Genomic DNA, 113,304 nt, shown 5'->3' with positions numbered 1-113,304 from the left:
CGACTCCACGACGCCCGCGGCCTCATGGCCGAGCAGGAAGGGGAAGTCGTCGTTGATGCCGCCCTCGCGGTAGTGCAGATCGGTGTGGCAGACCCCGCAGGCCTCGATCCTGACCAGCGCCTCACCCGGTCCCGGGTCGGGCACGATGATCGTCTCCAGGCTGACGGGGGCTCCCTTGCCCCGCGCGACGACAGCACGGACCTGGTGCGTCATGGCCACTCCTCGGCTGATCGAGACTCGGAATCAGATGTTGCTCATTACGGCACTCATCTCATGTGCCGCAACACAGCATCCTGGAGGGCCGGGCGGCGGTCAAGGAGGGAGACCGGGGTTCACGCGGCCGGGCGAGTTCGCTTCGGAGCATGCCGAAGGACCGGCGGGGGCCGGGACACAGACGGCGATGCCTGCCGGCGCGGGGCTGCACCGCGCCGGGTTACGCGCCGGCCGAGGCCGGCTCCAGCAGCAGCTCCCCGGACGCTGGCGCGAGCCGGCCCCGGGAGAGGTGCACCATGCCCATGGAGTCCTCGACCGTGACCAGTTGGGGCCCGCCGGGCCACAGGTCGGCCTCGGTACGGCCGAGGCAGGGCAGGATGAGGGCCTGTTCGCCGGCGATGGCATGGGACCGCGGGCCCGGGGCCGGTCGGGGGCGAAGCCGCGCGGCGGCTACCGGTTGAGCTTGGTCGAGATCTGGACGGTGGGGCGGCAGCGGCGCAGCGCCTGCTCGGTCAGGCCGGTGTCGGGGGCCGCGGCGACGAAGTTGCCGCCGAGCGCGACAAAGACCCGGGTGCGTCGCCGTCGCGCATGGCGCGGATGCTGTCCACCGCGTCATGTCCGTGGCGACGCGGTGGCGTGAAGGCGAAGTCGGTGCCGAGCGCGTCGAGGAACGCGTCGTCGGGCTTCTCGTGGATGCCCATGGTGCGGTCGCCCCGCACGTTGGAATGGCCGCGCACCGGGCAGAGACCGGCGCCGGGCCGGCCGATGTTGCCGCGCAGGAGCACGAAGGGCATCGCCCAGATGATCACGCGGAAGGGAAGAGGTGGTCCCGCGCCCACGCCGGATCGGGATTGGTGTGCGGCCGCCCTGCCACGACCACCGTCGGCACGGTCTCGTTGCCGTCGTTGACAGCCCGCACCGCCGCCGCGCCGGCCGGGTCGCGCCAGATGTCGACCCAGTACGCCTGACGGGCCTCGCGGCCCAGCCGGACGCGCAGGCGCATGCAGTACGGGCAGCCCGGGCGCCAGTAGACGATCGGCCGTCCGTCGGCCGCGCTGCGGCGCTGCGCCTCCAGGGCGCCGATCGACCGCGGGAAGATCAGCGGCGAATTGACGCCGGCGAGCAGCACGAACACCAGCAGCAGCACCGCGGCGGCGCCGGGGCTGCCATCGATGATCAACGCAGCCGCCGCGGCCGAGCCGCCGACGACGAGCAGCAGGGGCAGGAACCATGCGCGCGTCATGGTGACACAGGCTAGCGGCGAGCCGGGCCGACACGCTCCCCCGGTCGCCGGGGTCCGGCACATCCCGGCTTGATAGGCAAGTCACGACTTGCCTATGCTGGGGTGGTGGCCGACGATCTGTTCAAAGCCTTGGCCGACCCCACCCGTCGCATCATCCTCGACGAGCTCACGGAGAAATCCGGACAGACACTGTTCGAGATCTGCTCGCGACTGGCCATGAAGCACCAGCTGGCCATTTCCCGCCAGGGAGTCTCGCAGCACCTCGCCGTGCTGGAGGCCGCAGGGCTCGTCGAGACCAGGCGGGAGGGCCGCTACAAGTTCCACGACCTCAATACGGCCCCGCTGCGGCAGATCACCGAGCGGTGGCACGTGCCCGAGACATCCGGACCGGAGAAGAGCACCTCATGAAGATCCACCTGACCAGCGTCTTCGTCGACGACCAGGCCAAGGCCCTGCACTTCTACACGGAGATCCTCGGCTTCGTGAAGAAGCACGACGTGCCCGTGGGCGAGAAGGACCGGTGGCTCACCGTCGTCTCCCCCGAGGAGCCCGGCGGCGCCGAGCTCCTCCTGGAGCCCCTCGGCCACCCGATCGCCCGCACCTACCGCGACACCCTCGTCCAGGACGGCATCCCGCTGGCCCAGTTCGCCGTCGAGGACGTCAACGCGGAGTACGAGCGGCTGCGCGCCCACGGTGTCCGCTTCACCCAGGAGCCGCTGGAGATGGGCCCCGTCACCACGGCCGTCTTCGACGACACCTGCGGCAACCTGATCCAGATCGCGACCCGGCCGCAGTAGGCGGTCGGCCACCGGGAGGAGGCACGGCAGCCCCCGCTCGCCGTCAGCGAGCCAGCGGCCGCCACCGGGATTGCCGCCCGGGATCGATGCCGCCCAGCCACACCAGCGCCCCATCGACCAGGCCGGGCTTGTCCCGGGTGGCCAGGGACGGGGCTTCGAGCATGTCGGCGGTCTCTTCCAAGTACGTGACGAGCGTGTCGAGTTCCTCGACGAAGTCGTCGTTGTAGCGGGACCAGCGACCCAGGTGGCCGGTTTCGGTGTCCAGGTACAGACCCGAAGTGCGGTCGGAGGGTCCGCGGGTGACGACCGGGATCCAGGCCGCCTTCCATACGGTGCTCGGTTCGTACTCGGGGCGGTCGGCGTACGCGGCCTCGTGCCGGGCCTGGGAGTCCATCTGCCGCCGGTGGACCCCGACCACGGCGTCCAATGTCATCAGGGCCCGGTTGCCCGGAAGGCATCCCGAGCCATCGACCCCGTCGTCGCCCGCGGTCAGCAACCACAGGACGCTCAGCTCGACGGGTATCCGGATGCCGAGTTCACCCTCCACGGCGGCGACGGCACCGGGGCTCGCGCCGGGGCGCAGCGCGGCGTAGGAGTCGGGGGCGTGACGCCGGAGCAGGCGGGTGATCCGGCACCAGGCGTCGGCGACCTCCCTGACCGTGAGGGCGGGATCGGCGGGCGGCCCCTGCTCATGCTCCCGTTCCCCGGCGTCCGCTTCCGGCTCGACGGAGGAGGCCGGGGCGACGTGCCGGATCACGACCCTCCCGGGCTCGCGGATGTAGCCGACGGCCAGGTCGGGGCAGTCCTCGAAGACGTCGCCGTCCACCGTCACCGTGAGGATGCCGGGCAGCCCCGACGGCCGGCCCATGTCCGGGTCGTCCGCCAGCCGGCCGGCCAGGACCTTCAGGGCGTAGGGGACGCCCGCGCCGAGCCCGGCGGCCAAGTCGCTCACGTGCGAGGGGATTTCGACGTTCACGGCCGGACGCTCCTTGCTGGTCGGGTCACGCGCGATCCCCCACACAGTAGGACGCAGAGTGGATCGCCTCGGCCACGGAGTCGCTGATGAACCAGCTCACCGCGCCCGAGGCGAGCACGGCTCGGGACCGTCAGGTGCCGGGCTTCGGGTACAACTGGTTCAGTACGGCGAAGTCGTCCGACGACGGGTGCTGCGGGAACTCCGGTACGGACAGGCAGCTGTTGGTGGATCCGTTGTGGTCGAGCCCGAGGGCGTGGCCCATCTCGTGGCAGGCGACGCTGCGCCGGGCCGCGTAGGTGTTCGGGGTGACCTGGTCGTTGAGCTTGACCGTGACCGTGCCGTCGACGAAGTAGCCGCCCGACGTGGACGCCTCGGTCAGGCCGTACCACGCGGTGCCGTAGTTGCCGCTGTACACGTGCACGCAGTGCCGCCCGCCGCCCGGGCATCCGGCGGTGTGCCAGCGGTAGTAGGCGTCGATGCCGGGGGCCTGGTACCAGTCGACCCGGGCATCGGTCACGGGCCACGAGTCGCCGCTGTGGTCGAGGAAGTACACCTGCGGGTCGTTGAAGGGGCCGTAGGCCCACTTGTGGCCGCACCAGGCGGAGGCGGTGCCGACGATGGGCGAGCAGCCGGCGATGCCGATGTCGAAGGCGCTGTTCTCGTCCTGTACGCCGCGGACGCCCTGCCTGCGCAGAGCGCTGCGCAGTTCGTCGGCCGTGACGCCCGGGGCGGGTTCGTAGATGGCGGTGTAGGTGGTGCCGTCGGAGCGTGGCTGGACCACGTAGACGGCGTCGTCCGCCCCGGCGCGGCCGGACGACGGCCCCGACGGGGCAGTCGGGGCAGTCGGGGCAGTCGGGGCAGTCGGGGCAGTCGCGTCCGCCTGCACCGCCGGGGCCGAGAGCGCGACCACCAGCGCGGTCACCGCCAGTCCGATCGCGGTTCTCGTTCTTCGCAGCATGTCGTTCCCCCTGTGGCCCGCGACCGCCTCCCGGCGCTTCCTTGCGGCGGGATCCATGAGCAGCCGTGGAATGACGAGCGCAAGAGTGGCATGTCCTCGACAATCAGGGAACGACGCCAATCGGCCACATTGAGCCCCTGTGACAGGACCCGGGCCGGGCATCGATCAGAGGTGCGGGCGCCGGGGCCGGCGCCGGGACGGGCGCCGCGGCGCGATGGGGTGTATCCAGAACACATGGTTCCTGGACGCTCCAAAGATCATCAGTGGTCGCAGGAGCCGCCTCAGGCGCTGCTGGTGGTACCCATCCTGATGGTCTTGATCGTCACGGTGGTCGACATCCTGGCTCCGGCCAGCGTCCACCTCGGGCCGTTCCTGGTGGCAGCGCCCGCCGTCACGGCGTCGTTCGCCGGTCCGCGCACGACCGCGTACGTCGGCGCGCTCGCCGTGTCGGCCCAGGCCGTGGTGGCGGCGGTGCGCACCAGCCTCGTCGATCTGAACCACTCGTTCCAGCTGATCACCCTGATCCTGATGTCGGCGTTCGCGACCTCGTTCGCGGCCCGGCGGGAGCGTCACGAAAGGGAACTGATGCAGCTGCGGTCGGTCGCCACGGCAGCGCAGGAAGTGGTGATCAAGCCGCTTCCCCAGCGGGTCGGCTCACTGCGCATCGCCTCGGTGTACCTGGCCGCCGAATCCGAGGCGCAGATCGGCGGCGATCTCTATGCCGCCGCTCGTACGGAGCGCGGAATCCGGATCGTCATCGGCGATGTCCGGGGAAAGGGCCTGGCGGCGGTCGGGGATGCCGCGCTCCTGCTCGGCGCCTTCCGGGGCGCGGCCCACAGGCAGGCCGACCTTCCGGCGCTCATGAGCTTCCTGGAGGGAACCGTCTCCTCGGACCTCGACGACCCCGCGGCCCTCGACGCCACGGCCGAGGACCGCGGCGAGTCGTTCATCACGGCCGCCGCGCTGGACATCCCGGACGACGAGCCGGTTCTTCACCTGATCAACTGCGGACATCCACCGCCACTGCTGCTGCGCGGCGACCGGGTCCGTCCCCTCACCGTGCGCCACCCGGCACCGCCGCTGGGCCTCACCGAGTTCGTGGCGACCGAACTCTCCGAGGAGACGTTCGCCTTCGAGTACGGCGACATCGTCCTGCTCTACACGGACGGTGTCATCGAGGCCCGCGACGGCCGGGGCGCCTTCTACCCGCTCGCGGAACAGGTGGCGGGCCGCGCCGCCGAGCAGGGTCCCGACGCCCTGCTGGCGCACCTGTGCAAGGACCTGATGCGGCACGTCGGCGGACATCTGGGGGACGACGCCGCCATGGTCGCGATCGAGCGGCTGCCGCGGCCGTCCTGAAGGCACGGTCGCGGGCCCCGATCCGCGTGCCGCTCCGGTCGGCCGGTTCCGACGCTCCGCCAAAAGGGCAGAACCGAACACCCTGTCGCCCGTCTCGTCGTTGAGCCGGGCATGAAGATCATCACTGCCGCGGCACTCGCCGGAGCGGCTCTCCTCATGGCCGCCGCCCCCGCCTCCGCCGACGACGGGCCCGTCGACTTCGGCATCTTCCAGGGCGTCAACGACACCAAGGGCTCGAACAGCACGGACTCCGGTACGACCTGGAGGCAGACCGGCAGCGGGAGCGGCGCAGCCGTCCCGAAGTCGCCCCTGTCGATGCTCGTGGACAGCCTGGCGTGGTCCGGCCGGCAGTGACGTGAGCAGGACCGTGGCCGGTGACGGCGGGGCTGCCCGCCCTCACCGGCCGGGTCGGGTCAGCGCGACGGAATCGCCGCTTCGGCCGCCGCCCTGATGCGCGCGCCGAAGGCCGGGGCGTCCTTGCGTGCGGCGGAGAGCGCCAGGCGGACGAGGAGTTTGCCGATGCCGTGGCCTTCCAGAACGTTGTGGATACGGACCTGGGTCCGGCCCTCGCCCAGCGGCTCCAGGTCGTAACCGCCCTCACTGGCCGTGACGATGTTCTTCGACACCTCGGCCCAGCGAATCTTCGTGGGGGCCTGGAGTTCGGTGATGCGGAACTCCCTGGCTGTCTTCATCCCCGCGTCCTTGACCGAGCTGCGGAAGACCGTGCCCACGGCGGTCGGGGCATCGGGGACCCGCTCGATCTTGAGCACACGGGGGCTGAACTGCGGATCGTTGCGTCCGTCGGCGAGGTAGTCGAACACCGCCTCCACAGGTCGTTCGACCTCGAACGTCGCCTCAAACCGTCCTGCCATGAGCACTCCTCGATCACTTGAGCCGCAGCGTGCCCGCGACTCCCCCGCAAGCCGTCACCGGGCCCGTGGACCGAGGGGCACCGCCCTTCGGGCACGCGAGAAGCTGCGCCGCCCGTCCTGTCGTAGCGGCACCGCGACTCTATGGGGCCGCCGGTCATCCCGCGAGGCGAACGACGCGAACCCGCGCCCGAGATGACGGGCGCGGGTTCTTGTGCGACGAAGTGTCAGCACGCTGCTTGCTGCCGCGCGGGCGGACACAGGCTGACGGTGAGCGGCGCCGCGGTGAAGACGGAGGAGTACGTGCCGACCGCCAGGCCGATGAGCAGGGCGAGGGCGAAGTCGGAGAGGGTGTCGGCAGCGAGGGCCGTGAGGGCCGTGAGGGCCGTGAGGGCCGTGAGGGCCGTGAGGGCCGTGAGGGCCGTGAGGGCCGTGAGGATGATGGCGGCTCCCGTGCCGGTGCTGACCGTGCGGGGCAGGGTCTGCAGGATCGCCTGGTTCGTCAGGCGGGACACCGGTGTCGTGCGGTCGCGGGCGAGGAGCTCGCGGATGCGGTCGAAGAGGACGACCGAGTCGTTCACCGAGTAGCCGATGACGGTCAGCAGGGCGGCCGGGAAGACCCCGTCGATCGGCTTGCCCAGCCAGGCGAAGACACCGACGAGGATCACCACGTCGTGGACCAGCGCGCCGACGGCCGCGGTCGCGAACCGCCGGCGGAACCGGACCGCCAGGTAGAGCAGCTGGGCGCCGAGTGCGAGGGCGAGGGCGACGACGGCGTTGCGGCGCAGTTCGTCGCCCAGGGGTGGGGCCGATCAGCTCGTCACGGACCTGCCGGCTGTGCCGACGCGCCATCGACCGCGAGCGGCTGACGATCGTGCCGCAGGCCCGCTACTGCGCCCGGTGCCAGCAGGTGCGCGAGGCCGGCCGATGACGCCGGTCCCGCGCCCCGGCACCGGTCCTTCCTCCGACTACCGGCACCGGCCTGATCGCGATGTTCACCAGCGGTGACGCGGCCTGCCGTCACTACGTCACGGCAGCCGCCGAGCAGAGAACGACCCGGCACCTCACCACGGCCGTACTCACGCACGACGCCCCGCGCCACCCCGAACCCGGCTCGGCGGAGGCGAAGAAGACCCGCTACCCGGCCACGGTCCGCTTCACCGACCCACAGGGCAGGGTCCGGACCGCGCAGACCGAGGTGCTGCCCGGGCTGACGGAGGACAGCAGGGTCGACATATGGGTGGACACGGACGGAGGGCTCACCGAAGCGCCCATGACCGCCGAACAGATCCGCAGCCGCAGCATGGGCTGGGCCCTCCTCGCCGTCTCCCGTGGTCGACCCGCTCCAACCCTGCCTGTGCCGGCTGCTCTAAGTCGCTACGAGGTCGGTGCGCACCAGGTGATGGTCCGAGTTCTCGGTCGGATGCACATGCTGTTCGAGCGGCACGAAGCCCCGAAGGAAGACGTAGTCGAACTTGCTCTGCCAGTCGGTGGTCACCTCACAGACACCGGTGGCCGTGGGGCCGCACTCGGGATCCGCGTCCAAGGCCAGTGCCCACATCTGCGAGAGTTCGGGGGAATCCGGTACGGCGTTGAAATCGCCGAGAACGATCGCCCGGTCGTACTTGCGGACCTCTGGCGCGAGTACACCGATCTGCTCGGCCCGGAACTCCTCCTGGCGCCGATGGGCGAGATGCGTATTGAAGACGCGAGTCGACTTTCCGCCGACAGTCGTGGTGACCGCCATGTACCCGCGGTCCTCGGATCCGCCGTCGGGGTATTCCACGTTGACGTGGTCCTTCATCGGCGCGATCGAAAGAATCGCCTGGCCGAAACCCCCGGGGCTCCAAGGCACTCCCCCGCAGCGGCCCCAACTCTGAAGAACCGTCCCGTACTCGACGTGATAGACCAGCCCGTAGCGGCGCTGGAGATGGTTCCGGATCTTCTCGACATCACGCACACACGTCTCCTGCATGCCGATGACCTGAGGCGCGTACCTGGCGATGTCCGCCGCCCGGTCCTCGTTGCTCACGTCGCAGGGATTGCAGATGTTCCACGTCATGACCCGGTTCGGTACGGCATCCCGGACGGCGTCGGCCGGCAGTGACCCGCCGAAGAGGCCGCCGCTCGGGGCGCTGGGGCCGACGAGCACGATGAGAGCCACGACCACGGCCCCCGCGAGCAACCCCGTGCCCTTTCCGAACACCACCGCCTCCTCAAATGGACACCTACGGCATCACACAGCCCAAGAACGAGGTTAAAAGACGAACCTGTGTGCCACACGCGGTGGTCCGGATCCCGGCGCGCCCACAGGAATCCGGTCAAGGACCCGCAGAGCGGCCGTCACCGGCCGGGCAGTCGGCAATGATCGGCCCACGGACGAGATCGTGCTGATGTCGGATCCCGAGATCGCGGCGATCCCGGTGGCCGACTGCGGCGAAGCGCTCGTGGACGTACGGATCGATGGGTCCGTCACCGTCGACCACACTCGTCACCGACGCCGGGCTGGAACTCGACATGGGCACCCGCGTGAACGCCGGCCCGGAGGAGAGCGATGGCGCGTGCTGCACGGACGCCGACAACGTCGGTTCCGAAGCGCGGGCCAATCGCCGGATGCTCAGTGACGCGCTGACCGCCGGCGGCTTGGTGAGCTACCCGACCGAGCGGTGGTCACCGCGTCCTGCCGCCCTCCAGCATTCGCTCGAGGCGATCGAAGCGCTCGTGCACCGCGTGGGTCATTTCCTCGTACGTCTGCTCCACCGCAGCCTCCGCCTGATGCAGACGGTGGTGTCGGCGTTCCTGGTCCCGTCCCACGAACCAGGTGGCGAGAGCCGCGGTGACCATGCCATAGGCGGTGATCCCGACGACCATCACCACCACGGCAATCAGCCGCCCCCACAACGTCACCGGATAGAAGTCGCCGTACCCGACGGTCGTAGCGGTCTCCACGGACCACCACAACGCCAGCGGATACGAGGTCAGCTTTGCCCCGGGCGCTCCGCTCTCGGCCTCCACCACGAGGCTCGAACCCACCAGGATCACAACCAGGAGGACGACCGTCGCGGCTCCGGCCGCCTTGAAGTGCAGCGAACGCCCCTGCCGGCCCAACAGCAGGTCGACCGCCCGGGCAAGGAAACCGGGAACCATGCCCGGCATCCTGCTCCACACCCGGACCGGCAGCGCGCGAACGCGCCGCGCGGGTAGGAACCCGACCCGAACAGCGGCGTCCAGGCACGTCCGGTGAGGTGAGCGACCGACGATCCGGCGCCTGTTCGACTGCGAGCGAGCCGTCTGCACGTACTACGAGATCTGCGGATGGTGGAAGAAACTCCACTGTGGAGAGTCACGTATCCCTGTGAGACTGAACCCGGGCCCCGTCGCGGAATCCCCCGTCGCGACGGGGCCCTCCTCAACCTGCCGCGCACTTGCGCGACCGCAACGCCTGTCGGCATTCGGTACGTGATCACTTTCCGCCACGATCAACCCCCGTTGTCCCGAAGCCAGTTGCGCCGGCCAGGCTGCAATAGACGGAACCTACCGGCTGTTCGGGCACGGCGTTCATGCGGCAGCCAGTGGCCACGGCATCGCGGTGAGGTTCGTCCGGGCGGCGCCGCGCCGGCCGCGGACATCGCACGGTGCGCCGCGTACAGCTGATCAGGTGTCCCGGGCCGCGGGCGGACGCAGCGCGTCAAGAACCACCCGCACCGCCGCGCGAGGCGGCACACCCCGGCGGATCGCCGCCGTGATCGTACGGGTCACCGGAGTGGCCAGTTCCCGGGTGACGACGCGATAGCGGCCGACGTCGACGGCCAGGCCCGGAAGCAGTGCGACCGCATGCCCGGCCTCGACGAGCTCCAGGGTCAGCATGTAGTTGCTGAACCGGGCGACCACACGCGGCTCGAACCGCGCCTGCCGGCACAGCCGTAGCGCGAGATTCGCCATGTACGACTGCGGGATGTCGAAGGCCCAGGGCTCATCGGCGAACGCGGTCAGGTCGGCCGGCTCGCGCCCGGCGGCCGGGTGCTCGGGCGGCAGCACCAGCAGGATCGGATCCGTCGCCAGCGGCAGGAGGTCGAGGTCCGGGCCGAGCGGAAGCTCGGCGAAATCCGTGGTCGTGATCACGAGGTCCGCGTCGCCGACCCGCAACGCCGGCACGCTCTCGTGCGGCTCCAACTCCAGGAGCTGGACGTCGAGTTGAGGGTACTCGCGGGACAGGCGCGTCACGGCAGGCACGGCCATGGTGTGCACCACGCTCTGGAACGCCCCGAGCCGCACCAGACCCGACGGCTCCTCGCCGAACCCGCGCAGCTCCGCCTCCACGGTGTCCATGTGGTCGAGGATCGCCCGCGCGCGCCGCGCCAGGATCAGCCCGGCCGAGGTCAGCCGTACCCGGCGCCCCGTGCGTTCGAGCAGCTGGGTGCCCGTCTCGGTCTCGAGCACGGCGAGCTGCTGGGACACGCTCGACGGGCTCAGACTGGCGGCCTGGGCCACCGCTCGGACCGTACCCAGCGTGTCCAGCTGAGTCAGCAGCCGCAGCCTCCAGGGATTCATCACCGCCCCATTATTGTGCGGTTTTCCCGAACAGCACAGCCGGAATTGTTTGATGGACGTGGCGCTCGCCGCGGTCCTACCGTCAGGGCATGGCTGCTGAGACCACCACTTCCCCTGTCCCTACGGCCTCCGAGTCCACGTTCTGGACCGATGCGGACCGGCACCTCGTGCGCTACGGCGGCGGGTTCACCCGCGAGATCATCGAGCGCGCCGCCGGCAGCTTCGTGTACACCGCGGACGGCAGGAAGATCCTCGACTTCACGTCCGGCCAGATGAGCGCGATCCTCGGGCACTCGCACCCGGCGATCGTGGAGACCGTCCAGCGCCAGGTCGCCACCCTCGACCATCTCTACAGCGGCATGCTCAGCCGCCCCGTCGTCGACCTGGCCCGGCGCCTCGCCGAGACACTGCCCGCTCCCTTGGACAAGGCGCTGCTCCTGACCACCGGCGCCGAGTCGAACGAGGCCGCGATCCGGATGGCCAAGCTGGTCACCGGCAAGCACGAGATCGTGTCGTTCGCCCGGTCCTGGCACGGCATGACCCAGGCCGCCGCGTCCGCCACCTACAGCACGGGCCGCAAGGGCTACGGTCCGTCCGCCCCCGGCAACTTCGCGATTCCCGTCCCCAACCCCTACCGCCCCGACTTCGCCACGCCCGACGGTGAGCTCGACTGGCGCCGCCAGCTGGACTTCGCCTTCGACCTCATCGACGCCCAGTCCACCGGCAGCCTCGCCGCCTGCCTCGTGGAGCCGATCCTCAGCTCCGGCGGCATCATCGAACCGCCGCCCGGCTACTTCGCGGCCCTCCAGAGCAAGTGCCGCGAGCGCGGCATGCTCCTGATCCTCGACGAGGCCCAGACCGGCCTGTGCCGCACCGGCACCTGGTACGCCTTCGAACGCGACGGCGTCGTCCCCGACATCCTCACCCTCTCCAAGACCCTCGGCGCGGGCCTGCCCCTGGCGGCCGTCCTCACCAGTGCCGAGATCGAGCAGGAGGCGTACGACCGCGGCTTCCTCTTCTTCACCACACATGTCTCCGACCCGCTGGTGGCCGCCGTGGGCAACACCGTCCTCGACGTACTGACCGGGGACCGCCTGGACGAGCGCGCCCGCAGGCTCGGCACCTTCCTGCGCACCGGCCTGGAGGACATGGCCACCCGCCACGAGGTCATCGGCGACATCCGCGGCCGCGGGCTGCTCGCCGGCCTGGAACTCGTCGTCGACCGCGAGACGAAGCAGAGCTCGGACAGGCTGGGCGCCCAGGTCACCCACCGTTGCCTCGAACTCGGCCTGCACATGAACATCGTCCAGCTCCCCGGCATGGGCGGCGTCTTCCGCATCGCACCCCCGCTCACGGCGACCGAGGACGAACTGACCCTCGGCCTCTCGATCCTGGACACGGCGATCGGCGAGGCGAGCGCGAGGCTGTGAGCGGGACTGTCCCCTCCAGGAGGGACAGTCGGCGGCAGCGCGGGGAGCCCGGGCCGTGGGTTGTCGCCGCCACTCAGCGACGGCCACCAGCCGGAACGGCCATAGGCCTCATCCCACCAGCCGGAACGGCCACCAGAGCTCATCCCACCAGATCGCGGGCCCTGCCTCACATCGGCAGTTTCACTCTGAACGTCGTGGAACCCGGGCTGCTCTCCAGACTCACGCTTCCCCCATGCGCCTGCGCCACCGCTGCCACGATCGCCAGGCCGAGACCCGCGCCGCCGCCGGTGTCCTCGGTGCGGCGGCGGTCGGCACGGGTGAAGCGTTCGAAGGCATTCGCTGCCGCGTCCTCGGGAACACCGGGGCCGTTGTCGTGCACCGTGAGGACAGCTCTGCTGCTGTCGGACTCCAGGGACACGGTCACCTGCGTGCCCTCGGGCGTGTGGATCCGGGCGTTGGTCAGCAGGTTGGCCAGCACCTGGTGGAGTCGATACTCGTCGCCGGTGACCGTCACCGGGTCCTTCGGCAGTTCCAACGTCCAGTGATGACCGGGTCCGGCGGCCCGCGCGTCGGTGACGGCGTCCAGGACGAGACGGGTGAGGTCGACGGGCCGGCGTTGCAGGGCACGTCCGGCATCCAGACGGGCGAGAAGCAGCATCTCGTCGACCATCTCTCCCATGCGCGCGGACTCGGCGGCGATGCGTTCCAAGGCGCGCGTGACCTCGGGTGGTACCGGGCCCGGGTGAAGCAGGGCCAGCTCCGCGTGGCCGCGGACCGAGGCGACCGGAGTACGCAGTTCGTGGCTGGCGTCGGCCGCGAAGCGGCGCAGCCGCTCCTCACTGGCGTGCCGTTTGGTCAGTGCGTCCTCGACATGGCCGAGCATGCGGTCGAAGGCGCCGGCGACGCGGCCCACCTCGCTGCGCGGATCCGACTCGGGCGCCCGCGGCGGCAGCGTCACCTCGCCGCTGACCAGCGGGAGCTCGCTCACCGAGGTGGCGGTCGCCGCGACTCGGCTGAGCGGCCTGAGCGACCAGCGCACCCACAGGCCCCCGGCGACACCGGTGATCGCGAGAGCGGCTCCGAAGACGATTCCGGCGACCAGCTCCAGCCGGTGGACGGCGGCCTCGACCGGCTCCAGAGGCAGCCCGGTGATCAGTACGTCGCCGTCGATGCCCCGGGCCGCGACGACCCGGTAGTCGTCCAGGACGGAGAGGTCGACAGGGTGGCCCACGCCGTCCACGGGGACCGCGGCGAGCTGGTCCACGTCGCGCGCGGTCAGCTTCACGTTCAGGGTTCCTGTGGGTCGGACCACCGCCGCCTGCGTGACCGCGCCGTCCAGCAGACGGGCGCCGAAGGTTCCGGTGGCCTGTCTGCGGGTGTCTCCGCGCTCGTCCCCGTCGTGGTCGTCCGGCAGCACGCCACTGTGTTCCAGGCTGGCCGGGAACCGCGGCCCCGCCTCGGTCAGCTGTTCGTCGAGACGTCGGGTCAGGAAGCCGTTCAGCTCGATCACCACGGCCACTCCCACCGCGGCGCAGCTGACCGCCAGCAGCACCACCAGGCCGACGGTGAGCCGGCCCCGCAGAGTGTGCGGGCGCGGCAGTCCTCGCGCCCAGCGGCGCACGGCCCTCACCGCGGTACCGGCTTCAGGACGTATCCGGCACCGCGCACCGTGTGGATCATGGGTTCACGGCCGGTGTCCACCTTCTTGCGCAGATAGGAGATGTACAGCTCGACGACGTGGGCGCGGCCGCCGAAGTCGTACGACCACACCCGGTCGAGGATCTGCGCCTTGCTCAGCACGCGGCGCGGGTTGCGCATCAGGAAGCGGAGCAGTTCGAACTCGGTCGGTGACAGCTCGATCAGCTCCCCGTCCCGCGTGACCTCCCTGGCCTCCTCGTCCATCACCAGGTCGCCCACGGTCAGCCGGGGCCCCTCCTCCAGTTGCCGGGCCATGCCGGCCCGGCACAGCAGTCCGCGCACCCGGGCGACGACCTCCTCCAGGCTGAAGGGCTTGGTGACGTAGTCGTCGCCACCGGCCGTGATGCCGGCGATGCGGTCCTCCACCGCGTCACGGGCCGTGAGGAAGAGCACACAGACGTCGGGCTTCACGGTGTGCAGGGAGCGCAGCACCGCGAAGCCGTCGATGTCCGGGAGCATCACGTCCAGGACCACGGCGTCGGGCATCAACTCCCGGGCCGCGGTCACGGCCGATGTGCCGTCGTCGGCGGTGCGGACCTCCCAGCCCTCGTAGCGCAGGGCCCCGGACAGGACCTCCGCGAGGTCCGGGTCGTCGTCGACGACGAGGACGCGCAGTGAGGTGCCGTCGGGGCGAGTGAGGGCGGGGCGGCCCGAGCGCGTGGTGTTCATGGTCCTACCAGGATCGCTCCTGCCGCGCGGCCGTGGGCGGCGGCGGATGCTCTGAGTTTCCTCTGAGTGCGCTCTGCGGGCCGCCGTTCAGAGCGTGCTGAGAGGTTCGGCCCGCACAGTGGCGTCCGGGACCTGGCGAACGGAACGAGACGGGACGGGACGCATCGATGACCACGGTGTACGAGCAGCAAACGGCACCACCGCTGGTGCCGGCCCCGCGGCGCTCCCCCGCGGGTCCTCTCCTCGCCCTGTTGTGGGCGGGTGCGGCGGCCGTGGTGGCGCTGTGGTGGCTGGGCACTGATTCCGTGGTGGGTACGGCAGGCCTGCTGACCGGAGCCGGACGGATCGCGGGCCTGCTCAGCGGGTACGCCTGTGCCGTGCTCGTCGGGCTCATGGCCCGTGTCCCGCTGCTGGAGCGGCAGATCGGCTCCGACCGGGTGGCGCGCTGGCACGCGATGGCGGGCCGCTACACGATCTGCCTGCTGGTCGCGCACATCGTGCTGATCCTCGCGGGGTACGCCGCCCAGGACGGCTCGTCGCTCGTGCGCGAGGCCGTCACGGTGGTGCTCGACTACCCGGAGATGCTCAAGGCGACCGTCGGCACGCTGATCCTGTGCGTGGTCGGTGTCACCTCGGCACGGGCCGTGCGGCGCCGGGTGCGTCATGAGTTCTGGTACTACGTGCATCTGCTCACGTACGCGGCCGTCTTCCTCGCCTTCGGCCACCAGCTCGCGCTGGGCGCCGACTTCACCGGCAACACCGCCGCGCAGGCCGCCTGGTACGCGCTGTACCTCGCAGTGGCGGCCCTTGTGATGTGGTTCCGGATCCTCGCCCCGGTGCGGCTGAACATGCGGCACCGGCTGCGGGTGGAGTCGGTGCACCGGGAGGCTCCGGGGGTGTGGTCGGTCGTCGTACGCGGGCGGCGGCTGGACGAGATGGGCGCACGACCCGGGCAGTTCTTCCGCTGGCGGTTCCTCACCGAGGAGCTGCGTTGGACCTCCACGCCGTACTCCCTGTCGGCGCCGCCCCGCCGTGACCTGCTGCGCATCACGGTCAAGGCGCTCGGTGACCACAGCACGGCCGTGTCCCTGCTGCGCCCCGGCACCCGCGTATGGGCGGAGGGTCCCTACGGCGCACTGACCTCGCAACGTCAGACCTCCACCAAATCCCTGCTGATCGCGGGCGGTGTCGGGGTCACTCCGTTGCGGGCCCTGTTCGAGACGCTGCCGGGCGAGGTCACCCTGCTGTACCGGGCGCGCACCGCCGAGGATCTCGCGCTGGGCGGGGAGTTGGAGGCCATCGCGCGCTGGCGTGGCGCGCGGGTGCTGTACGCGCTCAACGGCCCTCGCGGCGAGCGCCCGTGCCTCACCGCCGAGTCCCTGTGCGCGGCCGTCCCCGACCTCTCCCGGCACGACGTCTACGTCTGCGGTCCGCACGGCTTCGCTCGGGAGCTGTACGCGGCGCTGCGCGCAGCCGGTGTCCCGAACCGGCGCATCCACCACGAGTCGTTCGAACTGTGAGCAGCGTGAGAACTGTGAGGCCGAAAAAGTGCACCCGCTGAAGAGGAACCACCCGCTGCGCCGCATCGCGCTGGCGAGCGCCGCCACCGTCTCCGGGATGGTCCTGCTGCTGTCGCTGAAGCCGCACACCACGCCGGATCTGGCCGTACCGGCCCCGTCCACGGGCGCGAGCGCGCCGACCGGGTCCGCGACGGGCACCCGCACCGTGACCGGCGAGTCGGCCCAGACCCGGTACGGCCCCGTCCAGGTCCGCATCACTCTTGAGAACGGCAAACTCACCGACCTCACCGCAATCGCCTACCCGCGGCAGAACCCGCGGGACCAGCAGATCAACGGCTATGCCCTCCCCCGGCTGCGCAGCGAGGCCCTGGCAGCTCAGAGCTCCGACATCGACACGGTCTCCGGCGCCACGTACACGAGCGAGGGCTACCGTCAGTCACTTCAGTCGGCTCTGGACTCGGCAAGCGGCTGAACACAGCCCCTCCCCCGCGCCGGTCTCCGGGCCACCGGTGCACGACGCCTTCCCGACATCGGTGCCCTGAGCCCGAGGCGCGGTTCATCGGCGAGGGCCGAGTGACGCGGCGTATCAGACCGGCGGCTCGTCACCTGTTCCGCCCCGCCGCCGCATGACAGTCCGACTGACGGCTCGTTGCCGCGCGCTCGGCGCGGAGTGACTTGACGGTCGCCGAGCGGGAACGGCCGCGCCCGTGCCTGCCCGCCGTGACAGTCCGACTGATGGCCCGTTGCCGCGCGCTCGGCGCAGGGTGACTTGACGGTCGCCGAGCGGGAACGGCCGCGCCCGTGCCTGCCCGCCAGTCGCGGGCGTTGTGGCCGGTGGCCTGATCACGGACGCGTGATGGGCGGGATTCTCCGCAGATGAGGCCCTGGGCGCTCGCACGGCCGGTTCACCACCACCTTGGGCGGGACCCGGACGCGCTCCGACCGCCAGGCCCGGCGCACGGCTCTCGGCCCCCAGGCGCCGGCTCCCTACCGATTCGGACATTTACCTACCGGACACATACCCCCCTGGGTATTTGACGGAGCCCTCCGAGTCGCCGTACGCTCGCCATCAATAAACCCCCGGGGGTATTTGAGGAGGCAACGAATGGCTCGGGAAGCAGCACAGGAGACGTTCGCCGCGGCCTGGTCCGACGGCGGCGTGGTGATCGATGTCCGCGAGCCGGACGAATACGCGGCCGGGCATGTGCCGGGCGCCCGGCTGATGCCGCTGCGCACGGTGGTCACCCACTGCGGCGAGCTGCCGGTCGACCGGCCGGTGTACGTCATCTGCGCGAGCGGCGCCCGCAGCAGGACCGCCGCCGATCTGATGATCTCCCTCGGCATCGACGCCTACTCCGTCGCCGGCGGCACCGCCACCTGGATCCGGAGCGGCCACCCCCTCGCGGTCGGCTCCCACGGGCCCGCGGCCTGACCCCCCTCCCACCCGACACCAGCACCCAGGCCAGAGGAAGGAGCACCGCCTTGGCCGCCACCCCCTCCCCCCACGACGCACCGCTGTCCGGCCGTCACCGCGTCGCCGTCATCGGCGGCGGCAGCGCCGGCATCAGCATCGCCGCCCGACTGCGCCGCGCCGGCGTCACCGACATCACTCTCGTCGAACCGTCCGACACCCACTGGTACCAACCGCTGTGGACCCTGGTCGGCGGCGGGCAGGCACCGCTGCGCACCTCCCGCCGCCCCGAAGGATCCGTCATCCCCGACGGCGTGCGCTGGATCCGCCGACGCGCAGTGGCCGTCGACCCCGACGCGCGTAAGGTGACGCTCTCCGGCGGTGCCGAACTGACCTACGATCACCTGGTGATGGCCCCTGGTCTGCAGCTCGACTGGGGCGGCGTGCCCGGACTGTCCGAAGCGGTCGGGCACGACAGGGTGAGCAGCAACTACGCGCCCGAGTACGCACCGCGGACCTGGGACCTCATCCGGAGCACCCGCTCGGGCACGGCCGTCTTCACCCATCCGGCCACACCGCTGAAGTGCGGCGGAGCCCCGCAGAAGATCGCGTATCTGGCGGCTGACCACTGGCGCAGACAGAAGGTCCTCGACCGGATGCGGATCATCCTCGTCCTTCCCGATCCGGTGATGTTCAAGGTGCCCGCCTGGTCGCGGGTGCTGGAGAAGGTCGCCGACCGCTACGGCATCGAGGTGCGGCTGCGTTCGGAGATGACGGCGCTCGACGGCGACGCGCGCAAGGTCACCATCACCGACCACGCCACCGGCGCCAAGGAGACCATCGGCTACGACCTCCTGCACGCCGTACCGCCGCAGAGCGCGCCCGACTGGGTCAAGCACGGCCCGCTCGCCGACCCGGCCAGTCCTCAGGGGTTCGTCGCCGCGGACAAGCACACGCTGCAACACCCGCAGTACGACAACGTCTTCGCGCTCGGCGACGTGGCGAACCTGCCCACCTCCAAGACCGGCGCTGCCGTGCGCAAGCAGGCGCCGGTCGTGGCCGCCAACCTCCTCGACGTGATGTACGACCGTTCCCCGTCACGCCGGTACGACGGCTACACGTCCTGTCCGCTGGTGACCGCCCGCGACCGGATGCTGCTGGCGGAGTTCGACTACGACCTGGAGCCCACGCCCAGCTTCCCGCTGATCGACCCGTTCAAGGAGCGCCGGGACATGTGGGTGCTCAAGCGCCACATCCTGCCGCCGGTGTACTGGCACGGCATGCTCACCGGCCGCCTCTGACCGGCCGGCCCGGGCTTCCCCCGACCCGGGCCGGCCACCGCTCCACCAGATCCGGGGCGGACCACAAGCCCGTGAATACCCCCCGGGGTATCTCACTCCACCATTTCCCCGACACGGAGGTCACCCGACCATGTTCTTCGCTCAGTACTACCTCGACTGCCTCTCCCAGGCGTCGTACATGATCGCCGACGAGACGACCGGCAAGGCCGTCGTCGTCGATCCCCGCCGCGACGTCTCCGAGTACGTCACCGACGTGGAGGCCCACGGTTTCACCGTCGAGGCCGTCATCAACACCCACTTCCACGCGGACTTCCTCGCCGGCCACCTGGAACTCGCCGACCGCACCGGCGCCTGGATCGGCTACGGGCGGCGCGCCGAGACCGAGTACCCCATCCGCAAGCTGACGGACGGCGAGCGGATCAGCCTCGGTGACGTCACCTTGCAGATCATCGAAACGCCCGGTCACACCCCGGAGTCGATCAGCGTCCTGGTGTACGAGCACGCCGACGACGACGTCCCCTACGGCGTCCTCACCGGCGACGCGCTGTTCATCGGCGACGTGGGCCGCCCCGACCTGCTGGCCTCGATCGGTGTCACCGCCGACGAACTCGGCCGGATGCTCTACGACACCATCCAGAACAAGCTCATGGCCCTCCCGGAGGCCGTCCGGGTCTTCCCCGCGCACGGCGCCGGCTCCGCATGCGGCAAGAACCTCTCCACCCAGCGGCAGTCCACCATCGGCGAGCAGCGCGCCACCAACTACGCCTGCCGGCCCATGAGCGAGGAGAAATTCGTCGAGTTGGTGACCGCGGGCCAGCCCTCCGCGCCCGCCTACTTCGTCTACGACGCCATCCTCAACCGCAAGGAGCACGGTCTGTTCGACGCGGCCGCCGCGCCGCGACCACTGTCCGTCGAGGAGTTCATGCAGCGGCGTACGGCCGGAGCGGTCGTGGTGGACGCGCGATCCCCGCAGGACTTCGCGCCGGGGCACCTGAGCGGCTCGGTCAACGTGCCCGCCGACGGACGCTTCGCCGAGCAGGCCGGCATGGTCGTCGGCCCGGAGGAGGACGTCGTGGTGGTCGCGCCGCAGGACCGCGAGGAGGAGATCGTCACCCGTCTGGCCCGTATCGGCTTCGACAGGGTGGGCGGCTATCTCCGCGAGCCCGAGGGCGCCTTCCCCGCACTGGCCGACGAGATGAAGCAGGCCAGCCGTCTGACCGCGGGCGAACTGCGTCGTCTGCTGGACGGCGACGAACCGCCGCTGGTCCTCGACGTGCGCAACGCCGGCGAACGCGAAGAGGGCTTCATCGACGGCTCGCTCCACATCCCCCTGGCCGAACTCGCCCGCCGCGTCGACGACATCCCGGTCGGCCGGCCCCTGGTCGTCCACTGCGCGGGCGGCCACCGGTCCTCCATCGCCGCCAGCCTGCTCCGCCACCGGGGCCGCACCGATGTCTCCGACCTGCTCGGCGGCTACGGCGCCTGGCTCGCCCTGACCGCCCCGGCGAACGTCTGATCCACCCCGCTCCGGGCGGCGGCCCCGGCCGCCGGGGCCGCCGCCCGCCTCACCCACTTCCACAACAGCGAGGAACACCCCACATGACCGCCCAGACCGACTCGCCCCGTCTCGATCCCGCCGCCCTGCGCGAACTGCACGACAGCGGCGAGGGCCCCCGACTGCTGGACGTGCGCACACCCGGCGAATTCCGCACCGCCCACATACCCGGCTCCTACAACGTCCCCCTCGACACCCTGCGTGAACACCGGGACGAACTGCTGCACCACCTCGACGACGAAGTCGTCCTCATCTGCCGCTCCGGCGCCCGCGCCGCACAGGCCGAACAGGCCCTCGCCGAGGCCGGACTGCCCAACCTCCGGGTCCTCGACGGCGGCGTCATGGCCTGGGAAGGGGCCGGCGGCGCCCTCACTCGCGGCCAGGAACGCTGGGACCTGGAGCGCCAGGTGCGGCTCATCGCCGGAGGACTCGTGGCGGCCACCGGCGTCGCCGGAGTGTTCCTGCCCGGCCTGCACCTGATCGGTACGGCCGTCGGCGTCGGGCTGACCGTCGCCGCGCTCACCAACACCTGCGCCATGGGCATGCTGCTGTCGAAACTGCCCTACAACCGCGGCCCCCGCACCGACATCGGCACGATCATCGCAGCCCTGCGAGGCACACCGTGATCGCCGTCGTCGTAGCCGCATCCCTGTTCATCGGTGTCGCCCTGGGTGTCCTGGGCGGCGGCGGGTCCATCCTGACCGTGCCCATCCTGGTCTACCTGGCGGGCATGGAGACCAAAGCGGCCATCGCCACCTCCCTGTTCGTCGTGGGTGTCACCAGTGCCGCCGGAGTCGTCTCGCACGCGCGTGCCGGACGCGTCCGCTGGCGCACCGGGCTGCTGTTCGGGCTGGCCGGCATGGCCGGCGCCTACGCGGGAGGAAGGCTGGCCGAGTTCGTCCCAGGAACCGTCCTGCTGGTCGCGTTCGCCGTCATGATGATCGCCACCGCCGTCGCCATGATCCGCGGCCGACGAGGGAAGCCGAAGAAGGTCCACCACGAACTGCCCGTCCTGCACGTCCTGTTGGACGGGATCGTCGTGGGGCTGGTCACCGGGCTGGTCGGCGCCGGCGGTGGCTTCCTCGTCGTCCCCGCCCTCGCCCTGCTCGGCGGACTGCCGATGACCGTCGCCGTCGGCACCTCCCTGCTGGTCATCTCCATGAAGTCGTTCGCCGGACTGGCCGGATACCTGGCGAGTGTGCACATCGACTGGGGCCTGGCCGCCCTTGTCACGGCGACCGCCGTCGTCGGCGGCCTGCTCGGCGGCCGCCTCGCCGGACGCATCCCGCAGGACGCGCTGCGCAGGTCCTTCGGCTGGTTCGTCGCCGTCATGGGCGTCTTCGTCCTCGGGCAGCAGATCACCCCGGGGCTGCGTCACACCCTGCTCACCAGCCCCTGGATCTGGCTCTCCATGGCCGCGACGGCCGGTGTCCTGATCGGCTGGTCCAGGCGCCGGCGCTCCGTGAGGACGCGGGGCCGGGCGCAGGAAGCGCGGGAGCAGGTGGACGGGGAGAGGGCACCCGTTCCGCGGCCGGCGCCCGACGACGTCGTGCGCAGCACCACGGGGTCACCGCACGACACACAGTGACGCACCCAGGAGTTCCGGGGAGTTCCGGACGGCGCACGAGCACCGGCACGCGCGCCGTCCACGGACGGAACCCGCCGTTTTTCTCAGGTGTAGACGATCTGGCCGCCGGCGGCGCGTTCGTAGAACTCCCCGACCGTGATGATGCCCTGGACCTGGTCGACGAGATCGTCCTTGTCCAGCTCGAAGAGGTCGACCGACGCCTTGCAGGCGTAGATCCCGGCACCGGTGTCGGCGATCATCTCGATGAACTCGGGGATCGGTGGGATGTCGAGCTTGTCCATCTTCCGTTCCATGTACCGGGTGACCAGATCCGGGACGCCCGGCAGCCCGCCCAGCAGCGTCGGCACATGCAGGCCCGGGTTGCCGACGGTGGCCAGCTTGATGTGCTCCCAGCGCTTCTTCGTGATCGCGTCCAGGCCGAAGAAGGTGAAGAACAGATCGGCCTCGATGCCCTCGGCACGGGCGCCGTTGGCCATGATCAGGGCCGGGTAGATCCCTTCCAGGGACCCCTTGGAGACGATGATCGAGACCTTCTCGATCGTGGCGGTGTCGTTCATGACGGTTCGTGCTCCTCAGATGCAGCCGCGCGGCTTCGGGATACCGGCGATCTTCGCGGCGGTCTTGGCAGGGCCCTTGGGGAAGAGCTGGTAGAGCTCCTTGACGCTCACCCCGGACGTCTTGCCGAGGACCCGGACCGTGGGACCGGTGCCCTTGGCGGCGTACTGGGCGCGCATGAAGTGGATGACCGTCCAGTGGCGGTCGGTCAGCGTCTCGATCCCGGCCTCGTGGGCGATCTGTTCGGCCACGGGCTCGGTCCACCGGTCGGGGTCGGTGAAGAAGCCCTCGTCGTCGACGGGGACGGTCGTGTCGCCGTAAGTGGCGGTGGGCATGACGGTGCTCCTTGGATTCAGGCGTGGGCGTGGTGCTTGCCGTGCTCGGGCATGGCCGAGCCGATGCCGGGCAGTTCGCGGCCGGGCAGCAGGCTGTGCCAGTAGAGCCACTCGAAGGCGAGCTTGCCGAGGTGGGCCGCGTGCGACTCCTTCAGCAGCGGCAGGCCGACAGGGCCGGGGAAGTGGCCGGGCAGTGGCTCGGTCTCGTAGTTGAAGTCGATGAGCAGTGCCTTGTGGAAGCCGGTCTCGACGAAGCAGTTGGCGTGCCCGTCGAAGGAGGCGTCGAGCGGCTGCCCGGTGAGGTGGCGGCCGATGTTGTGCACCAGCACCTCGCCTTCGAAGTGCGCCACCGATCCGGCCTTCGAGGCCGGCAGACCGGCCGCGTCCCCGATGGCGAACACCTCGGGGCGGTCGGGGTGTTGGAGGGTGTGCGGGTCGACGGGGACGAAGTCCAGCTCGTCGCCCAGGCCCTCGGAACGTCCGACGTACTCCGCGCCGCCGTGCAGCGGCACGACGACAGCCAGGTCGAACGGCAGCTCCCGTTCGTCGTACGACACCAGCCGGCCGCCCTCGCCGTCGACCTCGCCGAGCGTGAACTCGGTGACCAGTTCGACACCCTTGTCCGCCAGCAGACCACCCAGCGTCTTCGCGGCGACCGGCTTGGTGAAGGCCGCGTCCAGCGGAGTGGCGTAGGTCAGCCGGACCTTGTCGCGGATGCCGCGGCGTCGGAAGTACCAGTCGGCCAGGAAAGCGAACTCCAGGGGCGCGACAGGGCACTTGACCGGCAGGTCCGCCACGTCGATCACCACACGGCCACCGTCGAAGCGCTCCAGCGCGCGGTGCAGGCCGACCGCGCCGGGCAGATCGTAGAAGGTGAACACCTTCTCGCCCCAGCCGGGAGCGGTCAGGCCCTCGGTTTCCTCCGGCAGCAGCCGGGCGCCCGTGGCGACCACCAGGACGTCATAGGTGAGTTCGATGCCGCCGCCGAGGTGGACCGTGTGTGCGGCCAGGTCGACCCGCTCGATCGGTGCCTGCTTGTAGTCGATGGCGTGCAACTGCCGCGGGCGGGAGCGGACGAGGTGCTCTGGCTGCGCAAGCCCGAACGGCACGAAGAGCAGGCCGGGTTGGTAGAGGTGGTCGTCGTTCTGGTCGACGACCGTGATCCGGCACTCGCGCTCGTCGTACATACGACGAAGGCGGTTGGCCGTCATGGTGCCGGCGGTTCCACCGCCGAGAATCACGATGTGTTTGCCCATGCCTCCACACTGTTGCCGCGGACGGCTGTACGACATGGGCCGCTGGTCCCCGAACGAGTACCCTATGGGGTATACATCGGTCTCGTCGGCGGGGCACGACGAATCCGCTCATCCGCCTCTCCACCCGAACGCCGTCCGCGGTCGGCCGGAGTCCGGCGGACGCGACATCGACGGGAAGGGCCAGCCCATGACCGGCACAGCACCGCAGACACCCGGCACGAACCGGCCGCACACCGCGGACACGTACCTCTTCGGGGCCACCTGTACCGCCTCCCGCGCCGGCCGCCGCCTCGACCGCCACGGTCCGCCCCGCAGCGGACCACGAGCCGGGGCGGAGCTCACCATCGCCTCCGACCGCCCGGACCGGGTCAGGGCGTCGCGCGTGGCGGTCGCCCCGCCGCCGCAGCTCTCCGGGCAGCGCCGGGACCCGCTGTCCGCCGCGGCCCACGACACCGTTCAGCAGCCACCCGCCGTCGACGTCGAGGCGGAGCCATGAGTACGGTGTCGGCGCCGGCGGCGGCACTGCTGGAGCGCATCCGGGCCGGGCTCATCGGCGACGACGAGGTGCTGGACGGTCCGTACGGCCCGAAGCGGATCGTCTACGCCGACTACACCGCCTCCGGCCGCTCCCTGGACTTCATCGAGGACTTCATCCGCGAGCAGGTTCTGCCCCGCTACGGCAACACCCACACAGAGAGCTCCAGCACCGGCCTGCAGACGACCCGGCTGCGCGAGGATGCCCGCCGGATCATCCGCGACGCGGTCGGCGGCACCGAGGACGATCTCGTGATCTTCTGCGGATCGGGCGCCACCGCGGCCGTGAACAAACTCGTGGGCATCCTGGAGCTGCGCCACCCGGGGAGGCCACCGGAACCCGAACGGCCCGTGGTCTTCGTCGGACCGTACGAGCACCATTCCAACGAACTGCCCTGGCGGGAGTCGATCGCCGACGTCGTGGTCATCGACGAGGACCCCGACGGCCACGTCGACCTGGCCCGGCTCGAAGCGGGCCTGCGAAGGTACGCCGACCGGCCGCTGCGCATCGGCAGCTTCTCCGCCGCCTCGAACGTCACCGGCATCCTGACCGACACCGACCGCGTCGCGCGGCTGCTCCACGCACACGGCGCTCTCTCCTTCTGGGACTACGCGGCCGCCGCCCCGTACGTGCCGATCCGGGTGGCGGAGAGCGCGCCCGGCTCCGGCGACCACAAGGACGCACTGTTCCTCTCCCCGCACAAGTTCGTCGGCGGCCCGCAGACACCGGGTGTCCTGGTCGTCCGCCGTGACCTGGTCCGCAACCGGGTACCCACCGCTCCGGGCGGCGGGACCGTGTCCTTCGTCGATCCCCTTGGACACCGTTACCTCGACGACCCGGTCGCCCGCGAGGAGGGCGGCACCCCTGCCATCGTCGAGTCCATCCGCGCCGGACTGGTCTTCGCGCTGAAGCAGGCCGTCGGCACCGACACCATCGAGGCCGCCGAGGAACGCCACTGGCGGCACGTCCTGACCCGCTGGGACGCCGACCCAAGGATCGAGGTCCTCGGCAACCACCATGCCCGGCGACTGGCCGTCGTCTCGTTCCGCATCCGGTACGGCAGCGCTGCCTACCTGCATCACAACTACGTGGTCGCCCTGCTCAACGACCTGTTCGGCATCCAGGCCCGCGGCGGCTGTTCCTGCGCCGGCCCCTACGGCCACCGCCTGCTGGCGATCGACGCCGCCACCTCGCATGCCCTGCTCGACGAGGTCGTCCATGGCTGCGACGGCATCAAGCCCGGCTGGATCCGTCTGAACCTGCACTACTTCATCAGCGACACCGTCCGTGACTACCTGATCAACGCCGTGGGCCTGATCGCCGCGCACGGCCACCGGCTGCTGCCCGACTACCGTTTCGACCCGCACACCGGACAGTGGCAGAACCGCGCCGGCCCGGCCGATCCGCCGCTGCGGCTGACCGGTGTGCGCTTCGGCGCCGACGGGCGGATGAGTGTGCCCGCCGTCGTTCACCGTCGCCTGGGCGAGGAGGCGCTGCCCGGCCAGCTCGACCGGGCCCGCGAGGTGCTCGGCTCCCGGCCCGACCGCGACGGCGACGGCCCGACCGGTCTGCCCGCCGACTTCGAGCGGATGCGCTGGTTCCCGCTGCCGCCGGTCTGCCTGGAACAAACCCCGCCCGGACGTGGTTGAAGCCCATATACCCCACCGGGTATATGAAAGGAGCAGGGCCGCCATGCCCACTGTGGAATTGACCAAGGACAACTTCGAGGCGACCGTCACCGGCCCGGAGATCGTGCTGATCGACTTCTGGGCCGCCTGGTGCGGGCCGTGCCGGACGTTCGGCCCCATCTACGAGCAGGCGGCCGAGGACCACCCGGACATCATCTTCGGCAAGGTGGACACCGAGGCCCAGCCCACACTCGCCGGGGCCTTCCGGATCTCGTCCATACCCACCCTGATGGCCATCCGTGACCGCACCGTCCTGTACTCGCAGCCGGGCGCGCTACCGCCGCGGGCACTGGAGGAGCTCATCCGCAGCATCCGGTCCGTCGACATGGACGACGTCCGCCGACGGGCCGCCGAGAGCCCGACACCCGGCGGGTGACGGCCCAACATGTCCGGGGCGCCGCCATGGGCACAAGCGCCCCGGAACCGAGGTTCAGCAGCCGCGCAGGGCCGCGAGCGCGGTCCTGAGATCGGCCGCGACCACCCTGCCGCGGGTGTCGGCAAAGCCCGCTCGAGAACGTTCGTCAGGGCAGATGTGATCCTTGATGGTCGACGACGTCCCGAACCGGGACGTATAGTACCCCTAGGGGTATTTCCTGAGGAGTGATCGTGGAACTGGAGCTCGAGGGTACGGATCTGAAGGCCGTACTGAACCGGCTGCGCCGCGCGCAGGGTCAGATCTCCGGCGTGATCCGGATGATCGAGGAGGGGCGCGACTGCGCGGACGTCGTGACCCAACTCGCCGCCGCCTCCCGGGCGCTGGACCGAGCCGGTTTCGCGATCATCGCCACCGGCCTGCAACAGTGCGTGGCGGACATCGAGTCCGGCCGCCGGAACGGTGAGGACACGGACGCGATGCGCACCCGGCTGGAGAAGCTGTTCCTGTCGCTTGCGTGAGAGCGCGCTCCGCCGAGGCATTGCCGGCATGGCGTCGATCAGCATGCAGGCCGCCGCCGGCAGCACCACGGCACGGACCCCCCGGAACGCGGCCCGGAGACCTTCCCGGCCGGCGGTTCGCCGTCCCGGCGTGGGCGACCGGCTCGGTGATCGACGGGATCGTGACGATGACCAGGCTCGCGGTCGCGGCGCCGACCGGACTGAATCCGAGCAGATGGCGCGGGCACGTCAGCACACTGCCCCCCTCCGAGCCCGCCGACGGCCGGGCCGATCACCGGTCGGGCGGCCAGAGCGAGGGTGAGAGCGCTCATGCGAAGCTGCCGTTCCCCCGCATACGCCCAAGACCGGCAGGCCCGCACCGGCCCATTCTGTCATGGCTCCGATCATGTCCACGGCCTCCGTACCGTGTGCCGCCCGCAGCCCGGCGGCCTGCCGGGAGAGGTTGCCGCAGCAGCAGATCACGGCTGGGGCCGGGGCTGCACGGGGGCGGGCAGACCGACCCGGCGGCCGGCGCCGACAGCGGCCGGTGCCCGGCTCTGCCGTCCGGCAGCTCCGCGGCCGGCCGGGGCGCCGACGCGTGCCGCGCCCGTGCGAGGGGCTCGGTCAGCCGCGGCTCGACCAGGTCAGAGCGCCCCGGTGCCGATGAGCAGCGAGCCGCCGGCGAACGCCGCCATTGCCGTGCCGTTCTCCTGCGGCACGTACCCTCCGCGGGGTCGCCGTAGCGCACGGGGACACGCAGGAAGGAGACGCGGGCACCAAGGAGGCCGCACCCGTGAGCCGGGCCGGCTCCAGTCCGCCGGAGACGTGGTCGTTGTCGCACGCGCGTCTCGACGACCTGCGAGGTTCACCCCCGGGGGCCGCCGTGATCATCCGATCGAAGAATTACCCCAGGGGGTATATACTGGATCGTGGCATATGTACCCCCAGGGGTATCGCCAGGGGCCGGGAAGGCCCGGGGAACAATTCACGAGCACCTCGCGGGGGGCCGGCCACCCGTCCCACTCGTGCGAGCCATCGAGAAGGGCCATCGCCTTGCGCTACGACCGCACCGTGCACCTCGACACCGACTTCGCCACCGCCGTCGACCGCGTCCGCGACGCCCTCGCAGCGCAGGGCTTCGGCATCCTGACCGAGATCGACGTCACCGCCACGCTCAAGGCCAAACTCGACCACGACATGGAGGACTACGTCATCCTCGGCGCCTGCAACCCACCGCTGGCCCAGCGTGCCCTGGAGACCGACCGCTCCATCGGCCTGCTGCTGCCCTGCAACGTCGTCGTCCGCACCCACGGCGACCGCACCGCCGTACAGGCCCTCGACCCGAACACGATGGTCGCCCTCACCGAACTCGACGCCCTGCGCCCGGTAGCCGTCGAGGCCACGCGCCGCCTCGACGCCGCCCTCACCTCGCTCACGGCGGACGAGGTGCAGTGATGACGTCGCCGTGAGCGGACAGCAGAGCCGAAATCGACCCAGGTGTCGCCGCTTGCTCGGACGCGGTGCCCTCGATCCCCAGCCCTGACTCGCGACGACGCCCGCCCTCGCACGGGCGGGCCTGCGCGGTCCGGTGGCATGGGGGGTGCCCGCGGGCCTACGCCTCCCCTGTCGGCACATGCCAGTCCACATTCGTCCCACCGTTGTCGGGACACGTGAACTCCATCGTGCCGCCGAGCGCTTCGGCCCGCTCCGCCATGTTGCGCAGGCCGCTGCGACGCCCCTCGGCCGGGATGCCCACGCCGTTGTCGCGGACACTCAGCCGCACCTCGCGGCCGTCGGTCTCCAGGAGGACCTCGACCCGGTCGGCATGGGCGTGCCGCGCGACGTTCGTGAGCGCTTCGGAGAGTACGGCGACGACGTGGTCGGCGATCTCCTTGGACACCTGAGTGTCCAACAGTCCTTCCATACGCAGGCTGGGCGCGAAGCCGAGTACCGGCGCCGCCTCGCCCACGACGCGCACCACATGGGCCCGCAGATTCTGCCCGGCGGCGCCCTCCCGTGTGCGGAGTCCGAAGATCGTCGAGCGGATGATCTTGATGGTTTCGTCGAGGTCCTCCACCGCGCGCACGACCCGCTCCGAGGCCTGGGGGTGCTCGATGAAACGTCCCGCGCTCTGCAGGGTCATCCCGGTCGCGAAGAGCCGCTGGATCGCCAGGTCGTGCAGGTCCCGGGCGATTCGGTCGCGGTCCTCCAGCAGCGCCATCTGCTCGGCGTCGTTGCGCCGGTCGGCGAGTTCCATCGCGACCGCCGCCTGGGCGGCGAATGCCTGCAGCGGCTCGGTCTCCTTGTCCGAGTACACCGTGCCGCCGGCTTCACGGACCAGTAGCACCACGCCCCGCACCCCGTCACCCTTGCCGATGGGCACAGCCACCGCCGGGCCGAGTCCGGTGAAGCGCTGCCGGCCGACCAGGAAGCGCTCGTCGCTCAGGACGTCCGCGCTCGTCACAGGTGAGCCGGCGGCGAAGGCCTCGCCCATGATGCTGCCCTCCACCGGCAGCACCAGCCCCCGCTGTGCTTCGGCGTCCCGGCCCGTGGCCAGCTCCACGGTGAGCGTTTCGGTGTCCTTCACCGGCACACCGACCACGGACAGGACCGCGCCCGCGATCTGCCTCGCCCTGTCGGCGACCAGGCTCAGCACCTCGCTGCGCGGGCTGCCGGAGAGCAGGCTGCTGGTGATCTCGGCGCTCGCCCGCACCCAGCGCTCGCGCCGCTGGGCCTCCTCGTACAGGCGGGCGTTGTCGATCGCGACACCGGCCGCGACCGCCAGTGTCGACAGTACGGACTCGTCCTCTTCGTCGAACTGGGCACCGCCCCGCTTCTCGGTCAGGTACAGGTTGCCGAACACCTGGTCGCGGACGCGGATCGGGACGCCGAGGAAGGTGTTCATCGGCGGATGGTTCGCGGGGAAGCCGTACGAGGACGCGTGCTCGGAGATCTTCGCGAGCCTGAGCGGCTCGGGGTTGCGGATCAGCTCACCGAGGATGCCGTGGCCCTCGGGATACGGCCCGATCCTCGCGATCTGATCGTCGGTCACGCCCACCGTCAGGAATTCCGAGAGCCGCTTGCCGTCCGGTCCGATCACGCCCAGGGCCGCGTACTGGGCCTCCACCAGGACCGCCGCTGCCTCGACGATGCTCCGCAGCGCCTGCTCCAGGTCCAGCTCGCGGCCGACCGAGAGAACGGCCTCCAGCAGGCTGTGGACCCGGTTCTGCATCCCCCGTGCCGCGTCCAGGCGTGCCTGCAGTTCCTCCAGCAGTTCGTCCAGCTTCAGCTGTGGCAGTCGTACCCGACCGCTCTCCGAGCTTCCCACCGCTGCTTCCTCCAGGCCTCCCGCGCCGGGCCGACGGCCGGTCGTCCGTTGTCCCGTCACCGTATCGTGACGGGATTTCGGGAGGAAAGCGGGTCGGCTCCATCGGCCGGGCGACGGGAAACGCAGAGGCGCAGGCGGGTGAGCGGCCCGCGTACGGCCGGGGTCAGGTCTGCGGGAGTCGGGCGGCGACGTATTCGGTCAGGTCCAGGAGGCGGTTGGTGTAGCCCCACTCGTTGTCGTACCAGCCGAAGACCTTCACCAACTCGCCGTGGGCCTGGGTGAGGGGTGCGTCCAGGACGCAGGAAGCGGGGTCGCCGACGATGTCGCGGGAGACGATCGGGGCGTCGCAGACCCGCAGGACGCCCTTCAGCGGCCCGTCGGCGGCCTCACGGAAGGCGGTGTTGACCTCGTCCACCGTGACCGCGCGTCGGAGAACCACACTCAGGTCGGTCAGGGAACCGTCTTCGACGGGGACGCGTACGGCGATGCCGTCCAGAGTGCCGGCCAGTTCCGGCAGGACGAGGCCGACGGCGCGGGCGGCACCCGTGGAGGTGGGGATGATGTTGACGGCGGCGCTGCGGCCGCGCCGCAGGTCCTTGTGGGGGCCGTCCAGAACGACCTGATCGTTGGTGTAGCCGTGGATGGTGGTCATCAGGCCCTTCACGAGGCCGAAGCGGTCGTGCAGGACCTTCACCATCGGCGCCACGCAGTTGGTCGTGCAGGACGCGTTGGAAACCACGTGGTCCCGTTCCGGGTCGTACGTGCCCTCGTTGACGCCTGTCACGACGGTGGCGTCGACGTCCTTGCCGGGCACCGACAGCAGCACCTTGCGCGCCCCGGCCTTGAGGTGCAGGCCGGCCTGTTCGCGGGTGCGGAAGCGTCCGGTGGCCTCGATGACGATGTCGGCGCCGAGGTCCCCCCAGGCCAGTGCGGCCGGGTCGCGTTCGGCGGTGACGGCGATGCGCTTTCCGTCGACGGTGATCGAGGCGTCGTCGTGCTCGACCGTGCGGCCCAGTCGGCCGTAGGTCGAGTCGTACGACAGGAGGTGCGCCAGCGCGGCCGGAGAGGTGACGTCGTTGACGGCGACCACCTCGACCGGTGTTCCGGTGCCCTCCGCCCGTTCCAGCACGCAGCGCAGGTAGTTGCGTCCGATGCGGCCGAAGCCGTTGATGCCCACGCGCACGGTCATGTCCGTCGCCCTCCCGGTCGGTTCCTGTGGTGTGCGCAGCCAGCCTGTGACAGCGGCCCGGGCCGGGACATGGGCCGTACGGGGGTCGGTCCGGGGACGTTCGGCCCCACGGTTTCCCGGGCGGCTGTCAGTTCCCTTGCTGCCTGAGCCGGTCCTGGGCCTGGGTGGCGATGACGGCGGCCTGGATGCGGCGCTCGACGCCGAGTTTGGCGAGCAGACGGGAGATGTGGTTCTTCACCGTCTTCTCGGCGAGGTAGAGGCGCCGGCCGATCTGGCGGTTGGTCAGGCCCTCGCCGATCAGCGCCAGGATGTCCCGTTCCCGGTCCGTCAGGCCGGGCAGGCCGTCCGGCTGCGGCTCCGGCTGCTCGCCCGCACGCAGGCGGGCCATCAGCCTGGTGGTGGCGCTGGGGTCGAGCAGGGACTGGCCCGCGGCGACCGTGCGGACGGCCGAAACCAGGTCCGAGCCCTGGATCTGCTTCAGGACGTACCCGGATGCACCCGCCATGATCGAGTCCAGCAGGGCTTCCTCGTCGTCGAAGGAGGTCAGCATCAGGCAGGCCAGTTCCGGAAGGCTCGAACGCAACTCACGGCAGACCGTGACGCCGTCGCCGTCGGGCAGACGGACGTCGAGGACCGCGACCTGCGGGCGCAGCGCCGGAACACGGACCAGTGCCTGCTCGGCGGTCCCCGCCTCCCCGACCACCGTGATGTCCGGTTCGTCGTTCAGCACGTCGCGCACCCCGCGCCGTACGACCTCATGGTCGTCCATCAGGAAGACCCGGATCGGGTCACCGCCGGCCGGCGCGCTGTCCGCCATGTGTTGCTCCTGTTCTCGAACCTGTGCCGTCTGCCGCCCGATTGGGCCGGATGAGCAGCACAAGGCTGTCATCCGCCTCTGATCCTGCGCCCTGCCGGGCCGATGGGCCAGGGCCGATCGGCCCTGACTGTCCGGCAGCGGCATGACATGGCCACCGACGTGCCGCCGAGCGGGGCCGAGAAGACGCAGGGCCGACCGGCCCACGCCCCGAGGACGTACGGGACCTGCCGTCCGTACGAGGGCACGTAGGAACCTTTGAGCGTGACGGCTCAGACGTCTCCGGCACGTCCCGGGAGCACCCGAGTGCATCGACGGAGTACTCCGGGGCCAGGTCACAGCACGCATCGTCGTCGAGATGTGACCCGGCTCCGGCCCGGCACGCGGAAGGAAGGGCACACCGCCATGACGGACCACGTGTACGACTTCACCGAGGGCGGCCGGGAGATGGCCCATCTGCTCGGTGGCAAGGGTGCCAACCTCGCCGAGATGACCAGGCTGGGGCTGCCCGTACCGCCGGGGTTCACGATCACCACTGAGGCATGCCGAGCCTTCCTGGCCACCGGCACCGAGCCCGAGGGGCTGGCCCGCGAGGTCTCCGCGCACCTGAGCGTCCTGGAGCGGGCCGCGGGACGGCGACTCGGGCAGCCGGACGATCCGCTGCTTGTCTCGGTCCGCTCCGGAGCCCGCTTCTCCATGCCGGGCATGATGGAGACGATCCTCGACATCGGCCTGAACGACGAGTCCGTCCCGGGCCTCGCCAAGGTCTCCGGGAACGAGCGCTTCGCCTGGGACTCCTACCGTCGCCTCGTGCAGATGTTCGGCAGCACCGTGATGGGCGTCGACAGCGAACGCTTCGAGAGCGTATTGGTCCGGCTCAGGGAGGCCCGAGGAGCGGCCGACGACCTCCAGCTGGACGCGAACGACCTGGCCACGCTGGTCGAGGCGTACAAGGACCTCATCCACCAGGAGACCGGCGACTACTTCCCGCAGAGCCCGGCCGAGCAGTTGCAGCGGGCGATCCGGGCGGTCTTCGAGTCCTGGAACGGTGAACGTGCACGGCTCTACCGGCGACGCGAGGGCATCCGCGACGACCTCGGCACGGCTGTCAACGTGCAGAGGATGGTCTTCGGCAACCTCGGCCCGGACTCCGGCAGCGGCGTCGCCTTCACCCGTGACCCGGCCACCGGCCGCCGGGGGCTGTACGGCGACTACCTGCCCAACGCGCAGGGCGAGGACGTGGTCGCCGGCATCCGCAACACCGTCGGGCTGGACGAACTGAACCATGCGAACCCCGAGGCGTACGTCCAACTGCGCGACCACATGGGCCTGTTGGAGACCCACTATCGCGACCTGTGCGACATCGAGTTCACCGTCGAACGCGGCACGTTGTGGATGCTGCAGACCCGCGTCGGCAAGCGCACCGCCGAGGCCGCGTTCACCATCGCCGCCGAACTGACGGACGAGGAACTCATCACCCCCGACGAGGGGCTCGCCCGGGTGAGCGGGGACGGACTGGCACGGCTGATGTTCCCGCGCTTCGACACCGACGCGGTCGGCTCGGCACTCGCGCACGGCCTTCCGGCCTCACCCGGCGCCGCGGTGGGGGCCGCGGTCTTCGACTCGGCCGAGGCCGTGCGCCGTGCCACGGCCGGCGAGAAGGTGATCCTCGTACGGCAGGAGACCACCCCCGACGACCTCCCCGGCATGGTCGCCGCCCAGGCCGTGCTGACCAGCCGTGGTGGCAAGACCAGCCACGCGGCCGTGGTCGCCCGCGGGATGGGCAAGGTGTGTGTCTGCGGAGCGGAGGCGCTCGCCGTCGACACCCGGGCCCGCCGCTTCACCACGAACGGCACGACGGTCCAGGAGGGCACACTCATCTCCGTGGACGGCTCCGAAGGCGCCGTGTACCTCGGGGCCGCGCCCCTGGTGGACTCCTCGGTGATGCGGTACTTCGAGACCGGTGCACGGTCCGAGGGTCTGGTCGACGCGGTGGCCCGCGCTCTCGAACACGCCGACGGCACGCGGCGACTGGGCGTGCGGGCCAATGCCGACACACCCGAGGACGCGGCGCGTGCCCGCCGGTTCGGCGCCGAGGGCATCGGCCTGTGCCGCACCGAGCACATGTTCCTGGGCGACCGTCGCCGACTGGTCGAGGCCATGATCCTGGCCCGCTCGGACGCCGACCGCAGCCGCGCGCTGGAGGCCCTGCTCCCGCTCCAGCGGCAGGACTTCGTCGGCATCCTTGAGGCGATGGACGGCCTGCCGGTCACCATCCGCCTCCTGGATCCGCCGCTGCACGAGTTCCTGCCCGACCGCACCGAACTGGCCGTACGCATCGCGACCGCAGAAGCCCGCGGCAACCCGCCGGACGCGCACGACGCCGAACTCCTCGACGCGGTCAACCGCATGCACGAGGAGAACCCGATGCTCGGTCTGCGCGGGGTGCGGCTGGGCCTGGTGGCGCCGGGCCTGGTGGCCATGCAGGTACGGGCCGTCGCCGAGGCTGTCGTGGAGCGCAGGAGGGCCGGCGGCGAACCGCGGGCGGAGATCATGGTGCCGCTGATCGACACGGTCGAGGAACTACGACTCGTACGCCGGGAGGTCGAGCGGGTACTGGCCGAGGTCGCCGCGTCCTCCGGCATCCCCGTCGACTGCCCGGTCGGCACCATGATCGAACTGCCCCGGGCCGCCCTGACGGCGGACTCGATCGCGCGGGAAGCGGAGTTCTTCTCCTTCGGCACCAATGATCTCACCCAGACCACCTGGGGCTTCTCCCGCGACGACGTGGAGGCCGCGTTCTTCTCCGCCTACCTCGACAAGGGCATCTTCAAGGTCTCCCCGTTCGAGACGATCGACCGCGAGGGCGTGGGCCGCCTGGTCGAGATCGCCGTCGCCGAGGGGCGGCTTGCACGGCCCGACCTGAAGATCGGCGTCTGCGGCGAGCACGGCGGCGACCCCGCCTCGGTCCATTTCTTCCACTCGGCGGGCCTCGACTACGTCTCCTGCTCGCCGTTCCGCGTCCCGGTCGCCCGGCTCGAGGCGGGACGGGCCGCACTCGACGGGGCGGACGCCGGCGACACCCGGTGAGCAGCCGGCCCACCGAAGCAGCGGGGCAACCCGCCCGACTCAGCGAAGAGGTCCATCACATGACTCACACAGGCAACGGTGAACACGACACCGGCGGCGTGCTGGTGCGCGCGCGGAGCGGCGACGTGAGCGCGGAGATCCTCGCCTACGCACGGGACCGGATCCGGGCGGTCGCCGACCATCCGGGAATGCCGGCGCTCACCGGCGAGGTCAGGATCGACCGCGCGGCGGCGCACCGTGCCGAACAGCCATGGAGTGCCGTGGCCGAGGTCCGCGCGGGGCATGCCGTGGTGATCGTCCACGCGCGCGAGGCCACGGGCCGGGAACTGGCCGACCGGCTGCAGGACCGGCTGCGCGAGCAGTTGGAGCAGGCGGTCCGGGGCGGCACGGATCACAGGGCGGTCGCACCACCGTGGCGCGGCGGCGGAACGGCCCGGCGGCCCTGAGCCGCATCCCGGTCCCAGCACGAAGGAGTTGCCGTGAAGACGCGCACGGTCGGCGAGGTGATGACCGCTGAGGTCGTGCACGCTCGCCGCGAGACCTCGTTCAAGGACCTGGCACGCCTGCTGGACGAGCACCGGATCAGCGGACTGCCGGTCGTGGACCAGGACGACAAGGTCATCGGGGTGGTCTCGGAGACCGACCTCGTGCGACGGCAGGCGGCGGCCCCGTCCGAACCGGGCACGAAACGGCGGTTGCGAATCGGTCCCGTGCGCCGCGCCGCCCGCGCCACGGCCGCCGGGGCGCACGCCGATACGGCGGAGCAGTTGATGTCGACGCCGGCGATCACCGTGCATCCGGAACAGCGCGTCGCCGACGCCGCACGCCTGATGGAGCGCCATCACATCGAGCGCCTGCCGGTCGTGGACGAAGAGGACCGGCTCATCGGCATCGCCACCCGCCGTGACCTCCTGCGAGTCTTCCTGCGCACGGACGACGAGATCCGCCAGGACGTGATCGACGAGGTCCTGACCCGTTCCCTGTCCCTGCCGCCGCACACCGTGATCGTCGCGGTGACCGACGGGATGGTCACTCTGGAAGGCCGGCTGGAACGGCGCACCGACATTCCGCTGGTGATCCGGATGACTTGGCGCATCGACGGAGTCGTGGGCGTGGTCAACAGCCTCACCTTCCGCGTCGACGACACACGACCGCCCGAGAGGCACCCCTCACGCAGGATCGAGCACTACTGGCTGCCGGAGCGCTGAACCCGGCACCCGTGTACTCCTCGGGCGCTTACCACCCAACTCAACGACGGAGAGACGTACTCACCATGACCGGACAGGACGACCGGGCCCGATCCACCGCCCTCGACACGGGGCCGTCCGAGGCCGCCATCGCCGTGGACCGGCTGGTCACCCAGGGGTTGAAGGCCCTGGCCGACTACGAGTCGCTGGACCAGCAGCAGATCGACCACATCGTCAACAAGGCATCGGTGGCCGCGCTGGACCGGCACACCGAGCTCGCCCTGCTCGCCGTGGAGGAGACCGGACGGGGACTGTTCGAGGACAAGGCCGCCAAGAACATGTTCGCGTGCGAGCACGTCACGCACAGCATGGGCAGGATGAAGACCGTCGGCGTGGTCGCCCGCGACGGCATCGAGGGCATCGTCGAGATCGCCGAGCCCGTCGGCGTGGTGTGCGCGATCACCCCGGTCACCAACCCGACCTCCACGACGATCTTCAAAGCGCTGATGGCCCTGAAGACCCGCAACCCGGTCGTCTTCGCCTTCCACCCCTCCGCCCAGCGATGCAGCGCGGAGGCGGCCCGTATCGTGCGCGACGCGGCCGTGGCGGCCGGCGCACCCGAGCACTGCGTGCAGTGGATCGAGAGTCCCTCCGTGGAGGCCACCCGCACTTTGATGCACCACCCCGGCGTCTCGCTGATCCTCGCCACCGGCGGCAACGCCATGGTCAAGGCCGCCTACTCGGCCGGCAAGCCCGCGCTCGGCGTCGGTGCCGGCAATGTCCCCGCGTATGTGCACAGGAGCGCCGACCTGCGCCGTGCCATCAACGACCTGGTGCTGTCCAAGTCGTTCGACAACGGCATGATCTGCGCTTCCGAGCAGGCCGTCATCCTGGACGTCGAGATCTACGACGCGGCCCTCTCCGAGTTCCGCACCCTGCACGCCCACCTGGCCACCCCGCAGGAGAAGTCGAAGCTGGAGGCGTTCCTCTTCCCCTTGGGCGCCTCGAACGAGGGATGTGAGCCCAAGGTCAACGCGGCGGCCGTCGGTCGGAGCCCGGCGTGGATCGCCGAACAGGCCGGTTTCAGGGTTCCGGCCGACACGTCGGTCATCCTCGTCGAGGCCACCCGGGTCGGCCCGGACGAGCCGCTCACCCGCGAGAAGCTGTGCCCGGTCCTCGCCGTGCTCCGGGCCCGCTCCGAGCAGGAGGGGTTCGACCTGGCCGCCGACATGGTCGACTTCCACGGCCAGGGCCACAGCTCCGTCATCCACGCCGGGGACCGGGCGCTCGCCGAGGCGTACGGACAGCGCATGAAGACGGTGCGTGTCATCGTCAACGCCCCGTCCTCCCAGGGCGCCATCGGCGGCATCTACAACGGCCTGCTGCCTTCGCTCACCCTGGGCTGCGGATCCTGGGGCAGCACCTCGGTCTCCAACAACGTCTCGGCCGCCAACCTGCTGAACATCAAGCGGATCGGCACCCGCCAGAACAACCTTCAGTGGTTCAAGGTCCCGCCGAAGATCTACTTCGAGCCGCAGGCGATCCGGTATCTGCAGTCCATGCCCGACGTCCACCGCGTCACCGTCGTCACCGACGCCGTCATGACCCGCCTCGGCTTCGTCGACCGCGTCAGCAGGGTCCTCCAGCGCCGCCCGGAACCGGTGACCCTGCAGATCATCGACAACGTCCTGCCCGAGCCGAGCATCGATTCCGTCCAGCACGGCGCAGACCTGATGCGTGAGTTCCGGCCCGACACCATCATCGCGCTGGGCGGCGGGTCGCCGATGGACGCGGCCAAGGTGATGTGGCTGCTGTACGAGCAGCCGGACATCGACTTCGCCGACATGCGGCAGAAGTTCTCCGACATACGCAAGCGGGCCTTCCGCTTCCCTCAGCTCGGTTCTCACGCCCGTCTCGTGTGCATCCCCACCACCTCGGGAACCGGCGCCGAGGTCACCCCGTTCGCCGTCATATCCGACCCGGCGACCGGCAGGAAGTACCCTCTGGCGGACTACGCGCTCACCCCCAGTGTGGCCATCGTCGACCCGCTGCTCACCGCCGACCTGCCGCCGGCCCTGGCCGCCGACAGCGGCTTCGACGCCCTCACCCACGCCATCGAGGCGTACGTGTCCGTCTATGCGAACGATTTCACCGACGGGCCCGCCCTGCACGCCATCCGGCTCGTCTTCGACAACCTCCCAGCGGCCGTGAACGACCGGGCGCAGAGCTCCGTGGCGCGCGAGAAGATGCACAACGCGGGCACCATCGCCGGCATGGCCTTCGGCAACGCCTTCCTCGGCATCGTCCACGCCATGTCCCACACCCTGGGAGCCGCCTTCCACCTCGCGCACGGACGCACCAACGCGGTCCTGCTCCCCCACGTCATCCGCTACAACGGCACCATTCCGACAAAGCTCACCGGCTGGCCCAGGTACGAGCACTACCGCGCTCCCGAGCGCTTCCAGGACATCGCCCGCAGCCTCGGCCTGCCCGCAGCCACCCCTGCGCAGGGCGTCGAGTCCCTCGCCGTCGCGGTGGAACGGCTCCGCGACGCGGTCGGCATCGAGCCGTCCTTCCAGGCCCTCGGCGTGGACGAGCGGACGTTCCTCGACGCTCTTCCCCGGCAGGCCCTGTCCGCCTACGAGGACCAGTGCGCCCCGGCCAACCCACGGATGCCGATGCTCGACGACATGCAGCAGCTCATGCGGGCGGCGTACTACACAGGGGCGGACCCGTCCGGCGGCGAAGCACCGGAGAGCTGAGCGCAGGAGCGGATTGGGCCGATCAGGACAGCAGAAGGGGCCGAACGGCCCTGGCACGACACGATCAGCCGCCGTTCGATGGAGTCCAGTGCATCCCGCACGCTCCCCGGTCGACAGCACCCGACGACCAACCACCGATCCGTACGGAACACACCATGGCAACCACCGACGGCCAGGCGATCGAGGCCGGCCCGCGCCACAGCGTCGAGCTCGACGCCGCGGAGGCGATGCGCCTGCTCGGCAGCGTGTCCGTGGGCAGGATCGTGTTCACCCGGCACGCCCTGCCGACGATCCGGCCGGTCAACCACGTCCTGGTCGACGGTGACATCGTGATCCGCACCCATGAGGGAGCGTCCCTGACCGCGCACACGCGCCGAGCCGGCGGCGAAGGGGTCGTCGTCGCCTACGAGGCCGACGCGATCGACCCGGACACCCATGTCGGATGGAGCGTCGTGGCCACTGGCTACGCCCGTCTGGTCACCGACCCGGAGGAACTGGCCCGCTATCAGTCGCTGCTGCGTCCCTGGGTGCAGCACACGATGGACTATGCGGTCCGTATCCGTCCGGACCTGCTCTCGGGCATCCGTCTCACCCCCGCGACGGAGGGTCCGACGGTCCCTGAGGAGGACCCCACCCGGCCCTCGTGACAGTCGCCGGCGGCGCACAGACTGACCTTGAAGACCCTCGCAGGCCAAGGAGCTGATAGCCCATGACGGCCCTGCTGCAAGTCCCCGACCGCCCCGTCCGGCTGAACGCGGTGCTCGACGCCCCGCTGTCCCGGTGGCTGTGGCTGGTGAAGTGGATCCTGGTCATCCCGCACTTCGTGGTGCTGTTCTTCCTCTGGATCGCCTTCGTCGTGGTCAGCGTGATCGCGTTCTTCTCGATCCTGTTCACCGAGCGCTACCCACGCCCGCTGTTCGACTTCAATCTGGGTGTGCTGCGCTGGAGCTGGCGGGTCGCCTACTACTCGTACAGCGCGCTGGGCACCGACCGCTATCCGCCGTTCAGCCTGGGTGAGGAGCCCGGGTACCCGACACGGCTGGACGTCACCTACCCCGAGCACCTGTCCCGCGGCCTGGTGCTGGTGAAGTGGTGGCTCCTCGCCGTCCCCCACTACATCGTGATCGGCTTCTTCCTGGGCGGCGTCCACCTCGGCTGGTGGACGGGCGGTCTCGTCGCCGTCCTGACGGTGATCGCCGCCGTGATCATGGCGTTCACGGAGAAGTACCCGAGGGATCTGTTCGCCCTCGTCCTCGGTCTCGACCGCTGGTGTGTGCGAGTGGTGGCGTACGCCGCCCTGATGACGGACGCCTACCCGCCGTTCCGTCTCGACATGGGAGGCCTGGAACCCACCGGCCGGGAGGAGCCGTAGATGACCACGTTCCTGGTGGCGACGTTTCTTGTGCTGCACGGCCTGCTGCACCCCGGTGTGTGGACGGCGCCCGTGCAGCCCGACAGGCCGGGCCCCTTCGACCCCGGCCACTCGTGGGTCCTGTCCTCGGCCCATGTCGCTGCCGCCCCGGCGAGGGCCACGGCGCTGGCCCTCGCCTGGTACACCGCGCTGCTGTACGCCGTGGCCGGCGCCGGGGCGGTGGCGGGCGCCGGCTGGTGGCCCACCGCGGCGATCGTCGCGGCCGCGAGCGGGCTCGCCCTCAAAGCCGTCTGGTTCGACCCGTGGCTCACGGTCGGGATTCTGCTGGACATGGGTGTCATCGTCGCCGTGGCCACGTCATGGCCGCCTTCCCTCTACTGAGGGCCACAGGCGGGGTCGAGGGCACCGGGGTGGCCGTAGTGGTACGGCGGCGGACTCCAGCCGTGGACCACGCGCAGGTCCGCGGCTCGCCGGGCCGCGGCGTCCAGGCCGGTGCCCGTGATCGGGGCGGGACCGACACCGAGGAGGCCGAGCATGAACAGCCAGTCGTCCGCGGCCGCCCGTCCGGGTGCGCGGAGCGTCCCGGTCAGGGTGCTCAGAGCGCCCTGAGCCCGCGCTCCCGGAACTGTTCGCGCACCCGCTCGGTGAGGCCGGGATCCGGCACAGGGGTGTCGCGAAGCGGGAACGGGATCCCGAGGGCTTCGTACTTGTGGGCGCCGAGTCTGTGGAAGGGCAGGACGTCCACGCGGTCGACGTTTCCGAGCCCCGCCACAAAGCCGGCCAGGCCGGCCACGGCCTCCGGGTCGTCGGTCCAGCCCGGAACGAGGACGTAACGAATCCACACGGGAACGCCGAGGCGGTCGAGGCGGGTGGCGAAGCTGAGCGTGGGGGCGAGTTCGCCGCCGGTCAGCCTCCTGTACGTGCCGATGTCGAAGGACTTGATGTCCAGCAGCACCAGGTCGGTGTCGGCGAGGAGTTCGTCGGTCGCGCGGGCGCCGAGGAAACCGGAGGTGTCGAGGGCCGTGTGCAGTCCGCTCTGTCTGCACCGGCGCAGGATCTCGCCGGTGAAGGCGGGCTGGAGCAGCGGTTCCCCGCCCGTGAGTGTCACCCCTCCCCCGGCGGTCGTGACGAAGGACCGGTACTTGTCGATCTCCGCCAGCACCTCGTCGACCGTTGCCTCCTTGCCGTCCCGCATGTGCCAGGTGTCGGGGTTGGCGCAGTACAGGCAGCGCAGCGGGCAGCCGCTGACGAAGAGGGCGAACCGGGTTCCGGGACCGTCCACGCCGGTGGACAGGTCCCAGGAGTGGATCCGGCCGGTGGCATTCATCGGGACTCGTGGAAGGTGCGGCTGACCACGTCGAGTTGCTGCTCGCGCGTCAGACGGACGAAGTTGACGGCGTACCCGGACACCCGGACCGTCAGCTCCGGGTACTTCTCCGGGTGTTCCATGGCGTCTTCGAGCGTCGCCCGGTTCAGGACGTTCACGTTCATGTGGAAGCCGTCGGAGGCCGTGTACGCGTCGAGGATGCCGACCAGGTGGTCCGGGCGCTCGGCCGGATCATGACCCAGCCCTTCGGGGGTGATCGTCGTGGTCAGGGAGATTCCGTCACGGGCCTGCTCGTAGGGAAGCTTGGCCACCGAGAGCGCCGAGGCGGCCACCCCGTGCCGGTCACGGCCGTTCATCGGGTTGGCGCCGGGGGCGAAGGGCTGTCCGGCGCGGCGGCCGTCGGGGGTGTTCCCGGTGTGCTTGCCGTACACGACGTTGGAGGTGATCGTCAGCACCGACTGGGTGTGTTCGGCGTCCCGGTACGTGGGGTGCCGGCGCACCTTCGCCATGAACGACTCCACCAGGTCGGCCGCGATGGCGTCGGCCCGGTCGTCGTTGTTGCCGTACGCCGGGTACTCGCCCTCGATCTCGTAGTCGACAGCCAGGCCGGTCGCGTCCCGGATGACCTTCACACGGGCGTGCCTGACGGCTGAGAGGCTGTCCGCCGCCACCGAGAGGCCGGCGATGCCGCATGCCATGAAGCGGTGCACCGGGTGGTCGTGGAGGGCCATCTCGATGCGCTCGTAGGCGTACTTGTCGTGCATGTAGTGGATGACGTTCAGCGCGTTGACGTACGTGGCGGCCAGCCAGTCCAGCATGTGGTCGTACGCCGCCCGCAGCTGCTCGTAGTCCAGGTACTCACGGGTCAGCGCGGGTGCCTCGGGCGCGATCTGCTCGCCGGTCATCTCGTCCCGGCCGCCGTTGATCGCGTACAGCAGCGCTTTGGCCAGATTGACGCGCGCTCCGAAGAACTGCATCTGCTTGCCCACTGCCATCGCCGAGACGCAGCAGGCGATCGCGGTGTCGTCGCCGGTGCGCGGGCGCATCAGCTCGTCGGACTCGTACTGGATGGCGCTGGTGTCGATGGAGACCTGCGCGCAGAACCGCTTGAAGCCCTCCGGCAGCCGCGGCGACCACAGGACCGTCAGGTTGGGCTCGGGGGCCGGGCCGAGGTTGTAGAGGGTCTGCAGGAAACGGAAGGAGGTGCGGGTGACCAGCGGGCGGCCGTCCGCGCCGATGCCGCCGATGGACTCCGTCACCCAGGTCGGGTCGCCGGAGAAGAGCGCGTCGTACTCGGGAGTGCGCAGGAACCGTACGATGCGCAGCTTGATGACGAAGTCGTCGACGAGCTCCTGGGCGCGGACCTCGTCAAGGACGCCTTCGTCCAGGTCACGCTGGAGGTACACGTCCAGGAACGTGGACGTGCGGCCCAGGGACATCGCGGCGCCGTTCTGCTCCTTCACCGCGGCCAGGAAGCCGAGGTAGAGCCATTGCACGGCCTCGTGGGCCGTGGCGGCGGGGCGGGTGACGTCGCAGCCGTAGGAGGCGGCCATCTCGGCGAGCTCCCCGAGGGCGCGGAGCTGCTCGGCCAGCTCTTCGCGGTCACGGATGACGTCCGCCGAGGAGGGCTGTGCGTCCAGGCGGGCCTTCTCGGCGCGCTTGGCCGCGGTCAGCCGGTCGGTGCCGTACAGCGCGACGCGCCGGTAGTCCCCGATGATCCGGCCCCGGCCGTAGGCGTCCGGCAGCCCGGTGATGATGCCGGCCTTGCGTGCGGCACGCATCTGGGGGGTGTAGGCGTCGAAGACACCGTCGTTGTGGGTCTTGCGACAGCTGCCGAAGACGCGCGTGACGAAGGGGTCGGGCTCGTAGCCGTACGCGTTCAGGCCGTTCTCGACCATCCGCAGGCCGCCGTTCGGCATGATCGCCCGCCTCAGCGGTGCGTCGGTCTGCAGGCCGACGATCAGTTCGCGGTCCCGGTCGATGTAACCGGGCAGATGCGAGGTGATCGTCGACGGGGTGGCGGCGTCCACGTCCAGGATGCCGCGCCGCCGCTCCTCGGGGAACAGGGCGCTGACCTTGTCCCACACGGTCCGGGTACGTTCGGTCGGTCCGGTCAGGAAGCCGGGGTCGCCTTCGTAGGGTGTGTAGTTGGCCTGGATGAAGTCGCGTACGTCGATCGCGTCGCGCCAGCGTTGACCCGTGAAACCGCGCCAGGCGGACACGGATGCCTCTGTCTCCACCATGCCTTGTCGGGCCGCCGTCGTCATCAGTGCCTCCGCATGCGCCGTACGACGCGTCCGCGTTTTCGCCCGGACGCCTTCCCTTTCGATGTTCGTCCCGCAAGCCGGCCGGGGGCAGGGCCGTAGGGAGCCCGACGGTGCCCCGTACGGCCCGGGCGCAGGGCCCGATGGTCCCTGCCGCCGCGGCCCGACCGGGCGTTGGGCAGGTCCTCGGGGCGCGCTCGCCCCAGGTACGTGGCCTTTGCCTTCGCCCCCAGCCCCTGCCCCTGCCCCTGCTCCTGCTCCTGCTCCTGCTCCTGCCCCACGTGATCGGATCGATCGGCAAGGACGGTCACAGCGGCACGGGCACCGGCTGCAGCAGCCACGTGCCGCGTCGAGTGATCACGCGATCTCCAGGACGTCTTGGACGGAGCGGCGAGGGGTGGCAGGCCCCTGTGGGCCGTAGCCCAGCCGCAGCACCATCTGGACGTGGCCCATGCCGCTGAGGGGATCGCGTGTCAGCTCGCGCAGGTCGGAACTCTCCAGCGCGTGGGAACTCAGGGACGTGGCCAGGTCGGCCAGAGTCGCTTCGAGCAGGACACGTTGCAGGGCCTGGCCCGCGCGCAGCCAGTCGGCCGGCCGGTCTCCACGTGTCCCCAGCAGCGCCAGGTGGGGCGTGTGTTCGAAGGCGGTGGTAACAGGGTCGGCCACCTGCCTTCGTCCGGCGAAGTCGCGCCAAGCCGCTCTGCCCTCGCTCGGACGCGGCCCGAAGGCGTACTCGGGAACACCGTCCACAGCGGTCTCCGCCTCGGTTCCGAGGCGGGTCCAGCGTTCCAACTCCTCGCGGTTCGAAGGGTCCAGGCCGTCGCGGCTCTCCGCGTCACGCACCAGCTTCAGCATGAAGTCGGCGTGCCAGGGGTCGGTGAACAGCAGCTGCGCCCCCTCGCCCGCGGCCGCCTCGCGCAGCAGCTGCCGTATTGGCTCAGGCAGGTCCTTGTCGGAGAAGGGGTTGCGGCTGGTGTGCCGGCGCCCGACCGCCGGATGCAGCCGGACCAGGTCGCTCACCGGCGCCGTGCGGGCGGGCCCTGCCTGCAGACCGACGACAGCCAGAAGCAGCGGATCCGCGGGGTCGGGCAGCACCCGGACCTCGGCGGCGAATCCCGCGTGTGCGGCGGCCACACGAAGGTTGAACAGCGCCGCTCCGCAGCCGATGTGCAGGGCACGGTGGCGGGGGTCCGCCCGGGGCATGGCACGCGCGAGATCGGCCCGCAGGTGCAACTGGTGCTCGCCGGCGAGAAAGCGGAACGACCAGGGCTGCGCGTTGTGCATGGAGGGGGCACGAACCGCGTAACCGACCAGGTCGGTCACATCCTGGGGACCCGGTGGTTCGGACTGTCGCTCGGACATCACAGCCTCCTCCAGCGCCGACGGCCCGTGCACTCCTGTCACTGACCACGGTGCACCACGGCAGGGCCCGGCGTCACCCCGGCCGACGGCCGGACACGGCCCGATCGGGCCGGCATCGGTTTCGCCTTCCTGGTGGCGGTGCCGGTGGTGGTGGTCGGCCGGGCATCGTGGTGGCCCGCTGCTGCTGCGTGACGCTCCCGGCAGGCGGCCGGGTGTCGGACCAGGTCAGCCCCATGTGCGTGCTCGGCGGGTCCCAGACCGTCGTGCTCACCGGCGCTGTCGTGCGGTGGCTCACCCCGTCGGCGGCGGCCCCGATCGGCACCGCCGCCTCCCTTTCACCGGGCTCCGCCTTTCCCCGGGGTCCGCGCCCGGCGCGGGCAGCGGCGCGATCTTCGCCCTGATGGCGCCGCTCGCTCCGTCGGACGATCGAACCGGGCTCGGATCCGGCCGCGAGATCCACTTCGTGGACGGTGCGCCCGCCAGGCGTTCACGCCCGGTGACCGGCTCCGGTTCCCTGCGCACGAAGACCTCCACGGCCGAGTCGCCCGGAGCGCGTCTCCCGTCCGGGCGAGCCGCTCTCTCCGTGCTGCTCGACCAAGCGTGCCGGGCTGAACGGGCCGGTTCGCGCAGTCGGGCCCGACCGGCCCATGCGGGACGGGACGGCGTGGCGGACCGTGGAGAGTGAGGAACTACGTCGAAGGAGGCGGGACACATGCGGCATCGCACCGTAGGAGAGCTGATGACGACGGACGTCGTGAACGTGCGCCAGGACGCGGCCTTCGCGGACATCGCCAAGCTGCTCGCGGAGCACGGGATCACCGCGGTTCCGGTGGTTGACGACGCAGACCGGCCGGTAGGCGTGGTCTCGGAGGCCGATCTGCTCCGCAAAGAGGCGGCTCGGCTCGACGCCGATTGGCTGCTGCCCACGCTGCACCCGCAGCCCGCCGACCGGGACAAAGCGGAGGCGACCACGGCGGAAGGACTGATGACCAGTCCGGCCGTCACCGCTCGCCCGGAATGGACGGTCGTCGAGGCGGCCCGCGCCATGGAGCGGGGCGGAGTCAAGCGGCTGCCTGTGGTGGACGACGCGGGCCGGTTGATCGGCGTGATCAGCCGTGCCGACCTGCTGCGGGTGTTCCTGCGTGGGGACCGTGCCGTCCGCGAGGAGATCACCGGAGACGTACTGATACGGACGCTGGGGATCGCGCCCGACGCCGTGACCGCGCACGTCGTCGACAGCCGGGTCACGCTGCGCGGCATCGTGGAGCGAAGGAGCATGATCCCCGTGGCCGTGAGGCTGTGCCGCAGCGTCGACGGGGTGGTGGAGGTGACCGAGGACTTGGAATACCGGGTCGACGACGTCGGCGACCACGCTCCGGACACCGATCTTTCACGTCGTGACCGCCTGGCGCCGTGAACGACGACTGTCCCTGTGGGACCAGTTCGCCCCTTGGCACCTCGAGCTGTGCTCGGCGCGCCGGCCGCCCTACCGTTCCCGCACCCCGGAGTCGAACACTCGTTCCACAGTCCGGCGAGGAGTCGCAGGCCCTTCCGGTCCGTACCCCAGCCTGATCAGCATCTGGCCATGCCCGGCGAAACCCGCGGTGCCGCCCAACGTCCGCCGCAGGTCCGGCCACTCCACCGCCTGGTGCAGCAGCGAGGTGCGTACGCCATGCACCGTCGCGAGGAGCAGGACGTGCTCCAGAGCCTGCCCTGCCCGCAGCCAGTCGGCCCGGCGGTCGTGCTGGGTGCTGAGCACCGCGACGACCGGCTCGGCCTCGAACGGCTGGGAGACGAGCCGTTCGGGACGGCGCTCTGCGGTGAAGTCCCGCAGTGGGACTCGTTCGTGGGCGTCCTGCGGCCCGAGCGCACTCTCCGGCAGCCCGACGTCGACCTGTCCGTCGGCGTCGTGACGGATCCACCGGCGGCTCTCGTCACGCCGATCGGGGTCGTTCCGGTTGCGCCGCTCGGCCTCGGCGGTCAGCCGCAGCAGCCGCAGCACGTCCTCCGGCGCGGGGAAGGTGAGCCGGGCTCCCTCCAGGTGGGCGGCCTCGGACAGTTCGGAGCGCACCTGCGAAGGCAGCGGCCTCCCGGAGAAGGGGAACCGACTGCTGTGCCGGTGCCGGATCGCGGGGTACAGGTCGGTGCGGTAGGCGCAGGCCGTGCGGGCCGTGGGGGCGGTCAGCCGGACGGTGGCGAGCAGTTCGGGGTCCTCCGGTGCCGGCAGCAGGCGGGTGACGGGAGTCCAGCCGAAATGGGTAACCGCGACACGGAGGTTGAGCACGGCCGCACCTACCGACAGGTGCAGGGCACGACCCGCGGGATCCACGTGGCGCAGGCCTCGCTCGGGAGCCGCACGGACCTGGAGCGTGACGGTCTCGGGGTCCAGGCGGTACCGCCACGGCTGCGTGTTGAAGATCGAGGGCGCGGCGATCGCGGCCGAGATGCAGCCTTCCAGGACGGAGGCGTCGAGCGTCGTCGGCTCCATGATGTTCTCCTCCCCCGCTTGACTCGCAACGGGTGATGCCGTCCTTCGATGTTGAGCCACCGAGAGCACCTCGGAGAGGGGCCGATGGTCCCCAGCCGGGTGCCGGACGGACCTGAGGGGGCCGCCCGCCGGCTCGTGGCACGTCCCGTGCCGCGGCCGAGGCCGAACGGCCCCCTGCACGCGAGAGAACGGCCCCGAACGACCCCACGACGTCTCCTGTTCGGCCCCTGCCGCGGCGCAGTTCCCGGTGTCACCTTCCTGTCCCGTCTACGGGGCCGGACGGTGAGGTGGCGGCTCGACCAACGGCGATACGAGCAGTGGGGCAGGGAGTGGGAGCAGACCGGACCGCAGTGGCGCCGCAAGACCACATGATCCGTCGGAAGGGAACAGGGGACCGGGGGCGGTCGGCACGTTCCCGGGCGGCCCTGCCTCGCCGGTACCGCCTCAGTGTCCGCCCACCGCTCCTCGTCCCGCACGGAGCCATCCCGGCCTGACTCACCACCACCCCTCCCTCGCGGCCGTGTACCGACGACGCGGCGGTCAGCTTCCGACCACGCCGTGGGACTGCTTCCCGGCGCGCGACGGCACCCCCGGCCACTCACGCGTGGGGGACGACAGCCACAGGGCAGCCGACGTGATGGATGGCGGCGTGGGTGACTGGTCCGGTGTGGGGGCCCGTGGGGCGGTCCGTCATGCGGCGGCCGACCACGAGGAGGCTCGCCCCGGTGGCGGCGCGGACCAGGACGGACTGAGCGCGCCCCTCGGTCACGGTCTCGGCGACTTCGACCTCGGGGTACTTGTCCCGCCAGCCCTTCAGGACGGCGGTGAGGAAGCCGAGCCATTCCTCGGCCTGTTCCGGGCCGTTCACCAGTCCGATGTCGCCGGGGCCGAGCCCCAGCGGGGACGGTGTCTGCCAGGCGTGCACGACATGCAGGCGCGCTTCCCGCACTCGCGCCGCCTCGAAGGCGAACTCGATCACCTCGTCGCAGGGGTCGCCGAGGTCGATGCCCAGGACGACGTCCCGGTAGCCGGTACCGGTGGACGGGCCGCCGTCGCCGGCCGGCAGGTGTTCGTCCGACGCTTCTTCCCCTGCCCGGACGAGGACGACCGGCGTGGTGGTGCGTGCCACCACTCCCAGGGCGACCGAACCGACCAGGAACCCGGTGAAGCCGCTCAGCCCCCGAGAGCCGAGGACGAGCAGGTCGGCAGCGTCGGCGGCCTGGAGGAGCGCGGTGGTCGCCGGTCCGTCGATCTGCTCGTCGTCGAGTTTGACTCCCGGGCACGTACGCCGGATGCGGTCCTCGGCCTGGCGCAGAGCGCGCCGGGCCAGATACCGCTGAGCTGCCGTCGCCGGTTCGCCGGCCCCCTGGCGGGGGTGCCGGTTCCAGGCATGTACCAGACGCAGTGGCCGGTTCCGGCGCACCGCCTCGCGCGCTGCCCACTCGGCGGCGGCGAGACTCTCGGCGGATCCGTCGACTCCGGCGATGACGGGCGCAAGCATGGTGCTCACCTCCTGTGGTCGGTCTGTTCCTGATGCCACCGTCCCGCCGTGCCCTGACGACTGCCAGGGGCCGCCAGGACCGCGAACCGGCCCGTTCGACCCCGTGCGCGCAGGGCCATGCCGTGGCGGGCGCGCCGACCGGCCGACGCCGGTGATGATCTCTCGTTCCCTGATGCGCCGACTTCCGCCCTGCCGTCCCGAAGCGGTGGCGTCCCGGTTGGCCGCCGGACTCACCGACCGGCCTCCGGCTTCGCGGGCCCGCGGCCCGCATCTCACCGGGGCCCCGGTGGCGGTCCTGTCTCACCGGGGCTCCGGTGGCGGTCCTGCGCACGGTGGCGGAGGATGCGGAACTGCTGGTGCTCGGTCTGCGCGGCGAGGGCAGTCACCCCCGGATTCCCGTGGGATAGACCGCCGACGCCCTGGTCCGGGCGGGCGAGCGGCCCGTGCTGCTCGTCCCCGGCGCCCTGGCCGGCGAAGGATCGCCCGACCGGTGCGACGGCGTGGCCCTCGGCCTCGACGCCCGCGGCCCGGCGGGGGGCACGGTCACCCTCGCCTTCGAGACGGCGCGGCTGCGTGGCGCACGGCCCCACGCCGTACCCGCCCGGAGGCTGCCGGTCCGGGCGGCGGAGCGGCCCTTCCCCTCCTCGGAGAGGATCGCGCGATCTGGGAGGACGACGAGGTGCAGCATCTGTCGGACGCGTTGCGGCCGTGGCGCGGCACGTATCCGGAGGTCCATGCCATGGAGGACGCCGTCCTGCTCTCCCCGGAGGTGGCGCTCGCCCACGCCTCCGGGAACTGCGGTCTCGTGGTGGTCGGCCGACGGTACGGCGGCCGGGGATGTTCGGCCCCGCGGGCGGGGCCCTTCGGCCCATGCGGCGCACAGCGGCCACGGCCCACGGTGAAGTCATGAGGACCCGCGGTCGGATCACCGTCATCGGCGTCGGGAACGAGTTCCGGCGCGACGACGGGGTGGGCTGGGCCGTGCTCGCCCGTCTGCGCGAGCGGGCCGAGACCCGGCCGTTGCCGCCGGACACCGAACTCGCGACCTGCGACGGCGAACCCGGTCGGCTGATCGACCTGTGGCAAGGTGCTCGGCTCGCGGTGGTCGTCGACGCGGCCCACGCGCACCCGGGCGCCCCGGGCCGCGTGCACCGCCTGGCACTCGACGCCGGGGTCCTGGCGCAGCCTTCGTCCACGAGCTCTCACGGTCTGGGCCTGGGGGAGGCCGTCGAACTGGCGAGGGTGCTGGGGCTGCTGCCCGAGCGGTTGCTCGTGTACGCGGTCGAGGGCGCCGAGAGCGAGCTGGGCACCGGTCTGTCCCCCGCCGTCGCGGGGGCGGTGGAGCCCCTCGTGGAGGCCGTCGAGAAGGAGATCGCACGCCACGCGGACAGCGCAGCCGGGGGATCGTCATGACCGCGCGGCGCTTCCACGTCGAAGGCATCGTGCAAGGCGTCGGCTTCCGGCCCTTCGTCTACCGCACGGCGGCCGAGTTCGGCCTGGACGGCTGGGTGGCCAACGTCGACGGGCATGTGGAGGGCGAGGTCGTCGGGCCGACGCACGCGATCGAGGAGTTCGCCGCCCGGCTGCGCACCGGCGCCCCGTCCCTCGCCAAGGTGCGCCGCGTCCGGCTGACCGGTGTCGAGCGGCAGTCGCCCCGCGCCGCCGGCTTCCACGTACTGCACAGTGCCCTCGGTGGACCGGACGCGGCATCCCGCGAGATCCCGCCGGACGCCGCGATCTGCGACGCCTGCCTGAGCGAACTGCGCGACCCGCTCGACCGCCGCTACCGGTACCCGTTCATCAACTGCACCGACTGCGGTCCGCGCGCCACGATCATCGAGAACCTGCCGTACGACCGGGTCCGCACGACCATGCGCCGGTTCCCGCTGTGCGCCGCCTGCGCGGCCGAGTACGCCGACCCCGACGACCGGCGCTTCCACGCCGAACCGGTCGCCTGCCCCGTGTGCGGGCCCCGGTTGGTCTGGGCGGAGATGCGCGGTGAGCGGGCGCTGCGGGCCGCGGTGCGGACCATCGGCACGGGTGGAATCGTCGCGCTGAAAGGGCTGGGGGGCTATCAGCTCGTGTGCGACGCGGGCGACGCGGCGGCCGTGGCGGAGCTGCGGCGCCGCAAGCGCCGTCCGGCGAAGCCGTTCGCGGTGATGGTGCGCGATGTCGGGGCGGCCGCGCGGCTGACGCGGATCGGCGCGGGCGAACGCCGGGCACTGGCTTCTCCGGAGCGGCCCGTCGTGCTGCTCGGTCGGCGCCGGTGGCACGGTCGAACGGCTCCCCTCGCTCCCGAAGTCCACCCCGGCCTCACCCGGGTCGGCCTCTTTCTGCCCACCACCGGTCTGCACGCCCTCCTCCTCGACGAGCTCGCCCGGCCGCTCGTGGTCACCAGCGGCAACCTCAGCGACCAGCCGATCGCCGTCGACGACGAGGAGGCGCGCGGCACTCTCGCCACCGTGGCGGACGGCTTCCTCACCCACGACCGGCCCATCCGGTCCCGGTACGACGACTCCGTGGTGCAGTTCACCGGACGGACGCGGATCACCGTACGCCGGGCGCGCGGCCTCGCTCCCGCCCCGCTGCCGCTGGCGGTACGGCAGCCTGTCGCGGGGGCCGGAGCCCAGCTGAAGCACACGTTCACCCTGGCCGCCGACGGCCGGGCCCACGTCGGGCCGCACACCGGGGACCTGGCCGACCAGCCGACGTACGAGGCGTTCACGGCGTCGTACGCACACCTCAAGGCACTCACGGGCATCGAGCCGGAGGTCGTGGCCCATGACCTCCACCCCGGCTATCTCTCCACCCGATGGGCCGAGGCGCAGCCGCTGCGCCGTATCCCGGTGCAGCACCACCACGCGCACGTCGCTGCCTGCGCGGCCGAGCACGGGGTGCGGGGCCGGTTCCTCGGGGTCGCCTACGACGGGCTGGGACTGGGCGACGACGGCACGCTGTGGGGAGGCGAGGTCCTGGTCGCCGATCTGCGGGGCTACCGCCGCGTGGGCAGGTTCGCCACCGCGCCCCTGCCCGGCGGCGACGCGGCGGTACGCCACCCCTCCCGGACCGCCCTGGGCCATCTGCTGGGCGGCGAGGTGCTGGGCTGCCCGCGACCGTATCCATGGCTGGTCCGGCCGTTCACCGACCGGCTCGACCCGGCGGAGGTCACCACCCTGCGCGCCATGATCGCGCGGAACGTCAATTGCCCGCGCGCGTCGAGCGCGGGCCGGCTCTTCGACACCGCGGCCGCGCTGCTCGGACTCGCCGGCCGGGTGACCTACGAGGGCGAGGCGGCCGTCCGGCTGGAGGCGACTGCGGGGGACGAGCATGCCGTGCCGCTCGCCCATCGGGTGGTACGGGCGCAGGGGCTGTGGGTGTACGACCCGACGCCGACCCTGGCCGATCTGCTGGGACGGCAGCTGGACGGGGAGCCGGTGGCACGGCTCGCGGCGGCCTTCCATCAGACGCTCGCGACGGTCACCGCCGAACTCGTCGCGCGGGCCGTGGCCGAGGGTGCGCCGCGCACGGTGTGCCTGGGCGGCGGCTGCTTCGTCAACCGGCGGCTGCTGACCGAGGTGAAGGGCAGGCTGCGCGCGCAGGGACTGCGGGTGCTGGTCGGCGGTCAGGTTCCGGTCGGGGACGGCGGCATCAGCTACGGCCAGACGGCGGTCGCGGCCGCACGGCTGGCCGGGAAGGGGTGAACGCGTATGTGTCTGGGGATTCCCGGCCGGGTCCTGGAGATCCACGACGACGCCGGACTGCGCATGGCGATGGTCGACTTCGGCGGCATCCGACGCGAGGTCTGTCTGAGCTGCACACCCGGGGCCGGCGTCGGGTCGTACGTCATCGTGCACGTCGGCTTCGCGATCACCCAGGTCGACGAGGCGGAGGCACAGCGGACGCTCGGGGTGCTGCGCGCGATGGCGGGAGCCGTCGAGGGTGAGCTGGGCGAACCACTGCCGTGACGCTCCGCCCGCCTTGGCCGACCCGCGCCCTGATCGGCTCGGCGTCGAGGGATCCGGTCGGCTCCCGACCAGGGCCGGTCGGCCCCTCCCGCAGGCGCTCCCCGCAGTCGCAACCTGATGATGGAGAAGAACGGAGCCGCCCGGACAAGGAGGACCGTCATGACCGCCACCGCAGCCCCGGCCGTGCTCGACCGGGACGGCCTCGACGCCCTGGTCGCGGCGCTGACGGCAGCGGGCAGGACCGTGGTCGGGCCGACGGTGCGGGACGGCGCGATCGTGCTGGCCGAGCTGACCACGGCGGACGCTCTCCCCTACGGCTGGGGCGTCGAACTGGAAGCCGGACACTACCGGCTGGTCCGTCGCGAGGACGGAGCCGCCTTCGCACACAGCGCCGGGCCGCAGTCGTGGAAGTCCTATCTGCATCCCGCGCGGGAGAAGCTGTGGAGCGCCGACCGGACAGCGGACGGGGACATCCGCTTCACCCCGCACGAGCCGGATCCGCCGTCGTACGCCTTCCTCGGTGTCCGCCCCTGCGACCTGCGGGCCATCGCCATCCAGGACCGGGTCCTCACCGGCGGGCGGTACGAGGACTCCGGGTACGGCGGGCGCCGCGCCAAGGCGTTCCTGATCGTCGCGGAGTGCACCGAACCCGGTGCCACCTGCTTCTGCATCTCCACGGGAGGCGGCCCGGCGGCCGACCCCGGATACGACCTGGCGCTGACCGAGGTGATCGACGAGGCCGGTCACCGTTTCCTCGTGCGCGCCGGCAGCGAGCAGGGTGCCGAACTGCTGGAGCAGTTGCCGCACCGCACCGCCGACCCGGACACCGAAGCCACCGCACGCGCCACGGTGGACGCCGCCCGCGACCGCATGGGCCGCGCCCTGCCCCCGGTGGACCTGCGTGACCTCATGGGCGCGAGCCTCGACGCCGAGCGTTGGGACGACGTCGCCGCCCGCTGCCTGACGTGCGGCAACTGCACGATGGTCTGCCCGACCTGCTTCTGCACCACCACCGAGGAGATCACCGACCTCACCGGTGACCACACCGAGCGCTGGCAGCGCTGGGACTCCTGCTTCGACCTGGACTTCTCCCATCTGCACGGCGGCCCGGTCCGCCCCTCGCCCCGCGGACGCTACCGGCAGTGGCTCACCCACAAGCTGTCGACCTGGCACGACCAGTTCGACACGACGGGATGCGTCGGCTGTGGTCGCTGCATCACCTGGTGCCCGGTCGGCATCGACATCACGGAGGAAGTCGCCGCCCTGGACGCCGAACGGGCTGAGCACACGGCTCCCGGAACGGAGACGGACTGATGCCTCCCTCGATCGCCCTGCGCATGAACCACGCGCTGCCCGTCGAGCACCGCGAGCGGCTGCTCCGGGTCGGCCGTGAGGTCCGGTTCCGGCCGGGCACCCGCCTGTTCGAGGAGGGCGGGCACGCCGACCGCTTCTGGATCATCCGGGACGGCACGACCGCCCTCGACATGCATGTGCCCGGTCGCCGTCCGCCCGTCATCGAGACACTCGGCGTCGGCGACCTCGTCGGCTGGTCCTGGCTGTACGAGCCGTACGTCTGGCAGTTGGGTGCCGGAACCCTGACCGCCCTGCGCGCCCACGAGTTCGACGCCGTCGCCGTCCGGCTGATGTGCCTGAACGACCCCGAGTTCGGACGCGCCGTCGAGCACTGGGTCGGCCGGGTGCTCGCCCACCGTCTGAACGCCGCACGCACCCGGCTGGTCGACCTGTACGGCATCCACGAGACGAAGGAAGCACGATGACCGCCGTGCCGGTCCCCCATCGCGTGGTCGCACGCCGGCCGGAGACCGCGGACACCGTCACGCTGTGCCTCGAACCGGTCGGCGCCGCTCTGCCCGACTTCGCACCGGGTCAGTTCGCGATGGTGCACTCCTTCGGCCGCGGCGAGATCCCCCTGTCGGTGAGCTCCGTCCAGGCCACGGGCGGTCTCGCGCACACGATCCGCTCCGTGGGCGCGGTCTCCGACGGGCTGTGCTCGGCGCGGGTCGGCGAGGTCGTCGGAATGCGTGGTCCGTACGGCAACACCTGGGAGCTGGAACGGGCCCGCGGCGGTGACGTGGTGGTCGTGGCCGGCGGCATCGGTCTCGCCCCGCTGCGGCCGCTGATCCTGAGCGCGCTGGCCGAGCCGGAGGCGTACCGCCGCGTCGACGTCCTCGTCGGTGCGCGCACTCCGAGCGACCTCATCGCCCGGCAGGAGGTGGAGAGCTGGCCCACGGCTTTCACCGGGGTGACGGTCGACCGGCCCGATGACGGCTGGCGCGGGGACGTCGGCGTGGTCACCCAGCTGTTGGGGCGCGCGTATTTCGAGCCGGACAACGCCTGGGCGTTCGTGTGCGGGCCGGAGCCCATGATCCGGGCCACCTCCCGCGAACTCACCGAGCGCGGTGTCCCCCGCGACCGCATCCGGGTCTCGCTGGAGCGCAACATGCGCTGTGCGACAGGGCACTGCGGGCACTGCCAGCTCGGCCCGCTGCTGCTGTGCCAGGTGGGCCCCGTCGTGGACTGGGGAGACGCCGAACCGCTGCTTTCGGTAAGGGAGTTGTGAGATGGCACCCACCCTCGCCGTGTTCAAACTGGCCTCCTGTGACGGCTGCCAGCTCACCCTCCTGGACTGCGAGGACGAGCTTCTCGCGCTGGCGGGCGAGGTGGAGATCACGCACTTCCTGGAGGCGTCCAGCGCGGTGGGGGCCGGGCCGTACGATCTGTCTCTCGTCGAAGGCTCCGTCACCACGGCCGAGGACGCCGAGCGGGTGCGCGCGATCCGGGCCGCCTCACGGCGTCTGGTGACGATCGGAGCGTGCGCCACCGCCGGGGGCATCCAGGCACTGCGGAACTTCGCCGACGTCGACGAGTACCGGCGTGTGGTGTACGCGCACCCCGAATACGTCGAGACGCTGGCCACCTCCACTCCGGTGTCGGCCCATGTGGACGTCGACTTCGAGCTGCGCGGCTGTCCCATCGACAAGCGGCAGCTCATCGAGGTGATCACCGCGTTCCTCGCCGGCCGCAGGCCGGACGTCCCCGACCACAGCGTGTGCTTCGAGTGCAAGCGGCGCGGCACCGTCTGCGTCACCGTCGCCCACGGCACGCCCTGCCTCGGACCCGTCACCCATGCCGGCTGCGGAGCGCTGTGCCCCGCGTACGGCCGCGGCTGCTTCGGCTGCTTCGGCCCGTCCGGGTCGGTGAACCTGCCCGCACTGATCCCGCTGCTGCGCCGCGACGGTCTCGACGACGACGCGGTGGAGCGGTTCCTGCACACCTTCAACGCCGCCGCGTTCGAGGAGATCGAGAAGGAGTCGGCCGAGTGACGCACCGCGGTTCCCGTCTGCTGCACGTCGGCTCGCTGTCCCGGGTCGAGGGCGAGGGCGCGCTGCGCCTGCACGTCCACGACGGCACGGTCACCGAGGCTCGGCTGGAGATCTACGAGCCGCCGCGCTTCTTCGAGGCGTTTCTTCGCGGCCGTGCGTACACCGAGCCGCCTGACATCACCGCCCGGGTGTGCGGGATCTGTCCGGTGGCGTACCAGATGAGCGCCTGCGCGGCGATCGAGGACGCGTGCGGGGTGACGGTCGACCCGAACATCCGCGATCTGCGCAGGCTGCTGTACTGCGGTGAGTGGATCGAGAGCCAGACGCTGCACATCTACCTGCTGCACGCGCCGGACTTCCTGGGCCGCGCGAGCGCGATCGAACTCGCCCGCACGCACCGCATGGAGGTCGAGCGGGGGCTGCGGTTGAAGAAGGCCGGCAACTCGTTGATGGAGCTGCTCGGCGGGCGGGCCGTGCATCCGGTCAACGTCCGGCTCGGCGGCTTCTACCGGGTGCCCACACGTGACGAACTCCGTCCGGTCGCCGAGGAGTTGAAGCAGGCGCTGGACGACGCGTGGGACACCGTGCGCTGGGTCGCCGGCTTCGAGTTCCCGGACGCCCGGGTGGAGGCCGACCTGCTCGCCCTGGCCGAACCGGACACGTACGCCATCGAGGGCGGCACGCCGACCGTGCTGCGTGCCGACGGCACCAGGAGCTCGTTTCCCGTGCGGGACTTCACCGAGCATGTCGGCGAGAGGCACCTGCCTCACTCGACCGCGTTGCACTCTCGGCTCGACGGGCGGCTTCATCTCACGGGTTCCCTCGCCCGGTTCGCGGTCAGTGGCGCCCGGCTCTCTCCGGTGGCGGTGCAGGCGGCCGTGGAGGCGGGGCTCGGCGATCCGCGCGAGGGGGCCGTGTGCCGTAATCCGTTCCGGTCGATCCTGGTGAGGGCGGTGGAGACGTTGTACGCCGTGGGTGAGGCGCTGCGGATCATCGCGGGGTACGAGCCGCCCGGCCGCCCGTACACGGAGGTGCCCCCGCTCGCCGGCGTCGGCCACGGTGCCACCGAGGCTCCTCGCGGCCTGCTCTACCACCGCTACGAACTCGACGCCGACGGACTCGTCACCAGCGCGCTGCTCGTGCCGCCCACCGCACAGAACCAGGGCGCGATCGAGGACGACCTGCGGCGGATGACCCAGCGGGCGATCGGTGAGCGCGACCCGGACGACGGCGAACTGACCACCCTGTGCGAGCGGGCGATCCGCAACCACGACCCGTGCATCTCCTGCTCCACCCATTTCCTCGACCTGACGGTCGTCCGCACCACCGGAGACACAACGGGAGGTCGCCATGCCTGAATCTCCGTACACCGTGAGCGATGTGATGACGCACACCGTCGTCGCCGTCGGCAGCGAGGCACCCTTCAAGGAGATCGTCGAGCTGCTCGACCAGTGGAAGGCCAGTGCTCTGCCGGTGCTTGCCGGTGAGGGACGCGTCATCGGCGTGGTCTCCGAGGCCGATCTGCTGCCCAAGGAGGAGTTCCGCAACGGGGGCGAGAACGGGAGCGGTTTCGACGAGCGGCTCAAAGCCGACGCGGTGACCGCGGGCGAGCTGATGAGCACCCCGGCGGTGACCGTGCACGCGGACGCCTCGCTGGCCGAGGCGGCGCGCATCATGGCCCGCCGGCACGTCAAACGGCTTCCGGTCGTGGACGGCGTCGGCTTGCTCCAGGGCATCGTCAGCCGCAGCGATCTGCTGAAGGTGTTCCTGCGGTCCGACGAGGAGATCGCCGACGAGATCCGCGGCAGCGTGCTGGGCCTTCTTCCGATCACCGGCGTGCTGGGGGTCTCGGTCACCGAGGGCGTGGTCACACTGAGCGGTTCGATGCCCGAGCGGGCGCTGGTACCCGTGGTGGCCCGGGCCGTACGAGCCGTCGAGGGGGTCGTCGACGTCCAGTTGGATCTGACGCATCGCTGAAGGGCCTCGACCACCGATGAAGTACCTCGACGAGTACCGCGATCCCGTCCTCGCCCGGCGGCTGCTGGACGAGCTGCGGGAGACCGCGACGCGTCCCTGGCGGATCATGGAGGTGTGCGGCGGCCAGACGCACACGCTCGTCCGTCAGGGCATCGACGAACTGCTGCCGGCGGGGATGCGGATGATCCACGGCCCGGGCTGCCCGGTCTGCGTCACTCCGCTGGAGACCCTGGACCGGGCGATGGCGATCGCCGCCCGGCCCGGCGTGATCCTCACCAGTTTCGGGGACATGCTGCGCGTGCCCGGCACGGACACCGATCTCCTGTCGCTGCGGGCGCGGGGCGCGGACGTACGGGTGGTCTACGCCCCGATGGACGCCGTACGCCTTGCCGCCGAACACCCCGACAAGGAGGTCGTCTTCCTCGCGGTCGGCTTCGAGACGACCGCGCCCGCCAACGCCACAGCCGTGCTGCACGCGGCCCGCCTCGGGCTGCCGAACTTCTCGATCCTGGTCAGCCATGTCCTGGTCCCGCCCGCGATGACCGCGCTGCTGGACGATCCGGACTGCGAGGTTCAGGCGTTCCTGGCGGCCGGGCATGTGTGCGCGGTGATGGGCTGGCGGGAGTACGAGCCGATCGCCGCCGGGTACCGGGTGCCGATCGTGGTCACCGGGTTCGAGCCGCTGGACCTGCTGGAGGGCATCCTGATGGCCGTACGGCAGCTGGAGTCGGGGCGGTTCGAGGTCGAGAACCAGTACGTACGTGCCGTACGGCGCTCGGGCAACGCCGAGGCACGGGATGCGGTCCGTGAGGTGTTCGAGGTGACCGACCGGGCCTGGCGAGGCATCGGGGCGCTGCCCGGCAGCGGGCTCGAACTTGCCGTGAAGTACCGGCGGTTCGATGCCGCCGAGCGCTTCGCCGTGGGCGGGCTGTGTCCCGTCGAGGACGACGAGTGCATCGCCGGCGCCGTACTCACCGGCGCCAAGCTGCCCACCGACTGCGCGGCGTACGGCACCCGCTGCACGCCCCGCCATCCCCTCGGCGCGCCGATGGTGTCGTCCGAGGGCACCTGCGCCGCCTTCCACGCGGCCGGACGCGCTCCCGCCAGGAGGACGGCATGACCATCGAGTGCCCCACCCCCCACCACGACGACGAGGTCGTCCTGCTCGGCCATGGAGCCGGCGGCCGCCTCACCGCCGAGCTCCTCGACCGGCTGGTCCTGCCCGCCCTGGACGGCGACACGGGTCCCATGGAGGACGCGGCACTGCTGCCGGGCTACCGGGAACTGGTGATCAGCACCGACGGTTTCGTCGTCAGCCCGCTGTTCTTCCCCGGCGGCGACATCGGGTCCCTCGCCGTCCACGGCACGGTCAACGACCTCGCCATGCGGGGCGCGTGGCCCCTTGCGCTGTCGGTCTCCCTCATCATCGAGGAGGGACTGCCGCTGGCCGAGCTCCGCGCTGTCCTGGCCTCGTTGGGGAAGGCCGCGCAGGACGTGGGAGTGCCCGTGGTCACCGGGGACACCAAGGTCGTGGGGCGCGGAGCCGCCGACAGACTGTTCATCAACACCACCGGCATCGGGCAGCGGCACGGTGCGCTTCATCCGTCCGCCGCGCTGGCCCGTCCCGGTGACGCGGTCCTGCTGTCCGGACCGATCGGACTGCACGGGACGACCGTGCTCAGCACCCGTGAACGCCTCGGCTTCGAGAGCGGCATCGCCTCCGACACCCGGCCCCTGCACCGCCTGGTGCGCGCCCTGGTGCCGTTCGGCGCCGATGTCCATGTGCTGCGCGACCCGACCCGCGGCGGGCTCGCGGCGGCCCTCAACGAGATCGCCCGTGACTCGTCCGTGACCGTCGAGATCGACGAGAGCGCGGTCCCGGTGCCCGAGCCGGTCGCCTCGGCCTGCGATCTGCTCGGGCTGGACCCGCTGATCGTCGCCAACGAGGGCTGCCTTGTCGCTTTCGTGGCCGGCGACGCGGCCGAGAGCGCGCTGCACGCGATGCGGTCGCTCAGCGAGGGTGCGGGAGCGGTGCGGATCGGCGAGGTACCGGCGTACGGCCCGGCCGGGCGGGTGACGCTGCGCACGCTCGTGGGTGCCCGGCGGATCGTGGAGATGCCGCTCGGAGAGCAGTTGCCGCGGATCTGCTGAGCGCGCTCCGGGGGTCCGCACAGCCGGGCGTCAGGCCCCCCCGTGAGCCGTCAGCCCCGAGGACGGTCGACGCCGGTGCGGCCCGGTCCCCGGTCCGGGTCATCGTCGCCACCGGACCGGAACGGCGTCGTGCACCAGCACCTCGACGGGCGGACGGCGGGCCGTGCGCCACGTGCGTGACGGACGGCCCTGGCGCAGGATCACCTCCGGAGACATCCCGCCGACGAGGTGCGCCCGGATCTCCGCCCGCGGGGCGGGCAGTTCGAGGGGTTGAGTGTGGACAGCAGCGCCACGGTTCCGGTGGATCAGGCGGTGCGCACGAGGTCGGCGAGCAGTCGGAGTTGCTCCGGTTCGTCGACGACCTGAAGGGGGCCCCTCGACGCTGACACAAGGACGCCCGCCGGTTCCTGCACAGGCACCGCCGCGAACTGGCGGGACGACCACTGCGGCTGTTCAGCAGCGGCCCGCTGGACCCCTCGGCCGCCGAGCGGGACATCCCGCCCGTGGCCGGCCTCGAGCGAGCCATGATCAGGCTCCACGCCAACGGGCACGTCACTTTCGGCGGCTGCCTGGAGGAGGGCGGTCCGGCGTACGGTCCGCCGCCGACCACGACGGCGTCGTACGGATCCACGCGATCGACGGAGCCGGCCGGCAGCACCTCGGCGGTGAGACCTTCCTTGCACAGGACCTCGGCCACGGCCTCGGCGATCTGCGCGGTCGATCCGTTCGTCGTCCCGGAGGCGACCGGCACCTTGGTGGTCAGGGTGCTCCGCCTCCTTTCCGCACGTCACAGCTTGCGCAGCCACTCGTCGGCGACGCCGTGCAGTGCCCGGTCGTCGGGCCGGACGTGCGAGTCGTCCAGACGCCAGGTGAGCTTGTCGACGACCGCGACGACGCCGTCGATCTGCCGGGCCATGGAGACGGCGATCTCCGTCTCGCTCTTGCGCTCCATCTGGCCCATGAGCGTGACCACGCCCTCCGTGACGGACACGGCGATGCTGCGTGCCGGCAGCCACAGGGCCCTCACCAGCACCTCGTCGACGATCTCGGCGCGGATGTCCGCATCCGGCCGCAGGAAGACCTGGAGCAGGTCCCGACGGGTGACGATTCCCACCAGCCGGTGCTCCTCGTCGAGAACGGGCAGCCGTTCCACGTGATGCTTCGCCATGGTCCTGGCGGCCTCGACGATGGTGTCGTCCGCGTGGACCATGATCGCCGGCTCGGTCATCAGCTGGCCGGCGGTCCGGGCGCGGGCCTTCACGGCACGCTCCCGGCCGGAGCGGGTCATCCGGTCGAAGCGCAAGCGCTTCTTCGGCTCGTACGGGTCGGGCGTCTCGGCCTGCCGGACCATCAGATCCGTCTCCGAGATGACGCCGATGACCTTCTCGTCCTCGTCGACGACCGGTAGCCCGCTGATGCGGTGGTCACCGAGCAGCCGGGCCACCTCCTTGAACGGGGTGCCGTACTCGGCGCGGACGACCTCCGTGGTCATCACGGAGCCGACCTTGTTGTGCTTCATGGCTGTTCCTCCTCAGCGGAGTCGGCGCAGATACGGATCCTGGGGCCCGCGGGGCAGCAGACGCACGCGCGCGTCGAGCACGGTGACCGCGCCCGGTGTCGCGAGAACGGGGTTGAAGTCGGCCTCGGCCAGCTGCGGCAGGTCGCTCGCCATGCGCGACAGCCGCAGCAGCAGTTGTTCGAGACCCTGGAGATCGACGGGCCGGGTGCCTCCCCCGGAGGGGGTGCCCCCGGCGCCGAGCAGGAGCGGGGCGCAGCGCGGGGCCGTGATCAGGTCATGGACGTCGAGGTCGGTGAGCGGGGCGAGCCGTGCGGCGTGGTCGGCGAGGACTTCCGTCGCGGTGCCGCCGAGTCCGAACAGGACGAGGGGCCCGAAGACCTGGTCCTGGACGACACCGGCGAACAGCTCGGTACCGCGGTCGGCGAGCGGCTGGATCAGCACGCCCTCCAGCAGACCGGCGAACCGGGTCTCCAAGTCACGGAAGGCCGCGCGGACTTGCGTGTCGCCCCGGAGATCCAGATGGACGGCGTGTTCGGCAGTCTTGTGAACCAGGCCCGGCCAGTAGCCCTTCATCACGACGCGGCCGTCCGCACCGCGCAGCCGCTCGGCCGCGAGCGAGGCGTCGTTCTCGGTGTCGGCCCAGGCCCAGGGCGACTGGCGGATGCCATAGCAGCCGAGGAGTTCGGCGCATTCGCGCGGGTCCAGCCAGCCGCCGTCGGGGTGCCGGTCGAGGTAGGTCTCGACGAAGGCATGTGCGCGGTCGGCTTCGACGTCGTCGAGGTCCGGGACGGTCCCGGCGGGGCGGGCGAGCCAGACGGCCCGGCGGGCAGCGTGGGCCAACGCCCGTGCCGCCGCCTGGGGTTCGGCGTAGGAGGGGATGGTGGTGTCGTCGGCAGCGGGCAGCAGCTCGACGGGCAGGCCCTGTTCGAGGCGTACCGCGACGACCGGCTTGGACCGTCGTCCGGGAATGCGGGTGAGGGCTCGGACGAGGTCGTCGCCGGTCGCCGCGGCGACCGCGGTGGGGACGAGGGCCACTATGACGGCGTCGACGGCGCCGTTGCGCGTGATCCTTTCCACACAGTTCGTGAGCTGCTCCTCCGTGACGGCGGCGGTGGCGTCGACGGGGTTGTCGACGGCGGCTCCTGCGGGCAGGACGGCGAGCAGGTCGTCGATCAGTTCGGGACCGGGCGCGGGGAGCTGAAGTCCGGACTCGGCGCAGGCGTCGGCGGCCAGGACACCCGCTCCCCCGGCGTTGGTGACGATGGCGACGCGAGGGCCGGCGGGCAGCGGCTGGGAGTGCAACAGCGCGGCCGTTTCCAGGAGTTCGCCGCAGGAGTGGGTGGCGGTGATGCCGGCCTGGGTGAACAGCGCTCCGCGCGTCATGGTGCGGGTGGCGGCGGCCGCGGTGTGCGAGGCGGCGGCGCGCCGGCCTGCCTCGGTGCGCCCGGCGTCGACGGTCAGGACCGGCATCCGGCGGCTCACCCGACGGGCCGTGCGCGAGAAGGCGCGCGGGCTGCCGAAGGACTCCAGGTGCAGCAGCGCGAGGTCGGTGCGGCCGTCGCTCTCCCACCACTGGAGCAGGTCGTTGCCGCTGACGTCGTACTTGTCGCCGAGGGAGACGAACGAGGAGACGCCGATGCCCAGCCGGGACAGCCCGTCGAGCAACGCGATGCCGACTCCGCCGGACTGAACGGCGACGCCCGCGGTTCCGGTCCTCGGGTGGCCGGCCGCGAAGGTGGCATCCAGGCGCAGTTCCGGGTCGGTGTTGGAGATGCCGAGGCAGTTGGGCCCGACGAGGCGCATGCCGTACGCGCGGCAGGCCGCCAGCAGGGCCCGTCCCTGGTCGGCGTCCAGGCCGGCGGTGACGACCAGGACCGCGCGCACGCCCGCCTTGCCGCACTCCTCGGCGGTAGCGGGGATCGCGTCGGCAGGAAGAGCGAGGACCGCGAGGTCCGGGGTCCTGGGCAGGGCGCCGACGGAGGGGTGGCACGGCACGCCGAGGATCGAGCTCGCGCGGGGGTTCACCGCGAACAGGCGGCCGGTGTAGCCGCCGGCGTGCAGCTGGTGCAGGATCGCCCGGCCCACCGACCCGGGCCTGCGTCCCGCGCCGACGACGGCGACCGTGCGCGGCCGCAGCAGCGGTTCGAGGCTGATCACGTCGGCGGTGCGACCGCGTTCCTCCACGGCCGTCAGGTAGGTGTCGCTCCGGTCGAGGGCGATGGTGCAGCGCACCTCCGGGCCCTCGAAGCGACGGGCCGTGGGCAGGCCGAGGTCGGCGAAGAGCTTCAGCACCTCGTGGTTCTCGCTGAGCGCGTCGGCCGTGAACGTGGTGACGCCCTCGGCGCGGGCGGCGGAGACCAGGTGCTCGACGAGCAGTGTGCCGACGCCGCGGTGATGCAGCCCGTCGGCGACGGCGATGGAGATCTCCGCCGTGTCCCCGCTCCCGCCGCTGTCGTACTCGGCGAGACCGATCACCCGGCCGCCGGTCTCGGCCAGCAGCGCCCGGTACCCGGGGTGCGGCTCGGCGCAGACCCGGTCGGCGGCCATCTGGGCGGATCGACGGCTGGCGGCGAAGAACCTCAGGCGCAGATTCTCGGGAGACATCTCCTCGAAGAGCCCCTGCACCTGATCGTGGTCCTCCCGCCGCACAGGGCGGATGCACACGGTGGTGCCGTCCGCGAGCAGGGCATGGACCGTGGGCCGGCTGAGCGTGTCGTCCGTCATCGCGGTTCCCCTCGGTGTTCCTCGCGTTCGCCTCGGTACTTAGAGCGTCCTGCGGAACGCGCGCCGGCCCCATGGGCTGTCCGGGCGGGGCGGGTGGGCCGATCGGCCCTCGAACGAGGGCCGGGCAGCGGACAGTGCCGGCAGACCGGTGCCGTGCTCGCGGACCCTGCTGTGGGGCGGCTGCGGGCAGCGCCCGTCTCCTCGCATACCGAGGCAGCGCGAGACCGGTGACGCCGGCCGCGGCACACGGCCGGCGTCACCGCCGCGCACGGCTCTCAGGTCGGTTGCGGTACGACGGCGACCGGACAGGCGCTGTGGTGCAGCGCCGTGTGGGCGACGCGGCCGAGCTGGAGTCCAAGGGGGCTGGTACGGCGCCTGGCACCGACGATCAGGAGGTCGGCGCCGCAGGAGGCGTCCACCAGCACGCGACGGGCATGGCCCTCGACGGTACGGCGAGACAGCTCCAGGTCTCGCGGGGCGTCCCGCAGAGCCTTTGCCAGTATCTCCTCGGCGTTCTGCTCGTGCAGCCGAGCCGGTGCGTCGGCGAGCAGGGGGTGATCGGTGGTCTCGTGCGCGGGGCACCGCCAGGCCCGTACGGCTTCCAGGGGGACCCCGCGGCGCCGGGCCTCCTCGAAGGCGAAGCGCACGGCCGCCGAGTCCTCGGCGGATTCACCGACACCCACCACGATCCGTCCGTGTACCGGCGGTGTCGCCTGGTTGTCGTGACTGCCGCGGATCACGAACACAGGGCAGAGGGCATGCGCGGCGACCGTCAGTCCGACGGAGCCGAGCAACACCTCGGCGAGACCGCTGCGCCCGCGGTTGCCGACGACCAGCGCGCAGGCATGCCGGCTCTCGCGCACCAGGGCGAACTCGGGTTCCTCGAACACCACGTCGGAGGTCACTTTCAGATCCGGGTGTCGGTCGCGTGCCCGCCGGACGGCGGCGCCGGTGATCTCCTGAGGCAGCTCCTGCACGGAAGGCTCGCCGAGTTCCCGGGCCAGCGTGGCCCCCTCGTACCGCTCCCACAGGCAGGCGTACACGACGTTGAGCGGCGTTCCGCGTATCTCGGCCTCGTCGGCCGCCCAGTCGACGGCCCGCAAAGCGGGCTCGGAGCCGTCGACGCCGACGACGATCGGCAGGTCCATCGCCCTCACCCTCCGGCACCGAGGTCGAACACGATCCGGGCCTTGACCTGGCCACGCAGCACCTCGTCGATCGACTCGTTGACGGAGCTCAGCGGGCGGGTCTCGCAGATGACCTCGGTCCGGCCGGCCGCGTGCAGTTGGAAGACCTCGGCGAGGTCCTGGCGGGTGCCGACGATCGAGCCGATCACGCTCGTCCCGTTGAGGACGGTGTCGAAGATCGGGACCTGGATGGTTCCGTGCGCGGGCAGGGCGACCATGACGAGCTTGCCGCCGCGCCGGAGCCCGGAGTTGGCCGCCGCGAAGGCGGCTTCGTTCACGGCGAGGGCGATCGCGGCGTGGGCACCGCCGTGCCGCTTGAGCAGCTCTCCCACATCGTGCTTGCGAGCGTCGATGACGAGGTCGGCCCCCAGTTCGGCGGCGAGTTCGAGCTTCTCGTCGGTGACGTCGATGGCCGCGACGGTGGCACCGGCGATCTTCGCGTACTGCACGGCCAGATGCCCGAGTCCGCCGATGCCCGAGATCGCGACGAGCTGCGTGGGCTTCACGTCGGCGACCTTGAGCGCCTTGTAGGTGGTCACGCCGGCGCAGGTCAGCGGGGCGGCGTCGACGGCGCTGACGCCCTGCGGCACCGGCTGCGCGAAGTCGGCCCAGGCCAGCATCTTCTCCGCGTATCCGCCGTCACAGCCGTAGCCGGTGTTGATCTGCTGCTCGCACAGCGTCTCCCAGCCGGACAGACAGTGCTGGCACCGCCCGCAGGCCTTCCCGAGCCACGGCACGGCGACCCGCTGACCGACGCTCAGGTGGGTGACTCCGTCGCCGAGCTTCTCGACGAGGCCGACGCCCTCATGGCCTGGCACGAACGGCGGGTTCGGCCGCACGGGCCAGTCGCCGTGAGCGGCGTGGATGTCGGTGTGGCACAGCCCGGAGGCCTCGACCCGGATACGGACCTGGCCGGGGCCGGGCTCGGGGTCGGGGCGGTCCTCGATGACCAGGGGCTCGCCGAAGGCTCGTACGACCGCTGCCTTCATGGGGTCAACTCCTCGGGTATCGGTGTCAGTTGTGGGCGACGACCGCGACGGGCGCGACAGCGTGGTGCAGGACGGCGTGCGTGACCGGGCCGATGTGTGCGCCGAACGGGCTGCGGCGGACGCGGCGGCCCACGACGACCAGGGAGGCCTCGCGGGAGGCGTCCACCAGACGGACTCCGGGGCTGCCGGACCGGGACTCCTCGGTGACCGCCACGTTCGGGTACTTCTGACGCCAGGGGCGCAGCGTCTCCGCCAGGACGGCAGCCTTCTGCCGGGCGATCTCGTCGTTGAACCGGGCATCGCGGGACAGGCCGTAGACGTAGTACGGCGGCAGGTTCCAGCCGTGCAGCACCCGCAGGCCGGTCTCCCGGCGGGTGGCCGCCTCGAAGGCGAACTCGATCACCGAGTCGTCGGGGCTCTCGGCGTCGATGCCCAGGAGGACGGGCCGGTAGTCCGTGGCTGCCGAGGGAATGCCCACCTCGTCCGGCTCGTGCTCGTCGGCTGCCTGCTCCCCGGCGCGGACCAGGACGACGGGCCGTGCCGAGTGCGCCACGACGGCGAGGCCGACGGAGCCGACCATGAAGCCGCCGAAGCCGCTCATGCCGCGAGAGCCGAGAACCAGCAGGTCCGCGTCCGCGGCTGCCTTGACCAGGGTCTCGGCGTAGCCACCGGTGAGGTGCTCGGTGGTCACGTCGACGCCCGGGTGGCGCAGCCTGATCCCCTCGGCGGCCTCGCGCGGAATCCTTTCGGTCCAGTGCTGCTGGGTTTCGACGCCCAGCAGCGGGGCCTGGGCCATGGGTTCCGGGACGGGCTCCCACACATTGACGATCTTCAACGGCACACCACGAAGCTTCGCCTCGCGGGCCGCCCATTCGGCGGCGGCCCGGCTCTCGGGCGAGCCGTCCAGACCTACGACAACGGTTCCGACCATGATTCTGCCTCCTGATCAGGGCTCTTGATTCAGCCTCGGCCGTGCGGGGCGGCCAGTGGAGGGGCCGCTGGTCCCCCGGTCGGGACCGACCGGCCCAACGGCCCCCGCATTCACCGCAGCCGGGCGTCGCGGCTGACGAACGGCGGGCGGGCGCGCGCCCAGCCGTCGCTGTTCCCGTCGTGGAAGGCCGGCTCCACCGGATCCGAAGCGCCCCGCTGAGGAAGCCCGAGCGCGTGGGCGGCAGCGGTGCCCGTGATCGGCCGGCCGGCACCGTCGACGCGCTGCGCCGCCCGCCGACGAGCGTGACCGTGCTCTGTCAGGAGGCCTCAGGCGGCGAACAGATCCGGGCGCACGAGGGTTCCGGAGCGTCCATGCACGATCTCGTACGCCGCGTCCAGTGCGCCGATCGCGGCCAGTCGGCCGGTGTTCTCCACGAACCTGGCAGCGGCCTCGGCCTTGGGACCCATCGACTGCTGCGGGTAGCGGGCGTCACGCAGTTCGGCGGGCGTGGCGTCGAGGACGGGCCGCTGATCCGGGGTGCCGTAGCCGGCATAGACGTTCGGGACATCGGTCAGGACGAGCAGGAAGTCGGCCTTCAGCTCCTCGGCCAGCCGGGCGGCGGCCAGATCCTTGTCCACGACCGCCTCCACTGCGCTCAGCGCACCTGTGGCCCGGTCGCAGACCACGGGGACGCCTCCTCCGCCCCCGCACACCACAACGGTCCCCGTCTCCAGAAGCGCCCGGACTGTGTCGGCCTCCAGGATCCGCTCGGGCGAGGGCGCGGGAACCACACGGCGCCAGCCATGGCGGTACTCGGCCATGTGCCAGCCGTGCTTCGTCGCGAGGAAGCGCGCCGGGCGCTCGGGGTAGACGGGACCGACCGACTCCGTGGGGTTCTCGAACGCGGGGTCGTCCACACGTACTCGTGTGTGCGTGATGAGCGTGACGACATTGCGTCCGGGCAGCACGCCCCGCAGGACGCGCACCAGGAGAGTGCCGACCATGCCTTGCGTCTGCGCCGTGAGCAGATCCACCGGACAGGGGGTGGTGAGGGCCGTGTCAGCCGTGCTCTGGGCAGCCGGCAGGTCGAGCTGTGGCCCGTTGCCGTGCGTGACGACGAGTTCGTGGTCGTGAGCGAGGGCGGCGAGCGCGGTGGCGACACGGACGGTGTTGGTGCACTGGACGCCGGCGTCGGTCCGTTCACCGCGGTGCGACAGGGCGTTGCCGCCAAGCGCGACGACGATGCGCATGGTCTTTGTCCCTCCCCTCGCTCGGCTCCGGCGAGAGTGGGTCGAGTGGCTCTTCCCTCCGCTTCATCCAACGCCCGCCGCTGTGCTCCCACAGGGTGCCGAAGGGCCCCTGCGAGTCGCCGGGTGGCCCGGTTCCGGGGCCGGGTGGCCCATGGCCCTGGTGGTCGCGCGTGCCGACGCTGGAGGTGGTAGCTCCCCACGCACGACCTGGAGGCACGCCATGAACGCGCCGGCCACCACAAGCATGCCGCGGGCGCTCTCCGCCGAGCAGCGGGAACGGCTGCTGCGGATCGCTCGTGAGGTGTCGTTCCCGATGGGCGCCCGGCTCTTCGAGGAGGGCGGGCGGGCCGACCGGTTCTGGATCATCCGGACCGGCACGGTCGACCTCGACATGCGCGTGCCCGGTCGCCACGCCGCCGTCGTCGACTCGCTCGGCCACAACGAACTTCTCGGCTGGTCCTGGCTGTACCCGCCGCACGTCTGGCATCTGGGCGCGGAGGCGGCCTCACCACTGCGGGCCTACGAGTTCGACGCCGACGCGGTGCGCGAGTTGTGCCGGACCGACCCCGAGTTCGGCAGGAGCATCGCCCGCTGGGTCGGCGAAGTCGTGGCCCACCGGTTGCAGGCGGCCCGTGTCCGGCTGCTGGACCTGTACGCCCCGCACGGCAGCGGGACCCCGCGCTGACCGGGCCCGGATCTCATACCGACCGACCGAGGAGCGGAGGAGTCGTCGTGCCCGGATCCCCACACATCGTGCGTGACGTGATGACGCGTGACGTGGCCGTCGTCAACCGCGACGCCGCGTTCAAGGACATCGTGCGGACCCTGCAGGACCGCAAGGTCAGCGCCCTGCCCGTGGTGGACGGCGGGGGCCGGGTCATCGGGATCGTCTCCGAGGCCGATCTCCTGCACAAGGAGGAGTTCCGCGACGGCGACCCCGACCGGTACACACAGTTGCGTCGGCTTTCCGACCTGGTGAAGGCCGGTTCGGTGACTGCGGGCGAGCTGATGACCCGCCCCGCCCTCACCGTCACCGACGACGCGACGCTCGCCCAGGCCGCCCGCACCATGGCACGGGCAGGGGTCAAACGCCTGCCCGTGGTCGACGCGGACGGACGCCTCGAAGGTGTCGTCAGCCGGGTCGACCTGCTGAAGGTGTTCCTGCGGGACGACGAGGAGATCGCCGAGGAGGTACGGCGGGAGGTCGTGGCCTACCTCTTCCCGCTCCCCGCATCGGCCGTACGGGTCGACGTGCTCGACGGCGTCGTCCGCCTGGGCGGCCGGATCCGGGACAAGTCCCTTGTGCCGGTCGCGGCGCGGCTGGTGCGGGCGGTGGAAGGGGTTGTGGACGTGGTGTTCGAGCTGGACGAGCAGGGGACTTCCGGGGTGTGAGGCCTTGCCCCGGGTTCCTGCTCGACCCGCACGACGACCCGCCGGATGCGCTCCCTGTGACACCGGACCCGTCCGTCTGCTGCCCCGTTCCGACGAGCCAGGCCTGCTCACAACGGTGCGGCAGGGCAGTCCGGCCCGCTGCCCTCCCCCCCTCGGCCGTACCACGCCCTGTGGCGCCGGTGCGGCAGCCGACTGTCCCACTCCGACCGGCCGCTCCCGGCTCCGTACCGGCCGAGTTCGCCGATGCCTCGCGCAGCGAGGGCGACCCTGCTCGGCCGGCACAGGGGGAGCGGCGCGCGATGCGCTGAAGGGTGTCGTACGGGCGATTCCCCGCTGAGCGGCGAGCCCTGAGCCGGCGGCGGGCCGAGGGCGCCTCCGCCTCACCCCTTCTCGGGCCGCACAAGCCACCGGACCCCACGCACGCCCAGCTCCACCAGCAGGACCGTGGATGCCGTCCCCAGACACACCGCCCACTGCCGGGCGTCGAGCGGCACCGTGGCGAACACCGTGCGCGCCCACGGCAGATGGACTGCGAGGATCTGCACCACCAGCACACCGGCCAGACACAGCCACAGCGTCCGGTTGCGGAACTGTTGGCGGCCGAGCAGAGGACCGTTGTCGGCGCGGGCGCCCAGGGCGTTGAACAGCTGGAAGAGGACGAACGTGGTGAACGCCATGGTCAGCGCGGTGTCGGTGTCGACCCGTTCGCGCGCGAGGGCCAGCACCACAACGGTGCCCAGCGCCATGACCGCGCCCGCACGGGTGATGGCCAGCAGGCGTCGGGCGTCCAGGATCCGCTCCGCCGGGTCGCGTGGCGGATGACGCATCACGTCGTCGCGGGCGGGGTCGACCGCCAGCGCCATGGCGGGCGGGCCATCCATGATGATGTTGACCCACAGCAGCTGGGCCGCGGTCAGGGGGGCGGGCAGGCCGGCGAGGGAGGCGCCCAGCAGGGCCAGGATGGCACCGACGTTGGTGGCCAGCTGGAAGCGGACGAACTTGACGATGTTGTCGTAGATCGCCCGTCCCTCGCGCACGGCCCGAACGATCGTGGAGAAGTCGTCGTCGGTGAGGACGACGTCGGAGGCCTCCTTGGCCACGTCCGTGCCGGTGCGTCCCATCGCCACACCGATGTGGGCGGCCCGCAGCGCCGCCGCGTCGTTGACGCCGTCGCCGGTCATGGCGACGATGTGGCCGCGGGCCGTCAGGGCCCGCACGATCAGCACCTTGTGCTCCGGGGCGACGCGCGCGAACACGCCGATGCCGTCGATGCGTGCGGCGAGTTCGTCCTCGGCCATCCGGTCCAGCCCGGCGCCGGTCACCACCTGTCCGTCGATGCCGAGTTCGCGGGCGATGGCCGTGGCGGTGTCGGCGTGGTCCCCTGTGATCATCTTCACCGCGACACCGGCCGTGCGGCACAGCGCCATCGCGTCCCGTGCCTGGGGACGCGGCGGATCGGCGATCCCGGCGATCGAGACAAGGGTGAGCCTTGGCAGCACGGAGGGGTCCGGCGGGCCGTCCACCAGTGCGGTGGCGGCGCCGAGCACGCGCAGACCCGAACCTCCCAGTCGTGCGGTCACGGCCTCGATCTCGTCCAGCTGCCCGTCGTCCAGGGGGCGCACGCCGTCGTCGGTCCGTACGTCCGTGCACAGGCCCAGCAGGACGTCCACCGCGCCCTTGATGTGGACACGGGTGCGCCCGCCGGGCTCGGCGTGGAAGGTCGCCATGTACTTGGTGGCCGCGTCGAAGGGCAGCTCGCCGGTGCGCGGCAGCTCGGCGCGCAGCCCGTCGGCGTCGACGCCTGTCTTGGCGGCCAGCACGACCAGCGCGGCCTCCGTGGGATCTCCGACGAAACCGTCGTCGGTCAGGTGGGCGTCGTTGCAGAGGGCGAACGGCAGGACCGCGGACAGGAGTTGGTCGGCACGCCCTTCGCCACCGCGCACCTCGCCCTGGGTGCCGTAGCCCTCACCGGTCACCTCGTAGAGCCTTCCGGCGGTCCACAGCGCCCGTACGGTCATCTCGTTGAGGGTCAGCGTGCCGGTCTTGTCGCTGCACACGACCGTCGCCGAGCCGAGGGACTCCACCGAGGCCAGGCGTTTGACGATGGCGCCGCGACGGGCCATGCGGTACACACCGAGCGCCAGCGTCAGGGCCAGGACCGCGGGCAGACCTTCGGGGATCGCGGCGACGGCGAGGGCCACGGCCCGCAGGGCGATGTCGGCCGGTCCCTCGCCGCGGAGCAGGGCGAGAAGCGCGTACGCGGTGACCGCGACACCGCTCAGCAGGGCGAGCCTGCGGCCGAGGCTGTCCAGCTGGATCTGGAGCGGACTGGCCGGTTCGGGGCCGGTGCGCAACGCCTCGGCGATCGTACCGAGTTCGGTGTGCATACCGGTGGCCGTGACGATCAACTCGGCGCGGCCCCGGGTCAGCGCGGTGTTCATGAACAGCATGCTGCCGCGCTCGGCGAGCGGCACCGGACCCGCAGCGGTGGCCTCGACGGCCGCGGTGGTCTTGGCGACCGGCTGGGACTCTCCGGTCAGGGCCGCCTCGGCGACCTCCACCGACTCCGCGACGGTGAGCCGGCCGTCGGCCGGGACACGGTCGCCGGCCTCCAGCAGGACCACGTCGCCGGGAACGAGAGTGCGAGCCTCAACCACTCGTTCCGTGCCGTCGCGGCGGACGCGGGCGGTGGGCACGAGCATCCGGCGCAGCGCCTCCAGGCTGCGCTCGGCGCGCCGCTCCTGGAGGTACCCGAGGACGGCGTTGATCTGGAGGACGACGGTGATCACCACGGCGTCCTTGATGTCGCCGATGGCCCCGGCCACCACGGCGGCGATCAGCAGGATGCCGATCAGCCAGTTGCGGAACTGGTCCAGGAACTTGAGCCATTCGGGCCGCCGGGCCGGTTCGGCCAGCTGGTTGGGCCCGAACACCGTGGCACGCTCGTCGGCCTCGCGCCCGGTCAGACCCACCGCCGGATCGACGCCGAGACGAACCGCCACGTGATCGGCGGCGAGCCGATGCGCGTCCGCCCCCGGCACGGTCCCGGGCACGACCTCTGTCGCCGGTCGCCCGCCCACGGTCACACCTCACTCGTCCGGACGACGGCGACCGGGCAGTGTGCGTGGTGCAGCACCGCCTGGCTGACCGAGCCGAGCAGCAGCCCGGCGAACCCGCCCCGGCCACGCGCCCCGACCACCACCAGCCCGGCGTCGGCGCTCGCCTCGATCAGGGAGTGCCGGATCCGGCCGCGCACCAGCCTGCGATGCACGGTGACGTCCGGGAACTTCTCCCCCAGCCCGCCCAGCGCCTCGGTCAGCACCCGTTGTTCCTCGTCGTGCAGCCGGTCCTCGTCGTACGTCACGAAGGGCGGGCCGGACGGTCCGTCGTAGGTGTGCTCGCTCTGGGTGGTCCAGGCGTGCAGCGCCATCAGGTCCTTGCCGTGCAGGGATGCCTGCGCGAAGGCGAACTCGGCGGCTCCGCGGGCCGCCGGCGAGCCGTCCACAGCCAGCAGAACGGGCCCCTCCGGGTTCGGCCTCCCGCGCACCACCAGCGCCGGGCAGGCGGCATGGGCGGCCAGGTGGCCGGCGGTGGAACCGAGCAGCAGCGCACCGAACCGGCTCAGGCCGCGACTGCCGACCACCACCAGGGACGCCGTGCACGACTCGATCTCGAGCACGGTCACCGGGTCGCCGACCACGACCTCGCGCGTGATCCCGATCCCGGGCGCCCTCCGATGGGCACGCCGCTCGGCCTTCGCGAAGGCGTCGTCCATCAGCTCGCGCAGCCCGGCGCCGCTCGGCTCCCAGGGCCCGCCGGGCGGTACGTGAGCGGCCGGCCAGCTGAAGGCATGCACCAGCCGCAGCCCCACCCCCCGCAGCCCGGCCTCACGGGCCGCGACCTCCACTGCCTCCATGCTCGACGCCGAGCCGTCCACCCCCACCACTACCGGGCCCTCCATCGCATTCCCCTTTCCTGGGCTGACTCCACGGATCTACTGGGCTGACTCCACGGACCGGGTACGGCTCGCCCCTGCGGGGCCTTCGGACTCCGTCCCACGGGACGGCGGCAGCACCATGCCGCCGGCCACCCCGGTCCGGACCGCCCTGCCCCCACTCCCGTCCTCCCAGACTCGCCCCGCCGGTCGGACCCCGCACAGGGCCGTACGGGCCCGCGAACACCCCCATCCGGCCCTCGTCCCGGTGATGACCGCGCTCCCACTGTGGAAAGCGGAGGAGTACACGCGCGACGGCGTGGAACAGGCGTCGCGCCGACACCGGAGGTACGTCATGACCGGACCCGTAGTCGTCGGGCTCGACGGTTCGCCCGCGAGCGTGACGGCCGCCTGGTGGGCCGCACGTGAGGCCGTGGACCGCCGTCTGCCCTTGGTCCTGCTCCACTCCTGGACCACTCAGCCTCTGGACCTGCCCATCGCCCAGGAGGCGCACAGCAAGCAGCGCTACGGCCGGGAGATCCTCGAGCGGGCCTCCGCCGAACTGCTGCACCGCTACGGTGACCTGGCCCTGACCACGGAATTGGTGTCGGAGCCTGCCACACTCGCCCTCCTGGAGCGTGGCGAGAGCGCATCAGTGCTCGTGCTCGGCTCGCGCGGACACGGTTCCGTGGCGAGCTTCCTGCTCGGCTCCATCAGTCTGCACGTGCTGGGCCTCGCGCCCTGCCCGACCGTCGCCGTGCGGGCGGACGATCCGGCCGTGGAGGCGGGGTGGGGTCATCCCGCGGCGGCGGACCGGAACGAGGTCGTGGTCGGGGTGCAGGAGCCGGGAGCGGCGGCAGACCCGCTGCTCGAGTTCGCGTTCACCGCGGCCGCGACACGCGGCGCGGGGCTACGGGCGGTGCGGGCGGTGCCCCTGACCTCGCTCGCCACCCGCCGCGACGAGGACGTCGAGGCCGACGAGCGTGTGCGGCTGGCCGAAGTCCTGGCGCCCTGGCGGGAGAAGTACCCCGACGTCCCCGTCACCAAGCACGTGGCCACGGGCCCCGCCACGCAGGTCCTGCTCACCGCGTCCACCCGAGGCTGCCTCATCGTCGTGGGGCGCAGGCGCCACCCGTCGCACCTGACCTGGAAGCTCGGGCCGGTCGCCCACGCGGCCCTGCACCACGTACCGTGCCCCGTCGCCGTCGTCCCGCACGACTGAGCCGCCCGGGGCGAGGACGTCATGATCCGTTTCCTTCCTCGGAGGCCGTCGCGCCGGGCGATGACGGCCCTCTCTCGTATGCCGCCGCTCGAATCGCTCCTGCTGGCCGACACCGTCGTCGCCCTGACCGTGGGCGGTGCCTTCTGGTTCGCGGGCGCCACCGGCCTCGCCGACCTGTGCTGGGCCCTGGGCACGGTCGTCGCCGTCGGGCCGGCCGTCGGCTGGGTGCTGGGCGCGCTGCGCCGCGGCCGGGCCGGCGTGGACCTCATCGCCGTCCTGGCGCTGGGCGGCACACTGGCCGTCGGGGAATACCTGGCCGGATCCCTGATCGCGCTGATGCTCGCCACCGGGCGGGCGCTGGAGGCATCCGCACGTCAGCGTGCCTCCGCCGATCTGCGCGCGCTGCTGGAGCACGCGCCCCGCACCGCCCGGCGGCGCATCGGCACCGACGTACGTACGGTGCCCCTGGCCGATGTCGCGGTCGGGGATCTGCTCGTCGTCGGACCCGGCGAGGTCGTCCCCGTCGACGGGCGGGTGGGGGGTGACCCGGCCGAGCTCGACGAGTCGGTGCTCACCGGAGAACCGCTGGCCGTACGGCACCCACCGGGAGAGTCGGTGCGCAGTGGTGCGGTCAACGCGGGCCGCGCCTTCGAACTGCGCGCCACCGCGACCGCGCAGGACAGCACGTACGCAGGAATCGTGCGGCTGGCCCGGCAGGCCTCAGCGGAGTCGGCGCCCGTGGTGCGGCTCGCCGACCGGTACGCGGCCTGGTTCCTGCCGCTCACCGCGGCGGTGGCGGGACTGACCTGGCTGATCAGTGGGTCCGCCGTGCGGGCGGTGGCGGTTCTGGTGGTCGCAACGCCCTGTCCACTGCTGCTGGCGGCGCCGGTGGCCGTGGTCTCCGGACTGTCGCGGGCCTCGCGCCTGGGCATGGTGATCCGGGACGGCGGAGCGCTGGAGAACCTCGGCCGGGCCCGCACGCTGCTTCTGGACAAGACCGGCACCCTCACCGGCGGCCGTCCCCGGGTGCTCGACGTGGTCGCCGCCCACGGCTGGCAGCCGTCGCAGGTCCTGCGGCTGGCCGCCTCGCTCGACCAGTACTCGCCGCACGTCCTCGCGCGCGCCCTCGTGGACGCGGCCCGCGAGCGAGGGCTGCGGTTGTCCGTGCCCAAGGACGTGTCCGAGGAGCCCGGCCGTGGCGCGCGGGGCACCATCGCGGGGCGCGGAATGACCGTGGGCGGCCTCGACACCGGCACGGAGCAGCCCGCCTGGGCCCGCTCGGCGGAGAACCGGGCCGTCCTGGACGGGGCGACCGTCGTCTGGCTCACAGTGGACAGCCGCCCGGTCGGTGCCGTCCTGCTGCGCGACCCGCTGCGCCACGACGCGCCGCGCACACTGCGCCGGCTGCGTTCGGCCGGCATCGAACGGCTCGTCATGCTCACCGGTGACCGCCCCGAACCGGCCCACGAGGTCGGCGCCGTGCTCGGACTCGACGACGTCCGGGCGGGCCTCTCCCCGGCCGACAAGGTCACCGCTGTGCGTGCCGAACGTGAACGCTCGGTCACGGTGATGGTGGGCGACGGTGTGAACGACGCGCCCGCTCTCGCCGCCGCCGACGTCGGAGTGGCGATGGGCGCGCACGGCTCCACCGCGTCCTCCGAGGCCGCCGACATCGTCCTGACCACCGACCGGGTGGACCACCTGGCCGACGCGGTCACGATCGCCGTACGGTCCCGTCGCATCGCTGTGCAGAGCGCCCTCGGCGGCATGGCGCTGTCGCTGATCGCGATGGCTGCGGCCGCCGTCGGTCTGCTTCCGCCCGCGGTCGGCGCCCTGCTCCAGGAAGGCATCGACGTCGCGGTGATCCTCAACGCCCTGCGCGCGCTGGGCGACGACCGCAGAACCCGCCCGGCGCTCCAGCCGTCCACCGAGGCCCTCATCCACCGCTTCGCTGCGGAGCACGACGACCTTCAGGACGTCCTGGAGGCTGTGCGTTCCGCCGCCGACCAGCTCTCGGACAGCCCCGGCCCCCAGGCCCTCGCGGCCGTGCGCGGCGTGCACCGACTGCTCACCGAACGGCTCCTGCCGCACGAGTACGCCGAGGAGCACCAGCTCTACCCGGCCCTTGCCCCCACGCTCGGTGGTCCCGAGGCCACCGCCACGATGAGCCGTGCCCACGTCGAGATCGACCGACTCGCCCGCCGGATCGCCACCCACCTCGCCCTGGCCGGCTCCGAGGAGGCCCTGGCCCCGGAGCAGATCGACGACCTGCGGGCCTGTCTGTACGGGCTGCACACGGTGCTGCGGCTGCACTTCACGCAGGAGGAGGAGAGCTACTTCTCGCTCGCGCCCACGACGCGCCTCGCAGGGCGCGACCCATCGAGGTGACGCCATGAGCGTTCCCGAGCGACAGCCGGACCCCACACGGCTCGTCCTCGAATGCCGCCCACCTCGTACGGCACTTCGGCGAACGCGCCGCCGACGGTGGGCTTCCGCTGCGGCCCGCGAGGACGCTGGTCCGAAGCAAAAGCCCGACGAGCACGGTCGACCGGGTCGCCGACTTCCACGGTGCCTGCATCGACCTCCCGACGTACGGACCGGAGCCGGGTGACGGGACGTCGAGGTTCGGGCGAGCCGCCCCGCCCTGGGCACGATTCGGCCTGCGGAACCGCCTCTTGATGAGGTGAGGACCATGCGCGTACGGACGTCGTCGGCCATGCCACAGGACGGTTCGCACAGCTGACGGCTCCCCGCCGCGCGAGCCGCGGGGAGCCGTGGCACAACCGTCCGTCCCCCGGTGAACCGGGTGCCTCAGCAGTGGACGGACGGGCGGTGGTCGGCAGTCTCGGTCCCGTGCGGTGCCCGCGTCGGCGGAACCGACGGCCGGTGCGCAGGGCGGTTCTGCCGACGCAGCGCGAGAGCGTCGAACAGCGCGGCGAGAGCGAAGGTGATCCCCATCGCCGCGAACAGCAGGAGCGTGAACCGCTCCCAGAACTCCGGCGTGAGACTCGTGCCCACGATCCCCACCTCCTGGGGTCGGTATCGTTCCTCTTCGATTCCAGCCAACTCCGATACGGCTCCCGGCGCATGAGCCAGGTGTCCCGAAGGGAGGGCTGGAGCGGCCCTTGCCCGGCCGCAGTCCCCTTCTCACACCGGCCGGGGACCGACCGGCCCCGGGACCTGCGCACGCCGCCCGGCAGGCTCCTCCCCTACCGAGGTCCCCGCTCGTGTCCGGCTGCCGTCCTCCAGGGCGCTCACCACGGCGGTCATGGCCGGCCTCCTTCAACCGGGATGCGCGGGAGGCGGGGCCCTGCCGTGGCGCGCAAAAACGCGTGTCCGTGGCCGGGTGACCCAGCCGGCCACGCACACGCTGTGCGGCTTCGGCGCGCAACGGCGCTCAGACCTGCCGCACGGGGATGGTCCTGGTGCCCGCCTTCGCCTCCGGCACCGGAACCGTGATGGTCAGGACACCGTCCTTGTAGTCCGCGGTCGCCTCGTCGCCCTTGGCTCCGGCCGGCAGCCGGACGGAACGGGTGAACGTGCCGTAGCGGAACTCCGTGTGGTGCTTCTCCCTGGTCTCCTCGGTGCGCTCGGACCGCAGCGTGAGCACGCCTTCCGTGATGGTGATCTCGACGTCCTCGGCAGGGTCGATGCCCGGAAGCTCGGCCCGCAGCACGTACGTTCCGTCCGTCAGGCGCTCCTCGATACGGATGCCGTGTGTCCCCGGAATCGCGGGGAGCCCGCCCTCCACCCAGCCGAACAGGTCGGGGAAAGTGGGCCAACCGGGCAGCCGCTCGATCATGCCGCTCATGTCGCCCTCCTCTTCTGTCTTCCCACTTCCAGCGTGACGCGGCGAGGCGGGGGGCGCCTGGGCCGTCCGGTCCCCTGCGATACCCGATCGGCCCCTGTCGGGCGCCCGCCCTCGTCGATCAGCTGTCCGATGTGGTCGGGCCGGACGATGCCAGCGCTCCCAACGCGCCGCCGTACTGCCCGCGAGACACGATCAGACGGTTCCCGAGGGTCGTTCGACCGCCCGGTCCTCGGGCAGGTCAGGGTCGACCTGCGCCGGCCTCTTCCGCTCTGGAGTCACGGGCAACTCCCGCACGGTCGCCCCACGTTCAGGGGGCCCTGGAGGGGAAGGCCGCATGCGAGCTCGACATCGCCGTCGTGGACGGCAAGTCCACATGAATCCGTCCAGAGGTCAGGGTCGAGATCCTTCCCGAACCGTTCGACATCGGCTCTCCTCAAGACCTGGAGACACCGGCCCAGGAGGTCGCGGTACTCGCCGTGGTCGTCGCCCCGACGCCCGGACGCAACACCTGCGGCGCGTTGCGCCACGCAGCGGCGCCGTACACGTCTGCCGGGTGAGAATCGGCCTGGGGCTGCTGCCGGAAGAGGCACCCGCGACCGGGGACAGGGCCGCGACGGCCGGGTCCCGCCCGTGCGGGGCGCCGTCAGCCATCCGGGACCTTCGGCCTCTGCCGCCGCCTCCTGCCGTGCGAGAGCATCGGAGACAGCCGACGCGGGAGGCTCTGCATGTCCACCATTTCCGCTCCCCGGCGCCCCGGCAGCTCCGGCGGCGACGGCTCGGCCGCCGTCTTCGTCTCGGGGCTGGTGAAGACCTTCGGGCGCACCCGTGCCCTGGACGGGCTGGACCTGGCCGTCACCACGGGTGAGGTGCACGGATTCCTCGGCCCCAACGGCGCCGGCAAGACCACGGCCATCCGTGTCCTGCTCGGGCTGCTGCGAGCCGACGCGGGCGAGGTCCGGCTGTTCGGCGGCGACCCCTGGCGCGACGCGGTCTCCCTGCACCGGCGGCTGGCCTACGTCCCGGGCGACGTCAGCCTGTGGCCCAAGCTGACGGGCGGCGAGATCATCGACGCCTTCGGCCGGCTGCGCGGCGACCTCGATCCGGTCCGGCGCGACGAACTGCTGCAGCGCTTCGAGCTGGACCCGACCAAGAAGTCCCGTACCTACTCCAAGGGCAACCGGCAGAAGGTCGGCCTGGTCGCGGCCCTCGCGTCCCGCGCGGAGCTGCTGCTCCTGGACGAGCCGACCTCCGGACTGGACCCGCTGATGGAGAGCGCCTTCCAGGACTGCATCCGCGAGGTGAAGGCCGAGGGGCGCACGGTGCTGCTTTCCAGCCACATCCTGGCCGAGGTGGAGGCCCTGTGCGACCGGGTGAGCATCATCCGGGCGGGGCGCACGGTGGAGAGCGGCACGCTGGCCCAGCTACGGCATCTGACGCGCACCTCGATCGACGTCGAGACGCTCCGGACGGCCACCGGCCTCGACGCGCTGCCCGGCGTGCACGATCTGCGCACGGAGAACCACCGGGCGCGCTTCGACGTGGACACCGACCGTCTCGACGACGCCGTACGCCACCTCACCGACTTCGGAATCCGCACCCTCACGAGTCAGCCGCCGACACTGGAGGAACTGTTCCTGCGCCACTACGGCGACGAGTCCGCCCCGCCCGCGAAGGACGAGCCGCGATGACTCTGTCGACCGACCGGACCGGCACAGCCGTCCTCACCCGGCTGATCCTGCGCCGCGAACGGGTCCGCATCCTGATCTGGATCACGGCCGTCCCCCTGCTGGTGCTGCTCACCGCGGCCAGCGTGAAGGGGCTCTACCCCACCCAGCACGACCTCGACGTGGCGGCCGAGGCCAGTGAGGGCAACGCCGCGGCCATCGCCTTCAACGGGCCGGCCCAGGGACTCGACACACTGGGCGGTGAGGTCGCCTTCCAGGTGGGCACTTTCGGACTCGTCCTGGTGGCGCTGATGAGCACGTTCATGACCGGGCGCCAGACCCGCGCCGAGGAAGAGGCCGGGCGCGCCGAGATGATCGGCTCCCTCCCGGTCGGCGGGCGCGCGAACGCCACCGCCGCCCTGCTGGTCGTGGCCGGAATGAACCTGATCGTCGGGATTCTTGTGGCTCTCGGCCTCATCAGCCTCGGCCTGCCCGTCGAGGGTTCGGTCGTCCTCGGTGTCTCCTTCTGCGCGCTGGGGCTCGTCTTCGCCGCGATCACCCTCGTCGTCGCCCAGATCTCGGAGAACACCCGGGTCGTGCACGGCACTACCGGTGCCGCGCTGGGTGTTGCGTTCGTGCTGCGGGCCGTCGGGGACATCGGAGACGGCACGGCGTCGTGGTTCTCCCCCATCGGCTGGGTCCAGAAGGCGCGGCCCTTCGCGGGTGAACGCTGGTGGCCGCTCCTCGTCCCGGCCTTGTTCACCGTCGCCGCCGTCCTCCTCGCCCACGCGCTCTCCGACCGGCGTGACCTCGGCGCAGGACTCGTACCGCCCCGGCCAGGACCGCCGAGGGCGGCACGCAGCCTCGGACGGCCGTTGGGGCTGGCCCTGCGACTGCAACGGGGCAGCCTGATCGGCTGGAGCTGCGGTGTGTTCCTGACCGGGCTCGCCTACGGCTGGGTCGCCGCCGACGTCGAGGACTTCGTCGGCGACAACGAGGCCATCAGGGACCTGATCGCAGGGTACGGCGGAGCGAGCCTCACCGACTCCTACCTGTCCCAGTCGCTGCTCGTCGTAGCTCTTCTCAGCGCCGGGTACACGGTGCAGTCGGTTCTGCGGCTGCGTGGTGAGGAGAACGGCCTGCGAGCCGAGCCGATGCTCGCCACGCCGGTCTCCCGGAGCCGCTGGGTGGCGAGTCATCTCGCCTTGGCGCTGGCCGGCAGCGTCGTCGTGCTCGTCGCCGGAGGGCTCGGCACGGGTCTCGCGTACGGCCTGACCAGCGGTGACCTGGGTCAGGTGCCGCGACTGATCGGATCCGTGCTCGCCTACGCCCCGGCGCTCTGGCTGCTCGCGGGGCTCGCGATCGCCCTGTTCGGTCTGGTCCCGCGCGGCACGGTCGCCGCCTGGGCCGCCCTCATCGCCTGTTTCGTCGTCGGCCTGTTGGGCCAGGCACTCGACCTCCCGGACCGGGCCAGGGACGTCTCCCCGTTCGAGCACATACCGCACCTCCCCGCGGCCGACGCGAGTCTGACAGCACCCGCGGTCCTCGCCGCACTCGCCGCCGCACTCATGGGGGCCGGGCTGGCGGGTTTCCGGCGGCGGGACGTCGGCTAGGTTCCGGGAGACATGTGCCGGTGGCGGCCGGCTGTCGGACCGTCTCGACCTCCGTTTCCGGCCGGCTCACCGACCGTGGTCTTCATGGAGGCCCTGTCGCGGGCCTTCGTCCCGGTCCTCGCGCCGACGGACAGGCCGTCCGGGCCTGCTGCGCGGGCAGCGTGCGACGACGTCCGCTTTCGCGTGGCTGTTCGAACCGCCGGAGCGGACCGGCTCGGTCGTGGTGGGCGGGACGGCGGGCGTCCCAGGTGTTGCGTGCCACCGCTGGTGATGTCTCGCTCCGCGGCGCTGGGGCTGTCGGCCGTCGTGGCCGGCGCAATGCTGCGGTTCACGATCACCGGAGCGCAGAGCGGTGCATCACGGTACCCATTCGTCGCATCCGCCCTTCCGACGCGAAGGGGCCGTTCGGCCCAGGACGTGGCCGCACCGGCCCCTGCCCGGGCCGCTCCCCGCACGGGGATCCTGGCAGTGCAGGGGCCCGCACACCGGCGTGCGGGCACCGATCCGGGGAGGTGGTGGCCGTGCTTCGCCCCGTTGTGGTGGGACTGGACGGTTCCCGTGAGAGCCTCGCTGCTGCCGACTGGGCGGTCCGGGAGGCGCTCAGGCGCGGTCTTCCGCTGCGCCTGGTGCACGCGTGGGAAGGCGGCATGTCGCCCGACGAGTCGGAGCTGCCCGAGCTGGAGGCGCCGCGCTTCTGGGGGCGGCGGATCCTGCGCGGTGCCATGGACCAGCTCAACGAGCGCTACCCGCAGGTGTATCTGAGCGCGGAGCAGATCTCCCGGCCGGCGGCCGACGCCCTGGTCGAGGCGGGGGACGAGGCCGAGCTGCTCGTCCTCGGCAGCCGCGCGTTCAGCGGTTTCGGGGGATTCATGGCCGGTTCGGTGGCGCTGGCGACGGTGGCGCACGCGGCGCGACCCGTCGTGCTCGTACGGGCGGATCAGACCCTTGAGGACGAGCACGAGCCGGACGCGGAGGGCAGGCCGTCGGCACATACGCCGTACCGTCCCGTCGTGGTCGGCGTGGACCCGGCGCAGTCGTGCGAGGAACTGCTCGCGTTCGCCTTCGAGAGCGCGACGCTGCGTGCCGCGCCACTGCGAGTGGTGCACACGTGGCAGGTGCCGTACGTGCCACGTGCCCTGGAGGCGAAGGCGCACAACGACCTGCAGACGAGGGCGGAGCGAGTACTGGCCTCCGTTCTCGGACCGTGGCGGGAGAAGTACCCCGCGATGGAGGTCACCGAGCTGGTCGAGGAGGGCCATCCGGCACAGCAACTGCTGCACGCCGCGCAGGATGCCGGTCTGCTGGCCGTCGGCCGCAGGATCCGCCCGGCCAGGATCGGCATGCACACCGGTCCGGTGGCGCACGCGGTGATGCACCACGTCCGCTGCCCGGTCGCGATCGTGCCGCACGAATGATGCGTCCCAGGTTGTCACCAGGGTTGTCACCAGGGGCAGTGGTTCACCGTGAGTATTTCGTGAGGGCGGCCGGCGACAGGAACAGCCTTGTCAGGTAGGTGCGCGTCTGATTGACGTCCTCGCCGGTCCTCGGGCCGGACTCGGTGCCGGTCAGGCGCTGCTTCGCGCGGGCGATGATCGCCAAGCCGAGCCGGAACGGTCCGGATCACACCTGAGATCCGGCCGTACAAGGCCCTCCGCGTCCGAGCAGCCCGGCCGTCAGTGCGCGCCGCTCCGGGGGCCGGTCTCCGCCAACTCGGCCTGGGACATCAGGCGGCCGGCCAGGTCGCGCGCCTCCTCCGCGGTCAGCGCGGCCCAGGCCCCGTGCTCACCGCTCTGGTCCGGGCCCACATCCAGGGCGACCCGGCTGATCGGCCGGTCCGCCGAGGCGAGCCTCAGACACGTGACCGCGATCCGGCGGCCGCAGGCCGTCACCAATGACACGTCACCGGACATGGACGACCGGCCTTCTTCCGCCGTCATCATCGCCCTCACACCCTCCGTCGGGGGACACATTTCGTTTCATCCCCTTCGAGCGGCACCCCTCGCGCCGTATACCCGTAGAGGTATTAGACGCAGCAATCGCGACGACGGGATTGTTCCCATGGCCCCGGGACACGAGGACCGCCCGTGGGCCCATCCGCGCCTCCGGTCAGTGATGCGGCACCACCTCAGTGATGCGGCACCACCGCGACCGGCGCGATCGCGCGTTGGAGCACCTCGTGTGTCACGGGACCGATGTGCGGTCCGACCGGCGTGCTGCGGCGCCTGCCCCCGAGGACGAGCAATGAGGCGTCACGAGAGGCATCCGCCAGATGCGCGCCCGGCCTGCCGATGACGGCCTCCTCCGTCACCTCCACTCCGGGAAACTTCTCCCGCCACGGGCGCAGCGTCTCGGCCAGAGGTCCGTCCGGCTCCAAGGCCCGCTCGTCCCGCTCCCCCGCCCGCGGGAGGGGCATCGCGTTCCAGCCGTGCACGACCCGCAGCCCGGTGGCACGGCGCGCGGCCGCGTCGAACGCGAACTCGAGAACCGCTTCGGCCGAACGCCCCGGCAACCGCAGGCCAAGAACGACATCGCGGTACGGAGTGGTCTCGGAGGCGATCCCACGCGAGTCCGCCCGGTGTCGGTACGCGTCGTCCGCTTCGGCACGGACGAGAACGACGGGCCCCTCGGCGCGTCCGACCACGGCGAGTGCCACGGAGCCGAAGAGCCGTCCGGAGGCCCGCCCGAGGCCGCGCGACCCCAGCACCAGCACCTCGGCTTCTCGCGCGGCCGCCGACAAGACCGCCGCGGGCTGCCCTGCGAGCTGCTCGGCGATGATGCCCAGACCGGGGTGACGGTACGTCAGGGACACCTCGGCGTCCTGCAGCATGCGGGCGCAGCGGTCCTCTCCCGGAAGCGCCACGGCCTCCGTCGCGAACGGCGCGTAGGCGTGCGGCTGCTGTTCCCCGGCGTGCACGACACGCAGCGGAACTGCCCGCAGGCGCGCCTCGCGGGCTGCCCAGTCGGCAGCGGCGAGGCCTTCCGGGGAGCCGTCGACACCGACGGTGACGGTACGGGGCATGAGCGGGCCTCCTTCGGGTGTGTGACCCCACTCTTCTGGCCCGAGCCCCTGCGGCAGGAGGGACCAGAGGTCCCTGCGTACACCCGATGGTCCCGTTTGACGGCCGGCCTGACGGATGCGGACTGCCGCAGGAGCGGCGACCCGCAACGGCAGGCGTCGTCGGTCAGCCGGTGAGCGGTAGCAGCACCACGGGGCCGTGGGACCGGCGCAGGAGTGTATGGCCGACCGGGCCGACCTGCGGTCCGGGCCGACTCGTACCACGGTGCGCGCCGATCACGACGACGGCGGACTCGCGCGTGGCGTCCGGCAGGGCCCGGGCCGGTCCTCTCGTTCGCCGGAGGTCCTCGGCGGCAGGGCCGTGGGGCGGGTCGCCGACGGGCCCCGTGTCGCTCATGCTGGAAGGAGAGGCTCATGGCTCTTCGAGTTCACACCCGCGCGGGCCGGCGTGGACCGAGTGACGCGTGCTGCTGCCCGACGAAGTGAGGTCCGGGTGCACGTGGGCGCTGCGACAGGCAGCCAAGGGAGGAAACCATGAAGGTCGGAGTGCTGACCGGCGGCGGCGACTGCCCCGGCCTCAACGCCGTGATCCGCAGCGTCGTACGCAAGGGTGTACAGGAGTACGGCTTTGAGTTCGTCGGTCTGCGGGACGGCTGGCTCGGGGCGGTCCAGGGCGACGTCGTGCCGTTGGACGTCTCCAGCGTGCGCGGGATACTCCCGCGCGGCGGGACCATCCTCGGTTCCTCCCGCACCAATCCGTTCAAGCACGAGGACGGGGTGCGGCGGATCCGGGACACCCTTGCCGCACACCAGGTGGACGCGCTAGTCGTGATCGGCGGCGAGGACACGCTCGGTGTGGCCACCGAGTTGAGCCGTCAGGGGGTCGATCTGGTCGGCGTGCCGAAGACCATCGACAACGACGTGTCCGGCACCGACTACACCTTCGGCTTCGACACAGCCGTGGGCATCGCGACCGAGGCCATCGACCGCCTCCACACCACTGCCGAGTCCCACATGCGCACCCTGGTGGTGGAGGTGATGGGACGGCACTCGGGGTGGATCGCCCTGCACGCAGGCGTGGCGGGCGGCGCCAACGTGATCCTCATCCCGGAACGGCCGTTCGACATCGACCAGGTCTGTGCGTGGGTGAAGAGCCGATTCAAGATCCACTACGCGCCGATCGTCGTCGCCGCCGAGGGAGCCGTTCCTCTCGAGGGGCAGATGGTCCTCAAGGACCGGACGCTGGACGAGTTCGGCCACGTGCGGCTGTCGGGCATCGGCGAGTGGCTTGCCCAGGAGATCGAGGAACGCACGGGCACGGATGCCCGCACCACCGTCCTCGGCCACGTCCAGCGCGGGGGCACTCCGAGCGCCTTCGACCGCTGGCTGGCCACGCGCTTCGGGCTGCACGCCGTCGACGCGGTCAAGGAGGGCGACTACGGCAAGATGGTGGCCCTGCACGGCACCCGGATCGTCCGCATCCCTCTCGACGGCACCAGGGCGAGGACCAAGCAGGTGGATCCGTCGCTGTACGACGAGTTCGAGGTGTTCTTCGGCTGACCCTCTCCCCGGTCAGCCGCCGTGGGGCACGACCGCCACCGGACAGCGGGCGTGGTGCAGCACGGCATGGGTCACCGGGCCCAGACGGCTCTCGGCCGCCCGTGGGTCGGTGCGTCGGCCCACGACCAGCAGCTCCGCTCCCCTGGACGCGTTCAGCAGGGCTTGCGCGGGGTGGAGCAGCACGACATCGGTGCGGGTCGTCACCTCGGGATACTTGTGCTGCCGTGTGCGCAGGGCGTCGGACAGTTGCAGGACCTCCTGGTCCTCCCAGGTCGCGCGGTCCTCCTCGGTCACGAACAGCTTCTGGGGGGAGACCGCCTCGGCGGGAAGAGCCCAGGCCTGAACCACCCGCAGGCACGCCCCGCGCGCCTCAGCCGCCGAGAACGCGAAATCCGCCACCTCACCGACCGGACGGTGCGCGTCGAACCCCACCACCACCTGGGCCGCACCTCCTGTCACGCGCGACCCGTCCCCGAAGCCCTCGACCGGCTGATCGGGCACGAGCACCACGGGGCAGGCGGCAGCCGCCGAGACACGAAGAGCCACCGAGCCGACCGCGAGTCCGTCGAAGCCGCCCGAGCCCCGTGCTCCGACCACGAGCAGCCCGGCGTCGCGCGCCGCGGCGAGCAGTGCCGCGGCCGGCGCATCCGCGGCCTGCTCGCCCCGCACCTGGAGGTCCGGGTAGCGGGCGCCGAGATCGGCGATCGCCCGCTGGAGTATGTGCTCGCCCAAGTGGTGCAGCGTTTCCGCGGCCGGGACCGGGACGGTCCCGCCCGGAAGCCGTGGCGAGGCGCGCACGAGACACAGCGGAACGCCGCGCAGCAGTGCCTCCCGGGCAGCCCAGTCCGCCGCGGCCAGGCTGCGTTCGGATCCGTCGATACCCGCCACCACAGCGTGACTCATCGCGTCCTCCTCAGCCCGCCGTGCATATCCGCGCGGGCGTCCCGCGACTCCTTCGGCCCTTTTCCACTGTTCCACGACGGGTCCCGATGGTCCCGGCGAAAGAGCCGTTCGGCCCCGTCCGCTCCGCTCCGCTCCGGCGTGCCATGGGAAGACGTCCGCGGAACGCAAGAACAAGGACGTCCGCAGAGCGCAAGAACCAGAAGGTGAGGAACCATGACCTACGGCACAGACGTGCGCAACGAACTGCGGGCGCCCGCCCGAGAACTGCGCAACGCGATCCCGCAGGTGTACGACGGGTACCGGCAACTGCACGACAGCGCGCTCGCCACCGGTGCCCTGGACGCCAAGACCAAGGAACTGATCGCGCTGGCCATCGCGGTGAGCAAGGAGTGCGACGGCTGTATCGCCGCCCACGCCCACGCGGCGGTCCGGCAGGGCGCCACCGAGCAGGAGGCCGCCGAGGCGATCGGGGTCGCGATCCTGATGAACGGAGGGCCGGGCACCGTCTACGGCCCCCGCGCCTTCGCCGCGTTCCGCGAGTTCCACGCGCAGGCGAAGCCGTGACGTCCGCCGGATGAACCCACGAAGCAGGGCACCGCGAACCTCCGGGGATTCGCGCGCAACGCACATCGGCAGGAGGCGGAACGATGACCGACATCCACGGCCTGCTGGGCGACGAGGCCAAGAACCTGTTGACCCACACCGCCCAGGGGATTCCCAGGGAAGACCTGGTGCTGCCGGGTCATGACTTCGTCGACCGGGTCGTGGCGGCATCCGACCGCTCGCCCCGCGTGCTACGCAACCTGCAAGCCCTCTTCGACCACGGCCGACTCGCCGGCACGGGGTACGTGTCGATCCTTCCGGTCGACCAGGGCATCGAGCACTCCGCGGCATCCGCGTTCGCCGCCCATCCCCGCTACCTCGATCCGAAGAACATCGTCGAACTCGCCGTCGAGGGCGGCTGCAACGCGGTCGCCAGCACGCTCGGGGTTCTGGGAGCCGTCTCGCGGCGGTACGCGCACAAGATCCCCTTCATCGTGAAACTCAACCACAACGAACTGCTGACCTACCCGAACCACTACGACCAGATCATGTTCGGCAATGTCCAGCAGTGCTTCGACCTCGGCGCGGCCGGGGTCGGTGCCACGGTCTACTTCGGCTCGGAGCAGTCGGACCGCCAGTTGCAGGAGGTCAGCGAAGTCTTCGCGCGAGCCCACGAACTGGGCATGTTCACGGTGCTGTGGTGCTACCTGCGGAACTCGGCGTTCAAGAAGGACGGCGTGGACCACTCGGTGTCGGCCGACCTCACCGGCCAGGCCAACCACCTCGGCGTGACCATCGAGGCCGACATCGTCAAGCAGAAGCAGCCGGAGAGCAACGGCGGCTACCGCGCCCTCGAGTTCGGCCGGACCGACCCGCTCCTGTACAGCACGCTCACGACCGACCACCCGATCGATCTCACCCGCTGGCAGGTGGCCAACTGCTACATGGGCCGCGTCGGACTCATCAACAGCGGTGGCGCCTCGGCCGGTACCGGCGATCTCGCGCAGGCCGTGAGGACTGCAGTGATCAACAAGCGGGCAGGCGGCACCGGCCTCATCACCGGCCGCAAAGCCTTCCAGCGGCCCACCGCCGAAGGCATCGGACTGCTCCACGCCGTCCAGGACGTCTACCTCGACGACGCCGTCACGGTCGCCTGACCCAAGCAGGGCGCCAAGCCGGCCAGGACGGCGAAGCGCAGCTGCGGCACACCGATGCGTCATGACGCCTTCCGGCGACTGGCCGAGAGGTCCGGGCGGGGTCCTCGGCCGTGTTTCGCCGTCGCGCCGATCGGCACTGAGGCCGGACGCCCCTCGTAGAGGTCCGAGTGGCCCATGCCCTGATGCCCTCCCCGGCCCGACGATGGTGGTGCGGCACGTGACGTGCGGGAGGTGCGCCGTGAACTGCCACGACTGCATATGTGAGGGCACCGGGGCACCCGGTGTCGCGGTGTGCCGCCTCCGCGGGACCGGGGTGCGTACACAGCACGCCCAGATGACCGGCGAAGTGCCGCGTCCCGCAGTCGCCGCGAGGCTCAGCCGCAGGCGGCGCCCTGCTCGGTATCCGTCCCGCCGGGTCCGCCCCGCGACCGCCGGGTGCAGCCGAGTGAGGCGCGCCGCGCGCGAGCGGGGAACGGGCCGGCCCGGAGGGACGGTGCTCGGCCCCACCGCCGGCGGGACGGGATTGCGGCTTGCGGGGCCAGGCGCCCTGGGTCGGTGGGGTCGGTGGGCCCGATGAAGGAGACGATTCCCCTCGGACGTATCGCCGGCGTCCGCGTCGGCCTGAACTGGAGCGTGCTGGTCATCATCGCCCTGGTGACCGTCACGCTCGCGGAGGGCCGCTTCCCGGACGCTCACCCCGGCCACTCCGCCTGGGCCTACTGGGCGCTGTCGCTGATGGCGGCAGTGGTGTTCCTGGCCTCGCTGTTGGCGCACGAACTGGCGCACGCCGTTGTCGCTCGCCGAAACGGTGTCAAGGTCGACGGCATCACCTTGTGGATGCTCGGCGGTGTGGCCCGCCTGCACAGCGAGGCGCGCACGCCCGGTGCGGAAGTGCGCATCGCGGGGGTGGGGCCGCTGACGAGCGCTGTCGCGGGCGGCCTTTTCCTCGGCCTGGCCGTGTGGCTGGACGCCCTGCACGCCTCGGGGCTCGTCGTCGAGGCGGTCGCCTGGCTGGGCGGCATCAACATCGTGCTGGCGGTCTTCAACGCCCTGCCGGCCGCCCCACTCGACGGCGGACGGCTGCTGCGTGCGTTCCTTTGGCACCGCACCGGGGACCGGCTGCGGGCCACCCACGGCGCCGCCGTCGCGGGCCGTACGCTGGGCTGGTTCATGATCGTGACGGGCTTCGCGGCGCTGATCTTCGCCGGGGACCTCTCCGGACTGTGGCCCGCCCTGATCGGCTGGTTCCTGATCGCCGCAGCAACCGCCGAGGAACGGCAGACCGAGCTGCGCGGCGTCCTGGACGACATCCCCGTCAGCCTGGTGATGACCCGCGCCCCGGTCACTGTTCCGGCCACCATGACCCTCGCGTCCTTCCTGGCCGAGGGTCCCTTCGGCCGCTACCGCCACTCGGCGTTCCCCGTGCTCGCCGCGGACGGCACGGCGGCCGGTCTGGTCACTGTCCGCCTCATCGACCGCGCGTCCTCCCCAGGGCCTTCCGGCACCACGATCGGCGACGTGATGCTCACGCTGCCGGACGTGACCACGGCGGGCCCGGACGATCTGGTCGTGGATCTGCTGCCGCGTCTGGAGGCCGGCCGGGAACGCCGGGCTCTGATCCTCGACCACGGTCTCGTGGTCGGCATCGTCACCCTCGCCGACATCACCCGCGCCCTCTCCTGGCTCGCCCCTGCCGCGCGCCGCAGCATCTGACGCCCTGGTCCCCGTACGCCGCAGCATCTGACGCCTGGTCCCCGTACGCCGCAGCACCTGACGCCCTTGTCCCCGCGTGCCGACAGCGCCGTGCGCCTTGGAGGTGCGCCATGGAGGCAGTCCCACCGGGCTGTGATCGCCGCGCCTCGACGCCTCATCCGGCGAATGCCGGCCGACCGGGCCGGATCGAGATCGCGCGCAACGTCACCCCGCCGGGATCCAACCCGGCTTCGGGCCACTGACCGGTCCGAAGCGGGTGCCGCGCCGCGACGGAGCGGAAGCGGTGGCAGTCAGCCACGGGGCACTGGAGGAGGGGCCGCCGACGGCCGGTATGCCGTCCCGTGCCGCATAACGTTGCCGGTGTCATTCCTGGGCGCCGGACGGCAAGCGACCGTCGGCTCCGCCAAGCCGTGGTGTGGCGGCGCTCGACGGCCGGGGTGAGGCTGGAGGGACAGCCGGCAGACGGTGGCGCGGACATCTCCTGGAGGTGCCATGACAGGTGCGGACGGGCGTCGGCCGATCGTGGTGGGCGTCGACCCCGATCCTTCGAAGCGACCGGCGTTGGCCTGGGCCGCCGACGAAGCGGATCGACGGGGCGCGCCGCTCCGCCTCGTCCACGCCCAGGGCGTACCGACCCGCGGCTACCGGTCGGGAGAGGTGCGGCCGTCCTGGGAGGAGTGGAACCAGGCGCTGCACGGTCTGGGTGACCAGGTGCTCAAGGAGGCGGTCGGCTTCGTCGAGTCGCGGCGTCCGACGGTCCAGGTCTCGGCCTTGCTGGCCGAGGGAGAGCCCGCGTGGGTACTGCGCGAGGAGGCACGAAACGCCACCCTGGTCGTGGTGGGTTCCTGGCACCTGAGCAGACGGCGTGAAATGTTCACCTCCGCCTCCGTCGCGCTCCCGCTCACCGCCCACGCTCCCTGCCCCGTTGTCGTCGTACCGGAACCGGAACACGTCACCCAGCAACCCGCGTACTTCGTGGTCGGCGTCGACGGCAGTCCGCACTCGGCTGCGGCGGTGGACGCGGCCTTCGAGGAGGCGGCCCTGCACGGCGGGCTTCTGCGCGCCCTGTACGTGTGGCATCCGCCGCTCCTCGGTGCCTTGGACGAGGACGCCGCGATCCGCGAGTGCCGCCGTGTGCTGTCCGAGACGGTGGCGGGCCGTACCGCGAGGTTCCCGGACGTGGAGCTGCACCACGAAGTCGTCCGCGGCCATCCGGTGCAGGTCCTGACGGAAGCCTCGGAACACGCCCTGGGTCTCGTCGTGGGAACCCGGGGGCACGGAGGATTCACGGGCCTGCTGCTCGGTTCGGTGAGCCAGGGAGTGCTGCATCACGCACGCTGCCCCGTGATCACGGTCCCCGTGTGAGCCGCCGAACGGCACGGGGTGTGTGCCCCGGGTCGCCGCCCGCGTCAACGACGCCGCCAACGCCTGCTGTTCGGCGAACGCCGGGGGTCGACGTCGCCGTTTTGGCCGCCACCCCGCTGATCTCCCTGATCGAGGAGGCAACCGGGGCCACCGACACGGTCGCCCTGCTGCGGCTGAGCAAGGCGGGCGTGGACGTAGGGAACCGCCCCGGACAAGCTCCGACGGGCCGCCGCTCCGCCGTCCGGCCCGCACGGCGCCGCCCGCGGCCGTACTCCTGCTCGACCTGGGACGACGACCTCGTACGCGAACGGTGCCGAGGCCAGGTCAGCCCCTTCACGCGTCGGTGACGTCCAACTCCGCCCAGATCGTCTTCCCGTCGGCGCGGTGGCGTGTCCCCCATCGCTGGGTGAGCTGGGCGACGAGGAGCAGGCCGCGGCCGCCTTCGTCGAAGGTGCGCGCCCTCCGCAGGTGCGGGGCGGTGCTGCTGCCGTCCGAGACCTCGCAGATGAGCGACGTGTCGCGGATCAGACGCAGTTGGACGGGAGGCAGCCCGTAGCGGATCGCGTTGGTCACGAGTTCGCTGACCACCAGCTCGGCGGTGAACGCCAGGTCGTGCAGTCGCCACTCGGCCAGCTGCTCCAGCACCTGTGCACGGGTATCGGCCACCGCGGCCGGGTCGGAAGGCACGTCCCACGTGGTGACCTGGCCGGCGTCGAAGGCCCGGGTGCGGGCGACGAGCAGGGCGACATCGTCCTGCGGCTGGGTGGGCAGCAAGGTGTGGATCAGGTCGTCGCACAAGGCGTCCAGTGAGAACACAGGCCGCTCCAGGAACCGGCGCAGCAGCGTGAGACCGTTACCCGGGTCGTGCTCGGGCCCCTCGATGAGGCCGTCCGTGTAAAGCGCGAGGAGGCTGCCGGGGGGGCAGCTCCCACTCGACGGTTTCGAACGGCAGACCACCCACACCGAGTGGCGGGCCGGGTGGGACGTCGACAAAGTCCACGGTGCCGTCCGGAGTGACGACGGCAGGCGGCGGATGGCCCGCGGTGGCCGCCGTGCAGCGGCGCGTCACCGGGTCGTAGACCAGGTACAGGCACGTCGCGATGAGACCGGTGGAGATGTTCAGGTCGGGTTCGGGTTCGGGTTCGGCTTCGGCTTCGGCTTCGGGCTCGACGGCGGAGTCCTCCTCCGCCGTCAGGTGGGTGACCAGGTCGTCGAGGTGGATGAGAAGTTCGTCGGCGGGAAGGTCGACGTCGGCCAGGGTACGCACGGCGGTCCGCAAACGCCCCATGGTGGCGGAGGCGCGCAGACCATGGCCCACCACGTCGCCGACGACCAGTGCGACCCGGGCGCCCGACAGCGGGATCACGTCGAACCAGTCACCGCCCAGTCCTGCCCGGGTACGGGCCGGAAGGTAGCGGTAGGCGGCCTCGACGGCGTCCTGTTCGGCGATCCGGCGCGGGAGGAGGCTGCGTTGCAGGGTCAGGGCGGTGGTGCGTTCGAGGGTGTAGCGCCGGGCGTTGTCCACGGCCACGGCGGCCCGCGCGCCGATCTCCTGGGCGAGGAGCAGGTCGTCCTCGTCGAACGGGTCCTGGCGCTGGTGGCGGACGAGAACGGCCACTCCGAGGGTGAGGCCGCGTGCGCGCAGCGGGATGACCATGACCGAGTGGATGCCGAAGGACTTCACCACCCGGGACCGCTCGGGGTCGGCCGCCTGCCAGTTGCGGATGGCTTCGTCGATGGTGCGGTGCAGCGAGGGCCGGCCGGTGGCAAGGCAGCGGGCGGGGGGAGTGTACTGCGGGTACTGGTCCACCTCTCCCTGCCGGATCACCGCCTCGGGTGCGCCGGGCAGGACGGACTGGTGCGCCACCCGGCGCAGAGCGACGGTACCGGTGGCGGTGGGCCTCGGCTCGACGCCGCGGAACAAGGAGTCCAGCAGGTCGATGGTGACGAAATCGGCCAATCGGCCCACTGTCACGTCGGCCATCTCCTGCGCTGTCCGCGTCACGTCCAGAGTGCGGCCCACGTGGGTGCTGACGTCGTTCAGCAGGGCGAGCCGCTCCCGGGCCGAGTGCTGTTCGGAGACGTCCAGAGCGGAGAGCTGTACATGCCGTACTCGCCCCGACCGGGTCCTGATCGGAGACACCGCCACGGACCAGGCCCGCTCCCGGGCGTCCGGCCGGGCCCTGCCCCGCACGAGGAACTGTTCGAAGTCGCCCGTTTCGAACACGCGGCGCATGCCGTCCTCGACCGTCCGGCAGGCGTGGGGCGGCAGGATCTCGGTGATCCGCCGGCCTTGCATCTGCTCTTCGCTGAAGCCCAGTTCGCGGGCGGCTCCGGCGCTCGCCCGCAGGGCCCGCAGGCCGGAGTCGAACACCATCACGGGCAGGAGGCACTGTGCGAAAGCGTCCTCCGTCGTCGCCCAGTCCGGTTGCGGCTGCTCCGGCACTGTGGCCAGCACGAAGTACTGCACGTTGCCTTCGCCGTCGTACGACGGGTAGGCCCGCAGCCACGCCGCCACGCGTCGGCCGTCCCGGTGCCGGAGCGAGACGACCCTGCTCCCCCCGGCCAGGGCGGCGGCAAGACCCTGCTCGACGTCCTCGCCGGGGTCCAGCAGACCGGCTGCCGGACGCCCCACGACCTCCTGGTGGGCGTGGCCCAGCAGACGCTCGGCCCCCGCGCTCCACCCCGTCACGATCCCCGTCGAATCGACGACGGCCGTGGCCGAGCCGGCCGGATCAGGAACCACACCCGTGTTGCCGAGCGGGGTGGCACCGTGCATGTCGATCACCGCCCATTCCACTTCCCGTGGACCCTGGCCCCGGGGATGCGCAGGGGGACACCGGGCGCGCGGAGCGACGCTGCGCGCCGCACCGGCCCCCTACCTCCACTTCTACCGTCGTTCACGCATGCCCGCGCGCGAAGCCGCACGCCGGCGTCGACGTGATCACGCTCCGCGCCCGTGGGGAGGGCTCTCGCCGTGCCGGCAGTGGGCCGTACGACCGATCGGTTCGCAGCGGGGCGAGAGCGGTCACGCTGGACGTGGGATCCGCCGGTGACCGCCCTACCGTCCTGTGGCCGACCCGCCGCCCCCGGCCGCCCGAGACGCCCAGCGCCGCCGGACACCGTCCTCGTGTTCCGCCTGTTCCAGCGCAAGGTCGGCCCGGTCGAGCGCTTCCCGCAGGCTGGGGATCCAGTGGCGCCGCAGGGCACGGACCCGGTGCCGGGTGCCGACGACCTCCGCGCCCACCAGCTCGGCTGCCGCGTGCGCCGCCGCGTACTCCCCGGCGGCGCGCACAGCGCGGCCGTATGCCGCCTCGGCGTGCACGAGTGCCGTGTTGGTGGGCGCGGCGGCGGTGGACGGACGGACGGGTACGGACGTGGTGACCCCCGCCGGGTGGCGTACTCCCATGGAAACGGTCCAGTCGATGGTGACCTCGGCGGAAGCGATGCTCGCGGCGGCCGCGTCGAGGGCTTGCTCGCCGCCCAGGAGCAGTCCGCGCAGCAGCCAGCTCTCGGCCTCGGACAGCAGGTCCTCCCAGGCACGGGCCGCCGCCTCCGCCACGCGCAGCAGTCGCCGGTGTTCGGCTCGGAGGATGCGCAGCTTCTGTTCAAGGAGGTCCGCTCCGCGCACGGCGACGTCGAGACTGTGCCGCAGACGCATCCGTCCGGCACGACCGGGCGGTGCACGGCGGATGCCGGTCATGGGGACGTCTCCTCGTCGAGGTCGCCGAGGTCCTTCGCCCCATGTGCGTCGAGGAGCCGGGCGGGAAGCATCGAGAGCTGGCCGCGGGGCAGGGTGAGCAGGGCCCGCCAGCCGCGTTCCAGCGAGGCGTCGAGGGCGCGCGGCCGGTCGCTGCGCTGGTCGACGAAGTCCCGCAGGAACGCCTCCTCGAAGTCCAGGTGACGGCGGTCGGTGGGGCTCAGCGCCGCCCGGCCGACCAGGTCGGCCAGATCGCGGACCTGACGAGCGCGGGCGAGGGCGGCCAGCAGTTGCGCCGCGACGTCGAGATGGTCGTCTCGGGTACGGCCGGGCCCGGCGCCCTTGCGCATCAGCCGGGAGAGGGAGGACAGGGCGTCCAGCGGCGGGTACACACCCCGTGCGTGCGTCTCGGCAGAGAGCACGATCTGCCCTTCGGTGATGTAGCCGGTCAGGTCGGGCACCGGATGGGTGATGTCAGCCGCGGGCATCGTGAGCACCGGCAGCACGGTGACCGAACCGGAACGGCCCCGGATCCGGCCGCAGCGTTCGTACAGGGAGGCCAGGTCGCTGTAGAGGTAGCCCGGGTAGGCCCGGCGGGCCGGGATCTCCCCTCGGGCGGCGGAGACCTCGCGCAGCGCCTCGGCGTACGTCGTCATGTCCGTCATCACCACGAGGACGTGCCGCCCCTCGGTGAACGCGAGGTGCTCGGCGACCGTGAGTGCGATCCGCGGAGTGAGGATCCGTTCGATCACCGGGTCGTCCGCCGTGTTCAGCAGCAGGACCAGTTCCCCGGCCGCGGACCGTTCCTCCAGGGCGTCTCGCACGAAGGAGCCGTCGGCGTGGGTCAGTCCCATTCCCGCGAAGACGACGCTGAACGCCTCACCTGCGGCCGTTGCCTGCGCGGCGATCTGCGCGGCGAGTTCCAGGTGTGGCAGTCCGGCCACGGAGAACACCGGAAGCTTCTGTCCCCGCACCAGCGTGGTCAGGGCGTCGACGGCCCCGACCCCGGTGAGCACCGGGTCGGAAGGCGGCTCACGCCGCAGCGGGTTGATGGGAGCGCCGCCCACCTCGGCGTCGTGGGCACCGAGTACGGGTGGGCCGCCGTCGAGGGGCTCGCCGCGGCCGTTGCAGACGCGCCCGAGCCAGTCCGTGCCGACCGGGATGCGCAGCGGGCTGCCCGAGAAGGCCGCCCGGACCCCCTGCGGGTCCATGCCCGCGGTGCCCTCCAGCACCTGGACGACCGCGAGGTCCCGGTCGGCGTCCAGGACCACGCCATGGCGCCGCTCGTCCGAGGCGAGCGTGATGCGTACGTACTCGTCCCAGCCGACCCCCGAGACGCCCTCGAGGATCGCGAGCGGGCCTCGAAGCTCGCGCACCGCCGTGTACTCGATCTCGCCGGGCAGGCTCATGGCCGCAGCTCCTCCAGCTTCGCGAGCATGGTGTCCCGCCGCACCGTCACCCCGGCGGCGTCGTGCGGACCGGTGTCCTCGCGAGCACGCAGCAGCGGACCGAAGTCGACCGCCTCGACCGAAGCCGCGGGGACGCCGTGGTCCACCAGTTCGCGGCAGCGGTCGGCGATCGTGAGGACGGCGTCGGCCAGGGCGGCTGTCTTCTCCGGGCCGCAGTACGCGTCCCGCTCGGACAGCGCGCTCTGCTGCAGCACCCCCTCGCGGATCAGCCTCCCCGCCAGTACGTTGATCCGCTCCCGCGCGGGCAGGGCGGCGATCCCGATCAGGTCCACGAGATCGGCCAGCCGGTCGGCCTCGGCGAGCATCGCTCCCACCCGGTCACGGCGCCGGGCCCACTCCGGATCACCGGCCGCCCTGTGTGAGGCGGCCAGAACCGGTACGTCCCGGGAGAAGGACCCGGTCCATGAGAGGGCGGGGTAGTGACGGGCGTAGGCGAGGTCTCGATCGAGGGTCCACCGGCAGCGGACGAAGCGCTCGGTGTGCGCGGTCACCGGTTCGGTCAGGTCCCCGCCCGGCGGGGACACCGCGCCGATCACCGTGACCGAACCCCGGTCGCCACCGAGGGTGGTCACAGCGGCGGCCCGCTCGTAGAAGGCAGCGATGGCCGAGGCCAGTCCGGCCGGATAGCCCTCCTCGGCGGGCAGCGCCCCGGTACGAGAGGCGAACTCGCGCAGCGCCTCGGCCCACCGGGAGGTCGAGTCGGCGATGACGACCACGTGCAGACCCATGTCCCGGAAGTACTCGGCGACTGTCATCCCCGTGTACACGCTCGCCTCCCGGGCCATCATCGGCATGTTGGAGGTATTGGCGATCGTCACGGTGCGGTCCGCCAGGCGCCCGCCCGTGCGAGGGTCCTGGAGCTCCGCCAGTTCGGTGATGACGTCGGCCATCTCGTTGCCGCGCTCCCCGCAGCCGACGTAGACGATGACGTCCGCGTCGCACCACTTGGCGATCTGCTGCAACAGCATCGTCTTGCCCGTGCCGAAGCCCCCGGGCACGGCCACGGTGCTGCCCCGGGCCACGGGGAAGAGCAGGTCGATCACGCGCTGGCCGGTGTTCAGGGCCTCGTGGCTGTCGACGCGCTCCCGCACCGGACGCGGCCGGCGCACGGGCCACAGGGCACCGACCGTCACCTCGCTGCCGCCCACCCGAGCCACGGCGGCGTCCTGTGGGTGGTCCCCGGCGACGGCTACGTCCTCGACCGTGCCGTCACCGCCGGGCGGCACGAGGACCCTCACCCGCACCGCTCCCGCGTCCAGGATCTCCCCGAGCACCTCCCCCTCGGCCACCCGCTCGCCCTCCGCCACCGACGGGGAGAAGTTCCACGTACGTTCCTCGGCAGCCTGCCGCCCCGCCCCGGGCAACAGCCAGTCGCCGACGCCGGACAGGGGGCGCAGCATGCCGTCGAAGATCCCGCCGAGCAGCTCGGGGCCGAGCCGCACCGACAGGGGGCGGCCCCGGGGCAGCGCCGTCTGCCCCGGAGCGAGTCCACCGGTGTACTCGTACGCCTGGACGGTGACCACGTCACCGCTGATGGCGACGACCTCACCGGGCAGCCCCGCCGGGCCGATCGAGACCAGGTCGTACATCGCGATACCGCCCGCGTACTCCATCTCGATCAGCGGTCCGGTCACGCGCAGGATCCGGGAGGCCCGCTCCCGCGCAGCCGTCCCGTGACCGGTTTCTGCAGCTTCCGTCACGGCTCCCACAGGTTCCGCGCCTCCCCTCCCAGACGGTCCAGTGCGCGGTCGGCCAGCGCGGTCAGGGACAGATCGGCCCGCTTCCCCGACGCCTGGGCCACCACGCCCCCGTCGGCGTGCTCGATCATCTCGGCGCCCGGCCCGAGCAGGACGCGCGCCCGGTGTTCCAGCCGCCGCCGCAGGGACGGGTGGTCATCGGTCCGGCGCATCTCCCGGACCCGCTCGGCGGCCTCGCGGCGCAGCTCCTCGTACGCCTCCCGGCGAGCGGAGAGCGTGCGGGACCTGGCTTCGCGCCTCGCCCTGACGAGGAGCTCGCGGGCGGCGTCCGCGCCGTCGGCCTCACCCTGGCGCCGGGCGGCGTCGAGAATGGTGCGGGCCTCGACGCGAGCCTGCTCGACGCGTGCGGCGGCATCGCGCTCGGCGCGTGCCAGAAGAGCTTCCGCCTCGGTGTGAGCGGCTCGCAGCAGCTCGGCCCGGACCGGAGAGAGCGCGTCCGAGGTCTGCTGGGGAGCCGGTGTCGTCATGGCGGCATCACAGCGGTCAGCGGGCGACGGCCGCCCGGCGCCACCGGTTCCGCGTCCAGTGCCTGCGCCGCGGCAGGGGTGAGGATCACCAGGTCGACGCCGTCCGGCAGAGTTCGCCAGATCCGGAGTACGGCCGAGGGGTCCTCGGCGACGAGTACGTCCGCCCCGGCCAGTGCCAGACCGGCAACGCGGGACCGCTCTCCAAGCGCGGCGACGCGGCCCATGGTCACGCCTTGCCGATGAGGATGACCGCGACGACCAGCCCGTAGATGGCGATGCCCTCGGCCAGTCCGACGATGACCATGGCACGGCCGAAGAGTTCGGGCCGTTCGCTGAGCGCCGCGAGGGCTGCCGCTCCGGTGTAGGCGACAGCGATGCCCGCGCCGATCGTCGCGCCGGCCACCGCGATCGCGGCGCCGATCAGGGCGGCGGAACCGGAGCCGGACTCCTGTGCCACGGTGGTCGCGGCTTGCGCGGTGCCTCCGCCGAGCGCCAGGGTCAGGACCACGGCTGCGGCCACCAGGAGCACTGCGTCGGCGGCCACCATCCACCACACGGCCGTCCGGCTGAAGCGTCGCAGGACGAGGCGTACGGCGACGAATCCCGCGACGATGACGGGCAGGGCCAAGAACCAGGTGATCACGCTTCCTCCTCTCCCACCGGGCCGCGCGCCACGACCTGAACCGCTGCGGGCGGCCCGGCGGCGGCCGGCCCCGTGAGGTGCTGTACGGGCAGGTGCCAGGGCCTGAACGGGCGGCCCTCGCCCTCGAAGAGCCGGGAGAACAGTTCGTAGAACTCCAGCCGCAGCGCCTGGACTCCGGCCACCAGGGCCTCCAGCGCGAAGGCCAGGGCGTTGCCTGCGAGAAACACGAGCACCGCTGCGACGGCGCCCACCGGGCCCCGGCCCGCAAGAGCCGTCGTGCCGTCCCAGACGATCGCCCCCAACGCCGCGTGGGTGAGACCGAAGGCAGCGAGCCGTGCGAACGACACGACGTTCGAGCCGATGCGCACGACCGCGTCGAACAGCTGGATACCCGTCTGCACGGCACCACCCGGACCGCCCGCCGTGGTGGCGTACAGCCCCACCGCAGCGAGCGCCAGCCCGACTGCCGCGATCGCGGCGCCCAGCACCGCCAATGCGGCCTGGCCCAGCCACACGTACCCGGCGACGGCGACGAGACCGAGGTAGAGCGCCGCCCCGGCGATTCCGCTCGTCGCGTACAGGGCCGCCGCGAGACCGCCCTCCCGCCAGCGGTTCACGATCCCCGCGGCATAGGCGACGGCCAGCAGCACGGCGCCGAGTCCGACGGCGGTGGCCAGCAGCCGCATGGGCTCCTCCAGCGGTTCCAGCCACAGCACGGGCAGCACCCCGGTCGGACCGAAGAACTCGCCGTACGCCACCCCGGCCGAGGTGGAGGCGAGCCCGGCTCCGGCGACGAAGGGCCACAGCGGGCGCAGCGCCACCAGTCGGCGCGGACGGCCCGCTCGCAGCAGAAGGGCGACGATGACGAGCAGCAGACCGTGCCCGGCGTCGCCGAACATCAGGCCGAACATCACCACGTAGACGATCCCGGCGGGCAGGGTGGGGTCGAGGTCGGCGTAAGGCACGGTTCCGTATGTGGTGACCAAAGGCGTGAAGGAGCGTCGCACCGGTCTCGCCGTGACCACCGTGGATGCGGTGTCCGCTCCGGTCAGCAAGGTGGGCGGATCGACGCCGCGCGGGGTCCGCAGGGGCACCAGCGCGCCGCCGGCACCGGCGAGGCGTGCGGCCGTGGGACCCACCTCCGCCTGGGGGCACCAGCCGGCCACCGCCGCAACGGTGCCGTGGCGGACCGCGCTGTCGAGTCGCTCCTCCATCTGGGCCTCGCCCGCCAGCAGGTCTGCCCGGCCCGCGCGCTCCAGGGCGTCCAGGTCAGGGGTTTCCTCGCTCAGCGCGGGTTGTGCCGGCTCGGCGCGCAGCCGCTGGAGGCGGGTGGCCGCACGCCCGCGGACCTCCGGGCCGCCGTCCCCGGCCAGGTCGATCTCGACGCAGCCCGCCTCTGCGATCCGCACCAGGCTCGGCCGCAGCGCCTCCTCGGGTGCCACGACGGCCACCCTGCGCATCCGGACGGGGGCCGCCGGCTCAGCGCGGAGCATCGAGCACCCCCGTCGGCCGGCCCCCGGGGTCTCCGCCCCGGGCAGCCAGCTCCAGCGCGCCGCGCGTCCGCCACGCGTCGACGGACAGCAGTGCCGCTGTCCCCACCACCGGCTGCGGCCCGAAACGGGATCGACGCAGCAGTTCCCGGCCGTCCCGCTCGACCGCGTCCCACCAGCGCGCCTCCGCCCGCCACAGGTCCGCCACCTCGTCGATGTCGTCCACCAGCCACCTGGCGGTGGCCGGCAGCTCCTGACGGAAGTCGGCGTACGAGGCTGCGGCGATCGCCCCCGGTCCGAGCAGGCGGGCCGCCCGGCGGACGGAGACGTCCGGCATGCGGCGGCCGACGACGAACACCTCACGGCAGAACAGCAGGGCGAGCCGGGCCGCTGCCCAGCGCGCCGCGTCGGGGACGGTGGTGGCGAGCCGTAGGGCGGCGGAGACCCGCATGCCGGTTGCGACCGCAGCCGGCGAGTCGCCTCCGGGGTCGCCCCAGACGGAGGCCGCCAGGGAGGTGCGCAGCTCTGCCGGCGTGCGGGTGCGGGCGAGCCGTGTCCAGGCGGTCGCCAGCGCGCCCAGGCGGTAGGGCGGGGGGTGAAGGGGTGTCGAACCCGGTCGGCGCCGGTCGGCCCCGAGGCTGCTCAGATGGTGTTCGGTGTTGGAGAGCTCGAATCCGGCGGCCAGCGCCCGGACGGCGTCCGCGCCGGTGGCCGGTTGCCATCCGGCGAGGACCCGTAGATGCCACAGCAAAGTCGCCGAGACCGCACGCTGGGCCCCGGCCACAGTGACTCCCGGGCCGACGTCGTGCCGGTAGGGCGTGGCCGCCAGATAGCGCAGGGCGTCGTCGAGGGTGGTGGCCGCGGCCACCTCGCTGATGCCCTCGGCTCCCAGGCACCTGCTCCGCAGAGCGCGCGCCCGGGTCACGCCGGCCACCCATCCGGCGCTCATCACGGACCACTCCCCCGTGGTCTCTGCCGGCCTGGAGTCGGTTGACCCTCCGGCGGGAGGGGCGCCCCCTCCCCCGCCACCAGGTCCTCCCGCACGAGCGCGACGACCCGATCGGCGAGCGCGGGCGTCCGCCGCCCGGCCCGGTCGCGTACGGCGGCTGCCTCCCGCTCCGCCTCGGCGAGCAGCGTCGCCGCCTCGTCCCCGGCCGCGCTCAACGCCTGTTCGGCGGCGCGCTCCCGTGTCCCGTCGGCCTCCGCACGCGCCGCGGCCACGATCTCCTCGGCCTGCCGTCCGGCATTCTGCCGACGCGCCGCGGCGGCTGCCTCGGCCCGCTCGCGTACGGTCCTGGCTTGCGCTTCCGCTTGCCCCAGCAGGGCGAGGGGCGGTGCGAGTTCCGCACGGAGTTCGGCTGAACGATCCGCAGGGACACCGCTCGGTGCGGCCCGGCCAGGCGTTGCCGCCGACCGGAACCTTGTCAGAATGTCCCGGAAACCCGTCACGAACTCTCCTCCCGGTGAGCCCTGGGCCTCGCTTCCCAGTCTCCTTGGTAGGCGACGGCGTGTCGCGCCGCACCGGCCCGTCCGTCCCTCGTGCAGGGCCGTTCGGCCCGGAGGCCGCGCCCGTCGATCAGTGCGAGACTGACCGCGTAGGTGGACGGCGTCCTCGGGAGGCAGCCGTGAGCGACATCGAGCACAGCTCCACGCAGAAGGAAGCCCGCCGCGCCGCCCCGGGCCGTCCCTGGACACCTCAGGAGGAGCCACGCCGGGACGCGTTGGGCCGTTACCTCGCCGCAGTCGCCGCCGCCGCGTCGGCCCGGAGCGCCCAGGAGCCGGGGGAGGCGCCCGGCCCGGAGACGCCTGCCGCACCGGGTCCGCCCGTCCGGGAACCTGTCGTGCTCCGGGTGAGGGACGTCATGCAGGTGCCTGCGGCCTCTGTCCCAGGCGACATGCCGTTCCTGGAGGTGGCCCACACACTCTCCCGCGAGCAGGTGAGCGCCGTTCCGGTGGTCGACGCCGACGACCACGTGATCGGTGTCGTCTCGGAGTCGGATCTGCTGGCCAAGGCCGCCGTCATGGCCGAACCTCACCGGCACGGACCTGTCGGCAGGATGTGGCAGCACCGCCTGTACGACAAGAGCCGCGGCGACACGGCGGCCACGTTGATGACGTTCCCGCCGGTCACCGTCCACCCCGCGCAGCGGGTGGCGGACGCCGCTTGGACCGCCGCCCAAGCCCGGCTGAAGCGGCTTCCTGTGACCGACTACCGCGGCCGGCTCGTCGGCGTGGTGAGCCGGCGCGGCCTGCTGCGAGCGTTGATCCGTGACGACGCCGAGATCCGGGCCGAGGCCGAATCCCTGATCGGTCGGCATCTGCTGGATCCGCACGCCGGTCAAGTCACCGTGGAGAACGGCGTGGTGACGATCACGGGGCGGCTGGACAGGGCCGTGGTCCCCGAACTGCTCGCTTCGCTGCGGAACATCGACGACGTGGTGGAAGTCGTCGACGACATCGAAGCGGTCTGAGCCGTGACTCTCCGCCGGGCGCATGTCACTGCGCAGCGGAGACGAGGAAGTCGGCGCCGGCAGCGAGCGTGGTGAGCCGGGAGGCGTCCTCGTCCTCGATGCGTACGCCGGACCGCTCGCTGAGGACCTCCACGAAACTCAGGAAGTCCAGCGAGTCCATTTCCAGCACGTCACGGAACGCGTCGTCGGGCCCCAGCGCGGCGACGTCGGCGCCCGGGACGACACGGGTGAGCGATTCCTTGACCATGTCCATTGCCTCGGTTCGATTCATGTTCACAGCTGCTCCGGGTTCTGCAGGAGGCGGGAGACCGCCGTGAGATAGCGGGCACCGACGGCACCGTCCGTCGCCCGGTGGTCGGCCGAGAGGGTCGCCGTGACCGTGGGCCGCACGCCCAGCAGGCCGTCGACGGCACACGGACGGTCGGCCACCTTCCCGAAACCGACCAGGGCGACCTGGGGCGGGTGGATCACACCGAAGACGGTTTCCACGCCCTGGTCGCCGAGGTTGGTGACGGTGATGGTCGCCTCGGACACCTCGGAACCGCGCAGCCTGCCGGCGCGAGCCCGGGTGACCAGGTCCTTCAGGGAGTTCATCAACTGCGGGAGCGCCAGGGTGTCGGCGTGGTGCAGAGCAGGGGCCACGAGCCCTCCGCCGCGCAGAGACACGGCCACTCCGAGGTGGATCCCCTCGCCCGGCGTGAAGTGGTCCTCGGTCCAGAAGCCGTTGAGTTCGGGAACTTCCCTGGCCCCCAGGGCCGCCGCCTTCAGCAACAGGGCCGCGGGGAGCAGCCGTTCACCGACCGGGCTGCGCCGGTTGTGCTCGTGCAGCCGGCCCATCGCGGCGGACATGTCCACAGTGGTGGAGAGGTAGTAGTGAGGAATGTCCCGGTTCGCACGGGTCATCAGGCCGGCGATGGCCTGGCGCATGCCTGCGGCCCGGCCCTCGGACGGGCGGGCAGCAGAAGACCGTTGAGCGGAGGCACCGGACGGGGTGGCCCCCGCGAGCTCCTGCGGAGCCGGGGCCGCCGGGCCGGGCGCCGCCCGGCGTACGTCCGCGGCCCGCACGACCGACTCCTTGCCGGTCCCCGTCACCGTGGCCAGGTCGACGCCCAGTTCCGCGGCGAGCCGCCGGGCGAAGGGGGTGGCGCGCACGCGCGGTGGCCCCGGAGCGGCTCGGGCGGCCACGGCTGCCTCGACATCGGTCCGGGTGACGCGCCCTCCCGGTCCGGAGCCGTGCACCGTTTCCAGGTGGACGCCGCTCTGCTCGGCGAGATGCCGGATCAGGGGGCCGGCCTCGGCATGGCCGTCCTGCGGAGCGCCGGAAGGAGCCGGTGCCGGGGCAGGGGCGGGCTCGGGTGGCGCAGAAGGGAACTCGGCGGACGTGGCGGGCCCGGGTGGCGCAGAAAGGAACTCGGCGGGCGTGGCGGGCCCGGGTGGCGCAGAAGGGAACTCGGCGGACGTGGCGGGCTCTGTGGGTACGGAAGGCTCGGCAGAGCCGCCCTTCTTCCGCGTGCGACGGCCGGGCGGTCGCTTCTCGGCGGGCCCTATCAGCGCGAGCGGCGTCCCCACCGGGACCGTCGTGCCGGGCTCGACGAGCAGCTCCGTCATCGTCCCGGTTGCGAAGCACTCCACCTCGATCGTCGACTTCGCGGTTTCGACGACGGCGACCGGATCGCCCTTGTGCACGAGGTCACCGGGTCCCACCAGCCACTCCAGGAGCGTGCCCTCGTCCATGTCGGCGCCGAGGGACGGCATGGTGAACTCGGCCATGGTCAGTCCACCGCCCGGTGGGCGGCCGCGACGATGTCGGCGGTCTGCGGCAGAGCGGCCTCCTCCAGCCGCCGGGCGTACGGAATGGGCACCTCGGCGCTGCACACCCGCTCCACGGGCGCGTCCAGTTCGTAGAAGGATGCCTCCGCGATGCGGGCCGACACCTCGGCGGCCAGGCTTCCCGTCCGCCATGCCTCGTCGATGACCACCGCACGGTGGGTACGGGCCACAGAGGCGGCGACGGCCTCGGCGTCGAGCGGGCGGAGCGTACGCAGGTCGATCACCTCGGCGCTGATGCCCTCGACGGCCAGTTCGTCCGCCGCCGCGAGGGCCTTGGGCAGCGAACCGCCGTACGTGATGAGGGAGATGTCGGTGCCCGGCCTGCGGATCGCGGCATGGTCCAGGTCCACCGGTGCGGTGGGCGGCAGAAGTTCACCGGAGACGTTGTACAGGCTTCCGTGCTCGAAGATCAGTACGGGGTCGGGGTCGGCGAGCGCCGGGGCCAGCATGTGCCGCGCGTCCTCAAGAGTGGCGGGAGAAAGGACGCGGATGCCGGGGATGTGCGCGTACCAGCCCTCCAGGCTGTGCGAGTGCTGGGCGGCGAGCTGCCGTCCGGCGCCCGTGGTCATGCGGATGACCAGCGGCACGGGCAGCTGACCACCGGACATGTGCAGCAGGGTGGCGGCGTTGTTGAGGATCTGGTCGAGGGCCAGCAGGCTGAAGTTGACGGTCATGATCTCGACGACGGGCCGCAACCCGGCCAGGGCGGCACCGATACCGGCACCGACGAACGCGGACTCCGACAGCGGGGTGTCACGGACGCGTTCGGGGCCGAACTCCTCCAGCAGACCGAGGCTGACGCCGAAGCATCCGCCGTACCTGCCCACGTCCTCGCCCATGAGGAAGACACGGTCGTCGGAGCGCAGAGCCTCCCGGAGCGCCTCTCGCATCGCCTCACGGTAGGTCGTCTTGGCCTCGTGGGTCCCCTCGCCGCCCATGGTCAGCTCACCGCCTCCGCCGAGGAACTGGTGACGTGGTGAAGGAGGTTCTCGACAGGCTCCTCGGGTGCCCGTTCGGCCGCTTCGACGGCGTGGTCGATCTCGGTGGTGATCCGCTGCTCGATCGCCTCGACGTCCTTGTCCCTCAACTCACCGTTCTCGCGCATACGGTCCCTGAGCAGGCGGATCGGGTCACGGGACCTCCACTGCTCGATCTCCGTCTTGTCGCGGTAGCGGTCCGGGTCGTACATCGAGTGGGCGCGGAAACGGTAGGTGCGCAGTTCCAGGAAGTGCGGCCCGGTGCCGGCCCGGATGCCCTCGACGGCCCGCCGTGCGGCCTCCTCGACGACTTCGACGTCCATGCCGTCCACGCTCCAGGCGACCATGCCGTAGGAGGCGGCGCGCATGGCCAGATCGGTCTGTGCCTCGTGCCGCTCCAGCGCTGTGCCCATGGCATAGCGGTTGTTCTCACAGACGAGCAGCAACGGCAGTTTCCACAATGCCGCCAGGTTCGCGGTCTCGTGGAACTCGCCCTCGGCGAAGGCCCCGTCGCCGAAGAAGCAGCAGGTGACGTCGGTCCGCCCGCGCATACGGTCGGCGAGCGCGAGTCCGGCGGCCAGCGGGAGCCCGCCGGCGACTATGGCGTTCCCTCCGTAGAAGCGGCGGCTCGCGTCGAACAGATGCATGGAACCGCCCCGGCCGCCGCTGCAACCGGTCGTCCTGCCGTACATCTCGGCCATGACGGCATCGGAGGTGATCCCGCGGGCCAGCGCGTGGCCGTGCTCGCGGTAGGTGGAGACGACCGCGTCCCCGGCGGTCAGTGCCCCGTTGACGCCGACGGCGACGGCCTCCTCACCGATGTAGAGGTGGACGAAGCCGCGGATCTTCGCGGCGCTGTACAACTCGACGCACCGTTCCTCGAAGTGCCGGATGCGCAGCATCGACTCCAGCAGGTCCGTCCGGTGTCCGGTGCTCGCGCTGCGCTTGGTCTTCGCCGTCTTCCTACGAGGCTTCGGCTGCGCGGGGTCCTTCCGCGTGCGGGTGGGGCGGGCCACGCTCATGCGGATCCCTCCAAGGTCGACACGTCGCCCATGGGCAGGCCGAGTTCTCGTGCGCGCAAGAGGCGACGCATCACCTTCCCGCTGCGCGTCTTGGGCAGGTTCTGGTCGAACGCGATCTCCCTGGGCGCGACTGCGGGGCCCAGCTTCCGGCGGCCGAAGGCCAGCAGCTCCCGCTCCAGACCCGGGGTCGGCTCGGCACCGGGCCGCAGCGACACGAACGCCTTGACCACGTTCCCGGCCACCGGGTCCGGCCGTCCGATCACCCCGGCCTCGGCCACCGAGGGATGCTCCATCAGCGCGCTCTCCACCTCGAACGGACCGATCAGATGCCCGGCGGACTTGATGACGTCGTCCGCGCGCCCCACGAACCAGTACCAGCCGTCCGCGTCGCGCCTGACCAGGTCTCCGGTCAGGTACCACCCGCCCGCGAAGGCGGCGTCGTAGCGGTCCTTGTCGTGCAGGTAGCCGCGGAACATCGACGGCCAGCCCGGCCGTAGCGCCAACTCACCCTCGACATCGGGGCTCTGCACCTGCGTGACGGTGCCGTCGATGACCTGTGCCCGGCCGTCCTCGCCCTGCTTCAGCACGGCCACGTCGATGCCGGGCAGCGGGCGTCCCATCGAGCCGGGCCGGATCTCGCAGGCCGCGAAGTTCGCGATCATGATGCAACCGGTCTCCGTCTGCCACCAGTTGTCGTGCACCGGCAGCCCCAGCACGTCCCGTCCCCACACGACGGCCTCCGGATTGAGAGGCTCTCCGACGGACGCGATGAAACGGAGGGCCGAAAGGTCGTAGGAGCGCGGCAGGTCGTACGGGCCCTGGCGGGGCGTGGCGCGCATGAGCATACGCAGGGCCGTGGGAGCCGTGTACCAGACGGTGACCCGCTGTTCGCCGAGGATCCGGTACCAGCGACGGGCGTCGTAGTCGCCCTCGTCGACGACCACCGTCACGCCGTGGACGAGCGGGGCGATGATGCCGTACGACATGCCGGTGACCCAGCCGGGGTCGGCGGTGCACCAGTACACGTCCTCGGGGTGCAGGTCGAGCGCGTACGCGGCGGTGGCGTAGTGGGCGACGACAGCCTCGTGGACGTGCACCGCGCCCTTGGGGGTTCCCGTCGTGCCACTCGTGAAGTGGAGCAGGGCCATGTCGCCGGGCGAGGTCGGCGGGATGGCGAAGGCGTCCGGGGCGGCGGCCATCAGGTCGTCGAAGGAGGCGGTGCCCGTCTGTTCCTCAGCGCCGGGGCCGACGATCAGGACGTGTTTCAGCCCGGGAACCGACGCCCGGCGCTCGGCGACCTTGCGCCGGTAGAGGGCAGCGGTGGTGACCAGGACCTGCGCGTCACCGAGCCGCAGCCGCTGCATCACGGGGTCGGGGCCGAAGGCGGAGAAGAGAGGGCAGAGCACGCTGGTGTTCTTCAGTGTGCCCAGCACCGTGGTGTAGAGCTCGGGACAGCGGCCGAGCAGGGTGAACACCCGGTCTCCGGGTCCGACACCGAGTGACCGCAGGACGTTCGCGAAGCGGGCGGTCAGGCGGGCGAGTTCCGCGTACGTGACAGTCGAGACGGAGTCGTCGCGGGCGACGCAGCGCAGCGCCGCCTTGTCCGCGAGGTCCGAGGCAGCGTGCCGGTCGACCGCCTCGTGGGCCATGTTGAGCCCGCCGCCGGGCAGCCCGGCGAGTGCGGTACGCGCCTGCGACCAGCTGAAGGTGGAACGGGACTGCTCGTAGTCGGTGAGTCGGGGCGGGACGACCGGTGCGGTGTCCTTGTCGATCGTTTCCCAGTGCATGGGCTGCTCCTCCCGGCACTGCCCCTGCTCTCCAGAGTCGCCGAGCCCGGCCTTCACTGCACCTTGGCCGCAGGACAGGACCGACGGGACGGACGACGGTGTACGTCATGCGTCCGTGGAGCCGGGGGCCGCCCGCTTCTTGCGGGCCCGAATCGCACGGTGCGCGGTCTCACTCCGTTTCCCCGTGCCTCCTTGTGGCCCTCGGCTCAATTCCATGACACTGCCGTTCGCCGTCGGCTTGTAGGGCCGGACGGCCCTGATGGCGGTCCGGTCGGCCCGTACGGCCCTTTGGGGGCAGGCGGTTCACTCACGGTGCAGCAGGACTTTGAGGGCACCCGTGCTGCCGCCGTGTGAGAACACCTCGTAGGCCTCCTCCATCCGGTCCAGGCCGAAGGTGTGGGTGACCAACCGGGAGACGGGCAGACGTCCGAACCTCACCAGCTCCAGCAGCCAGGGAGTGGAGGACGTGTCCACCTGGCCGGTGCTGATCGTCACGTTCTTGCGCCACAGGGATTCGAGATGCAGCGTGACCGGTTTGCCGTGCGTGCCGATGTTGGCGATATGCCCGCCCGTACGGACGGCACGGGTGCACAGGACGAACCCCTCCGCTTCACCGGATGCCTCGATGACCACGTCGGCTCCTGGTCCCTCGGACAGTTCGGCGATCATCTTCCCCGGCATCTCGGCAGCATCAGCGCCCAGGCGTGCGGCGGCTTCCAATCGAGCGGCGGACAGGTCCACGACGATGATTCTGCGGGGCGAGTAGAGACGGGCGATGGCCACCGTGGCGAGTCCGACGGGACCCGCTCCCACAACGACCACGGTGTCTCCCGGGCTCACATGGCCGTTGCGCACTCCGACCTCGTAGGCGGTGGGAAGAACCTCGGCGAGCAGGACGGCGTCGCTCAGCGCGAGGGCGGAGGGCCGTCGGTGGGTGGAGTAGTCGGCGAACGGCACCCGCACGAACTCGGCCTGCGTCCCGTTGATCAGACTTCCCAGGATCCATCCACCGCCCCCGCGGCACTGTCCGCCCATGTTGTCGCGACACGCCCGGCAGTGGCCACAGGCCGAGACGGACGAAATGATCACCCGGTTCCCTCGGCGCAGGTCGTGGACGTCCCTGCCCACCTCCACGACCTCGCCCACGGCCTCGTGGCCGAGGATCGTCCCCGGTTTCACCTCCGGAAGGTCTCCCCGCAGGATGTGCAGGTCACTGCCGCAGACGGTCGTGGCCTCGACCCGCACGACGGCATCGGTGGCCTCCTCGACGGCAGGGTCCGGGACGGTGTCCCAGGAGATCTGTTCCGGGCCGTGGTAGACGAGCGCTCGCACGGTACTCACTTCCTCGTTCCGTCATCTCCACGGTCGCTCCCGCCGGGCTCCCGGGCAACGCAGCCGCCCGAGCACCTCGGTCCCCCCGGACCGAAGCGCGCCTGCGTCGAGCCGGGCACCGATGTCCTGCGGAGGTGCCGCTCAGCCATGAGGAACGACAGCGACGGGGCAGCTCCCGTGATGGATGGCGGCCTGGGCCACGGGACCCAGGTGGGGTGCCAGGCCGTGCCGGTGCGCGCGCCGGCCGACGACCAGCAGCGCGGCGCCTTCGGCGGCCCGTACGACCGCTTTGGCAGGGCCGGCGAGGTGGACGCTGTCGCTCACCTCCACCTGCGGGTACTTCTCGCGCCAGGGCCGGAGCGCCT

103 protein-coding genes and 6 pseudogenes (2 of these 109 cut by a window edge) are annotated in these 113,304 nt (G+C 71.7%); 53 read left to right on the top strand and 56 right to left on the bottom strand.

Annotated features, from left to right (window positions below; all coding sequences use genetic code 11):
- The 3 genes and pseudogenes from AC3ETA_RS14215 to AC3ETA_RS14205 form a co-directional block, all read right to left on the bottom strand.
- Window positions 1–213: the 5' end (the start) of an S-(hydroxymethyl)mycothiol dehydrogenase gene (locus AC3ETA_RS14215; RefSeq protein ID WP_432193237.1), read on the bottom strand. Its footprint begins 876 nt before the window's first position; only the first 213 of its 1,089 coding nucleotides appear in the window; the start codon lies at window positions 211–213; its stop codon lies off the left edge, out of view.
- Between the two features lie 235 nt (window positions 214–448).
- Window positions 449–1,001 (bottom strand): annotated as a pseudogene (locus tag AC3ETA_RS14210) (hypothetical protein); the annotation flags it as partial.
- Window positions 1,002–1,018: 17 nt separating this feature from the next.
- Entirely contained in the window at window positions 1,019–1,456 is a 438-nt protein-coding gene (locus AC3ETA_RS14205; protein WP_432193236.1) for a glutaredoxin domain-containing protein, read from the bottom strand.
- Window positions 1,457–1,561: 105 nt separating this feature from the next.
- On the opposite strand from AC3ETA_RS14205, the gene AC3ETA_RS14200 reads away from it, so the two are divergent.
- Both AC3ETA_RS14200 and AC3ETA_RS14195 read left to right on the top strand, forming a co-directional pair.
- The gene (locus AC3ETA_RS14200) at window positions 1,562–1,864 is read left to right on the top strand and encodes an ArsR/SmtB family transcription factor (protein ID WP_392024492.1); all 303 of its coding nucleotides are present in this window, start codon (window positions 1,562–1,564) and stop codon (window positions 1,862–1,864) included.
- Window positions 1,861–2,253, top strand: coding sequence for a VOC family protein (locus tag AC3ETA_RS14195; protein ID WP_432193235.1), 393 nt, complete (start codon window positions 1,861–1,863; stop codon window positions 2,251–2,253). The genes AC3ETA_RS14200 and AC3ETA_RS14195 overlap by 4 nt, the downstream gene beginning before the upstream one ends.
- Before the next feature lie 43 nt (window positions 2,254–2,296).
- On the opposite strand, the gene AC3ETA_RS14190 is transcribed toward AC3ETA_RS14195, so the two are convergent.
- Together AC3ETA_RS14190 and AC3ETA_RS14185 are read right to left on the bottom strand one after the other, a co-directional pair.
- On the bottom strand, window positions 2,297–3,229 hold the full coding sequence (locus AC3ETA_RS14190; protein ID WP_432193234.1) for an SMI1/KNR4 family protein: 933 nt from the start codon (window positions 3,227–3,229) through the stop codon (window positions 2,297–2,299).
- Between the two features lie 130 nt (window positions 3,230–3,359).
- A complete protein-coding gene (locus AC3ETA_RS14185; protein WP_432193233.1) occupies window positions 3,360–4,187 on the bottom strand; it encodes a matrixin family metalloprotease in 828 nt (275 codons plus the stop codon).
- 234 nt (window positions 4,188–4,421) lie between these two features.
- Here AC3ETA_RS14185 and AC3ETA_RS14180 point away from each other — a divergent pair, with 234 nt between their 5' ends.
- Both AC3ETA_RS14180 and AC3ETA_RS14175 read left to right on the top strand, forming a co-directional pair.
- Window positions 4,422–5,546, top strand: a complete 1,125-nt coding sequence (locus AC3ETA_RS14180) for a PP2C family protein-serine/threonine phosphatase (RefSeq protein WP_432193232.1) — start codon at window positions 4,422–4,424, stop codon at window positions 5,544–5,546.
- Between the two features lie 111 nt (window positions 5,547–5,657).
- Window positions 5,658–5,900: a hypothetical protein gene (locus AC3ETA_RS14175; protein ID WP_432193231.1), complete on the top strand. Its 243-nt coding sequence runs from the start codon at window positions 5,658–5,660 to the stop codon at window positions 5,898–5,900.
- A 59-nt stretch (window positions 5,901–5,959) separates the two neighbouring features.
- On the opposite strand, the gene AC3ETA_RS14170 is transcribed toward AC3ETA_RS14175, so the two are convergent.
- Both AC3ETA_RS14170 and secF read right to left on the bottom strand, forming a co-directional pair.
- Window positions 5,960–6,418, bottom strand: a complete 459-nt coding sequence (locus tag AC3ETA_RS14170) for an SRPBCC family protein (protein WP_432193230.1) — start codon at window positions 6,416–6,418, stop codon at window positions 5,960–5,962.
- A 224-nt stretch (window positions 6,419–6,642) separates the two neighbouring features.
- Window positions 6,643–7,252, bottom strand: a pseudogene (gene secF / locus AC3ETA_RS14165) (protein translocase subunit SecF); the annotation flags it as partial.
- On the opposite strand from secF, the pseudogene AC3ETA_RS14160 reads away from it, so the two are divergent.
- Window positions 7,245–7,346: pseudogene (locus AC3ETA_RS14160) on the top strand (TraR/DksA C4-type zinc finger protein); the annotation flags it as partial. The pseudogenes secF and AC3ETA_RS14160 sit on opposite strands and share 8 nt — an antisense overlap.
- 60 nt (window positions 7,347–7,406) lie before the next feature.
- Window positions 7,407–7,682 (top strand): annotated as a pseudogene (locus AC3ETA_RS14155) (Rv1733c family protein); the annotation flags it as partial.
- A gap of 102 nt (window positions 7,683–7,784) precedes the next feature.
- On the opposite strand, the gene AC3ETA_RS14150 reads toward AC3ETA_RS14155, so the two are convergent.
- The 3 genes from AC3ETA_RS14150 to AC3ETA_RS14140 form a co-directional block, all read right to left on the bottom strand.
- A complete protein-coding gene (locus tag AC3ETA_RS14150) occupies window positions 7,785–8,624 on the bottom strand; it encodes an endonuclease/exonuclease/phosphatase family protein (RefSeq protein WP_432193229.1) in 840 nt (279 codons plus the stop codon).
- Between the two features lie 461 nt (window positions 8,625–9,085).
- On the bottom strand, window positions 9,086–9,562 hold the full coding sequence (locus tag AC3ETA_RS14145) for a potassium channel family protein (RefSeq protein WP_432193228.1): 477 nt from the start codon (window positions 9,560–9,562) through the stop codon (window positions 9,086–9,088).
- A gap of 507 nt (window positions 9,563–10,069) precedes the next feature.
- Entirely contained in the window at window positions 10,070–10,966 is an 897-nt protein-coding gene (locus AC3ETA_RS14140) for a LysR family transcriptional regulator (RefSeq protein ID WP_432193263.1), read from the bottom strand.
- An 89-nt stretch (window positions 10,967–11,055) separates the two neighbouring features.
- Here AC3ETA_RS14140 and AC3ETA_RS14135 point away from each other — a divergent pair, with 89 nt between their 5' ends.
- Window positions 11,056–12,396 (top strand): aspartate aminotransferase family protein, encoded by a 1,341-nt coding sequence (locus AC3ETA_RS14135; RefSeq protein ID WP_432193227.1) that lies wholly within the window; start codon window positions 11,056–11,058, stop codon window positions 12,394–12,396.
- 166 nt (window positions 12,397–12,562) lie between these two features.
- Here the strand turns inward: AC3ETA_RS14135 and AC3ETA_RS14130 are convergent, their stop codons facing one another.
- Both AC3ETA_RS14130 and AC3ETA_RS14125 read right to left on the bottom strand, forming a co-directional pair.
- Window positions 12,563–14,026, bottom strand: coding sequence for a sensor histidine kinase (locus tag AC3ETA_RS14130; RefSeq protein ID WP_432193226.1), 1,464 nt, complete (start codon window positions 14,024–14,026; stop codon window positions 12,563–12,565).
- On the bottom strand, window positions 14,023–14,763 hold the full coding sequence (locus tag AC3ETA_RS14125; protein ID WP_432193225.1) for a response regulator transcription factor: 741 nt from the start codon (window positions 14,761–14,763) through the stop codon (window positions 14,023–14,025). The genes AC3ETA_RS14130 and AC3ETA_RS14125 overlap by 4 nt, the downstream gene beginning before the upstream one ends.
- A 167-nt stretch (window positions 14,764–14,930) precedes the next feature.
- Between AC3ETA_RS14125 and AC3ETA_RS14120 the strand changes: the two genes are divergently transcribed.
- The 7 genes from AC3ETA_RS14120 (at window position 14,931) to AC3ETA_RS14090 (ending at window position 22,138) form a co-directional block, all read left to right on the top strand.
- Window positions 14,931–16,283, top strand: coding sequence for a ferredoxin reductase family protein (locus AC3ETA_RS14120; RefSeq protein WP_432193224.1), 1,353 nt, complete (start codon window positions 14,931–14,933; stop codon window positions 16,281–16,283).
- Window positions 16,284–16,311: 28 nt separating this feature from the next.
- On the top strand, window positions 16,312–16,755 hold the full coding sequence (locus tag AC3ETA_RS14115) for an FMN-binding protein (RefSeq protein WP_432193223.1): 444 nt from the start codon (window positions 16,312–16,314) through the stop codon (window positions 16,753–16,755).
- 633 nt (window positions 16,756–17,388) lie between these two features.
- Window positions 17,389–17,715 (top strand): rhodanese-like domain-containing protein, encoded by a 327-nt coding sequence (locus tag AC3ETA_RS14110; protein ID WP_432193222.1) that lies wholly within the window; start codon window positions 17,389–17,391, stop codon window positions 17,713–17,715.
- A 50-nt stretch (window positions 17,716–17,765) separates the two neighbouring features.
- On the top strand, window positions 17,766–18,995 hold the full coding sequence (locus AC3ETA_RS14105) for an NAD(P)/FAD-dependent oxidoreductase (protein ID WP_432193221.1): 1,230 nt from the start codon (window positions 17,766–17,768) through the stop codon (window positions 18,993–18,995).
- Window positions 18,996–19,125: 130 nt separating this feature from the next.
- Window positions 19,126–20,511 (top strand): MBL fold metallo-hydrolase, encoded by a 1,386-nt coding sequence (locus AC3ETA_RS14100; protein ID WP_432193220.1) that lies wholly within the window; start codon window positions 19,126–19,128, stop codon window positions 20,509–20,511.
- 83 nt (window positions 20,512–20,594) lie between these two features.
- Window positions 20,595–21,176, top strand: coding sequence for a rhodanese-like domain-containing protein (locus AC3ETA_RS14095; RefSeq protein WP_432193219.1), 582 nt, complete (start codon window positions 20,595–20,597; stop codon window positions 21,174–21,176).
- Window positions 21,173–22,138: a sulfite exporter TauE/SafE family protein gene (locus AC3ETA_RS14090; protein ID WP_432193218.1), complete on the top strand. Its 966-nt coding sequence runs from the start codon at window positions 21,173–21,175 to the stop codon at window positions 22,136–22,138. The genes AC3ETA_RS14095 and AC3ETA_RS14090 overlap by 4 nt, the downstream gene beginning before the upstream one ends.
- Before the next feature lie 83 nt (window positions 22,139–22,221).
- On the opposite strand, the gene AC3ETA_RS14085 is transcribed toward AC3ETA_RS14090, so the two are convergent.
- Genes AC3ETA_RS14085 through sqr form a run of 3 tightly spaced genes read right to left on the bottom strand, consistent with a single transcriptional unit; the run spans window position 22,222 to window position 24,284 of the window.
- The gene (locus AC3ETA_RS14085) at window positions 22,222–22,695 is read right to left on the bottom strand and encodes a DsrE/DsrF/DrsH-like family protein (protein ID WP_126897075.1); all 474 of its coding nucleotides are present in this window, start codon (window positions 22,693–22,695) and stop codon (window positions 22,222–22,224) included.
- A gap of 15 nt (window positions 22,696–22,710) precedes the next feature.
- On the bottom strand, window positions 22,711–23,028 hold the full coding sequence (locus AC3ETA_RS14080) for a TusE/DsrC/DsvC family sulfur relay protein (protein WP_432193217.1): 318 nt from the start codon (window positions 23,026–23,028) through the stop codon (window positions 22,711–22,713).
- Window positions 23,029–23,045: 17 nt separating this feature from the next.
- Entirely contained in the window at window positions 23,046–24,284 is a 1,239-nt protein-coding gene (sqr, locus tag AC3ETA_RS14075) for a type III sulfide quinone reductase, selenoprotein subtype (RefSeq protein ID WP_432193216.1), read from the bottom strand.
- A gap of 187 nt (window positions 24,285–24,471) precedes the next feature.
- Between sqr and AC3ETA_RS14070 the strand changes: the two genes are divergently transcribed.
- From AC3ETA_RS14070 to AC3ETA_RS14050, 5 genes are all read left to right on the top strand, one after another.
- The gene (locus AC3ETA_RS14070) at window positions 24,472–24,780 is read left to right on the top strand and encodes a hypothetical protein (protein WP_432193215.1); all 309 of its coding nucleotides are present in this window, start codon (window positions 24,472–24,474) and stop codon (window positions 24,778–24,780) included.
- Entirely contained in the window at window positions 24,777–26,468 is a 1,692-nt protein-coding gene (locus AC3ETA_RS14065; RefSeq protein ID WP_432193214.1) for an aminotransferase class V-fold PLP-dependent enzyme, read from the top strand. Before AC3ETA_RS14070 ends, AC3ETA_RS14065 begins: the two co-directional genes overlap by 4 nt.
- Window positions 26,469–26,511: 43 nt before the next feature.
- The gene (locus AC3ETA_RS14060; protein ID WP_432193213.1) at window positions 26,512–26,883 is read left to right on the top strand and encodes a thioredoxin family protein; all 372 of its coding nucleotides are present in this window, start codon (window positions 26,512–26,514) and stop codon (window positions 26,881–26,883) included.
- Between the two features lie 230 nt (window positions 26,884–27,113).
- Complete coding sequence (locus tag AC3ETA_RS14055; protein WP_432193212.1) at window positions 27,114–27,401, top strand: metal-sensitive transcriptional regulator; 288 nt, start codon at window positions 27,114–27,116, stop codon at window positions 27,399–27,401.
- Window positions 27,402–28,433: 1,032 nt separating this feature from the next.
- Window positions 28,434–28,835, top strand: coding sequence for a DUF302 domain-containing protein (locus AC3ETA_RS14050; protein ID WP_432193211.1), 402 nt, complete (start codon window positions 28,434–28,436; stop codon window positions 28,833–28,835).
- Between the two features lie 157 nt (window positions 28,836–28,992).
- Here AC3ETA_RS14050 and AC3ETA_RS14045 read toward each other — a convergent pair whose 3' ends face one another.
- The 3 genes from AC3ETA_RS14045 to AC3ETA_RS14035 form a co-directional block, all read right to left on the bottom strand.
- A complete protein-coding gene (locus tag AC3ETA_RS14045; RefSeq protein WP_432193210.1) occupies window positions 28,993–30,708 on the bottom strand; it encodes a sensor histidine kinase in 1,716 nt (571 codons plus the stop codon).
- A 163-nt stretch (window positions 30,709–30,871) separates the two neighbouring features.
- Entirely contained in the window at window positions 30,872–31,897 is a 1,026-nt protein-coding gene (gene gap, locus AC3ETA_RS14040; protein WP_432193209.1) for a type I glyceraldehyde-3-phosphate dehydrogenase, read from the bottom strand.
- A 127-nt stretch (window positions 31,898–32,024) separates the two neighbouring features.
- Complete coding sequence (locus AC3ETA_RS14035) at window positions 32,025–32,714, bottom strand: response regulator (RefSeq protein WP_432193208.1); 690 nt, start codon at window positions 32,712–32,714, stop codon at window positions 32,025–32,027.
- 402 nt (window positions 32,715–33,116) lie between these two features.
- Here AC3ETA_RS14035 and ppdK point away from each other — a divergent pair, with 402 nt between their 5' ends.
- The 7 genes from ppdK (at window position 33,117) to AC3ETA_RS14000 (ending at window position 41,503) form a co-directional block, all read left to right on the top strand.
- On the top strand, window positions 33,117–35,801 hold the full coding sequence (ppdK, locus tag AC3ETA_RS14030; RefSeq protein WP_432193207.1) for a pyruvate, phosphate dikinase: 2,685 nt from the start codon (window positions 33,117–33,119) through the stop codon (window positions 35,799–35,801).
- Window positions 35,802–35,860: 59 nt separating this feature from the next.
- Window positions 35,861–36,247, top strand: coding sequence for a hypothetical protein (locus AC3ETA_RS14025; protein ID WP_432193206.1), 387 nt, complete (start codon window positions 35,861–35,863; stop codon window positions 36,245–36,247).
- A gap of 33 nt (window positions 36,248–36,280) precedes the next feature.
- Window positions 36,281–37,009: a CBS domain-containing protein gene (locus AC3ETA_RS14020; RefSeq protein WP_432193205.1), complete on the top strand. Its 729-nt coding sequence runs from the start codon at window positions 36,281–36,283 to the stop codon at window positions 37,007–37,009.
- 65 nt (window positions 37,010–37,074) lie between these two features.
- Window positions 37,075–39,750 (top strand): bifunctional acetaldehyde-CoA/alcohol dehydrogenase, encoded by a 2,676-nt coding sequence (gene adhE / locus AC3ETA_RS14015; RefSeq protein WP_432193204.1) that lies wholly within the window; start codon window positions 37,075–37,077, stop codon window positions 39,748–39,750.
- A 155-nt stretch (window positions 39,751–39,905) separates the two neighbouring features.
- Window positions 39,906–40,397, top strand: a complete 492-nt coding sequence (locus AC3ETA_RS14010) for a pyridoxamine 5'-phosphate oxidase family protein (protein ID WP_432193203.1) — start codon at window positions 39,906–39,908, stop codon at window positions 40,395–40,397.
- A gap of 62 nt (window positions 40,398–40,459) precedes the next feature.
- Entirely contained in the window at window positions 40,460–41,122 is a 663-nt protein-coding gene (locus AC3ETA_RS14005; RefSeq protein ID WP_432193202.1) for a DUF4389 domain-containing protein, read from the top strand.
- A complete protein-coding gene (locus tag AC3ETA_RS14000) occupies window positions 41,123–41,503 on the top strand; it encodes a hypothetical protein (RefSeq protein WP_432193201.1) in 381 nt (126 codons plus the stop codon). It begins immediately after the preceding gene.
- On the opposite strand, the gene AC3ETA_RS13995 is transcribed toward AC3ETA_RS14000, so the two are convergent.
- The 4 genes from AC3ETA_RS13995 to AC3ETA_RS13980 form a co-directional block, all read right to left on the bottom strand.
- Window positions 41,497–41,658 (bottom strand): hypothetical protein, encoded by a 162-nt coding sequence (locus AC3ETA_RS13995; RefSeq protein ID WP_432193200.1) that lies wholly within the window; start codon window positions 41,656–41,658, stop codon window positions 41,497–41,499. The genes AC3ETA_RS14000 and AC3ETA_RS13995 overlap by 7 nt on opposite strands.
- A 59-nt stretch (window positions 41,659–41,717) precedes the next feature.
- Window positions 41,718–42,449 carry a pyruvate formate-lyase-activating protein gene (gene pflA / locus AC3ETA_RS13990; protein WP_432193199.1) on the bottom strand — a complete coding sequence of 244 codons (732 nt, stop codon included), beginning with the start codon at window positions 42,447–42,449 and terminating at the stop codon, window positions 41,718–41,720.
- Window positions 42,446–44,716 carry a formate C-acetyltransferase gene (pflB, locus tag AC3ETA_RS13985; protein WP_432193198.1) on the bottom strand — a complete coding sequence of 757 codons (2,271 nt, stop codon included), beginning with the start codon at window positions 44,714–44,716 and terminating at the stop codon, window positions 42,446–42,448. Before pflB ends, pflA begins: the two co-directional genes overlap by 4 nt.
- 354 nt (window positions 44,717–45,070) lie before the next feature.
- Entirely contained in the window at window positions 45,071–46,075 is a 1,005-nt protein-coding gene (locus AC3ETA_RS13980) for an Acg family FMN-binding oxidoreductase (protein ID WP_432193197.1), read from the bottom strand.
- A gap of 712 nt (window positions 46,076–46,787) precedes the next feature.
- Between AC3ETA_RS13980 and AC3ETA_RS13975 the strand changes: the two genes are divergently transcribed.
- Window positions 46,788–47,492: a CBS domain-containing protein gene (locus tag AC3ETA_RS13975; protein WP_432193196.1), complete on the top strand. Its 705-nt coding sequence runs from the start codon at window positions 46,788–46,790 to the stop codon at window positions 47,490–47,492.
- A 69-nt stretch (window positions 47,493–47,561) separates the two neighbouring features.
- Here AC3ETA_RS13975 and AC3ETA_RS13970 read toward each other — a convergent pair whose 3' ends face one another.
- Window positions 47,562–48,563 (bottom strand): Acg family FMN-binding oxidoreductase, encoded by a 1,002-nt coding sequence (locus tag AC3ETA_RS13970; RefSeq protein WP_432193195.1) that lies wholly within the window; start codon window positions 48,561–48,563, stop codon window positions 47,562–47,564.
- Window positions 48,564–49,161: 598 nt separating this feature from the next.
- A complete protein-coding gene (locus tag AC3ETA_RS13965; RefSeq protein WP_432193194.1) occupies window positions 49,162–50,064 on the bottom strand; it encodes a universal stress protein in 903 nt (300 codons plus the stop codon).
- Between the two features lie 906 nt (window positions 50,065–50,970).
- Here AC3ETA_RS13965 and AC3ETA_RS13960 point away from each other — a divergent pair.
- The 12 genes and pseudogenes from AC3ETA_RS13960 to AC3ETA_RS13905 form a co-directional block, all read left to right on the top strand.
- On the top strand, window positions 50,971–51,477 hold the full coding sequence (locus AC3ETA_RS13960; protein WP_432193193.1) for a hydrogenase maturation protease: 507 nt from the start codon (window positions 50,971–50,973) through the stop codon (window positions 51,475–51,477).
- On the top strand, window positions 51,474–53,765 hold the full coding sequence (gene hypF / locus AC3ETA_RS13955) for a carbamoyltransferase HypF (protein ID WP_432193192.1): 2,292 nt from the start codon (window positions 51,474–51,476) through the stop codon (window positions 53,763–53,765). Before AC3ETA_RS13960 ends, hypF begins: the two co-directional genes overlap by 4 nt.
- A gap of 6 nt (window positions 53,766–53,771) precedes the next feature.
- Complete coding sequence (locus AC3ETA_RS13950) at window positions 53,772–54,029, top strand: HypC/HybG/HupF family hydrogenase formation chaperone (protein ID WP_432193191.1); 258 nt, start codon at window positions 53,772–53,774, stop codon at window positions 54,027–54,029.
- 159 nt (window positions 54,030–54,188) lie between these two features.
- Entirely contained in the window at window positions 54,189–55,343 is a 1,155-nt protein-coding gene (locus tag AC3ETA_RS13945; protein ID WP_432193190.1) for a 4Fe-4S dicluster domain-containing protein, read from the top strand.
- Window positions 55,343–55,807, top strand: a complete 465-nt coding sequence (locus AC3ETA_RS13940; protein ID WP_432193189.1) for a Crp/Fnr family transcriptional regulator — start codon at window positions 55,343–55,345, stop codon at window positions 55,805–55,807. Before AC3ETA_RS13945 ends, AC3ETA_RS13940 begins: the two co-directional genes overlap by 1 nt.
- The gene (locus AC3ETA_RS13935) at window positions 55,804–56,610 is read left to right on the top strand and encodes an FAD/NAD(P)-binding protein (RefSeq protein WP_432193188.1); all 807 of its coding nucleotides are present in this window, start codon (window positions 55,804–55,806) and stop codon (window positions 56,608–56,610) included. Before AC3ETA_RS13940 ends, AC3ETA_RS13935 begins: the two co-directional genes overlap by 4 nt.
- A gap of 1 nt (window position 56,611) precedes the next feature.
- Entirely contained in the window at window positions 56,612–57,373 is a 762-nt protein-coding gene (locus tag AC3ETA_RS13930) for an NADH-quinone oxidoreductase subunit B family protein (protein WP_432193187.1), read from the top strand.
- Window positions 57,370–58,731, top strand: a complete 1,362-nt coding sequence (locus AC3ETA_RS13925; RefSeq protein ID WP_432193186.1) for a Ni/Fe hydrogenase subunit alpha — start codon at window positions 57,370–57,372, stop codon at window positions 58,729–58,731. The genes AC3ETA_RS13930 and AC3ETA_RS13925 overlap by 4 nt, the downstream gene beginning before the upstream one ends.
- Window positions 58,724–59,350 (top strand): CBS domain-containing protein, encoded by a 627-nt coding sequence (locus AC3ETA_RS13920; protein ID WP_432193185.1) that lies wholly within the window; start codon window positions 58,724–58,726, stop codon window positions 59,348–59,350. The genes AC3ETA_RS13925 and AC3ETA_RS13920 overlap by 8 nt, the downstream gene beginning before the upstream one ends.
- 16 nt (window positions 59,351–59,366) lie before the next feature.
- Window positions 59,367–60,470: a hydrogenase formation protein HypD gene (hypD, locus tag AC3ETA_RS13915; protein ID WP_432193184.1), complete on the top strand. Its 1,104-nt coding sequence runs from the start codon at window positions 59,367–59,369 to the stop codon at window positions 60,468–60,470.
- Window positions 60,467–61,501, top strand: coding sequence for a hydrogenase expression/formation protein HypE (hypE, locus tag AC3ETA_RS13910; protein ID WP_432193183.1), 1,035 nt, complete (start codon window positions 60,467–60,469; stop codon window positions 61,499–61,501). The genes hypD and hypE overlap by 4 nt, the downstream gene beginning before the upstream one ends.
- A gap of 389 nt (window positions 61,502–61,890) precedes the next feature.
- Window positions 61,891–62,094 (top strand): annotated as a pseudogene (locus AC3ETA_RS13905) (flavodoxin domain-containing protein); the annotation flags it as partial.
- Between the two features lie 194 nt (window positions 62,095–62,288).
- On the opposite strand, the gene AC3ETA_RS13900 reads toward AC3ETA_RS13905, so the two are convergent.
- From AC3ETA_RS13900 to AC3ETA_RS13875, 6 genes are all read right to left on the bottom strand, one after another.
- Window positions 62,289–63,020 carry a CBS domain-containing protein gene (locus AC3ETA_RS13900; RefSeq protein WP_432193182.1) on the bottom strand — a complete coding sequence of 244 codons (732 nt, stop codon included), beginning with the start codon at window positions 63,018–63,020 and terminating at the stop codon, window positions 62,289–62,291.
- A gap of 12 nt (window positions 63,021–63,032) precedes the next feature.
- Window positions 63,033–65,744 (bottom strand): bifunctional acetate--CoA ligase family protein/GNAT family N-acetyltransferase, encoded by a 2,712-nt coding sequence (locus AC3ETA_RS13895; protein WP_432193181.1) that lies wholly within the window; start codon window positions 65,742–65,744, stop codon window positions 63,033–63,035.
- A 275-nt stretch (window positions 65,745–66,019) separates the two neighbouring features.
- Window positions 66,020–66,892 carry a universal stress protein gene (locus AC3ETA_RS13890; protein WP_432193180.1) on the bottom strand — a complete coding sequence of 291 codons (873 nt, stop codon included), beginning with the start codon at window positions 66,890–66,892 and terminating at the stop codon, window positions 66,020–66,022.
- 5 nt (window positions 66,893–66,897) lie between these two features.
- Window positions 66,898–67,920 carry an alcohol dehydrogenase AdhP gene (adhP, locus tag AC3ETA_RS13885; protein ID WP_432193179.1) on the bottom strand — a complete coding sequence of 341 codons (1,023 nt, stop codon included), beginning with the start codon at window positions 67,918–67,920 and terminating at the stop codon, window positions 66,898–66,900.
- Window positions 67,921–67,945: 25 nt separating this feature from the next.
- On the bottom strand, window positions 67,946–68,851 hold the full coding sequence (locus AC3ETA_RS13880; protein WP_432193178.1) for a universal stress protein: 906 nt from the start codon (window positions 68,849–68,851) through the stop codon (window positions 67,946–67,948).
- 326 nt (window positions 68,852–69,177) lie between these two features.
- Window positions 69,178–70,101, bottom strand: coding sequence for an amino acid kinase family protein (locus AC3ETA_RS13875; protein ID WP_432193177.1), 924 nt, complete (start codon window positions 70,099–70,101; stop codon window positions 69,178–69,180).
- Between the two features lie 220 nt (window positions 70,102–70,321).
- Here AC3ETA_RS13875 and AC3ETA_RS13870 point away from each other — a divergent pair, with 220 nt between their 5' ends.
- Window positions 70,322–70,786, top strand: a complete 465-nt coding sequence (locus AC3ETA_RS13870) for a cyclic nucleotide-binding domain-containing protein (protein WP_432193176.1) — start codon at window positions 70,322–70,324, stop codon at window positions 70,784–70,786.
- A gap of 47 nt (window positions 70,787–70,833) precedes the next feature.
- Window positions 70,834–71,493: a CBS domain-containing protein gene (locus AC3ETA_RS13865; protein ID WP_432193175.1), complete on the top strand. Its 660-nt coding sequence runs from the start codon at window positions 70,834–70,836 to the stop codon at window positions 71,491–71,493.
- A gap of 380 nt (window positions 71,494–71,873) precedes the next feature.
- Here AC3ETA_RS13865 and AC3ETA_RS13860 read toward each other — a convergent pair whose 3' ends face one another.
- Window positions 71,874–74,573 (bottom strand): cation-translocating P-type ATPase, encoded by a 2,700-nt coding sequence (locus AC3ETA_RS13860; protein ID WP_432193174.1) that lies wholly within the window; start codon window positions 74,571–74,573, stop codon window positions 71,874–71,876.
- A gap of 2 nt (window positions 74,574–74,575) precedes the next feature.
- Window positions 74,576–75,454 (bottom strand): universal stress protein, encoded by an 879-nt coding sequence (locus AC3ETA_RS13855; RefSeq protein ID WP_432193173.1) that lies wholly within the window; start codon window positions 75,452–75,454, stop codon window positions 74,576–74,578.
- Between the two features lie 328 nt (window positions 75,455–75,782).
- Here AC3ETA_RS13855 and AC3ETA_RS13850 point away from each other — a divergent pair, with 328 nt between their 5' ends.
- A complete protein-coding gene (locus AC3ETA_RS13850) occupies window positions 75,783–76,649 on the top strand; it encodes a universal stress protein (protein WP_432193172.1) in 867 nt (288 codons plus the stop codon).
- Between the two features lie 21 nt (window positions 76,650–76,670).
- Window positions 76,671–79,037, top strand: a complete 2,367-nt coding sequence (locus AC3ETA_RS13845; RefSeq protein WP_432193171.1) for a heavy metal translocating P-type ATPase — start codon at window positions 76,671–76,673, stop codon at window positions 79,035–79,037.
- A gap of 423 nt (window positions 79,038–79,460) precedes the next feature.
- Here AC3ETA_RS13845 and AC3ETA_RS13840 read toward each other — a convergent pair whose 3' ends face one another.
- Window positions 79,461–79,667 (bottom strand): hypothetical protein, encoded by a 207-nt coding sequence (locus AC3ETA_RS13840; protein WP_432193170.1) that lies wholly within the window; start codon window positions 79,665–79,667, stop codon window positions 79,461–79,463.
- Window positions 79,668–80,046: 379 nt separating this feature from the next.
- Entirely contained in the window at window positions 80,047–80,460 is a 414-nt protein-coding gene (locus AC3ETA_RS13835; RefSeq protein WP_432193169.1) for an Hsp20/alpha crystallin family protein, read from the bottom strand.
- Window positions 80,461–81,185: 725 nt separating this feature from the next.
- Here AC3ETA_RS13835 and AC3ETA_RS13830 point away from each other — a divergent pair.
- The 3 genes from AC3ETA_RS13830 (at window position 81,186) to AC3ETA_RS13820 (ending at window position 85,152) form a co-directional block, all read left to right on the top strand.
- A complete protein-coding gene (locus AC3ETA_RS13830) occupies window positions 81,186–82,148 on the top strand; it encodes an ABC transporter ATP-binding protein (RefSeq protein WP_432193168.1) in 963 nt (320 codons plus the stop codon).
- A complete protein-coding gene (locus tag AC3ETA_RS13825) occupies window positions 82,145–83,737 on the top strand; it encodes an ABC transporter permease (protein ID WP_432193167.1) in 1,593 nt (530 codons plus the stop codon). The genes AC3ETA_RS13830 and AC3ETA_RS13825 overlap by 4 nt, the downstream gene beginning before the upstream one ends.
- 521 nt (window positions 83,738–84,258) lie before the next feature.
- Window positions 84,259–85,152 (top strand): universal stress protein, encoded by an 894-nt coding sequence (locus AC3ETA_RS13820; RefSeq protein WP_432193166.1) that lies wholly within the window; start codon window positions 84,259–84,261, stop codon window positions 85,150–85,152.
- Window positions 85,153–85,195: 43 nt separating this feature from the next.
- Here AC3ETA_RS13820 and AC3ETA_RS13815 read toward each other — a convergent pair whose 3' ends face one another.
- The 4 genes from AC3ETA_RS13815 to AC3ETA_RS13800 all read right to left on the bottom strand — a co-directional run bounded on the left by AC3ETA_RS13815 (window position 85,196) and on the right by AC3ETA_RS13800 (window position 87,150).
- Window positions 85,196–85,336, bottom strand: coding sequence for a hypothetical protein (locus AC3ETA_RS13815; protein ID WP_432193165.1), 141 nt, complete (start codon window positions 85,334–85,336; stop codon window positions 85,196–85,198).
- A gap of 74 nt (window positions 85,337–85,410) precedes the next feature.
- Window positions 85,411–85,647, bottom strand: a complete 237-nt coding sequence (locus AC3ETA_RS13810; protein ID WP_432193164.1) for a hypothetical protein — start codon at window positions 85,645–85,647, stop codon at window positions 85,411–85,413.
- Window positions 85,648–85,862: 215 nt separating this feature from the next.
- Window positions 85,863–86,756, bottom strand: a complete 894-nt coding sequence (locus AC3ETA_RS13805) for a universal stress protein (protein WP_432193163.1) — start codon at window positions 86,754–86,756, stop codon at window positions 85,863–85,865.
- A 163-nt stretch (window positions 86,757–86,919) separates the two neighbouring features.
- A complete protein-coding gene (locus AC3ETA_RS13800) occupies window positions 86,920–87,150 on the bottom strand; it encodes a hypothetical protein (protein ID WP_432193162.1) in 231 nt (76 codons plus the stop codon).
- Between the two features lie 137 nt (window positions 87,151–87,287).
- Between AC3ETA_RS13800 and AC3ETA_RS13795 the strand changes: the two genes are divergently transcribed.
- Window positions 87,288–88,313 (top strand): 6-phosphofructokinase, encoded by a 1,026-nt coding sequence (locus AC3ETA_RS13795; protein ID WP_432193161.1) that lies wholly within the window; start codon window positions 87,288–87,290, stop codon window positions 88,311–88,313.
- 12 nt (window positions 88,314–88,325) lie between these two features.
- Here AC3ETA_RS13795 and AC3ETA_RS13790 read toward each other — a convergent pair whose 3' ends face one another.
- A complete protein-coding gene (locus AC3ETA_RS13790; protein ID WP_432193160.1) occupies window positions 88,326–89,216 on the bottom strand; it encodes a universal stress protein in 891 nt (296 codons plus the stop codon).
- Between the two features lie 213 nt (window positions 89,217–89,429).
- Here AC3ETA_RS13790 and AC3ETA_RS13785 point away from each other — a divergent pair, with 213 nt between their 5' ends.
- The 5 genes from AC3ETA_RS13785 to AC3ETA_RS13765 all read left to right on the top strand — a co-directional run bounded on the left by AC3ETA_RS13785 (window position 89,430) and on the right by AC3ETA_RS13765 (window position 94,341).
- Complete coding sequence (locus tag AC3ETA_RS13785; RefSeq protein ID WP_432193159.1) at window positions 89,430–89,780, top strand: carboxymuconolactone decarboxylase family protein; 351 nt, start codon at window positions 89,430–89,432, stop codon at window positions 89,778–89,780.
- 83 nt (window positions 89,781–89,863) lie between these two features.
- On the top strand, window positions 89,864–90,916 hold the full coding sequence (locus AC3ETA_RS13780) for a class I fructose-bisphosphate aldolase (protein WP_432193158.1): 1,053 nt from the start codon (window positions 89,864–89,866) through the stop codon (window positions 90,914–90,916).
- Between the two features lie 573 nt (window positions 90,917–91,489).
- On the top strand, window positions 91,490–92,629 hold the full coding sequence (locus tag AC3ETA_RS13775; protein WP_432193157.1) for a site-2 protease family protein: 1,140 nt from the start codon (window positions 91,490–91,492) through the stop codon (window positions 92,627–92,629).
- 492 nt (window positions 92,630–93,121) lie between these two features.
- Window positions 93,122–93,994 carry a universal stress protein gene (locus AC3ETA_RS13770; RefSeq protein ID WP_432193156.1) on the top strand — a complete coding sequence of 291 codons (873 nt, stop codon included), beginning with the start codon at window positions 93,122–93,124 and terminating at the stop codon, window positions 93,992–93,994.
- Between the two features lie 101 nt (window positions 93,995–94,095).
- A complete protein-coding gene (locus AC3ETA_RS13765; protein WP_432193155.1) occupies window positions 94,096–94,341 on the top strand; it encodes a hypothetical protein in 246 nt (81 codons plus the stop codon).
- On the opposite strand, the pseudogene AC3ETA_RS13760 reads toward AC3ETA_RS13765, so the two are convergent.
- The 10 genes and pseudogenes from AC3ETA_RS13760 to AC3ETA_RS13715 form a co-directional block, all read right to left on the bottom strand.
- Window positions 94,328–96,773 (bottom strand): annotated as a pseudogene (locus AC3ETA_RS13760) (SpoIIE family protein phosphatase). The gene AC3ETA_RS13765 and the pseudogene AC3ETA_RS13760 sit on opposite strands and share 14 nt — an antisense overlap.
- A 282-nt stretch (window positions 96,774–97,055) precedes the next feature.
- Complete coding sequence (locus AC3ETA_RS13755; RefSeq protein ID WP_432193154.1) at window positions 97,056–97,697, bottom strand: V-type ATP synthase subunit D; 642 nt, start codon at window positions 97,695–97,697, stop codon at window positions 97,056–97,058.
- Window positions 97,694–99,103, bottom strand: coding sequence for a V-type ATP synthase subunit B (locus AC3ETA_RS13750; protein WP_432193153.1), 1,410 nt, complete (start codon window positions 99,101–99,103; stop codon window positions 97,694–97,696). Before AC3ETA_RS13750 ends, AC3ETA_RS13755 begins: the two co-directional genes overlap by 4 nt.
- Entirely contained in the window at window positions 99,100–100,863 is a 1,764-nt protein-coding gene (locus AC3ETA_RS13745; protein ID WP_432193152.1) for a V-type ATP synthase subunit A, read from the bottom strand. The genes AC3ETA_RS13750 and AC3ETA_RS13745 overlap by 4 nt, the downstream gene beginning before the upstream one ends.
- On the bottom strand, window positions 100,860–101,387 hold the full coding sequence (locus AC3ETA_RS13740) for a hypothetical protein (protein ID WP_432193151.1): 528 nt from the start codon (window positions 101,385–101,387) through the stop codon (window positions 100,860–100,862). The genes AC3ETA_RS13745 and AC3ETA_RS13740 overlap by 4 nt, the downstream gene beginning before the upstream one ends.
- Window positions 101,384–101,611 (bottom strand): hypothetical protein, encoded by a 228-nt coding sequence (locus AC3ETA_RS13735; RefSeq protein ID WP_432193150.1) that lies wholly within the window; start codon window positions 101,609–101,611, stop codon window positions 101,384–101,386. The genes AC3ETA_RS13740 and AC3ETA_RS13735 overlap by 4 nt, the downstream gene beginning before the upstream one ends.
- Before the next feature lie 2 nt (window positions 101,612–101,613).
- Entirely contained in the window at window positions 101,614–102,030 is a 417-nt protein-coding gene (locus AC3ETA_RS13730; protein WP_432193149.1) for an ATP synthase subunit C, read from the bottom strand.
- Window positions 102,027–103,523 carry a V-type ATPase 116kDa subunit family protein gene (locus AC3ETA_RS13725; protein ID WP_432193148.1) on the bottom strand — a complete coding sequence of 499 codons (1,497 nt, stop codon included), beginning with the start codon at window positions 103,521–103,523 and terminating at the stop codon, window positions 102,027–102,029. The genes AC3ETA_RS13730 and AC3ETA_RS13725 overlap by 4 nt, the downstream gene beginning before the upstream one ends.
- Window positions 103,510–104,469, bottom strand: coding sequence for a hypothetical protein (locus AC3ETA_RS13720; protein ID WP_432193147.1), 960 nt, complete (start codon window positions 104,467–104,469; stop codon window positions 103,510–103,512). Before AC3ETA_RS13720 ends, AC3ETA_RS13725 begins: the two co-directional genes overlap by 14 nt.
- On the bottom strand, window positions 104,469–104,741 hold the full coding sequence (locus AC3ETA_RS13715) for a hypothetical protein (protein WP_432193146.1): 273 nt from the start codon (window positions 104,739–104,741) through the stop codon (window positions 104,469–104,471). Before AC3ETA_RS13715 ends, AC3ETA_RS13720 begins: the two co-directional genes overlap by 1 nt.
- A gap of 404 nt (window positions 104,742–105,145) precedes the next feature.
- On the opposite strand from AC3ETA_RS13715, the gene AC3ETA_RS13710 reads away from it, so the two are divergent.
- Window positions 105,146–105,991: a CBS domain-containing protein gene (locus AC3ETA_RS13710; protein ID WP_432193145.1), complete on the top strand. Its 846-nt coding sequence runs from the start codon at window positions 105,146–105,148 to the stop codon at window positions 105,989–105,991.
- Window positions 105,992–106,016: 25 nt separating this feature from the next.
- Here AC3ETA_RS13710 and AC3ETA_RS13705 read toward each other — a convergent pair whose 3' ends face one another.
- The 7 genes from AC3ETA_RS13705 to AC3ETA_RS13675 form a co-directional block, all read right to left on the bottom strand.
- Window positions 106,017–106,262, bottom strand: a complete 246-nt coding sequence (locus tag AC3ETA_RS13705) for an acyl carrier protein (protein WP_432193144.1) — start codon at window positions 106,260–106,262, stop codon at window positions 106,017–106,019.
- A 2-nt stretch (window positions 106,263–106,264) separates the two neighbouring features.
- Complete coding sequence (locus tag AC3ETA_RS13700) at window positions 106,265–107,761, bottom strand: dihydrolipoamide acetyltransferase family protein (protein ID WP_432193143.1); 1,497 nt, start codon at window positions 107,759–107,761, stop codon at window positions 106,265–106,267.
- Window positions 107,762–107,763: 2 nt separating this feature from the next.
- Window positions 107,764–108,759: an alpha-ketoacid dehydrogenase subunit beta gene (locus tag AC3ETA_RS13695; protein WP_432193142.1), complete on the bottom strand. Its 996-nt coding sequence runs from the start codon at window positions 108,757–108,759 to the stop codon at window positions 107,764–107,766.
- Window positions 108,760–108,761: 2 nt separating this feature from the next.
- A complete protein-coding gene (gene pdhA, locus AC3ETA_RS13690) occupies window positions 108,762–109,820 on the bottom strand; it encodes a pyruvate dehydrogenase (acetyl-transferring) E1 component subunit alpha (RefSeq protein ID WP_432193141.1) in 1,059 nt (352 codons plus the stop codon).
- Entirely contained in the window at window positions 109,817–111,607 is a 1,791-nt protein-coding gene (gene acsA, locus AC3ETA_RS13685) for an acetate--CoA ligase (RefSeq protein WP_432193140.1), read from the bottom strand. Before acsA ends, pdhA begins: the two co-directional genes overlap by 4 nt.
- A 303-nt stretch (window positions 111,608–111,910) precedes the next feature.
- Window positions 111,911–112,939 carry an alcohol dehydrogenase catalytic domain-containing protein gene (locus AC3ETA_RS13680; protein WP_432193262.1) on the bottom strand — a complete coding sequence of 343 codons (1,029 nt, stop codon included), beginning with the start codon at window positions 112,937–112,939 and terminating at the stop codon, window positions 111,911–111,913.
- Window positions 112,940–113,080: 141 nt separating this feature from the next.
- Window positions 113,081–113,304: the 3' end of a universal stress protein gene (locus AC3ETA_RS13675; RefSeq protein WP_432193139.1), read on the bottom strand. It continues 646 nt past the right edge of the window; only the last 224 of its 870 coding nucleotides appear in the window; its start codon lies beyond the right edge, outside the window; the stop codon is at window positions 113,081–113,083.

The sequence above is a fragment of the Streptomyces sp. bgisy027 genome (genome assembly GCF_057710365.1).
Note: the sequence above shows the minus strand (reverse complement) of the source record. Positions and strands in the feature narration are given on the sequence as shown.

Coding starts and splice junctions, on each gene's coding strand:
- AC3ETA_RS14180 (WP_432193232.1), top strand. CDS start 4,422: ATGGTTCCTGGACGCTCCAAAGATCATCAGTGGTCGCAGGAGCCGCCT.
- AC3ETA_RS14000 (WP_432193201.1), top strand. CDS start 41,123: ATGACCACGTTCCTGGTGGCGACGTTTCTTGTGCTGCACGGCCTGCTG.
- AC3ETA_RS13755 (WP_432193154.1), bottom strand. CDS start 97,697: ATGACCGGCATCCGCCGTGCACCGCCCGGTCGTGCCGGACGGATGCGT.
- AC3ETA_RS13965 (WP_432193194.1), bottom strand. CDS start 50,064: ATGCTTGCGCCCGTCATCGCCGGAGTCGACGGATCCGCCGAGAGTCTC.
- AC3ETA_RS14175 (WP_432193231.1), top strand. CDS start 5,658: ATGAAGATCATCACTGCCGCGGCACTCGCCGGAGCGGCTCTCCTCATG.
- adhE (WP_432193204.1), top strand. CDS start 37,075: ATGACCGGACAGGACGACCGGGCCCGATCCACCGCCCTCGACACGGGG.
- AC3ETA_RS13945 (WP_432193190.1), top strand. CDS start 54,189: ATGACCGCCACCGCAGCCCCGGCCGTGCTCGACCGGGACGGCCTCGAC.
- AC3ETA_RS13875 (WP_432193177.1), bottom strand. CDS start 70,101: ATGCGCATCGTCGTCGCGCTTGGCGGCAACGCCCTGTCGCACCGCGGT.
- AC3ETA_RS13835 (WP_432193169.1), bottom strand. CDS start 80,460: ATGAGCGGCATGATCGAGCGGCTGCCCGGTTGGCCCACTTTCCCCGAC.
- AC3ETA_RS14120 (WP_432193224.1), top strand. CDS start 14,931: ATGACCACGGTGTACGAGCAGCAAACGGCACCACCGCTGGTGCCGGCC.
- AC3ETA_RS13790 (WP_432193160.1), bottom strand. CDS start 89,216: ATGAGTCACGCTGTGGTGGCGGGTATCGACGGATCCGAACGCAGCCTG.
- AC3ETA_RS13785 (WP_432193159.1), top strand. CDS start 89,430: ATGACCTACGGCACAGACGTGCGCAACGAACTGCGGGCGCCCGCCCGA.
- hypE (WP_432193183.1), top strand. CDS start 60,467: ATGACCATCGAGTGCCCCACCCCCCACCACGACGACGAGGTCGTCCTG.
- AC3ETA_RS13775 (WP_432193157.1), top strand. CDS start 91,490: ATGAAGGAGACGATTCCCCTCGGACGTATCGCCGGCGTCCGCGTCGGC.
- pflA (WP_432193199.1), bottom strand. CDS start 42,449: ATGAATGCCACCGGCCGGATCCACTCCTGGGACCTGTCCACCGGCGTG.
- AC3ETA_RS13810 (WP_432193164.1), bottom strand. CDS start 85,647: ATGTCCGGTGACGTGTCATTGGTGACGGCCTGCGGCCGCCGGATCGCG.
- AC3ETA_RS14025 (WP_432193206.1), top strand. CDS start 35,861: ATGACTCACACAGGCAACGGTGAACACGACACCGGCGGCGTGCTGGTG.
- sqr (WP_432193216.1), bottom strand. CDS start 24,284: ATGGGCAAACACATCGTGATTCTCGGCGGTGGAACCGCCGGCACCATG.
- AC3ETA_RS13960 (WP_432193193.1), top strand. CDS start 50,971: ATGAGGACCCGCGGTCGGATCACCGTCATCGGCGTCGGGAACGAGTTC.
- AC3ETA_RS14010 (WP_432193203.1), top strand. CDS start 39,906: ATGGCAACCACCGACGGCCAGGCGATCGAGGCCGGCCCGCGCCACAGC.
- AC3ETA_RS13795 (WP_432193161.1), top strand. CDS start 87,288: ATGAAGGTCGGAGTGCTGACCGGCGGCGGCGACTGCCCCGGCCTCAAC.
- AC3ETA_RS14140 (WP_432193263.1), bottom strand. CDS start 10,966: ATGAATCCCTGGAGGCTGCGGCTGCTGACTCAGCTGGACACGCTGGGT.
- AC3ETA_RS13895 (WP_432193181.1), bottom strand. CDS start 65,744: ATGACGGACGACACGCTCAGCCGGCCCACGGTCCATGCCCTGCTCGCG.
- AC3ETA_RS13845 (WP_432193171.1), top strand. CDS start 76,671: ATGATCCGTTTCCTTCCTCGGAGGCCGTCGCGCCGGGCGATGACGGCC.
- AC3ETA_RS14065 (WP_432193214.1), top strand. CDS start 24,777: ATGAGTACGGTGTCGGCGCCGGCGGCGGCACTGCTGGAGCGCATCCGG.
- AC3ETA_RS14070 (WP_432193215.1), top strand. CDS start 24,472: ATGACCGGCACAGCACCGCAGACACCCGGCACGAACCGGCCGCACACC.
- acsA (WP_432193140.1), bottom strand. CDS start 111,607: ATGCACTGGGAAACGATCGACAAGGACACCGCACCGGTCGTCCCGCCC.
- AC3ETA_RS13805 (WP_432193163.1), bottom strand. CDS start 86,756: ATGCCCCGTACCGTCACCGTCGGTGTCGACGGCTCCCCGGAAGGCCTC.
- AC3ETA_RS13930 (WP_432193187.1), top strand. CDS start 56,612: ATGGCACCCACCCTCGCCGTGTTCAAACTGGCCTCCTGTGACGGCTGC.
- AC3ETA_RS13995 (WP_432193200.1), bottom strand. CDS start 41,658: ATGCTCGGCCTCCTCGGTGTCGGTCCCGCCCCGATCACGGGCACCGGC.
- AC3ETA_RS14095 (WP_432193219.1), top strand. CDS start 20,595: ATGACCGCCCAGACCGACTCGCCCCGTCTCGATCCCGCCGCCCTGCGC.
- AC3ETA_RS13855 (WP_432193173.1), bottom strand. CDS start 75,454: ATGGAGGGCCCGGTAGTGGTGGGGGTGGACGGCTCGGCGTCGAGCATG.
- AC3ETA_RS14170 (WP_432193230.1), bottom strand. CDS start 6,418: ATGGCAGGACGGTTTGAGGCGACGTTCGAGGTCGAACGACCTGTGGAG.
- AC3ETA_RS13825 (WP_432193167.1), top strand. CDS start 82,145: ATGACTCTGTCGACCGACCGGACCGGCACAGCCGTCCTCACCCGGCTG.
- gap (WP_432193209.1), bottom strand. CDS start 31,897: ATGACCGTGCGCGTGGGCATCAACGGCTTCGGCCGCATCGGACGCAAC.
- AC3ETA_RS14005 (WP_432193202.1), top strand. CDS start 40,460: ATGACGGCCCTGCTGCAAGTCCCCGACCGCCCCGTCCGGCTGAACGCG.
- AC3ETA_RS13770 (WP_432193156.1), top strand. CDS start 93,122: ATGACAGGTGCGGACGGGCGTCGGCCGATCGTGGTGGGCGTCGACCCC.
- AC3ETA_RS14080 (WP_432193217.1), bottom strand. CDS start 23,028: ATGCCCACCGCCACTTACGGCGACACGACCGTCCCCGTCGACGACGAG.
- AC3ETA_RS13940 (WP_432193189.1), top strand. CDS start 55,343: ATGCCTCCCTCGATCGCCCTGCGCATGAACCACGCGCTGCCCGTCGAG.
- AC3ETA_RS13705 (WP_432193144.1), bottom strand. CDS start 106,262: ATGAATCGAACCGAGGCAATGGACATGGTCAAGGAATCGCTCACCCGT.
- AC3ETA_RS13890 (WP_432193180.1), bottom strand. CDS start 66,892: ATGGACCTGCCGATCGTCGTCGGCGTCGACGGCTCCGAGCCCGCTTTG.
- adhP (WP_432193179.1), bottom strand. CDS start 67,920: ATGAAGGCAGCGGTCGTACGAGCCTTCGGCGAGCCCCTGGTCATCGAG.
- AC3ETA_RS13725 (WP_432193148.1), bottom strand. CDS start 103,523: ATGCTCCGCGCTGAGCCGGCGGCCCCCGTCCGGATGCGCAGGGTGGCC.
- AC3ETA_RS13900 (WP_432193182.1), bottom strand. CDS start 63,020: ATGAAGCACAACAAGGTCGGCTCCGTGATGACCACGGAGGTCGTCCGC.
- AC3ETA_RS13750 (WP_432193153.1), bottom strand. CDS start 99,103: ATGAGCCTGCCCGGCGAGATCGAGTACACGGCGGTGCGCGAGCTTCGA.
- AC3ETA_RS13780 (WP_432193158.1), top strand. CDS start 89,864: ATGACCGACATCCACGGCCTGCTGGGCGACGAGGCCAAGAACCTGTTG.
- AC3ETA_RS14185 (WP_432193233.1), bottom strand. CDS start 4,187: ATGCTGCGAAGAACGAGAACCGCGATCGGACTGGCGGTGACCGCGCTG.
- AC3ETA_RS13970 (WP_432193195.1), bottom strand. CDS start 48,563: ATGGAGCCGACGACGCTCGACGCCTCCGTCCTGGAAGGCTGCATCTCG.
- AC3ETA_RS13850 (WP_432193172.1), top strand. CDS start 75,783: ATGACCGGACCCGTAGTCGTCGGGCTCGACGGTTCGCCCGCGAGCGTG.
- AC3ETA_RS14100 (WP_432193220.1), top strand. CDS start 19,126: ATGTTCTTCGCTCAGTACTACCTCGACTGCCTCTCCCAGGCGTCGTAC.
- AC3ETA_RS14205 (WP_432193236.1), bottom strand. CDS start 1,456: ATGACGCGCGCATGGTTCCTGCCCCTGCTGCTCGTCGTCGGCGGCTCG.
- pflB (WP_432193198.1), bottom strand. CDS start 44,716: ATGACGACGGCGGCCCGACAAGGCATGGTGGAGACAGAGGCATCCGTG.
- hypF (WP_432193192.1), top strand. CDS start 51,474: ATGACCGCGCGGCGCTTCCACGTCGAAGGCATCGTGCAAGGCGTCGGC.
- hypD (WP_432193184.1), top strand. CDS start 59,367: ATGAAGTACCTCGACGAGTACCGCGATCCCGTCCTCGCCCGGCGGCTG.
- AC3ETA_RS13720 (WP_432193147.1), bottom strand. CDS start 104,469: ATGAGCGCCGGATGGGTGGCCGGCGTGACCCGGGCGCGCGCTCTGCGG.
- AC3ETA_RS13800 (WP_432193162.1), bottom strand. CDS start 87,150: ATGAGCGACACGGGGCCCGTCGGCGACCCGCCCCACGGCCCTGCCGCC.
- AC3ETA_RS13935 (WP_432193188.1), top strand. CDS start 55,804: ATGACCGCCGTGCCGGTCCCCCATCGCGTGGTCGCACGCCGGCCGGAG.
- AC3ETA_RS14035 (WP_432193208.1), bottom strand. CDS start 32,714: ATGGCGGACAGCGCGCCGGCCGGCGGTGACCCGATCCGGGTCTTCCTG.
- AC3ETA_RS14145 (WP_432193228.1), bottom strand. CDS start 9,562: ATGGTTCCCGGTTTCCTTGCCCGGGCGGTCGACCTGCTGTTGGGCCGG.
- ppdK (WP_432193207.1), top strand. CDS start 33,117: ATGACGGACCACGTGTACGACTTCACCGAGGGCGGCCGGGAGATGGCC.
- AC3ETA_RS14085 (WP_126897075.1), bottom strand. CDS start 22,695: ATGAACGACACCGCCACGATCGAGAAGGTCTCGATCATCGTCTCCAAG.
- AC3ETA_RS14195 (WP_432193235.1), top strand. CDS start 1,861: ATGAAGATCCACCTGACCAGCGTCTTCGTCGACGACCAGGCCAAGGCC.
- AC3ETA_RS13740 (WP_432193151.1), bottom strand. CDS start 101,387: ATGACGACACCGGCTCCCCAGCAGACCTCGGACGCGCTCTCTCCGGTC.
- AC3ETA_RS14125 (WP_432193225.1), bottom strand. CDS start 14,763: ATGAACACCACGCGCTCGGGCCGCCCCGCCCTCACTCGCCCCGACGGC.
- AC3ETA_RS14135 (WP_432193227.1), top strand. CDS start 11,056: ATGGCTGCTGAGACCACCACTTCCCCTGTCCCTACGGCCTCCGAGTCC.
- AC3ETA_RS13735 (WP_432193150.1), bottom strand. CDS start 101,611: ATGGGCCGCGTCGCCGCGCTTGGAGAGCGGTCCCGCGTTGCCGGTCTG.
- AC3ETA_RS13880 (WP_432193178.1), bottom strand. CDS start 68,851: ATGGTCGGAACCGTTGTCGTAGGTCTGGACGGCTCGCCCGAGAGCCGG.
- AC3ETA_RS13700 (WP_432193143.1), bottom strand. CDS start 107,761: ATGGCCGAGTTCACCATGCCGTCCCTCGGCGCCGACATGGACGAGGGC.
- AC3ETA_RS13980 (WP_432193197.1), bottom strand. CDS start 46,075: ATGTCCGAGCGACAGTCCGAACCACCGGGTCCCCAGGATGTGACCGAC.
- AC3ETA_RS14110 (WP_432193222.1), top strand. CDS start 17,389: ATGGCTCGGGAAGCAGCACAGGAGACGTTCGCCGCGGCCTGGTCCGAC.
- AC3ETA_RS13920 (WP_432193185.1), top strand. CDS start 58,724: ATGCCTGAATCTCCGTACACCGTGAGCGATGTGATGACGCACACCGTC.
- pdhA (WP_432193141.1), bottom strand. CDS start 109,820: ATGAGCGTGGCCCGCCCCACCCGCACGCGGAAGGACCCCGCGCAGCCG.
- AC3ETA_RS13950 (WP_432193191.1), top strand. CDS start 53,772: ATGTGTCTGGGGATTCCCGGCCGGGTCCTGGAGATCCACGACGACGCC.
- AC3ETA_RS13830 (WP_432193168.1), top strand. CDS start 81,186: ATGTCCACCATTTCCGCTCCCCGGCGCCCCGGCAGCTCCGGCGGCGAC.
- AC3ETA_RS14060 (WP_432193213.1), top strand. CDS start 26,512: ATGCCCACTGTGGAATTGACCAAGGACAACTTCGAGGCGACCGTCACC.
- AC3ETA_RS13975 (WP_432193196.1), top strand. CDS start 46,788: ATGCGGCATCGCACCGTAGGAGAGCTGATGACGACGGACGTCGTGAAC.
- AC3ETA_RS13870 (WP_432193176.1), top strand. CDS start 70,322: ATGAACGCGCCGGCCACCACAAGCATGCCGCGGGCGCTCTCCGCCGAG.
- AC3ETA_RS13695 (WP_432193142.1), bottom strand. CDS start 108,759: ATGGGCGGCGAGGGGACCCACGAGGCCAAGACGACCTACCGTGAGGCG.